Below are 80,920 nucleotides of genomic sequence, written 5' to 3' on the forward strand. Positions count from 1 at the left end.
ACAAACTCATTTTCTGATAGTTTTTGTAGGTTTTTAACGATAGTCGTTCTGTGAATTCCCGAGACATACTCTGAAAATGCTTTGATAGTTTTATTGGCGTTAGTGTTCTAACTTGTGCGAACTTAGATAACTCCTCCGAACAGTTAAATCCTAAACTATTTATAGAATTAGTGAGTATACTATTAAGTGCTGTTAGCATGGAGGTTTCACCGTTTTTTAACGAGTTATTTAAGTACTACCTATTTCTATTTTTGGTTTTAAAGTTAATATTGTTAAATCACACTAATCACACTATCAGTCCTTTAATTTTAATTGGATTTTCAACCAATTTATAACGCAAACGACTATATTGAGAATATGGAGGATACTATAAAAGACAAAATTCCTCCACCAACAACAGCTATAATAGCTTTTCCCAAAGATACATCTTTTATATTTGCCAATTTGCATCCGAAGTATAAAAAGATTCCTGCTATGATTAGTGCTACAAATATCATCCCCAAAACCAAGGTTGATAAAACAAGAACTCCTCCCATACCCATAAAATTTCCCCCTATTTTTTAAGATTTTGACAATATTTTTAAGAATACTGGAAGGATATAGAAAACCCCAACAAAACCTGCAATAAAACCAGTTATAAACCTCAATTCATTAAAACTTTCCCTCAATCCAATTAGTTGAGTAGTCCCATCAATTGCCATTGGGGTTAATGCAATTATTAAATACCATTTTGATGGCATCTTAAAATTCCCCAACCTTTTTATAAAAGGATAAATAAACATCCCAATCAAAACTCCTGTATAAATGCCAAAACATCTTGCACAAACAGCCATCTTATGCCCAAAGATGAAATAACTCCTTTGTGGAAGTTGATGACATATTGTTGAATAAATGGCATATATATAAAATGAAACCCATCTGAAGACTTCTGAACCCTCCCCCAAATATGCGGTATATGGTGCTAAAAAAATCCCAACATAAAAGATTATAAAAGAAATCAAAATTAAGACATAGAGTTTCTTTAACATAAGAGCCCCTATAGATTTATTCATCACCTATTCTTTATAACAACATACAGAATTCCACCAATTGCTCCAAGAATTGCCCCAAATATCACCCCACTAACCAGCCCTATAGCCAAAGAACTTCCCATTGCAAATGATTGATGCCCTACAAACATTGGCATAAATGATGTCATTATAAAGAAATTTAATATTGCCGCTATAATTCCACCTATAACCCCACTAACTGCTCCAACAAGACCACAATTTTCATAATCTAAACTACCTCCAGCATTTACGTAAAGATGAGATGCAACTGCTCCCCCAACGATATAACCTAAGCAACAAAATGTTCCTAAAACACCATTAACAATACCTCCAATAATCGAAGGATTTAACATCTTCTCTTTATCAAAAGTTACCATTAGCATCCCCCCAATTTTTATAATATTAATTTTTTCTAAAGTTATTTAAATAATTTTTCCATACGCATCAAATAAAGTTCCGTTAACAACTGTATAGATTGGAAGTCCTTTAACTTTCCAACCTTCAAACGGTGTGAATTTTGCCTTTGATTTAAATAATTCAGCGTTAATTTTTCCTTCTTTTTTTAAATCAACTATCGTTAAATTTGCAAAATTTCCCTCCTTAATCTCATTGTCAATATTAAATATCTTCCCTGGGTTTTCTGAGATCATTTTAACTGCATCAAATAGCGAGATGAGTTTTTTATTCACCAAATTAAATACCAAAGGCACAAATGTCTCTATTCCAGGAATCCCAGAAGGACAGTTTTTAGGATCTTTACTTTTTTCCTCAAACGTGTGTGGAGCATGGTCAGTGGCGATGATATCAACATCTTTATTTACAATTCCTTTAATTAAAGCAATATTGTCTTCTTTTGTTCTTAATGGTGGGTTAAATTTCCCCAAACCCTTCAATTCCTCAGCCATATTCATATTTAAATATAGATGGTGAGGAGTTACCTCTGCAGTAATTTTTATATTTTTTAATTCCTCTCTTGCTTTTTTTATTAAATATAGTCCTTCCTTTGTTGATATGTGGCAGAAGTGGATATGTGGTTTGTATTTTCCAATTTTATCGATAATTTTTAAGTTTTTTATAACTTCTCTAATTGCCTCAACTTCGCTTTTTTTATCTCTTATTTTACAGTGGTCAATCCAACTGTTTAGGGAATCTCTTTTTAGATTCTCATTTATTATGTCTTTATGTTCCGCATGGATGCAGAATAACTTATTTTGACTTAAAATATCCTTTAATTTTGAGTAATCACTTATAAACAAATCTCCAACTGATTTAACCATGAAGATTTTGTATGCTTTCGCTTCCTCAACGGTTTCTAAGTAATTGCTTTTAGTAACTCCAAAGTTAAATTCAATGTTTATTTTACTCTTTTCTTTACCTTCTTTGTATTTTTTGTGAAAGAGTTCTTTTGTTGTTATTGGGGGTTTGTTATTTGGCATATCTATTGCAAAGCAAACGCCTCCATTTATCCCTGCTAAACTTCCGCTTAAGAAATCTTCCTTCTCCTCTTCCCCATATCTAAAATGAACATGGGCATCTATAACTCCACCAATGACGATTTTATTTTTTAGATCAATGGTTTCTCCATTATATTGTATCGATTTTCCAATTTTCTCTATTATTCCATTTTCGTTTATTAAAATATCCTCTTCAATTATTTTGTTGTTTTTGATTATTCTGCAGTTCTTTAGTAGCATTTTACCACTCTTTTTTATTGAATAAACCATATATGGTATATTTATTTTTACTTAAAATTCAGAACAACCGTGTATAATATTTAAATTCAAAATAAATATAATGTTTGTTGTATTTAAAAAATGTTTTGAGATATTTAGAAGAGAGATGAATACGAGGAGATTTCTAAAATTACCTAATTTCAATACATTACAATGCTAAATTGGTGTTTATTATGTACATAACTCATCCATTGATAAAACCAAATACCATCGAAGCGAGGATTTATCAGCAGGTTATTGTGGCAAATGCATTAAAAAAGAATACATTATGTGTATTGGGAACCGGGTTGGGGAAAACGGCAATAGCGGCATTAACAATAGCAGGAATTTTATCAAAGAATGATGGAAAAGTCCTCATAATTGCACCATCGAGACCATTGGTTGAGCAACACTACAACAGCATGAGGAACTTCCTGAACATTGATGAAGATAAAGTAATTGTCTTAACTGGAAAAACCCAACCAAACAAAAGGGAGAAACTTTGGAAAGATGGGAAGATATTCATTGCAACACCACAGATTGTTGAGAATGATTTAATTGCGGGAAGGTTGAATGTGGAGGATTTTGTTTTACTCATTGCCGATGAGGCCCACCATACAACAGGAAACCACTCCTATGCCTTTGTTGCAAATAAATTCAAAGGAAAGGTTCATGTTTTGGGTTTGACTGCTTCCCCAGGATCAGACATGGATAGAATTTTAGAAGTTTGTGAAAATTTGGGAATTGAACATGTTGAAGTTAGAACTGAGGATGATGAGGATGTAAAGCCATATGTGGCAAAGGTTAGGATAATCCCAAAAAGAGTTTCTCTACCAAAGGAATTTGAGGAGAGTTTAAAGTTAATTAAAGATGCTCTAAAAGAAAGATTAAAGGTTTTAAAGGAATTTGGGGTTACAAATTCAATCAACTTAACGAAAATAGAACTCATTGAACTTCAAAAGGAAATTTTTGCATTGGATAGGGATGAGAAGTACGAACTTTTAAGGATTGCATCAGAGGCATTAAAACTCTTCCATGCATTGGAGGTTTTAGAAACCCAGGGAAGGGGAGTTTTTTTAAATTACATTGAGAGATTAAGGAACCAAAGAACAAAATCTGCAAAATCCATTGTTAATGATAAAAAAATCATTAAAGTAGTAAACAATTTAAGGCAACTAAATATAGAGCACCCAAAATTTGAAAAATTAATAGATATTATTGAAGAAATTTTAAAGGAAAATAATGATGAAAAAATCATAGTCTTTGCCCAATATAGGGATACTGTTGATAAAATTGTAAGGTTGTTAAATGAGAGGGGAATAAAAGCCATAAGATTCGTTGGGCAATCTAATAGAGAAGGAAAAGGAATGTCTCAAAAAGAACAAATTAAGGCATTGGAGGAATTTAAAAAGGATGGGAATGTTTTGGTTTCAACAAGTGTCTCTGAAGAAGGGATTGACATATCAACTGTGAATTATGTAATATTCTATGAGCCAGTTCCATCAGAGATTAGGTTTATTCAGAGAAGGGGAAGGGCTGCAAGGGGGGAAGGAGGAATGGTGATAATTTTAATAGCAAAAGGCACAGTGGATGAAATCTACTATAGATCTGCAATTGCAAAGGAAAAAAATATGAAGAGAATTTTAAAAAACATGCAAAATATATTAAATAAAAAGTTGAAAGAGAGGAAAAAAACATTAGAAGAAGGAATAGAAGAAGAACAATTAAAAGAAAAAATAAAAGAAAATATCCAAACAAAAAAAGAAAATGAAAAGGATAAAAGCATATATCCAGATATATTGGAACTCCTTAAAACAAAAGCAAAAGAAAAAACAGAAATAAAAATTATTGTAGATGTTAGGGAGAGACACGTTGGAAGGTTATTGGCAGATAAGGCAAAGGTAGAGTTTAAGGTATTGGAGGTTGGGGATTATGTAATAAGCGACAGGGTTGCAGTGGAGAGGAAGACTGCAGAGGATTTTGTAAATTCAATAATAGACAAGAGATTGTTCATGCAATTGAAAGATTTGAGAAAATACCAAAAACCAATCCTAATTGTGGAGGGTAGAGAATTCTCAAGACTGCATGAAAATGCCATAAAAGGGGCAATATTATCAATCATTTTAGACTTTGGAATTCCAATTATATTCACGGAGAATATGGAAGAAACCGTTGATGTATTAATAAAGTTGGCTGAAAAGGAGCAGATAAAAGAGAAAAGGGGAGTCTATGTAAGGTATGGAAAAACAAGCATGTCTTTAAAAGAACAGCAAAAGTTTATAGTGGAGAGTTTACCCGATATTGGGCCGCAGTTGGCAGAGAATCTATTGAAACACTTCAAGACAGTTGAGAAGGTATTTACAGCAAAGGAAGAAGAACTGAAAGACGTTGAGGGAATTGGTGAAAAAACAGCAAAGAAAATCAGGGAACTCCTAACTAAGGAGTATGAGGAATAATTTAAACTCAGCATTCAAATCAATCTTTTTACCTTATTCCTCACAATTTCTGGGTGTTAAATTACATTATTAGATTATTGAGGCATGGAATAAACAATTAAATAATAAATTAGCATTTATTTTTCTTTTTTGTCTTTTTCTTTTCTTTTTTCTTTAATTTTTGCTCCATTATCCATTCATAGATGATGCCTCTATAATCTACATCTTTAAATCCTTCAAGTGCTTTACTCCAATTTTCTTTTTCTCTATAAAGACAAATGGCTTTTTGAATCTTTTTTTCTCTATATGTATATGGTACATAAACCTTTTCCATTGTTAATGGATTTATTCCAGTGTAATACATCGTCGTTGATAATGTCATTGGTGTTGGGGTGAAGACTTGGACTTGCTTTGAGTAGCATTTATGTTCATGTATAAACTCTGCAAGTTTAATCATATCTTTTATCCTGCAGTTTGGATGGGCAATTAGCCAATATGGAAGGATTTCTTTTGTCCCTCTAACATCTTCTGCAATTTTTCTGTATATTTCTAAAAACTTCTTAAACAACTTTCCATCTGGTTTTTGTATTACTTTGCAAGTGTCTTTTGATATATGCTCAGGAGCAACCTTCAATCTTCCAGAAACATGGTATTTGCAAATATCTTTTAAATACTCTATTCCGTATTTTTCATCATAAACTACCAAATCATACCTAATCCCAGAACGCACATAAACCTTGGCATCGACCAAATTCCTTATTTTTCTGAGTAAATCAATCACTGGTTTGTGAGATAAATTCAAATTTTCGCATGGCTCTGGATACAGGCAGTTTTTTGGGCATTTATGGGCGATTCCCTTTTTGCACCCCATTTTATACATATTTGCTGTTGGAGCACCGACATCTTGAATAACACCTTTAAAGTCCTCATGGTTTAGGAGTTTTTTTATCTCATTTAGTATTGATTTTTCACTCCTACTTTGAATTACCTTCCCTTGATGATTCAGTATTGAGCAGAATGAACATCCTCCAAAGCATCCCCTATGTGTCACAACGGAAAATTGAACAGGCACTATTCCCGGAATATGGCATTTGTATGATGGATGTACCTTCCTCTCAAATGGAAGTTCGTAGATTTCATCAATTTCCTTTTCGGTTAAATAAGTTGGTGGAAATTGAGCAATATACTGATTTCCAAACTTTTGAATGGTAACTTTGTCCATTGTCATTAGTTTTCTATGCATCTCAGCGTATTTTATTTTGTTGTTTTTAACATCTTCATAACTTGGTAATTCAACAACATCGTATTTTTTCCTTAATTCATCAACTTTATTTTTGTTGCATCTAAAAACCGTTCCATTTATTTCTAAATCTTTAATGTTTTCCCCACTTTCCAATGCCTTTGTTATTTCCAATATGCTCTTCTCTCCCATTCCGTACATTAGAATATCTGCTTTTGCATCTAACAAAATGCTTCTTCTGACATCATTATCCCAATAATCATAGTGGGCGAATCTCCTCAAAGATGCCTCAATTCCTCCTAAAGCTATAGGAACTCCTTTGAAAGCCCTTTTTATTAAGTTAGTATAAACGATAGTTGCCCTATCCGGCCTCTTCCTTATACCCTCAGGCGAGCATGCATCAAAGTCCCTAACCCTTTTTTGGGGGGTATAGTGGGTAAGCATGCTGTCCAAATTTCCAGAAGTAACAGCAAAGAAGTAGTTTGGCTTCCCAAGTTTTTTTATATCATCCAAATTTTTCCAATCTGGCTGGGAAATAATCCCTACCCTATAACCATGCTTTTCCAAATATCTTCCAACAACAGACGCTCCAAATAATGGATGATCTATATAAACATCACCGGTAACAATAATGACATCGAGTTCTTCCCATCCTCTCTTATCCATCTCTTCCCTACTCATTGGTAAAAACATAAGGAATCCTCTTGTATTTTATAAAAATCTCAATGATGAGTAATTGTAAAACATTAACTAATAATGTTTTTTGAAATATATAATGTTATCTTTTTCAATATCAAATAAAACTTCTTCACCTTCTTTAAAGACACTTTTTGCTCCGTGAATTTCACCTACAAGTTTAATGCCCCCAAAGTTTATCGTATATCTAACTAAATTGCCAAGGTACTCAACATCTTCTATTTTGCCAAAGAACTTCCCATCTCCAATGTTTACATATTCAGGTCTAACAAAATAAGAGTAATTTTTATCGTAATCCACCCCGATCTCATCAAGAATGGATTTTGGAAGTTTGCTTATACTCCCAATAAAATTTGCTACAAATAACGTACTTGGAAATCTGTATATGTTTTGAGGGTTATCAACCTGCTCAATAATGCCATTGTTCATAACTGCTATTCTATCCGAGATAGCCATCGCTTCTTCTTGGTCGTGAGTCACATAAATTGTTGTTATACCAAGTGCTTTTTGTAATTTTTTTAACTCCTTTCTCATCTTTACCCTTAACTTTGCATCTAAGTTGCTTAACGGCTCATCTAAAAGTAATATTTTTGGTTCTATAACTAATGCTCTTGCTACTGCTACTCTTTGCTGCATTCCTCCGCTAAGTTCGTCAATCATATAATTTTCAAATCCTTCCAAATTAACTAAACTTAAGGCATTTTTGACCTTCCCCCCAATCTCCCTCTGCCTTAATCCCCTAACTTTCAATCCATAGGCAACATTTTCAAAAACTGTTAGATGTGGAAATAAGGCATAGTTTTGAAAGACCATTCCAATGTTCCTTTTGTGTGCTGGCAAGTTAGTTATATCTTTCTCATCCAATATAACTTTACCGCCATTTGGTGTTTCAAAGCCAGCAATGATTCTTAAACATGTTGTCTTTCCACAACCACTTGGACCTAAAAGAGAAACTAACTCATTTTTACATTCTAAGTTGATGTTTTTTAATACATCTTTATTGCCATAGGACTTTGAGATATCAATAAGTTTTAAAACCATGCCTTCTCACCTTTCAACTTCCAAATTAAGAATGTTCCAATGGCGGAGAGGATAATCATTATTATTGCATAGCAAGCAGCAACTCCAAACTCGTTGTTTATAGTACTTTCAAAAACCATTGCTGACAAAACCTTTGTATTTGCAGTTATTAAGAAGATTATTGAACCAAGTGTTTTTACAGTTGCAATAAAGGTATAAATCATGCTAAAAATTATTGCTGGCTTCAATAATGGCAGAGTTACTTTAAAGAAGGTCTTTAATTTATTTGCCCCCAAGTTTAAAGATGCTTCCTCAATAGATTTGTCAATTTGGGAAAGGGTGGCACATCCAGTTTTGAAGGAAAATGGCAATTTTCTAACAACGCAGTTTAAAACAATAATTAAGGCGGTTCCAGTTAATAGTAAAGGTGGATTATTAAACGCCAACAAATAACCTATACCTATAAACGTTCCAGGAATAGCAAACGGCAAAACTGTCAAGAAATCCAAAATTTTCCTACCAAAAAATCTATCCCTTACAATCAAGTAGGCAAATATCATGCCAATTAATCCAACCAAGATACTAGATGATATGGAAAATATTATGGTGTTTTTTACTGCTAAACTTCCTCTTTCCAATGCCTCTATAAAGTAATCTAAGGTAAATGCATAGTTATATCCAAAACCTTTTGTAAATCCTGCTAAAAATACTGAAAAGAACAGTAAATAAACCACAACTGAAAATATGACTGCAGGTGTCGATAAGACAATCTTATGCCATTTTTTTAAAGAATAGGGCTTTATCTTCAAAAATCTCTGGCTATGTCCTTTGTAAAATTTGTTGTATAAGATAAATAGAATCATTGAAGGAATTAGTAATATCATGCTTAGCGTTGAAGCCATACCGGTGTTGTAGTTGCCAATAATCTCAAAATAAGCAGCAGTGGCGAGAGTATTGAAGTTTCCTCCAACGATGATTGGTGTTCCAAAGTCAGCCATTGATTGCATGAATATCAAAAGTCCAGCACTTAGTATCCCTGGCAAAAGTAAAGGCAAGGTGACATCTTTGAATACTTTAAATTCATTTGAACCTAAATTTCTTGCCGCATCTTCTAAGTTGCTATCAATACTTAGCAAAACAGCAGAGATGATTAAAAATGCCAATGTGGTGTAGTCAATTGATTGCATGATAACAACACTCTTCCAAGAGTAGATGTTTAGTTCTAATCCCAATAATCCATTAGTAATTACTCCATGCCTTCCAAATAAAAATACATAAGCCAAAGATGCCACAAACCCCGGAGTAATTATTGGCAAAAAAACCGCAATTTTAAAAAATAATTTTCCCTTAGTATCTGTTTTAAAAACAAGAATTGAAAATAACAACCCCATAAGCAAGGATATTACTGTTGACAAACATGCAACCATTAGACTATTTTTCAAAATACTGAAGTAGTAGGGGTTACTTATAAATTCACGATAATACTTTAATGTAAAAACCCCATTTTCATAAAAAGATTGAACAAAAACCATCAATACTGGATATATGACAAATATTGCCAAAAAAATAAATGGGAATATGCGGGGTAAAAATCGGGCAGTTTTCCCATAAATCTTCAAAATCCCACCTAAAAATTAATATTTGGGATGTTTAGTTTATTTTGTTGTTATATTTTGGTATCTTTCTTTCCATTTGTTTAATATCTCATCTCTCTTTTTACCCCAGTATAGAAAGTCCATATCAATAAAATCTAAATCTTTTGGATTTGGTACTCCTTCAATAGGTTCTATATCACTTCTTACTGGAACCCTCGGGCTTGCTTTCATTAGAACTTCCTGCCCTCTTTTTGATAAAACCCAATTAACAAATTTTTTTGCATTCTCTGGATGTTTGCAGTTCTTTACGATTGCTACTGGTGAAGGCCACCAAATTACCTTGTCCAAGTATATTGCCTTAATAGGAAGATCTTTATTTTTCATTGGGGTTATATGTGGATCTGGACAAATACCAAAGGCATATTCTCCAGAAATAACCTTTTTACCTGGACCTGAACCTCTTTTTGTTAAGAATGGGATATTTTCATATAATTTGTCCAAATACTCCCAACCTTTTTCTTCACCTTTCATCTGCAAGATTCCGCAGATTGTGAAGTATGCAGTTCCGGAGATTGTTGGATTTGATGCAATTATCTCTCCGTTATACTCTGGTTTTATTAAGTCATCCCATGTTTTTGGCTCTGGGAGGCCTTTTTTCTTGATGAGTTCTTCATTTTCCAAGATACCAATTGTAACTAAGGAAACCCCTGTCCAGTAGTGATCTTTATCAACAAATCTCTTATCAATATATTTTACATTTGGGGATTGGTATGGCATCAATAGGCCATCTTCTTTAGCCTTTACAAAGGCATCAATACCCCCACCAAACCAGACATCACATGATGGGTTATTTCTTTCTGCTTTTAAACGAGATAAAACTTCTCCAGACGACATTGAGACATATTCCATCTTTATGCCAGTATCTTTTTCAAACTCCTTTGCTATTAAATCCAATCCTCCATAGGCAGCATAAACTGTCAGTACTTTTTCTTCTTTTACCTCTGATTTTTGTTCATCCATGCACCCACAAACCAATATCCCTGAAATCAGTGTGAGTATAGATAGGATTACCAAATATTTTCTCATAAACCCACCTTTTATTCTAATAAATACGGGTTTTAAATAATAGTAAATAATATTTATGCATTACTATTTAGAATTTCTAATAACTAAAATCTATGTATTTAAATATATGGATTCAGTAAAATAAAATTTATATTGGTAGAGCCCATAGTTGTTTGCGTTATAAAATGAATGCAATAATAATGAAATATAAGGGTGATTTATTCCTTATTTAGAATTTTAACTTTAATTTATCGTTAATTTTATTATGTTTTGAGTATGAACATAAGTTTAGAAACGACTAATAAGTATAAAGAATTGAAGGTGCATTATCTATGTTTTCAATCCCACACCCTGGAAATTTTGAAAGTTTAAGAGTTTTAATTGGAGAGATAAAAAAACATAAAAATAAAAAAGAAAAGTTTGAGGTTTATATGGGGTATGCTGATTTTATAGGCACTGGAAGAGCAACACTCTACAAACCACTGATTGAAGATATTAAAGAGCAAATAACTTATGCCCATAAAAATAAGGTAAAATTTGAGATTGCAATAAATGCCTCATGCTTGGGGGGAATGCATCTAACTCCAAAAGGAATAAATCTCATAAGATGGACATTTGATAAGTTCTCTGAGATTGGGGTTGATTCTGTAACATTAGCAGATCCTTATTTAATCGATTTGGCACATGACTGTGGATTAAAGGTTACTGTTTCATGCATAGCAATGGTTGATAGTCCTCAAAAAGCCCAATTTTATGATGAAAAAGAGGTTTATGCAATATGCTTAGACAGTTCAATAAATAGACACTTCGATATTTTAGAAAATATAAGGGAAACTGTATCTTGCAAATTAAAAATACTTGTAAATGAAGCATGTTTATACAAATGTCCAATGAGAATTCAGCATTTTAACTTATTTTCACATGCAAACTCATCCAACATCCCAGTTTTGGATGACTATTATTACAACAGATGTATCGCAATGAGGGTTAGAAACAAAGAATTAATAATAAAAAGTCCATTCATTAGACCAGAGGATTTAAAATATTACAAAAAATTAGTTGATATCTTCAAAATTTCTGGGAGAAGTCATCCGATAGGTTGGATAAAGAGGGTTTTAAATGCCTATTTAAATGAAAGTTGGGATGGGAACTTAATGGAAATCCTTGATTGTCCGAGAGAGTTGGAGAGCCACTATTATATTAATAACAAGGAGTTGGATGGTGTTATTGAACAATGGAAGAAATGCGATAAATTCTGTAATAGATGCAATTTTTGTAAGGAACTATCTGAAAAGGTTATTAGGGTGAGGCAATGAAAGAAACAATAAAAAAAGATAGGGCAGAATTTGAGAAATTTCTATCAGATTTGATAAAAAAACCAATTTTTGTTCCTGAGATGGATGTTTTTGCATCAAAATGTGGCTGCTTTGGAATAATGATAATGGTTAGGGGAGTTTTGGTTGATGAGGTTGAGATATTAAAAAAGAAGATTATCGAAAAATTAAAAGAAATATCAAAAAACTATAATATAAATCCTAATTGGATATTCGTTAGAGTTATTCCGTCAAGTGATGATGTGGTTTCCTTTGGAGTTAGGGAGTTATGCAATATGTGTAAGGAAGAATACATTTCCAAAACACCAAGACCAGATTTGATAACACTATATTCAAAAAATTAAACTCGGTTTTAAATTACCTATTTTAAATACGTAAGAAACAATAATATTGGTTAACATATTATTAATGAAAACCCATAAAAACAAAATTAAATATCAAGACTCTCCTTCCTTATGATAGAACATATTTTACAGAATCTATCATTTAAATTCCCTTTTGAAACCTTGCCGTTTTCGATATCATCAACTATTTCTTTTACAAGTTCTTTCAATCTTTTTGATGTTGTTGCTCCCCTTTTTTCACTGGTATATTGTGAAACTGCTGCTATTGTGACACCAAGAAATTCTGCTACTTCTTTTTTTGCATATCCTCTATTTACAAGTTCTCTTGCAATTTCTCCCCTAATCATGGGGATTACTCTCGACGCCATAACTTCACATCTGGTTTTCATTATGAATCACCATAAAAAACTATAAAAGTAGTTTGTATTAGGATTCTGATTTGCCTTCAACCTTTTCAATAATTTTATTAACGATTTTCTTAAATTCTTCACTTGCCTTGCAATCCAACATAACCATTGGGATTCCTTTGTCAGATGCTTCTCTTGCTTTAATGTCTAATGGAACTCTCCCCAAAAATTCAACATCAAACTCTTTTGCTGCATTCTCTCCCCCACCTCTTCCAAACACATCAACAATCTTATTACAATGTGGGCAAACAAATCCACTCATATTCTCAATTACTCCTAAAATTGGGACGTTCAACATTTTTGTCATTGCAATGGATTTTTTAACATCCAAAACTGCAACATCTTCTGGAGTTGTTACAACTATCGCCCCATCAATGTCCGGAATAGATTGCATTATTGTTAACTGCTCATCCCCTGTTCCTGGTGGAGTGTCAATTAATAGGTAGTCCAATTCTCCCCAAACAACATCGCTCAAAAACTGCCTAATTGCCCCACTAACCCTTGGACCCCTCCAAATGACTGGAGTGTTGCCATTTGGTAAAAAGTATTCTATGGATATTGTCTTAATGCCTTGCGGTGTGGTTATTGGAAATATCCCTGCAGGACTTGCCATTGGTTGTAATCCTTCAACCCCAAACATCTTTGGAACATTTGGACCATGAATATCTGCATCTAAGACACCAACCTTCTTACCCACCATATTCAAGGCAGATGCTAAGTTTACAGTTACTGTTGATTTTCCTACCCCACCCTTACCACTCAAAATAACAATTTTATGCTTTATTTTTTTCATGTTCTCTCTTATTTTTGCATTTTGCTGTTCCATGATTTTTTTAGTGTCTGGACATGTATTCTTTAATGAGCATGTATCGCATTTTCCATCACATTCAGTCATGTAACCACCTTATATGTTGTTCTATATAGTAATAACTAAACCACAATATAAAACAGTATCTCCGAATATGCATTAGGTATGCACAACTGAGTATTATCTATTGGTTTATTTGTATATATGTGCATTCGAATTAATTCATTAATTTTGATAACGAATTCTTTTAAATTCATGGTTTTATAATTCGTATTTTTGTTTTTCCATTGCATTGCAACCCATAGATTGTGAATAATCGCTCTAAGTATAAACAAGAATAATCTTACTTCTAAAATCTTTGATTTCGTTTTTATAGCTATGTTTTTAAGCATTCTGAATCTTGTTTCGATATTCCATCGTTTTTTATACGTTTTTAGATATATTTTTGGTCTTTTGAAATCAATGTTGGTTAAGAAAGTATAATAAACTGTTTTCTTCTCCCCATTTATTATTACCTTCTCTTCTACGATAACTAATTTCGATATAGTTTTATCATTTATAAATTTTTATACTCTTTTTCGAGATAATATTTTATATCATTCTTTGGAACGAAACAGATATAATTACAACCATATCTTTCAAAAATTTTGATTATTTCGAAATTTTTAAACTCCCTATCGGTCAGAACTGTAAGTTTCTTTGGATTTATTTTTAACTCGTTAATGACGAATTCTAAGATTTCCTCAATATATTTTGGGAGGAAATTGTTATGAACTTCGATAATATCGCAATAAACCACCAAACTAAATGCCTTCGTATGTAAAACCGCAGTTATGTATTTGTATGAGCCAGAACTCCCCCTTTCTTTTCTGTAATTGTGAATTATATCGGAGGATTTTAAGTTTCTTCCATAGTATGCTTCAAAGTGCGTATCCATCGACAGGTAAAATTTGCCTTTTATCTTTTTTAAAATCGTCGATTATTGACTTAACGAAATATTTATATGCCTCTTTTATCATAGATATATCTGCGTTCTTTATGTATCGATAGTAAGAATCCACTGAAGGATACCCTAACGTGCTAATCGTTTCTAAGTATGTGTTGCTTTCTATAGCTTTGATGAATCCTTTAGAATAACCTTCAACCCGATAAATCCTCGGCGTAATTTGTAAAGCCTTACCAACAAAACTGTTAAATTCGTTAAAGGATTTTATTATTGTGTGTTTTATCCCCTTCATGATTTCACCTCCATATTTTTTTGATATTAACTATTCGATATTACCAAATATTAAGTTTTCTATTAGTTAGTATGATGTTCGGAGATACTGATAAAATTATCATAAAAAATAAATTTGAATATATAAATTAATAATTATAAAAAATAAGGGTTAAAGTTTAAGTCTTTCAAGAAACCTAAGTCCACACCTCCTTCCTCTACCTCTTCCTAATCCCCTTCCACCTGTGTCTATTCTATGGATAAAAATCCCGTCTGCATTACAATATGGACAAACATCTGGCTTTGGAACTCCATAGGGGACTTCTATAACTTGTTTGCACTTTGAACATAAAAATCTCTTCATCTCCATTGTATCCCAATTATTTTTTTTCTACTTCACTTAATCTCTTTTTTATCTCTGCAATTTCATCCTCAAGGATTGCTCTTTCCTCTTCTAACTCCCTTAACCTATCTGATAAATACTCCCTATCTGTTGGAGTTGCAAATGGCATCCTATACAAGTCCCATGCGTGGAGTATTCTTCCACTGCTTACATCTTCATAAAATGCATGAGGTCCCATCCCACATCTGCATGGGCCTATGTATCTGTATCTTCCTCCAGCAATACTTGGAGCGTAGTATCTCCAAAATCCTCTTCCTCTTCCAAACCATCCTCTTCCAAACATACACATCACCTCTTTTTTCTAATAATATCACATATGTGTAATATTATATAAAATTTTCTGTTATGTTCATATATGTGTCAATAATTAACACAATAAATTAACATTGCAAAAGCATAAATTTGAGAAAATATATACAAATATTAATAAAATCGTAGGGGGAAATCATGATAAGAAATCCTGTAGTTGCAGGGGTTTTTTATCCTGCAGATTCTAATGAATTAATAGAATTAATAGAATACTGCTATCTACACAAACTCGGTCCTAAAGAAATACCTTCAGAAGGAGGGATTTTTAAAAAACCAGTGGGTTTGATTTGTCCACATGCAGGATACATCTACTCTGGCCCCATAGCGGCACATTCATACAATGCATTATCTAAGAGAGCAGATATTGAAGATGAGATTACTGCTGTAATAATTGGGCCTAATCATACGGGATTAGGTACTGGAGTGGCGACAATGAAGGGAATTTGGAAAACACCCCTTGGAAATTTGGAAATTGATAACGAATTTGTAGATAGATTATGGAAGGAATGCGACATAATGGATTTAGATGAAACCTCTCATTTACATGAACATTCAATAGAGGTTCAACTTCCATTTTTACAGCATTTGAGTATCCTCAATATTGCAAAATTTAAGTTTGTGCCAATATCCATGTTATTCCAAGATTACGAAACATCTGTTGATGTTGGATATTTCATTGCAAAGATTGCAAAGGAATTGAATAGAAGGGTTGTGGTAATAGCATCAACCGACTTTACACACTACGAACCTCAAGAGGTTGCAGCAAAAAAGGATGCCATAGCAATAAAGAATATATTGAATATGGATGAAGAGGAACTCTATAGCGACGTGGTTAATTACAACATCAGCATGTGTGGCTGCGGTCCAGTTATGGCAATGATTAAGGCAATGAAACTCCTTGGTGGAAAAGAGGCAAAATTACTTTCATATGCAACCTCTGGGGATATAACAAAAGATTACTCATCCGTTGTTGGTTATGCATCAATAATAATTGAATAAATCAATCTTCCAAAACCCTAACCTCAAATTCACAGCAATCGTCCCCAGATGCGTAACATTTAACCTCCACTACATGGACATCTTTATTGAGGATGTTTTTTAAAACCCCCGCTAAAAGTCCTGCTTCAAAGCAGCATATCTTTTTTCCAATGTTTGGTAGTCCAGCACAATTTGCACATTCATAAATCCTCAACTTTAGGGGTTCTTCATCAATAACTTCCAAGATACCAATTTTCAATTCTTTAAAAAATTCCACAAGTTCTTCAAACGACTCCACGTACAACTTCTCTCCAAAGTATTTTCCAGCAGAGTAGAGTTTTGAATTTCCAGTTATTCCTAAAAAATTCAGTATTGAGCACCTCAACGCTCTATATGCCAACACGTCAACGTCTCTACCCAAAGTAGGCCTATAAACTTCAATTAAATCTTCAAATTCGAGTTTTTTGTTTGTCATAATTTCACCTAATATAATTATAAATGTTATTTTTAAAAGAACAAAATATACTTTTAATTTTATTGAAGATATGACCAAGAACGAAGGTTTGGATGTTTATAACATAAACAACATAACTTAATTATTTTAAAATAAATACATCAAATTATTATTTTACTATCTTAATTACTTATTACTTTTTGATAAAAGGTAAAGGTGAGAGGAATGAGTGATAGAAATTGTTTAATAAAAAATGCAATTGTAAATGGCAAAAAACAGGATTTGTTGATAGAAAACAACATAATAAAAAAGATAGGAAATATTGATGATGCTATTGATAAAGAAGAAACTAAAGTCATAGATGGGAATAATAAGATAGTGATTCCTGGGCTAATAAATACCCACACCCACATACCAATGACGTTGTTTAGGGGAGTTGCTGATGATTTACCTTTAATGGATTGGTTAAACAACTATATCTGGCCAATGGAGGCAAAATTAAATGCAGACATTGTTTATGCAGGGACGTTATTGGGATGCTTAGAGATGATTAAAAGTGGAACAACAACATTCAATGATATGTATTTCTTTTTGGATGGGATTGTTAAGGCGGTTGATGAGATGGGAATGAGGGCAGTTCTCTCCTATGGAATGATAGATTTATTTGATGGAGAGAAGAGGAAGAAGGAGTTAAAAAATGCGGAAGAAAACATAAAGATGATTAAAAAATTAAACAATGAAAGAATAGGAGTTGCATTAGGCCCTCATGCTCCATATACATGCTCAAAAGAACTTTTAATGGAAGTTCATGAGATGGCAAAAAAATACAACATTCCAATACACATACACATGAACGAAACCTTAGATGAGATAAAGATGGTTAAAGAAAAAACTGGCATGAGACCTTTTGAATATTTGAACTCATTTGGTTTCTTTGATGGAGTAAGTGTTATAGCGGCCCACTGTGTCCATCTTTCAGATGAAGAGATTAAAATAATAAAAGAAAAGAAAATAAATGTCTCCCATAACCCAATAAGTAACTTAAAATTAGCCTCTGGAATTGCCCCAATCCCAAAACTCGTTGAAAATGGTATAAACGTAACCTTAGGAACTGATGGATGTGGAAGTAACAACAACTTAAACCTATTTGAAGAGATTAAAATATCATCCCTAATCCATAAAGGAGCAACTCTAAACCCTACAATAATAAATACAAAGCAATCATTTGAATTTGCAACAAAAAATGGGGCAAAAGCGTTAGATTTAAAATGTGGGGAGTTGAAGGAGGGTTATTTAGCAGACATTGCTTTAATTGATTTGAATAAACCTTTCCTAATACCAAAAGAAAACATATACTCCCATTTAGTTTATTCATTCAATGGAAATGTTGATACGGTTATCATAGATGGAAATGTCGTTATGGAAAATGGAAAAATGCTAAATGTTAATGAAGAAAAGATTTATGAAAAAGCAGAAAAAGCATATTATAAGTTAATTAATTAATTTTGAGATATACTGCATAAATTCCTTTTTTATTTTATTTTCAAAATCGTTATTGTCTATATTATCGAGTTTTTTACTTATTTCTTTTAAAAATTCTTTCCTTAATTTTACAAGTTCTTTAGCAAAATCTTTAGTTTTAGAAGGTTCTTGTGATATAACCTCCCCCACAACATTTCTTGTTATCTTGTCAACCTTATCCATGATTATTTTATTATTTTCAACATCCGCAAAAATTTTTTTATTGTTTTTATTATTATCCAAAATTTTAGAATTCTTTTTATGAACCCTATCATGATCTTTCACCAACTTGGCAATTTCTTTTATGTTGATTTCTTTAGTTGTATCTATAGTTATATGTGGTTCATCCCATTTATACTTCTCCCCAGGTTTGTCGAATTTTTCAAACATCTTAATTATAACTTCATTTGGTATCTTTTTTCCCCTTTCAACGTTCCTCTTTAGTAAAATTTTAAGTGGGGCGTATAAATAGATAACCATATAATTTTTCTTGTTTTTCTTGGCTATATTTATCAAATCTCTCCTTTTTGAGTTGTAATAGTTTGTATCATCAACAATAACAGTATATTTTTTTAACGCCTTATCTATTAAATCATAAGTTGTTTCTTTTATAAATTCCTCATATTTTTCATCCCAAACTGGAAAACTTTCCCTTATCAAATCACTCCCTAAAACAATATTGTCTATTCCTATTTTGTAGAGTTCTTTTGAGAGTTTTTTTGAAAATGTCGTCTTTCCAACTGAAGGCAATCCAACTAAAATTATGAGCATTCCCTCCACCCAAAAAAAGTAAGATTTATTCTATGTTTTTATTTAGGAATCTCCTGTATAGACAATCGGGATAATTTGTGCATCCTAAGAATTCACCTTTTTTTGTCCTAATAAGCCTTAACTTACTTCCGCACCAAGGGCAGATGTCATCATTAGTCATCTTCCTAACTTCATCTACAAGAGAAAGTCCCTTATTGCATAACCTCTCTGGATTGTACCTAACAATTCCTTCCTTTGTATCTACATAGATCAGATAATTTTTAAACAACTCTACATTTTCTAAATTTACTATTAACTCATTTCCTCTAACAAAGAATCCTGGCGTTATTTCCAACTTTGTTTTTAAAGGTAATAGCCAATAACCTTGTCCAGAAAACTTTAATAATCTTGTTGCATTTTTTATCTTACCAATTAACCAATTGTAATCCCTATTTGCAATGAACAAAGCACTTTCTTCAATAGTATCAAACATATTTCTATTCCTTGTAGTTTCTAAAACCTCTATAATATGTTCATCTCCACTTTTGTAACCATTTAGTAGCATTTTTTTAGTAGTATTGACAAATTCATCCTTATCAACTTTTATACACAACAGCAATCCATTAAATGCATTAGCAGCAACGTATTTTTCCTTTTCAATAATATCATGCCTATCGAATTTGTAATAAACCCTCGCATTTATAAATCTGTTTCCATTTGGGGAAATTCCTTTTTTTAACTCATATTCCATTTTATATGCATTCGTTACCCCGTAATAGAAAACAGGTTTTTTTCCATTTTTAATACCAATGATTGATATGAGTCCTTCCGGAACTTTCCAATTTTGATTCCATGTTTTTTCACTTAGTTGTGTTGCATTAAAATGTATATTCTTTGTCATAATAGAAAATAATTCATCCAACATAACCCTACCTCCCAAATGTTTTATAAAAGTTTTATTTTCAACAAAATACAAATTATCCAAATGGTCTTGGTAAATTCTCATCCTCACATTCAACAACCATTAAATAAGGTTTTTTCTTTTTTAAATAAGATTTTACGTTTTCTCCAATTTCATCAATATCCTCAATATATGCATTATCTATCCCATAGGCGTCTGCTATTTTATTGAAATTTGGATTCCTTATTTCTCCAAATACATTGAGTTTGTTGTTTTTCATAATAACCATTAAAATCTTTAAGTTATTCTCTGCTATAACACCCAATTCTTGGATATTCATTTGAAATCCGCCATCTCCACTAATTAATACAACTTCTCTACCTATACCATAATCCAAACATCCAAATTTAACCCCTATGGATACAGGTAACCCAAATCCCATAGTTCCCATAGAATTGGAGGAGATGATAGTTTTTGGTAGGGAACATTTTTTTAACATACATGTAAAAACCGTATGATTTCCAGCGTCAGTTGTTATTATGGTGTTATTTGGTAGGGAATCTATTATCTCTTTAATTTTTGATGAGTAATCACCCAAATTATATGAAGATTCTTTTAAATTTTCAATCCAAGGTTTATCGTCTATTCCCAAATTGAGGAGAGTATCTTTTAATTCTTTAATGTTATTTGGATTTGGATTTATAGAAATAATTTTATTTAAAACTTTATCTCTAATCCCCTCAACAATTGTGTTGTAAGATAGGGAAGAACCAATTGAGTATACAACATCCGCATCCAATAAGGCTTTATTTGCTGTTTCACTTCCTCTCCTACCAACCAAACCTAAGCATAGATCATCATTTTCATCAATAACTCCTCTTGCTGGAAAGGTTGTTACAATTGGAATGTTTAATTCTTCTAAAATTTTTCCTATCTTTGTTATTTCTTTGTAACTTAACTTTCCATATATTCCCTGACCTATTAACAATAGTGGTCTTTTAACGTTCTCTACTTTTAAGTTGCATTTAGAATAATTTTGGTTATTTTCTGTTTTTGTTTTTTCATTTACTATAATATCAAGAACATCCCTTGGGATATTTATGTGAATAGGTTTTCTACTATTTAAGGTTTCGTTAAATGCCTTCTCAAAGTAGCCTACATCAGGGGTTTCAACAAAGTATCCCTTAAAAAAATTCAAAAATTCCATTGGTATTTCTTGGAAGTAATTTTCTCCAATATATTTTTTTTGGCATCTTCCAGTTATGCACAAAACTGAAGAACTGTCTTTGTATGCCGTTGCAATACCAGTAGTTAAGTTTGTTGCCCCAGGACCAGCAGTTGCCAAGCAAACGCCAACATAATTAGTTATTCGCGCATATCCATCCGCTGCATGTGCTGCCCCTTGCTCATGTCTAACCATTATATTTTTTACATCTTCATTTTCATCTAACGCTTTATATAGTGGATAAATTTGCTCTCCTGGATAAGAGAAGATGGTTTTTATATTCTTCTCCTTAAAAAAATCCAATATTGCATCCATAAATTTCATGTTATCACTTAGGGTTTTAAATGTTGATATCTTCATCTTCATCCAAATACAATCTATATTGCTCGATATCGTCTCCTAACTTATTTATAAATATCCTTGCAACTCTTCCAGGGTCTCTTGATTTTGTTATGGCCCTACCAACTATCAAAATGTCATAGTTTTTAATTAATTCATCAACATTTTCTGGACTAACTCCACCAGCAATTGCCAATATTGCATTCATATCCTCCCTACTTATTCCAAACTCCTTCTTAATTCCAAATGTTTCCTCATCAATCCCTCTATGCAAAATAACAACGTCTGGCTTTAACTTTAAGGATTTATATAGATTAATTGGATTTTCCACATTCATCATGTCCAAATAACTCATTATTCCGCATTTTTGGCATTCATGGATGCCCTTTATTATTGTTGATTTTGGGGCAACTCCGCTTATGGCAACTGCGTTTGCCGTGCTTTCAAATGCCATCCTAACCTCAACTCTTCCAGTATCGAGAGTTTTTAAATCAGCAACAATAAATCCATCAAAATTTTCTCTGATAATTTCAATAACCTCAATACCAAACTTCTTGATTAATGGAGTCCCTGCCTCAAGAATAATCCTATCGCTTTTTGGTAGAGCATTTAAAATAAACTCCAAATTCTCAATTGTAGGAACATCCAATGCCACTTGCAAATAAGGAGGCCTTTCCAACCTAACATCCCTAAAGCCTACGAGTGGATGCAGTGCCCTGTATTTTTCTTTCTTTATTTTTTCTTTTGAAGGATATTCATTTAAAGCCCTGTTTATTGCTAATTTTGTTGCTCCATAATAATATTGGAATAATTTTCTTTTAGTTAGTGTTGTTAAAGGAACATCTGGAACTGAGACGGTTGCGATTATCTTCAAATCTTCCTCTAAATCCAAATCCGCTATTGCTTTTGCTATCCCATACTGAATAACACCGTTTAGTAATTCATCATGTATTTCATTTTCTATTGGATGCCTTGGCACCACCAAAGTTAGTGGCCTAACAATCAAATTTGGTCTTAGATTGGCGAATAATGGACATGGAGTTCTTGTTAGTGCATTTGTAAATGCTTCATCTATTTCTTTACCTTTTCCAATGATTAGATTAACTACTGCTTTAACCTCGTTTCCAAAAACTGCCTCTCCAAATTTTATCATAGTATCATCCTTTTTATTTTATGATGCTTCCACTTGCATCTCTCTTATATTTCCCAAATTCGGTTATAAACTTCAACTTATCTCCCCAAAATACCGGACCGTCTTTGCAAACACAGAAGCCCTCATCATCTACACAACATTGCCCACAAATTCCAATACCACATTTCATATATCTCTCCATTGAGACTTGTACAGGGATGTTGTATTCATTTGCAATCTCAACGACCTTTTTCATCATTATCTCTGGCCCACAAGTTATGATTAAATCAAATTTCTCTTCTTTAAGAATCTCACTCATCTTCTGTGTTGTGAATCCATGGAATCCATAACTTCCATCGTCAGTGCAAATCTCTAATTCTCCACAATTTTCAAATCTATCCAAAAACAAAAGTTCTTCCTTAGTTCTTGCTCCAATGATGGTTTTTATTTCAATGCCTTGTTTTGCAAACTCCTCAACCGCAGCAATAATTGGGGCGCCTCCAATCCCCCCTGCAACAGCCAAAATTCTATCCCCTAACGGTTCAAAATATGTTCCATAAGGTCCTCTAACTCCTATTAAATCCCCCTCTTGAAGTTCGTGCATTTTTGCTGTGAAGTTCCCAACCTTTGCTATACTAAAACCTGTTTTTGTTGAAAATCCAAATGGTTTTTCATCAACTTCAGGAATCCAGAGCATGGCAAATTGTCCTGGTTTAAAATCAAAATCTCTATCTATTATGAATGTTTTTACACTTGGGGATTCAGTTATAATTTCTTTTATTTTACAAATAATTGGCTTTTCCATAGTATCACCATAAAGTTAATAATAGAAAACTTTATTAAACTTTGGGGATATATAATCGTTCTGCAATAAATGACATTTATTGATATAATAACTGAATTTAGGATTAAATTGCTCTTTTTTAAATTTAAAGGCAGATGATGATATTATCCCCGTCTGATTTGTGATGAGGGAGTTTCTCTGATGCCTATTTTTAATTAATTTAATAATATAGGATTTTTGTAGTTATTAATCCCAAGACGCCAAAAAATATTGAAATTCCCCAAATTATAAGAACGATTTCATACTCCTTCATGGGTTTCTTTTTTAGTATAATCCTTGGTAGGGATAAGTAACCTCCTTCAACATAAAGTTTTCCATTTTTTAATACTGTTGGCTTGTGCTCTTCCCTCCTTGTAACTCCAGCGCTATAGAATTTTAATCCTGCATCTAAGATATATGGCATCATAATAATCAAAAATGGCAAAATAATACCCTTCCAAATCGCCATTGTTGCCAAAAACGCCCCTATTGGTAACGTTCCAACATCTCCTGGGAAGACTTTTGCTGGATATTTGTTAAATATAAACAATCCTAAATAAGACATCACAAAAATAATAACCAACTGGAATCCGTTTAAATCTCCAATAGTCAATAAACACAAACCCAAAAATATTGATGAGATTATCCCCACACCAATCTCAAGTCCATTAAATCCTGCGAGCATGTTTGTTAAATTTGATGCTATGGAAACACCCAACATTAACAAAAACAAATGAAAAATATTCATATTTAGCAATATCCCTACCGGGAGTGCAGAAATCCCGAGGAAGATGAGTTTTTCTTTTGGCGAGAGTTTTGCAATATCATCGATAATTCCAATAATCCCAGATAACACCACAATAACTAAAATATAAGGATTGAAAAATGGCAAAACTACGGTGTTTGTGATAAGAGGTGCAAAGCCCCCCATTTCTGCAACTTTTATTTTTTTCCCCTTATGCAAATCTATTCCATATTTTACGTTTATCATTTTTTTTATGATGAACTTTGTAAGTACTAAGGATAGGATAAACGCTATAATAAAATGTTCCATTATTTCACCTATGCTATATTATAACGTGTGGGAATTTTAACTTTATGATTTTGTGGGGATTAAATATCCAATTTAAATGACAATAAATTTATATACCTTTGTTGTTTTAATCTTTTGTTGTTTTAATTTTGGAATATTAGAGGGTGGAAAGGATGACCGAATATCTTAACAAAATATCTGAGTTTTTTAAAAGTCATGGGTATATAAAGATATTTCTTATTGTCTTAGTAATATCGTTAATAAGTTTTCAATTAAGAGCACAGCCAGCAGATATGGGGTTTACGAACTATCCTGAATTAAAAAAAATGTTTTCTGATGAACATGGGAGAATGTATCTTGTAGCATTAGACCCCTATTACTACCTAAGGTTGAGTGAAAACTTATACAAACATGGGTATGTTGGGGAAACACTGAAGGAAGTTGATGGGAAGAAAGTCCCTTACGATACATGCCAATACGCTCCCCCTGGACATCCAGTAAGTTGGGAACCACCAGTAATATGTATTGTTGAACTCTTACTCTATGAAATATGGCATTCCATTGACCCAACAGTAAGTATTATGAACGCTGCCTTCTGGGTTCCAGCAATTCTTAGTATGTTGTTGGGGATTCCAATATACTTCATAATTAGGAGGGCAACGTTAAGTGACATTGGAGGGATTGTTGGGGCATTGTTGTTAATTTCCTCCCCTGGGTTGTTATATAAAACATCGGCAGGTTTTGCAGATACTCCAATATTTGAGGTTTTGCCAATCTTATTCATAGTATGGTTTATTATTGAGGCAATACACAATCAGAACAACATTAAAAAATTATTGGCATTTGGGGGTTTATCAGTTGTATTAACTGCATTATACCCAAAAATGTGGAGTGCTTGGTGGTATGCGTTTGATATTGTTTCAGTTTCTTTAGTAATCTATGGAATTTATTTAATGGTGTCAAAAAAATTAGGCAAAACAATCCAGCATGAAAATACCAAGCATATATTGTATTTAATAGGATTTTACATAATTGGTAGTACATTCTTGATTTCATTGATTCATGGTGTGGATGTAGTGGTTAGTGCTGTTACGTCTCCATTGGGTTATCAAGTGGCTTTAACTACAACAACCGAACATACAACAGGATGGCCAAATGTATATACAACAGTAGCAGAACTTTCAAAACCAAAATTTGCAGATATTGTTAACAACTCAATTGGAGGAAAGACTTTATTTATATTGGGTATTATTGGGATATTTATTTCATTCCTATCTTTGAGAAGTGGTAAGAAGGAGTTTGATGTCAAATATGCGATACTGCTAACCATTTGGCTACTTGCAACAGGATATGCCGCTACAAAAGGTATCAGATTTGCTGCTTTAATGGCCCCGCCTTTGGCAATTGGTGTCGGTATATTAACCGGGCAAATAGAAAGACTAATTATAATGAGTAGGGACGGATTGGTAAAATATGCTCTCTATCCAACAATTGGGTTAGTGTTTTTATTGAGTATCGCAAAATATGGTGCTAAAATTCCGCAAATCCTCATTCCAACAACTTATGTGCCGATTGCCGCTTATGCCTTCTTGGCATCAATTGCCATATTGATATTGTATAAGATTGTGGATATTGTAACTTCAAATAACGAACTAAAATTAAAGAAGGGGTTTTCTTTAGCATTAGCAGTTGCTTTAGTCCTTCCACCACTTGCAAATGCAGTCCCATTCTACACAGCACCAACATTCAACAATGGATGGAAGGAAAGTTTAGATTGGATTAAAAACAACACCCCAAACAACGCTGTTATAACATGTTGGTGGGATAACGGACACATCTATACGTGGGCTACAAGAAAGATGGTAACATTTGATGGAGGTAGCCAAAATTCCCCAAGGGCTTACTGGGTAGGTAGGGCATTCTCAACATCAAACGAAGAACTTGCAGTTGGAATATTGAGGATGCTTGCCACAAGTGGAGATGAGGCATTTAGGGAAGGTAGTGTACTTATGAACAAAACACATAACAACGTCTCAAAAACCGTAAAGATATTGAATGAAATACTTCCAGTAAACAGAAGTACTGCATACAAAATTTTAACAGAAAAATATGGTTTGACAGATAAAGAGGCAAAGGAAGTATTAAATGCCACACATCCAGAAAATCCAAATCCGGATTATCTAATAACCTACAACAGAATGACTGATATCGCTCCTGTGTGGAGTATGTTCGGTAATTGGAACTTTGATTTACCACCAAATACACCAAATGAAAAGAGAGATAAAGGATACTACTTTAAAGGAAAAGGAATGATAAACAATAACTCAATCGTTACTCAAGTACAAGTTGGAAATCTCTACTATATAACGAATATTCCATTCACATTAGAGAACATAACAACTGCAGCAGTTGCCTATGAGAACGGAAGAGCAAAAGTTGTTGGACAAGTGAAGTTCCACAAAATAATTATAAAAACTCCAAAAGAAGTTATTGGAAAAGTTATTGATAATGAAGGGCAATTAAGTGAGGTTGTAAGAATAGAGCCCGATGGAAGAATCTATGTATGGGTAGTGTCAAAGAACCTTGAAGATAGTGTATATACAAGATTACATTTACTCGATGGGTATGGATTAAAGCATATAAAATTGGTTAAAGCAAGTTATGATCCAACAAACTTTGGGGTTCAGCCAGGATTTAAGGTTTATAAGGTAGATTATGGAACTGAATATCTAAAATAATCCAAAAATTAATATTTCCTATTTTTCTTTTTTGCTTTCTAAATTTCAGAGGGAAAATATGAGGGAATATTTAATAAAAGATTCCAAAGTTGCAAATCTTCTTTTTGATAAATCAGAATACATAAAAATAAGAGAAGATATGGTGAGAGAAATAAACAGTGGAAAGGTATCAGAACAAGAGTTAATGTATCTAAAATCTCTTACATTTGGATTTGATGTTTATTTAAAAGTATTAGATAGGTTTATTCCATGTAATCCAAAAGAATTATCGAGTGATGCAACTTTGGTGGATTTAGTAGAAGAACTTTTGAAGGTTTCAATATTTTTGTTAGATAGTAATATCAAAGGAAGGGATTCAAGTATTGGTGGAGATATTGACGATATTTGGAAATGGGAAGAATACATGTGTAAAGAACATAATCTAAACCTTAAAAAGTCATATTATACAGATTTAGGTTATTATTGGGATAATTATGGAGATTATATATTTGGAATAAACAAAGACGATGAAAATGAGGTAATATTGATATGCCGTGATGTACATGGCAATACAGGAATTTTAAAAGTTCCATTAGATGACTTTATTGAAGATGTAGTTAAATTGTCAGAAGAGTATCTAAGATTTGAAATTTCAGAATGTCCAAAAACTTTGGAGATATATGAATGGGAGATAAATGGAATAAAAGAAAAACTCAATAAACTATATAGTTTTTTAAAAAAATAACTTTTATATCATTAAAAGACAAAGGGGTTTTTATGTTTCTCTTAGACCCATTTTCTGGGATTAGTGGAGATATGTTTTTATCGGCGATGATTGATTTTGTTGATAGAGGAGATCTTATAAATACCATCAAAAAAGTTATTGATGTTGATATTGAAATAAAAAAGGTTAAAAAATGCCATATAGTGGCGAATAAAGTTGATATAATCCCAAAGGATGTTGATTATAAGACAGATACCTATAAAGACATCAAAAACATTATTAAAAACTCCAATATTCAGGAAGATGTTAAAATCTCTGCATTAGAAATTTTAAAGATATTGGCTGAGGCTGAAAGCAAAGTTCATAATATAAGTATAGGGGATGTACATTTCCACGAAGTTGGGAATTATGATACAATAACTGATATAGTTGGAGCATCTTATATAATAAATAAATTAAATTTAAAAGATAAATGCCTATATAAGCCAATAAATGTTGGAAATGGATTTGTAAGAACTGAGCATGGATTATTGCCAGTTCCAGCACCAGCAACGGCAGAGATATTGAAAGGGCTTAAAATATCCTTCTCTGATATAAAAGAGGAATTAACAACACCAACTGGAGCAGCAATAATAAAATACATAAACCCAAAATTAGTTGAAGGAAGTTTTATAATAAAAGAGGTTTCTTATGGATCTGGAGATAAAGATTTGGAGATACCAAATGTTTTAAGAGTTTTTAGAGTTGAAAATATAAAGAGGGAAGATATAGTTTTATTGGAAACGAATGTTGATGACATTTCAGCAGAGATATTGGGTTACCTATATGAAGTTTTAGATGGGAAGGTTAGGGATTTACACTTTATCCCAACTCATATGAAGAAGAATAGGCCTGCCTGCACAATTAGGGCTATTGTTGATAAAGGCAGAGTTGAGGAGGTAACTAAGATTATAATGAGAGAAACTGGCACTTTGGGAGTTAGAATATTTAATATAGAGAGAATAACAGCAGATAGAGAGTTTAAAACTATAAAGTTGTTTGATGAAGATGTTAGAATAAAATTTGGAAAAATTGATAATGAAATAATCTCAGAAAAACCAGAGTTTGAGGATTTGAAGAAGATATCTAAAAAATATGGCATTCCATTAAAAGATTTGTATAAAATTATTTTCTCAAAGCATTTGAGATGAGGGATTTTCATGAGGGTTGAGGTTTTAAGATTAGGACATAGAGGAGATAGGGATAAAAGGATATCAACACATGTTGCTTTAACAGCAAGAGCCTTAGGGGCTGATAAGATAATATTTACTGTAGAAGATGAACATGTTGAAGAAAGTGTAAAGAAGGTTGTAGAAAATTGGGGAGGAAATTTTAAATTTGAAGTTGTAAAAAAATGGAAGGGATATGTTAAAAATTTTAAAAATAATGGAATCGTGGTTCATTTAACAATGTATGGAGCAAGTGTCAATGAGATAATAAATGAGATAAAAGAGAAATTTAAAGAAAAGGATATTTTAATTATTATAGGGGCGGAGAAAGTTCCAAAAGAAGCGTATGAACTTGCTGATTATAACATATCCATTGGGAATCAACCACATTCGGAAGTTGCTGCACTTGCAATTTTTTTAGATAGATTATTTGAAGGGGAAACACTCTATAGAGAATTTGAAAATGCAAAGATTAAGATAGTTCCTTCAAATGATAAAAAGGTTGTTATAAGATCTGACAGTGTGATTACGAGAATCCTTTCTTTATTAGCTCTTTACTGCACTCTTTAATCACTTCATAGAATGATAATCCATATTTGTGGCTTAAATATTCTATACAGTTTGATACCATTGCTATAAACCTAACAAACCCAATATTGCTCTTTTCAGACGTTAGGTAATTTCCCTCAACATCTAAAATCGATTTATCTCTTCTATGCTTTTCTTCTATCTTTGGTCTCTTCATATACTCGCTTATTATGTTCTCTGCCTTCTTTTTATGGTTTGTAGAGACCAGATACTTAGGTTTTTCTGATTTTCCATCAACACTGCAACGATTTTAACTCTACCAACATCGGGAATATTGACCACTTTCTCGGATAATCTAAACTTTATTCCATTAATAGTCCTTAATTTAAGCTTTTCTTTCTCGAAATCCCTCTTAAATAGTCCTTCTACCTTAACCTTCTTACCGAAATATTCAACTATCAGGTTTTCCCTAAGTTTACCAATATATTCCATTCCCAATTCTTTAGATTCCTTCATAATTTTCTTTGTCGTTACAAAAGTGTCTACTACGACCGTCCCGATATCTATATGAGTTAAGAATCTAATAATTTCGATGAATATGTCTGTGGATTTTTTGCCAAGTGGTTTTATTGTAGTGTAAATCGAATATATCCCTTTTTTCGTGATAAATACAGCAGTTTATCTGCTCTTGATATGGTTTGCTATGTCTTTCGATGTAGTTATATCGAATATTGCAACCATAAACCTTTTTACTCCATCTCCTTAGTAGCGTTGAATCGATTATTGCAGTGTATTTAAATCTATTGTCATCAAAAATATCGGGAAGGTTGGATAGTTGAGTATACAAACAAAACTCATTTTCTGATAGTTTTTTGTAGGTTTTTAACGATAGTCGTTCTGTGAATTCCCGAGACATACTCTGAAAATGCTTTGATAGTTTTTATTGGCGTTAGTGTTCTAACTTGTGCGAACTTAGATAACTCCTCCGAACAGTTAAATCCTAAACTATTTATAGAATTAGTGAGTATACTATTAAGTGCTGTTAGCATGGAGGTTTCACCGTTTTTTAACGAGTTATTTAAGTACTACCTATTTCTATTTTTTGGTCTTAATTTTAATAGTGTTAAAATCACACTATCAGTTAAGAAAGATTAAGAACTATTGAAATTTTTGTAATGTTAATAATTACAAAGAAATTCACAAAGAACTACAATATCCACAAAAAGGGGGAAATATGCAGAACGTTGATAAAATTATAAAAAAACTAAATCCAAAATTTAGAAACATTGAAGGCAAAAAACTCCTTATTGCCATTGCAGTAGATGAGAATAAAAATGTCCTTATGACTGCTTTTATGAGTGAAGAATCATTAAGAAAGACGCTTGAAACTGGATTGATGCATTATTACTCCACAAGTAGGGATAAGATTTGGATGAAAGGAGAGGAAAGTGGTAATATACAAAAGGTTAAGGAAATATATAGGGATTGTGATGGTGATGCTTTGTTGTTTGTTGTTGAGCAGAAGGGAGTAGCATGTCATGAAGGTTATTATTCCTGCTTCCATAGGAAACTTGAAAATGGAGAAATAGTCATTATCGACCGAAAATAATATATATTTGAACATATACAAGTAACTGAACTTTTTGTACTTTTAACTTATTTTAACTCCCCAGGACGGGCGGCATACTATAAAAAATTTTAAACGTATTAATATAACCCCAATAAATAAGCGTAAATTTTCAAAATAAGGGTTGTTTTTTAATTTTTTATTATTCCTAATTATTTATAGTCATTATTAATTGTAATGTAAAATTTAAATGAACAAATGCAAGAGTTTAAAATAGACTTAAAATAAAATATATAATTAGGATTTAAGATTATCGAGGTGATGGATAATGGAAAGATATAATGAAGATTATGAAGTTAATTTGGAAGAAAAAAACATTCCTATTGAGGAATTAGATTTAAAAAACAAGAATATAACGGTAGATACATGCGTCGTTATTGATGGAAGAATAACTGAACTAATAAAAAAAGGTGTTATTAAAGATAGTAAAATAATAATTCCAGAGGCAGTAGTTTCTGAACTTGAATATCAGGCAAATAGGGGTAGAGAGATTGGTTACAAGGGGATTGAAGAGTTAAGGCATATGGTGGAAATTGCAAAGGAATACAACATTGAAATTGAATACTATGGAGAAAGACCCACAAGAGAGGAAATTGCACTTGCTAAAAGTGGAGAAATAGATGCAATGATTAGAAAGGTTGCAAAAGAAACGAACTCAATACTCTTAACAAGTGATTGGATTCAATATAATTTGGCATTGGCACAAGAAATTGAGGCATATTACTTAGAGGTAAAAGAAGAAAAGGTTGAATTAGTTTTAGATAAGTATTTTGATGAGTTGACAATGTCAGTCCACTTAAAAGAAGACTGTGTTCCTTATGCAAAGAGAGGCAGGCCAGGAGAGATTAAACTTGTTCCTATTGGAGATAAAGAACTTACAAAAGAAGATATGGAAGAAATCATAGACAACATCATAAAATACACTGAACAAAATAACGGATTAATCGAAATTCAAAGGAGGGGGGCAACAGTAATCCAACTTGGAAATATAAGGATTTCAATTGCAAGACCACCATTCTCTGAGGCATTGGAGGTTACAGCAGTAAGACCAATAGCAAAGGTTTCTTTAGAGGATTATGACCTATCAGATGAATTATTAGAGAGGTTGAAGGAAAAAGCAGAGGGTATATTTGTTTCAGGTGCTCCAGGAAGTGGTAAATCAACATTCGTTTCAGCACTTGCAGAATTCTACAAAAATCAAGGAAAAATAGTAAAAACTATGGAAAGTCCAAGGGATTTACAAGTTGATAAGGAGATTACACAATATGCCCCTCTTGAAGGCAGTATGGAAAAAACTTGCGATATTCTTCTATTAGTTAGACCAGATTATACAATATACGATGAAGTGAGAAAAACAAAGGACTTTGAAATATTTGCAGATATGAGGATGGCTGGAGTTGGGATGATCGGGGTTGTTCACGCATCAAAGCCAATAGATGCCATCCAAAGGTTAATTGGCAGGGTTGAGTTGGGAGTTATTCCCCAAATTGTCGATACAGTAATATTCCTCAAAGATGGGAGAATAGAGAAGGTTTATGAGGTAAGTTTTACAGTTAAGGTTCCTTATGGAATGAAAGAAGCAGATTTGGCAAGACCAGTAATTGAGATTAAGGACTTTGAGACAAAGAGAACTGAATATGAAATCTACACCTATGGGGAAGAAGTTATTGTTATGCCAATAAAGGAGGATGAGTTTGAAAGGTCTCCAGTTTATAAGTATGCTGAAGAGAAGTTGGGGGAGATATTGAAGAGGTTCCTTCCAAAGAAAGCAAAACCAAAAGTTAAGGTTTTAGACTACAACACTATTGAGTTGAGAGTTCCAGAAAAATATATTGGTTCAATTATAGGAAAGGGAGGAAGAGAAATCTCAAAATTGGAAGACATTATTGGATTGAAAATTAGCGTTAGAGCAAAAGAAGACGTTGAGGAATTTGAAAATGAAGGATTATCTTACGAATACATATCAGAATATGAGTTTACAAAACTCAAAGAAGTTGGAAAACATATAGTTGTGGATGTTGGGGAGGACTTTGCTGGAGCAAATATAAAGATTTATGTTGATGGGGATTACTTATGCTCAGCAACAGTAAGTTCAGATGGAACTGTTAAGATAAACAAAAAAACAAGTATTGGTAAAGAATTATTAAAGGCAATGAAAAAAGGTAAAGATATCTACGTAGATTTGGCATAAAAAATTATTTAAACATATTTCTAACTTTTTCATCTGATTTCATGACTTTTTCTTTTTGTTTTTTTCTGTATTCAATCAACTTCTCTGCTATTTTTTCATCTTGCAAACCTAAAATTTCAAGTGCTAAAATAGCAGCGTTCTCTCCCCTATCTATCCCAACTGTTGCAACTGGAATTCCTGGAGGCATTTGAACAGCACTTAGCAAAGCATCCATTCCATCCAATTTACTTTCAACAGGAACTGCAATAACAGGTTTTGTTGTCAAACTTGCAACAACTCCAGGCAAGTGAGCGGCTAAACCAGCAATTGCTATAAACACTTTTGCATTAGAGTTTTTAACAATTTCCTCAACCAAATCTGGAGTTCTGTGGGCAGAGGCAACCCTAACCTCAAACTCAACGTCAAATTCTTTTAAAACATTTGTTGCCTTTTCTGCAATTTTTAAATCACTCTCACTTCCCATAATTATACAAATCATGTTTTCACCATTTTATTCATTTATTTTTTTACGAAAGACTTTTATTATTTGGGACGTATATTTAATTTATGGAGGTGTTGTTATGAAAACTCTTGAAAATTTACTCAAGGCAACCGAACCTCCAGAGGAATGTCCATCATGTGGGCATTCAAAGAACTACTATGTTGCAATAGATATGCTTTCCCTTTAATTAAAAATATTTTTGGGGTATTATGAAAGAAAAGACCTTCATATTATTAAAACCCGATGCGGTTAAGAGGAAATTGATTGGAAAAATTATAAAAAGATTTGAAGATAGGGGATTTGAGATCGTTGAGATGAAAATGCTAACACTTTCAAGGGAAATGGCGGAAGAATTTTACAAAATACATAAGGGAAAGGAATTCTATGAAAGATTAATAGAATTTATGACATCTGGTAGGATTGTGGTGATGGTTGTTGAAGGGGAGAATGCAATATCTGCGGTTAGAAAGATGATAGGAAAAACAAATCCAGCAGAAGCAGAACCGGGAACAATAAGGGGAGATTTTGCATTATCAACTCCAGACAATATAATCCATGCATCAGATTCAAAGGAAAGTGTTGAAAGGGAAATAAAGATGTTTTTTGGGGATTAAAATATTATTGATAAACATCCCTAATCCTCTCACACAAAACCTCAAAATCCTCCTTTTTATGCCCAACGTTTATACTTACCCTTATTCTTTCTGAACCTCTTGGAACTGTTGGATACCTAATCCCAACACAGAAGATGTTATTTTTTATTAAATGCTCAGCAATAAGCACAGTTTTTTCTTTAAAAATGAATGGATAGATTGGAGTTATATTATCCTCTTCAATAAATCCATTTTCTTTAAAAATTCTATTTGCTGTTTTGATGTTTTTTTGAAGTTTTTTAACTATATCGGTTTTTTCAATAATCTCAAATGCCTTAATACAACCTTCAACAATACACGGTGGCAGAGAAGTTGAATAGATAAAACTCCTTGAAGTGTTTATTAAGTACTCTACAACCTCCTCAATCCCACAAACAAATCCTCCTAAACCACCAATAGCCTTTGATAAAGTTCCAATTTGGATGATGTTGTCAGAAGGTTTTAAATTGAGGTGCTTTAATGTTCCTCTCCCATTGCCCAAAACTCCTGTGCCATGAGCGTCATCAACAATTAAAATAGCATTAAACTCATCCGCTATTTTCTTTAAATCTCTAAGAGGGGCAACATCACCATCCATACTAAAGACACCATCAGTTATAATGAATAGATTGTTGTATTTTTTCCAATTCTCCTCGATTAAATTAACTAAATGCTCCACATCACAATGATTGTAAATCAAAACATCCGCCTTACTTAACCTACAACCATCAATAATAGAGGCGTGGTTAAGTTTATCACTCAAAATCAAATCTCCTTTTTTGCAAAGTGCAGAGATAACCCCAACATTTGTTGCATAGCCAGACGAATAAACCAAAGATCTTTCTACCTCTTTAAATTCAGCTATTTTCCCCTCCAATCTTTGATGATTTATGTTTCCAGATGTTAATCTTGAACCAGTTGAGCCAACCCCATACTTCAGGCCTTCTTTTACTGCCTCAACAACCTTTGGATGCTTTGATAGGCATAGATAATCATTTGAAGAAAAATCCAAAACTCCATCATTTTTTTCCCTAAAAAATCTATATAAGCCATTACTTTTTATAATTTCAATTTCCTTTCTCAATTTTTCCCTAAACATAAAAATCCCTTTTTATTTTATAATGAATGGCTTGTTTTCTAATTTGTTTATTAAATCATCTATATTAACATCATCTTTAACAAAAAACACTCTTCCTCCATTCTCTCCTTTTTCTTTTAAATTTGTAATCCTAAAATAACCCTTTTTAGTTGCAACATAGCCAGTTGTGTAACTTTTATTATCTGATGTGCAGAGTTCCGCTATAATTCCCAAATGAATAACCTTAGATGCAATTGCAATAGCATCAACAGTCCTTTCTGTCCCTAATTTTTCCTTTAAAATATTCTCCTTTAGTTCTTTTGTTGTATCTATATTTTTAACCCTAATGCCCCTTTCCTTATCTGGCTCTAATCTTTCTCCCCTTAAATTTAAAATTGCCGCTCCTCTCATTCCTCCTTTATCAATTATTTTAAATGCGTAATCTATTAGTTCATTTGGAATACCTTCATTTTTTAATATTTCTCTTGCTTTTTCTCTTGCTTCTTCTTTATTTTTGCATTCTATTGTTTTTATTGGCAAGTGGTTGATGTATTTTATTTCCTCCTTAATTTCCTCAATCTTTAAGTTTATAAAGTCTGGAGTTCCATTTTCATGCATTAATGCCCTTCTTATTAATTCTCTCGCAACATTTTCAATCTCCTCCTTATCCACAATCCTCTCTGCTCCAGATATGTGTTTTCCGTTTTTTGATGCCCTCATTTTTATACCATACATTTAATTCACCAAAATTTATTATTTTAAGTGCTGTTTTATATTCTGTAGTTATAATTTGTTTATTTGAATTTATAATTTAAATTTATCATGATTGATCATTAATGTTAAAACGAACAATTTATCATTATTTTTCATTAAAGACATTTATCACGATTTATAATGAGCAAAAAAGTATATATATTTGTTTTTTCAATGTATAATCAGGTGTAAAATTGAGTTAGGGAATATTAATTATACCTTGCGAATTATTACAATATTAGATAGGGTGATAATATGGAAACAAAATTAAACAACATCAATAACATTAACTATGAGGTTGCTGAAGATATTGAGCAAATCACAACAGATTTGAAGAGACCATTTAGAGGCAGTAAGTTGGTAGAAATTTTAGGGTATGCAGTAGGTTTAATTATAATAGGTTCTATGCTTGTATAAAGTAGCCAAAAGAGCATTAGGTATATAAGCAAATTAAGATAAAATAAAACTGCTATTTTACTACAAAGGCATGCATACTGTTTATAAGTTAGGTGCTATTTTTGGGAAGATTATCATGATTAATAATGATTAAATAATGTATTTTAATAACATTGAAAGATTTAGATATATAGTCATTAGATTTTCTAATGTATATTTTTGCTATTAAACTTATTTTAAGAAAATTATTTATACCATTTTTTACATTTTAAAAATAAAAGCATTGGAGGTATTGCTATGAAAAAAATTGATGTTACTGGAGATATATGTCCAGTGCCAGTATTAAAAACAAAAAAGGCATTGGAAGAGTTAGGTGGTGGGGAAGAGTTAGAGGTTGTTGGAGATTACAAACCAGCATTAGAAAATATAAAAAGATTTGCAGAGAGTAATGGATATACTGTTGTTTCTGCAGAAGAAACAGATAGTGGATTTAGAATAGTTATTAAAAAATAATAAAGGTGGGAGTTTGAAATTCACAGTTATTATTACAACTGCTCCTTATGGAAAAGAAAGGGCATACTCTGCATTAAGATTTGCTTTAACTTCATTATTGGAAGGAATTGAGGTAAATATATTCTTACTTGAAGATGGTGTCTATGTTGCAAAGAAAAACCAAAACCCAAGTGAAGTTCCAAATTATTTAGAGTTTTTGAAGAATTGCATTGAGATGGGGGCAAAAGTTAAGGCATGCGGACCTTGTGGAAAGGCCAGGGGAATTAGCGACGATGACTTAATTGAAGGTGTTGAGTTTGGAACAATGCATGATTTGGTTGCGTTTGTTAAGGAAGGTGATAAGGTTATTACATTCTAAAATATATACTCAAAAATTCCATTACAAGTTTTTCATATAAATTATTCTTGTTCTCGGGCCTAATTTTATTCATCATGCATCTTTTTTTCCATTCTTCACATAAATTTTTATCAACATACTTCAACAAATTACAATCTCCCCCCAAAACGTGGCTTTTAAAATAATCATAATTTAGGTTATACTCTTTTTCCAAAAAATAATCAAGATAATCGTATATTTTTAAGTTCTCATCAAGGGGTATATCATATTTTAATCGTATGTTGTACTTCCACAAATTATCAATTTTTATATGTAAGTCGTATCCTAAACAAAAGGAATACTCTGCATTGGTTTTTGGTTTGAAGAATTCAAAAACATTTCCTTCATAAAAATGAGTAATTTTTCTTTCCAAATTAGATATGTGATTTATATCTGGAATAATACAGCCAAAATAGAAGTTATCCAAATCGATTTTATCTATTTTTATTCTATTATCCAAGTATAACTTTCCAAGAACCAAATGAGCATAAGCGTTAGGGCATTGTTACCCCCAAATGCATGTTATTAGATTTTTTAATGAAATGTTTATATATTCTAATTACTATATTTTGTAACAAATAGGATATAAAGGTGGTTATTTGCTTGGGGTGTGTGTTAGGACTAAAGATGGTTTTGAGATATTTAAGCAATTTGAATATATAGATTGGGGTCTGCATTTTTGTCCATACAACAAAAATATGGAGAATATTGTGGGATTCCATGCTCCAATTGTAGATTTAGGGATTCCAAATAATAATTCCCTAAGCATTCTAAAAAACACTGTTGATATGGTTTCCAATTATGATTATCTAACACTTCACATAACCAATGGGAAAGAACCAGATCTTGATGTTCTAATCTCAAACTTATCTGAGTTAGTTGATTATGCAAAAAAAAGGAACGTAAAAATATGTATTGAGAATTTAAAAGATGGTTTTTCATCAAATCCAAATAATTTAATCGAAATAGCAGATATTACTGATTGTTTGATAACCTATGACATAGGACATGTTGATTATAAAGATAGGATTAAGTATGTAGATATCTTTTCAGATAGAATATACAATGTTCATGTTTATGAAAAAGAAGTGCCAAAAATCGGCCATATTGCCCCAAAGAACCTTGAAAATCTAAGGCCAGTGTTGGATAAACTTTTAGATATTGGTTGTGATTTTTGGTTTATTGAACTTATGGATATTGAAGATATAATAAGAACCAAGAACATGTGTGAGGAATATTTGAAAGAGCATAGGTGATTAAATGTATATTGATTTTAAGGAATCATTTAATAAGTTAGAACTCTCAGGGGATACATTTAAGATCATAGATGAATTTGGAATAAAGTTAAAAGATATTGCGATAGGCGAATTTTCTGGAAAAGATAGTGCCGCTGCGATAATAGAAGCGTTTAGAGAATTTGATGTTATATTGCCTGTAGTTGCATTTACTGGGACAGATTATGGAGATAAAAAGATATTTTACAAAAATTGGGAACTTCTAAACGATAGGGTAAAAAATCTTTATAATGACAAGGTTCTTCTACCTTTGCATTTCATGTTTGAACCAAAGTTATGGAACGCATTAAACGGAAGATTTGTTTCCCTAATCATTAAAAAATTTGGATTTTACACACCATGCATAGGATGTCATGCATATTTGAGGATTTTGAGGATTCCATTATCAAAGCATTTAGGGAGTGTAATAATAGGTGGAGAAAGAATTCATCACAATGGCGACTTTAAAATTGATCAAGTAGAGATGGTTTTGGAGATTTATGAAAGAATATGTAATGAATTGGGTGTTAAATTAAAACTTCCAATAAAATACGTTAAAGAGAATAGTAAGATAAAAGATATTATCGGAGTTGATTGGAAACAGGGGAAGAGACAGTTTTCTTGTGTATTTAGTGGGAACTATAGAGATAAGGATGGAAAAGTTATATTTGAAGAAGAAAAGGTTAGAAAGTTCCTAAATGAATTTATATATCCAGTTTCTGTTGAGATTGTTAAGAGAGGATATGTGGAAGATTTTAAATATATTGAAATTGTTAAGGAATTTATTTAAAACCAAAAGTGATATCATGAGGACAATACTGGTTTTGTTGGACGGCTTGGGGGATAGACCTTCAAAGGCGTTAAATAATAAAACTCCATTGGAGGCTGCAAACACACCAAATTTGGATGAATTTGCAAAAAGAGGGGCAACTGGGCTTATGATTCCATATAAAGAAGGAATTCCATTGGGTTCTGAAGTAGCTCACTTCTTACTTTGGGGATACAGTTTAAACGACTTTCCCGGGAGGGGATTTATAGAATCTCTTGGGGAAGATATAGAGGTTAAAGAAAACGAAATCTACTTAAGAGCAACATTTGGTTTTGTTGAAAAATGCAATGGGGGGTTATTAGTTAAAGATAGGAGAACAAAAAACGTAACAAAAGAAGAAATAGACGAACTCATAGATAGTTTGCCAAATTATGTCAATGGCTATGAGTTTGAATTAAAACATTCTTATGACACACATTGTATTTTAATAATTAGGGAAGAAAATGGATGGATTTCTGATAAAATTTCAGACAGCGACCCATTTTATAAAAATAAACATGTTATGAGGGTTTGCCCAATAAAAAAACTCTGCAAAAATAAGATAGAGTACGATAAAGCAAAATCTACAGCAGATGCCCTAAATGAATACCTAAAAAAATGCTTTAAAGAATTGGATAACCATGAAATAAATAGAAAAAGGTCAAAAATGGAAAAGCAAAAGGCAAATATGTTATTAACAAAGTGGGCAGGAAAATATAAAAAAGTTGAATCGTTTAGTGAAAGATGGGGGATGGGGGGAGTTGTTATTGGAAACAGTTCAGTTTTCAAAGGATTGGCAAGATTTTTGGGAATGGATTATATTAAATGTGAGGATTTTAAAGAGGCAATTGAAATGGCGGTTGATTTGGATTATGATTTCATCCACATCCATACAAAAGAGATAGATGAAGCAGGACACACAAAAAAACCAGAATTTAAAAAAGAAGTCATTGAAAAGATTGATGCATGTTTAAATCCCCTCTTGAATTTAGAAGATGATTTAATTGTTATTACTGCAGATCACTCAACACCGTCTGTTGGAAATTTGATCCACTCTGGAGAGAGTGTTCCAATAACAATAGTCGGGAAATACGTTAGAAGAGATGATGTTAAGGAGTTTAATGAAAGGGCTTGTGCAAAGGGGAGTTTATATATAAGGGCATATGATTTAATGAATATCATCCTAAACTACACAGATAGGGCTTTGCTGTATGGACTAAGGCCAAACAGAATTTTAAAATACATTCCAGACGATAGTAAAACAAGGCATTTAAGGATTGATTAAAAATAGGTATAAATATATTTATTTAGAATCTATTTTATGTAATTTTGTGAATTTTTTAATACAGAATTTCACTTGGGGAGATACTATGCTAAATTTAAACTTTTCTGGATTAATTCCAACAAATATGGAAAAAAGAGGGGAACTAACATTAAAAGAGAACTTAAACATAATAGAGGAGATTTTCAACCAGAGAAAAATCCCAAAAGAAGGATTGGATGATGATAAGATAAGATTGCTCTTAAAAATTTTATCATTAATGGATACTGACAAAGATCCAAAAGTTATTCAGATTGGTGAGAGGGAAGCAAGAATAGCCTCAAAAATTCAAAATGAACTTGTTGGTGGATTTTGTCATGGTATTGGTAGGAGTGGGAACTTAATTGATGCCCAACCTAAAGCACCGGGAGCAAGTATAATGTATGCATTGACAAACAAAATCTTAGAGAGTTTTCTAAAAAATTTGGGGTTAAAGGTTAATGCTATTGCCTCTCCAGTAGCAACAGGGATGTCCCTATCGTTATGCCTAAGTGCGGCAAGGAAAAAATACAACTCAAATGTCGTTATTTATCCCTATGCATCCCACAAGAGTCCAATAAAAGCAACATCATACATAGGCATGAGGATGAGGCTGGTTGAGACAAAACTTTATGGAGATGCTGTTAGAGTTGGTGTTTCTGATATAGAGGATGCAATTAAAAAAGAAATAAATGAAAGCAACAACCCGTGCATTTTAAGTACTCTAACATTCTTCCCGCCAAGGGAAAGCGATGATATCATAGAAATCTCAAAAATTTGTGAAGAGTTTGATGTTCCCCACATAATAAATGGAGCGTATGCAATTCAAAACAACTTCTATATTGATAAGTTAAAGAAGGCATTTAAGCATAGAGTCGATACTGTTGTCAGTTCATCGGATAAAAATCTATTCACTCCTATTGGTGGAGGTATTATTTACTCAAAGGACAAAATATTTTTAAGGGAAATTTCCCTCTCCTATCCAGGAAGGGCATGTGCTACGCCAGTGGTTAATATATTAATATCCCTCCTATCCCTTGGAATGGATAAGTATTTGGATTTAATGAAGAAACAGAAAGAGAGTAAAAAGTTGTTAGATGAGTTATTAAATGAACTTGCAAAGAAAAAAGGGGAGAGAGTTTTAAATGTAAAAAACCCAATCTCCTCATGTATAACAACAAAAAAAGACCCTATCAATGTTGCTGCAAAATTATACAACTTAAGGATAACTGGACCGAGAGGTATTAGAAAAAACGATAAATTTGGAACTTGCTATTTGGGAGAGTATCCCTACAACTACGTTGTTGTAAATTCTGCAATTGGGGTTAAAAATGAGGATATAGAGTTGGTTGTTAAGAAATTGGAGAAAGTTCTTTAATTTATAACCTTAAGAAAAAACAAAATTTGGATTATTGATTTGTTGGTGTAGTAAAATAGTTTTAGTTTTTTAATTCTGATAAATCAATACTCCAAACCCCTAACTTATGTTCTTTTGCATATTCTTGTGCCTCCACATACTTTTTTAAATACTCATGAGTTTCTGGGTATTGTGTCTCATTACATATCTCTAAAACTTCTGGACGTAAGTAAGCATAACCTCTTTTTAATAGTTCGTAGGTTAAATCCTTCCCACCATCATAAATACATAAACTTGCAAGAGTTATAGGCTCGGATTCATTACTACAACTTTTAAAATCCATCCAATATCTAATGTATACCAATTTTCTCCCGATTAATTCATCCCTCTCCCACTCATAAGCCACGTCAGCAATTTTCAAGTACGATTCATTATACAATTTATAAAATTTAGATTTTTTAGATTCATTAAGGAAAATTTCATACGTGTTTATGTCATTACACCTTAAAAAATAAGCAAAGGCATCAGTAGTATTGTATAGTGGTATTATTCCTATAAATACGTCAAGGCGGTATGGCGGCATATCTTTCCCACATTCTTTTGCTTTTTCTTTTAAATTCATATATTCCTTGCCCTTTTCATAAAACTCGTCATTTCCACCAATAGGTTCCACTTGATAAGTTTGAGGAGATTTAACATCTAAAACCTTCCATATGCTATAATTATAACCATGGTATTTTGGAAGATACTCTTTAGCCCAGAATGGAATTTCATTCGATTTTAACGAGGAATTATCGATAGAACTTATTATTGAACTTTTCTCAGAATTTGTATTATCCAGTGTCTTTGAACAATTCTGAGTTGATACATTCTCAGTCATGTAGTTATAAAAAGCCAATATTACGATTATAGAAAATATTGTCAAAATCCATTTTAAAATTTTCAAATTCTTACCCTCCCAATGTTATTTTAAAAAGTTAATGTAATCCGAAAAATTAAAATACAAAAATAACAATATTGGTATTATTGTTTAATATGATAAAAATCAGTAAAAATAGAAAATTAGAATTTAGATTGTTGGTATTTTGCTTGTTGCGTTCTCTGCAACTTCTCCTAATTTGTTTACAGTTGCATTTGCCTGTGTTCCTGCGTTTTGCATACTTTCTTTAACTCTTGTTGTGTAGTAGTATGCTACTATAGCAGCGACTGCAACTGCTGCTGCAACTAAGATCCCGATCTCCATTGAAACTTGCCCCCTCTTGGACATCAATTTTTCTACTAATTTCATTTACATCACCTTTAGATTTTTTGTTTTATAATGGTATAGCCTCTAACCCAACCTACACGCCTATCGTTTAACCCCCTAGCCAACCCAATTTCAATTAATAATATTATGTTTTAAAAATATATGTCTTTCCATTACTTTGTATCACAAAGTATCCATTCTCATTAACACTGCAACGATTTTAACCCCTAATCATTGAATACATATCAATTTTTCATCAAAAAATAGATATTCCCAATAAAAACTAGAAAAGTCATTCCCAATACTCTAATGCTATTTTTAATTCTCTAACTTCCTCTGCTTTTTCTTCCAATGATTTTCCTTCCATAACCGCATCTATCGCTGCCCTCATTGCTATTGCTCCTTTAACAGTCCCATCCGGATGCCCATGGATCCCCCCACCTGCTTGAATAATAACATCATTTCCGAGAATTTCAATGATTTCTGGGACTAACTTAGGATAAACCCCCCCAGAAGATACTGGGAAAACATTGTTCATTCCAAACCATCCCTGACTGAAGAATTTGTTTTTGCCATCTTCCTCAACGTTATCCAATACAATTTCATCCCTTATGGAGCGAACCTCATCCCTTTCTCCTTCCATTTTACCAACAACAGTCCCAATGTGAAGTTGGTCAACCCCTAAAAGCCTATATATTTTTGCAAGGGTTAGCATGGTCATTCCCCAATTCTCTGAACGAGTTATTGCAGCGTGCATTGCTCTATGTGCGTGAACAACAAAATCAAAATTCTCTTCTCTAAATTGTTGCACTGCAGAGAATCCAAGAACTACCACATCAAGCATAACATACTCGCTCCCAGCATCTTCTGCAAGTTCAGCCCTTCTAAGCATCTCTTTGTATTTTGCCGTTATATTTGGCATGTAAATCTTTTTCTCTCCAGTTTCCTCCTCTGCCTTATCTCTCAACTCTAAAACCTTATATATCCTATCCTCAAATTTGTTAAAATCTTGGGATACAAGGTTTTCATCATCCTTAACTATATCACATCCCCCAATCCATGCGTTGTATGCAACCTCTGCAAACTCGTCTGTTTTTAATCCAACCTTTGGTTTTACAATTGTTCCAAGTAGTGGTCTTTCTTTAACACTTAGAAGTTTTCTTATCCCATCAATCCCATATCTTGGTCCTTTATATGCCTTAACAAAATCCTTTGGGAATCTGTAATCTAAAATCCTCAATCCTTCAACAATCTTCATTCCAAATATGTTTCCTGCTATCCCTGCTAATGTTCCCGGCATATTCTCAATTTCAAATGCATCTAATGGATATGCAATTTTTATTATTCCTACCTTATTCTCCCCCTCTTCCCCAATCTCTTCAATCTCATAAACCTTTGGTCTTAGTTTTTCATAAATCTCGCTCTTCATTGTTTGAACTTTTGTCCATGTCCCTATTGAACTTTCACCTGCAATTTCATTTGCAACTTTCTTTAAATCCTTTGCCTTCACCCTTATGCAAGATAACAAATCATTATCATTTGGCGTATAGTTCAAATCAACATAGTCCATAAAAACACCCCCATTTTATATAAAAAATTTTATAATTGCAGATATTTAATACTTCTGTATTGTATTAAAATGATTGGTGATAGAATGAGGTATGATTTCCATACGCATACGGTATTTAGTGATGGGGAATTAATCCCTTCTGAATTGGTTAGGAGGGCAATGGTTTTAAAGCATAAAGCAATAGCAATAACTGACCACGCAGATGCGAGCAATTATAAGGAATTAATTGAAAAAACAATCCTTGCAAAAGAGGAGTTAAAAAACTACTGGGATATTGAGGTTATTGTAGGAGTTGAACTAACTCACATCCCACCAAAATCAATACCAAAGATGGCAAAAAAAGCAAAGGATTTAGGGGCGGAGATTGTTGTTGTTCATGGGGAAACAGTTGTTGAGCCAGTTGAAGAAAAAACCAACTACTATGCCTCAATATCTGAGGACGTCGATATTCTCGCTCATCCTGGGTTTATTGATAAAGAGACTGCTGAAAATTTAAAAGAAAATGATATATTCGTTGAAATTACTTCAAGAAGAGGACACTCATTAACAAATGGTTATGTTTTAAGCGTTGCGAGGGAATTTAAATTAAAAACTTTGATAAATACTGATGCCCATGCTCCAGAAGATTTGATTGACGTTGAATTTGCAAAAAAGGTTGGTTTGGGTTGTGGAATGAGTAAGAAAGAGTTAGAAGATACATTATTGCATTATCCAAAGGAATTATTAAAAAGAATAAAATAAACAAATTAACATCAATATAAAGGTGATTTCATGAATAAGATTTCAGATATTGTTGTTGAATTGTTTAGAGAAGCAGTTATCTACCTTCCAGATGATGTTAAAAAAGCAATTGAAGATGCTTGTAAAATAGAAGAAGGAGCATCAAAAAACATCTTAGAGGCAATCATAGAAAACAACAAAATCGCTGAGAAAAAGCAAATTCCTCTTTGTCAGGATACGGGCGTTCCAATAATATTTTTAAAAATTGGGAAAAACATGGATTCATCAGAAATTATGGAAATTATTGAGGAGATTAAAGAAGGAGTAAAAAGAGCAACAAAAGAAATTCCATTGAGACCTAACGTCGTCCATCCATTGACGAGAGAGAACTTTGGCACAAATGTCGGCTTAAATGCCCCATTTATAAATATTGAGTTTGATGAAAACTTAAACAGGGAAATAGAGATAACTGTTTTCCCAAAAGGTGCTGGTAGCGAAAATATGAGTGTTTTAAAGATGCTAACTCCATCTGAAGGAATTGAAGGTGTAAAGAAATTTGTCCTTGAAACTATTGCAAATGCAGGAGGAAAACCATGTCCGCCAATAGTTGTTGGCGTTGGTATTGGAGGAACTGCAGATGTAGCGTTAAAATTGGCTAAAAAGGCACTTTTAAGGGAAATTGGGGAAAGACATAGAGATGAAAATATATCGAAATTGGAAGAGGAACTTTTAGAAAGAATAAATAATTTAGGCATTGGTTCTATGGGATTAGGAGGTAAGGTTACTGCTTTAGATATTTTTATTGAGATTTCTGGATGCCATACTGCTTCTTTCCCTGTTGGAATATGTATTCAATGCTGGGCACAACGAAAGGCATCAAAACTTATAAATTTAGATGAAATACAATAATAAAAAACTAAAAAGGTAAAAACCATGGATGAGAAGAAAGTTTTAGAGGCATTAAAGGAATACAGAAAGATTGACTTAAAGTATGAAGATGGAAGGATATTGGGCTCAATGTGCACAAAACCCCACCCAATATCAAAAAAAATAGTTGAGATGTTCCTTGAGACAAATCTTGGAGATCCAGGATTATTTAAAGGAACAAAGAAATTGGAAGAAGAAGTTATAGGGATGATTGGAGAGTTATTGCACAACAAAAATGCCTTTGGATATATAATAACTGGTGGAACTGAAGCAAATCTAATGGCAATGAGGGTAATCAAAAACATGAAAAACAGAAATGCAAAAATACTAATCCCAGAAACTGCCCACTTCTCATTTGATAAGGCAGAAGACATGATGGATTTAAAATTCATAAAAGTTCCAATAACAAAGGACTACACAATTGATGTTGATTTTGTTAGGGATTATGTGGAAGATCACAAAGTTGATGGTATTGTTGGCATTGCAGGGAGTACAGAACTCGGAACAATAGACAACATTGAGGAACTTTCAAAAATAGCAATAGATAATGATGTTTATTTACATGTTGATGCCGCATTTGGAGGTTTTGTTATTCCATTTTTGGATAAGAAATATAAGAAAAAGAGGATCAACTACAACTTTGATTTTTCATTGGAAGGTGTTTGCTCCATAACAATAGATCCGCATAAAATGGGGCTCTCCCCAATACCTGCGGGAGGAATATTGTTTAGGAATACCCCACTCAAAAAATACTTGGATATAGAAGCACCCTACTTAACTGAAACCCAGCAGGCAACGATAGTGGGAACAAGAGTAGGATTTGGGGTTGCATGCACTTGGGGCATAATGAAACTCCTTGGAAAAGATGGATATAAAAAAATCGTCTCAGAATGTATGGGAAATACGATCTACTTAACAAAAAAAGCAAGAGAATATGGAATTGAATGTGTAATTGATCCAATTATGAATATAGTCGCATTAAAAGACGAAAATCCAAATGAAACATGTTTAAAATTGAGAGAAAAAGGATGGTATGTCTCAATCTGCAAATGTGTAAATGCTTTAAGGATTGTAGTCATGCCACATGTTAAAAAAGAACATATTGATGAGTTTGTTGAGGTCTTAGCATCATTAAGAGTATAGTGATTTTATTCAAATTTTTCATAGTTTCAAAGATCATAGTGGTTAGGTTTATATATGATGAAGGATGAATAATGTATTAGTATCTTGTGTTATTTTTGTATAATTAATTTTTATCATCCATGTTCTATTTTTTAATTTAGTTAATTTCTGTTTTGTAGATTTAACAAAAATATATGTGAGGTGGTCATTTGTATAAAATTTTAACAATCTCTGACATCATTAGGGTTCCTCCAAGGATGTTTGGAAGACCACTAAAGGAGACAATTACAAAAATCCTAAGGGAAAAATACGAAGGAATTTTGGATAAGGACATTGGCTTTATACTTTCAATTGTGGATTTGAAAGAAATTGGTGAGGGGAAAGTCATACATGGTGATGGAGCAGCATACCATCCAGTGGTTTTTGACACTCTCATCTATGTTCCAGAATTGCATGAGGTCGTTGAAGGAGAGATTGTGGATATTGTTGAATTTGGGGCATTTGTAAGATTAGGGCCTCTTGATGGACTTATCCACATCTCCCAAATAATGGATGATTATGTCTCTTATGACCCAAAAAGAGAGGCAATAATTGGTAGAGAAACTGGTAAGGTATTGGAAATTGGAGATAAAGTTAGGGCAAGAATTGTAGCAATAAGTTTGAGAGAAGAAAGAAGAAGAGGTAGTAAAATTGCATTGACAATGAGACAGGTAGGATTAGGAAAGTTGGAATGGATTGAAGAGGAAAAGAAAAGATCTCAACAAAATGAGTAGTAGGTGAGTATATGAGGGCATGCCTAAAATGCAAATACCTAACAAATGAAGAGAGATGCCCCCTATGTATGGGAGAAACCACTGAAAATTGGAGAGGACTTTTAATAGTTCTCGACCCATTAAAATCGGAAATAGCAAAGAAGGCAAAGATTGATATAAAAGGGAAATTTGCATTGAGTGCAAAATAATGCATTTGGAGGATGAGCAAGGTGTATATATTAACAGATGAACTTAGAGAGTATCTTAAAAAACCCTTCGGAAAAGTATATAAAGAATTACCTCCAATAAATGGAAAGGTTGTTTGCGTTGGTGATATCACAACAAAAACCTTATTATCCAAAGGTATTATTCCAAACTTATCGATTTTTGATTTAAAGACAAAAAGGAATATTAAAGTAGATATAGAACATAAATTTAAAAAAACTTTTGAAGTTGAAAACCCTCCTGGATGTATATCAGATGAAGCCATCGAAAAAATTAAATACTTGGCAAACATAAATGATAGGGATATCGCACTATTGGTAAAAGGAGAAGAAGATTTATTGGTTATTCCTGTTATCAAATATTTTCCTGAAAACACAATCGTTTTGTATGGTCAGCCGGATGAAGGCATTGTTTTTTTGAAAATTACACAAGAACTAAAGAACCAAATCGACAAAATACTAAAAATGATGGAGAGGCGATAGCATGGAAATAAAGATTATATCAGATAGGCAAAACCCGTTATTGAGTAGAAGAGAAGTTAGATTCGTAGTTGCATTTGAAGGTGCTACACCAACAATAAAAGATGTCAAATTAAAACTCGCTGCAATGTTGAATGCTGATAAAAACATGCTTATTGTTGATAAAATTGACCAAGAATTTGGTAAGCAAGAAGCAAAAGGTTATGCAAAACTCTACTTTGACGAAAAAATTATGAATATGGTTGAAAAGAAATCCGTTTTAGATAAGAACAAAATTGAAGAAGAAACTGTTGCGGAGGGAGAATAATGGGAAAAACACAAAAATACAAATACTACAAAATTGAAGGGGACAAAGTAGTTAGATTAAAAAAGTTCTGTCCAAAATGTGGCCCTGGTGTCTTCATGGCTGAACATTTAAACAGATACGCATGCGGAAGGTGTGGATACACTGAATGGAAGAAAAGCGGTCAAAAAGAAGAATAATCTATAGTCGTTTGCAAGATATCTATACCTTAATTTTTTAATGATTAATATTGTGACGCAGAGGCCTCTTTTTTCTTATTTTATTTTCAAGCATACATCCATAAATTTATATATTGGGATTAAAATCCTTTCTTTAAGCCCAATATTCTCAATGCCCTCAAAACATCAGTTTTTGAAATTAATCCTTTTAATTTCCCATTCTCCACAACAAAAACCCTATCTTCATCATCCATATTGTTTAAAATTTCAGAAATATCGGCATTTGAAAAAACTACCACTGGATTCTTCATAACATCCCTAATCTTTTTGGATTTTTCAACACCCGCAATGTCGTTAATAGTAACAACACCAACTAAATTGCCATTTTCAATCACTGGATAGCCTAAGTATCTATACTTTAGCATAAAATCAATAAACTCATCAATACTCATTTCCGGATGCACGTGGATTATGTTTGTTGTCATTATGTCTTTTGCCTTTATCTTCTTAAATACCTCATCAAATATCGCTGCTCTATATTCTTGCGTAGCCCCTACGTAGATAAAGATCGTTATCAATATCAAAATAATATTCATGTTTAACAATCCAAAAATGAGCATTATAAATGCAAAATACTGCCCAATTGTAGATGCTATTTTAGTTGCTTTAATATAACTTATCTTTTTTGATAACATAGCCCTTAAAATCCTCCCCCCATCCATAGGAAATGCCGGGAGAAGGTTAAAAACCCCCAACAATATATTTAAATATCCAACTGATTTAAATAATGGATATCCACTTACGTTGAAATCTACATAATTTGAGAATATCAAAAGCAGAATTCCCAATGTAACACTAATTAAAGGTCCAGCAATTGCTATTTTAAACTCCCCCTCCCTTGGAATTTTATCCATCATTGCCACTCCACCAATTGGCAAAAGCATGATTTTTGCAATCTCCACACCATATTTTTTTGCAACATAAGAATGTCCAAGTTCATGCAAAACTACTGAAGTAAAAAGTAAAGTATATAAAATAAGCCCTCCAAGTCCCCATAAAAAATAAACCAAAATTAACAACAATATAAATGTTATATGAAGTTCGATTGGTATACCCATAATCTTAAATATCCTTAGTGATTGCAAGGTATCTCCCCCCAGAAGTAAATACTTTAATATTGTATTATTGTGTTTTTTAGTATATAAATTTGGTGAAAATATGATTCCTGATAATGAGTTTATAAGGATGGAAGGCGTTCCAATAACCAAAGAGGAGATTAGGGCAGTTAGTATAGGAAAATTGAGGTTGAGTAAAGATGATGTTGTTGTTGATATTGGCTGTGGAAGTGGGGGGATGAGTGTTGAGATTGCAAGAAGATGCAAATTCACCTATGCAATAGATGTTAATGATAAAGCCATAGAAACCACAACAAAAAACCTAAAAAAATTTGGAGTAGAAAACTGCAAAGTCATAAAAGGCAACGCAAAGGAAATCTTAAATGATATTGATTTTAACAAGGCATTTATTGGAGGAACGAAGGATATTGAAGGGATAATAAAAATCTTAAACAAAAAAGAAATAAACCATATCGTTGCAAATACTATTGTATTAGAAAATACTGTAAAAATCATTTCTCTATTAGAAAAATACAACTACAACGTTGAAGTAGTAAATGTATCTATCTCATATGGAAAGAAAATAAGCGTAGGGCATATGATGATGGCAAAAAATCCAATAACAATCATAACTGGGAAGAAGGGATAAAATGGATAAGATAAAGATCACCTTTGAAAATCCAAAAGGTATTATTATATCTTACATAAACATTAAGTCCCCCAAACTTAAAGGAGGGGATATTACCTTAGAGTTGTTATCTGAAGAAGTTCAGTCCATTGAAATTCCATACAACAAAGATATAGAAGAAGGAGAAATCACAATAAAAATAAGATACAAACCGTTTTTTGAAATTGGAAAAAATATCGATAAAGATGATGATGTTGCATGTATTGAAGAAAATGAAGATAACGAGGCAGTTTTAGATGATGATAAAGATGATGTTGAGATTATAATTGCGTAATTTAATTAATCTGTAAAGAACTTCCTTATTTCATCTACAGCATCTGATTTTGCAAGTACTAAAATCCTCTCTCCTGGTTTTAATTCAGTGTTTCCATCTGGGATTTTTAACTCCTTATCCTCATAGACAGCGACAATTAAATAATCATTAGGTCTTCCTAAATCTTTTATCTTTTTATTTGCGACCTTTGAGTTTTGAGGAATTACCAACTCAAGAATCTCAGCATCCCCCCTACCAACAATTGCCAAATCAACAATTCCTGGTCTTTCTATGAGTTTTTCTATGTAGTTTGCCGCCACAAGTTCCGGGCTTACAACAACATCCACTCCCAATTTTTCAAAGACATCCTTGTATTCTGGCTCACTTACCCTTGCTATTGTTTTTGCAACACCGTAGCCCTTTGCAATCAATGAACTCATCAGATTTATCTCTTCTCTCCCAGTGACTGCTATGAATATATCCGCATCCTCAATACCTGCATCCTCTAAAATTTTTGTTTTTGTGCAATCCCCATGTATAACAAGGGCATCAAGTTCTGCAGAGATGGTTTTGCACTTTTCTTTATCAACATCTATTAGAACTAAATCATAACCCTTTCCAGATAATGACTTTGCAAGGGCATAACCAACCCTACCAATGCCCGCCATAATAATATACATTACTTCACCTTTTCTATTTTTTAAGGATTATCTTTTCGTAATATTCATCATAAGCACCATGGAAATGTGGAAGTTTTTCTTTCAATTCCTTCTCCAATTCTAAAATTCTATAATATTCATCCTCATCTACAATACCTATTAAATTCCTCTTCCAACTTTCCTCACATTTTAAACTGCAAGGTATAAATCCAGAGGGTAGAATTATCGCATAGGCATTATTGGATTTTTCTTTTATTTCCTCTGCTTCTTTTAAATGATCTCTATCAATTCCTATTCTAAAATCCTCTGAAAATGATTTTATACAACACTCCGGATAATTTAAAAGTTTTCCAAGTTCGTAATCATCCAATCTTCTATAAATTCCCAATTCCATGGAAACCATTGGATCTATTGCAGGTCTAACTTTTGGTTTGTATTTCTCAACAATCTCTATCTGTTTTTTTAGCCTAAATATTATGTAGTTGTATTTTTCTTCATCCATGTCTTTTATGTATCCTCCTAAGATATTAAATTCACTGTTATTGCCTTTTTCTCTCAATTCCATTATTTTATTTAGAATTTCTCTCATACATACCCCAATTTTTATTTTACTTCAGTAGTTTTATCTTAACATGATGTTAAGTATATATAGGATATCCAATAAAAATTTTAGTCATAAGATTTATAGCCGTTCTGCAAAAATTATAGTTGTTTGCGAATTTTACTAAAATTATCCATATGCTTCGAAATTCTTAAATATTGTATTTGTCTTAAATTTTAAAATAGGTTGTAAATCTCTCTTAAATTTATTAAGTATTTTTCAATATTTAACGCAAACAACTATATATTTAACATACATCAAATTTAAATTATATTGTTGTAAACATCCAAATTGAAATAAGACAGATTTATAGTATTTCGCAACGGCCATATTACAATTAGATTAATTCACTGTTGTTTTGATTATTTAAGGGTGGTGATATAATGGCAGTTAAAGTATTGATAAACGGATATGGTTCAATAGGAAAGAGAGTTGCTGACGCAGTTGCAAAGCAGGATGACATGGAAGTTATTGGAGTTACAAAAACAAAGCCTGATTTTGAGGCAAAGTTGGCAGTTGAAAAAGGTTACAAATTATTTGCAGCAATTCCAGAGAGGAAGGGGTTGTTTGAAGAGAAAGGTGTTGAAATTGAGGGAACTATTTTTGATGTAATTGAAGATGCAGATATCGTTGTTGATTGTGCTCCTGGTGGAATTGGGAAGGACAACTTAGAAAACATCTACAAAAAATACAAAGTAAAGGCTATTTTGCAGGGGGGAGAAAAGGCAAAGTTTGTTGAGGATAGCTTTAACGCATTGTGGAGTTACGATAGATGCTATGGGAAAGATTATATAAGGGTTGTATCTTGTAACACAACAGGGCTTTGTAGAACTTTTTATGCAGTTGATTCAGTTACAGATATCGTTAAGGCAAGGGTTGTTTTAATTAGAAGGGGAGCAGATCCTAACGATGCAAAAAGAGGGCCAATCAATGCAATTGTTCCAAATCCACCAACAGTTCCATCCCACCACGGGCCTGATGTAGTTTCAGTAGTTCCTAAGTTTGAAGGTAAGATTTTAACTTCTGCAGTAATTGTTCCTACAACATTAATGCACATGCATTCTTTAATGATAGAAACAACAGGAACAACAAGAGATGCTATTTTAGATGCAATTGAAAAAACACCAAGGGTCTTCACTGTAAGTGCAGAAGATGGATTAAACTCAACAGCAACAATTATTGAATATGCAAGAGACTTGGGAAGACCAAGATATGATTTATGGGAAATCCCAATTTGGGAAGAGAGTGTTAATGTTGTTGATAATGAGGTCTTCTTAATGCAAGCAGTTCATCAAGAAAGTGATGTTATTCCAGAAAATATTGACTGTATAAGAGCAATGCTCCAAATGGAAGATGATAATATGAAGTCCATTGAAAAAACAAATAAATCCTTGGGAATCAAATAAATTATCTTTTTTTACTTTTTTAGTGGACATACTTCCATGCATTCTTTGCAGAATATGCATGAGTTTATATCAACTTTAACTATGCATGAGTTAATGAACTCTTCTGGTGATAGAATTGCTTTCATTGGACAAAATTCAACACATTTCAGGCAATTTTTGCATTTTTCTTCGTCGATGATAATTTTGTTATCACTAAAATATATTGCTTTATTTTCACATTTTTCAATGCAGAGTTTGCATTTGTTGCATTCGGATGTTATAACTGGAGTTTTTGGTTTTGGGATTTCATTTTTTATGTATGGGATTGAGCAGAATAATACACAATAACCGCATTTAGTGCATTTTTCTGGATCAATTGTGAATCTGTCCTTTTCTATAGCGTTGTTTGGACAAACCTCCACACATACCCCACAACATGAGCAAATAACTTCCCTAAATTTAAAAATCTCTATTGCATTTGTTGGACAAACATCCACACACAACCCACAACCTATGCAGTTATCTAAGTGAGGTTTTTCTGTTCTTTTGTTAGTTTCTAAAAACTCCGTCTTTTTCTCAAATAAATTTCTTATAATAATTCTTAAAATACTCTTTCTTTTTAAAAAATTGTAAAATTCATCAACTTCCTTCTTATCCCTCATTTTATCCCAACAATATATTTAAATTTACGGATTAATTTTCTAAAAATAAAAAATATGGCGCCCTGGTCGGGATTTGAACCCGAGTCACAGGAGTGACAGTCCTGTATGATAGGCCGAGCTACACCACCAGGGCATAACAATGCCGAGGACAACCTTTATTTAATTAAGGGTAGTAAAAAGTGGCCGGCGGCGTCGTCCCTTTCCCACCGGAAGGCAGTACTCGGGGCATCGCTGGGGGACTTAATTTCCGAGTTCGGGATGGGATCGGATGTAGCCCCCCCGCTATGACCGCCGTACCAGTGCATAGCGGGCCCGAAGGGATTTGAACCCTCGACCGCCTGGTTAAAAGCCAGGCGCTCTGCCAGACTGAGCTACGGGCCCTCAACAAATTTTATCTTTCGTTTTTACTTATCATTTGATTGCAACATACCATACGTTGTTCTCATATATAAACCTTTCGGTTTGAAGGTTTTGTATAAGGTACATGATGGTCCGGCGGGCCGGATTTGAACCAGCGACATGCGGATCTACAGTCCGCCGTTCTACCAGGCTGAACTACCGCCGGACAGAAATGGTGGGCCTGCCCAGATTTGAACTGGGGTCTCAGGATCCCAAATCCCAAAGGATAGACCAGGCTACCCCACAGGCCCACAAAAAGCAAATATAATTGGAGCCCCGGGGGGGATTTGAACCCCCGACCACCTGATTACAAGTCAGGCGCTCTACCAGGCTGAGCCACCGAGGCACCTTGTCAGCACAAACAATAAATACAAAACTAATATATAAAATTTTCGGTAGTTTTTTTATATGTCACAAACGAGCATAATAATAAAAATAGAAAAAATCACTTAAAAACATAAAAAATCTCCCCATTGTAATTCGCCAGTTTTAAGTTTATTGGAAACTCATTGGATAAAGGCCTAACTATCAAATCAGCATTTACTTTTTTTGCAATATCCAAAATAAATAACTGTAAGTCTCTTGGAGGTCTTATGGAATATATCAAATCTATATTTTTATAAATGGATAAATTTGGATTAAACACATCATCAACAAATCCTCTCAATCCCTCTTTTTTTGCGTTCTCTATGGCGTTATTATTTATATCAACAACAAAAACATCAAAAAACCCACTTAATTTTTTGGCTATATTGCAATTAAATCCTACACCAACCTCAACAATCTTTTTATAGTTGTTATCCTTTGCATAGTTAAAAATAAATTTAAAGATAACATCTTCATCCACATTACCACCTTCAATCAAAATATTTAATAATATGATTTACCATAATATGTTTTGGGGATAACATGAGGGGTTGGATAGTTTTCCTGATTCTTATGTTGGTTATATGTGGATGCATAAATGAAGTAAAAAACAAAACTGGGGATAATATGAGCGTTTTAATGGTTATAGCACCAAAAGATTTTAGAGATGAGGAGTTATTTGAACCTTTACAGATATTTGAAAGTAAGTATATTAATGTTGATGTGGTCTCAACAACAAGGGGGGAACACATAGGAATGCTTGGGGGTAAGATAACAACTTCCAAAACTATAAAAGAGGTTAATGCAAAGGATTACGATGCCATAGTAATTGTTGGAGGAATTGGTTCTAAAGAATATCTGTGGGATAATGAAGATTTGCAGAAACTTGTTAAGGAATTCTACAATGATGGGAAAGTGGTCTCTGCCATATGTTTATCTCCTGTGGTTTTAGCAAGAGCAGGGATTTTAAGGGATAAGAAAGCAACGGTATTTCCAACAAAAGAAGCAATTGAAGAACTTAAAAAACATGGTGCAATCTATGTTGATGAAGGTGTTGTTGTGGATGGAAATGTTGTAACTGCAAAAAATCCCAACTACGCTAAGGACTTTGGGCTTGAGGTTGTAAAGTTGCTTGGAAAATAATACATATTATTTTTTATTATTTTTTTGTATTTTTGTAAGATAATTTTAACGTTAAATTTTTATATTAAATACCCAATTTCATAAAATTACTAAAAATAATTTTATACAAAACTATTTTAGGTGAAGTCATGCTTTTATTGGTAAGTCCCAAGGATGTGAATGAGGCAATTGAAGCAATAGAAGGAGGAGCAGACATAATAGATGTAAAAAATCCAGTTGAAGGTTCCCTTGGAGCAAATTTCCCATGGGTAATTAAAGAAATTAGGGAAGTTACTCCAAAAAACCTACTCGTGAGTGCAACAATAGGGGATATTCCATATAAACCAGGAACTGCATCCCTCGCTGCGATAGGTGCTGCATTAAGTGGAGCAGATTACATAAAAGTTGGTTTATATGGAACAAAATCCTACAATCAGGCAGTTGATTTAATGAAAAAAGTTGTTAAAGCAGTTAAAGACATTGATGAAAATAAGATTGTTGTTGCTGCTGGATATGCCGATGCTTATAGAGTTGGTGCTGTTGAACCCCTTATTATCCCAAAGGTTGCAAAGGATAGTGGCTGCGATGTTGCTATGCTCGATACTGCAATAAAAGATGGGAAAACATTATTTGACCATTTGAGCAGGGAAATTTTAAAGGAGTTCGTTGAAGAAACCCACGGATATGGGTTAAAATGTGCTCTTGCAGGTTCATTAAAGAAAGAACACATTCCAATATTGAAAGAAATTGGATGCGATATTGTTGGTGTTAGGGGGGCTGCATGCACAAAAGGAGATAGGAATGAAGGTAGAATTGAAAGAGATTTAGTTAAAGAGTTAGTTGAACTCTGCAAATAAACCAAACTTTTTTAAATGGTTGTATTTATAAGATTATTGCTTTTGAAAGTTAACACAAATTTAAAGAATACATGAGCCCTGGTGGTCTAGCAAGGATAGGGCGCCCGCCTGCGGAGCGGGAAATCGCGGGTTCAAATCCCGCCCAGGGCATTATTTTAAAAGTCTACGAGGCATTACCGAGTGAAGCGAGGTATATGGTTGTGTGCAAATTTTTTTAATGTTATTTAAACCATAACTAATTGTAAATATTAGTGTTTATCCACAACTATAATGCATCCTTTTGATGAAACTTTTTTAAAGTTTCGTTTTGATCTCGCCCAGGGCATATTTTTCTGATTAATATTATAATCTAACAGGAATACCCCTCTCTTTTAAATATAACTTTATCTCTTCAACTGTATATTCCCCGTAATGCAAAATACTCGCCATTAATGCAGCATCCGCCTTTCCAAATTTAAATGCCTCATAAACATGTTGAGCATTTCCACAACCACCACTCGCTATTACTGGGAGTTTGGTGTTTTCTGAGATTGCCTTTGTTAAGAGCAGATCATACCCATTTTTTGTTCCATCTGCATCCATACTCGTTAATAATATCTCTCCAGCCCCCAACTCCTCAACTTTTTTTGCCCATTGAACAGCATCTATACCAGTTCCCTTTCTTCCCCCATAAATATAAACTTCAAACCAACAGTAACCATTTTCTGTTTTAACAATATATTTATCCTGATTTTCTTCCTTTTCCAAATCTCCTTCATTTACATAATGCCTCTTAGCATCTATTGCAACAACAACACACTGAGAACCAAAAATATCCGCCGCTTCTTTTACCAAATTTGGATTTTTTACAGCGGCGGTGTTTACTGATATTTTGTCTGCCCCTGCTCTTAAAATCCTTCTGAAATCTTCTACTGATTTAACTCCTCCTCCAACTGTTAGGGGAATAAATACTTGTTCAGCAGTTCTCTCAACTAAATCAATTAAGATATCTCTCTTTTCATAAGAGGCAGTAATATCTAAAAAAACAATCTCATCCGCCCCTTGTTCATCATAAACCTTAGATAATTCAACAGGATCTCCAGCATCCCTTAAATTTAAAAATCTTGTTCCCTTAACTACTCTCCCATCTTTAATATCTAAACATGGAATTATTCTTTTTGTTAGCATTATATTACACCTCAAAATTTGTAGTTAATAAAAGATTATATTGGATTTAATCCTCATCTTCTACATCATCCACCAGTCTCTTCAACTCTTTAGCAAGTTTTAATGCCCTTACTTCAGCCAACTCTTTTTCAATATAGACTTGTGCTAAATCTTCCGCTAAATAAATCAACTCCTTACTGAGTTTGGATTTAATTTCCACAATTGGTTTGTTAAGGACCCATTGTTCCTCAACTTTTTTATCATATGGCAGGAGTGCAATAACATCATCCAAAACTTCTTCAAAATCGACGATTCCTCTATATTTATTAATAATAGTTCCTCCAATTTCAGTACCTATGGCTGTTAGCAATTCTCGCGTTTTTAGTGTATTAACTATTCCAGGAATACTATCTTCACCAACAATTATCATTTTGTTTATAAGTTTCTCATCAATTGATGAAAACAGGAGGTTTCCTTCTGTAATGTTTGGAGGAAGGTCAAATATTATTATATCGTAGGTCTCCTCAAGAATATCCACCATCTCTGCAAACCTTTCAAAATCCATATCTGCGTTAAATGCATCTGGTGTTACATCATTTGGTATTATTGATAAGTGACTGTATGTGTGTATTGCCTCATCTAATGTACTATTTCCTGAAAGATAAGAATTTAAGTTATGAGGGTCGTTTTCATATCCAAATAAAACCCCACTCGTTCCAGCATATAGGTCACAATCTATATAAATTGTCTTTGTTTTTTCACTGAGTAGATATGCAATATTAATAGCAACGGTGGTTTTTCCAGTACCACCTTGCAAATTATAGAAGCCTATTCTCATCATATCACCATTAAACAATTAATCAAAAATTAAATTTTTTGGAGGATTATCTATGACAAACCTACAAGCGTTCTTTTTGTATTCCTCAATTTGTAGTTTTCCCCCATTATTTCCTATTATATCGTATATGTTTTTATCTGCATAAACTGTTATCTTTATTCCACTGTTTGACTTCAATTGAATGATGTTATTTTTTATCGTTATTCTATTTTTCCTATAGGAGTTTATCCAATCAACATAATCCTTAAATGAGGTTACGTATGTGTAGTTATCCTTCAATTTGTAGATAAAACTATAGTCATACTTCATAACATCTGCAATATAGACACCAAATTCCTCTTTACTTGGTGGTATGTAGATTTCATCAATATAATCTACCCCATAAATTTTCTTAGAGAGTGAGGGGATTTTGATTATTGTTATATCTCCTTTTTCAATATCCTTTTTACCAGGAATCACAATGTATTTTATTCTTCCACTCGGATTCAACCTCCAATCGAGATTCTCATCCCTTCCAAGGACTATGTCCAATAGTGTTTTATCATTTGAGAATAACAACAAACCACTAATATTTCTTGTTAATGCATATCCATAATTCTTAACATACCATTGGTTAAAATATTTATATTTGTCCTTATTTATCTCTGAGTTGTTACTCATTGGTAGGTACTCATCTTTATACATCCAGTGGGGATTTATGCTGTAGTTGTTTTCCCCATCCCAGTATTTTTCATTCGTAGAGTAGTAGTAGAGATCTTCTGACTTTAATCCTTTATTCCAATATCCAACACTTTCAGTTCCAAAATAAGAGATCATCTGTGGGTAGTATTTACCAACGGGGTCGTTTTTAAATGTTTCTGGGGCTTTCTCAAAATAAATCAATGGATAATAACTTGCAGCAAGGATGTCCTCGTTGTTGAATTTAATGTCTGAAGGTTTGTAGTGTATATGTATATACCCATCTCTTTTTTTAAACCAGTATTGGTTTAAAAGGGACTTTTCTTCATCATTTAAAGACAACTTTCTAATTATCTCAAGATTTTCAGAACCTGTTGTAATGTAGGTAATATTAGAGCCAATAACTTCTGACAATTTTTTAATAATTAATATTTTTTTGTTTATTTCTTCATCATCCCTAACTTCTACAGGTATTTTTCTTCCAGCAACAACAACAGCACCTTCTCCCTCAGGATTTGGAATTATTTTTTCTATAACAACACCACTCACCACCACATGTTTGTGGTACGGAGGAACCTTGTTTATGTATGCAAAGATTCCTCCTTTTTTAGCAACGTATTCTCCAACAGTATCCAGCACCACTTTGTCATTTTTATCGATTGTTTGAGGGATGAATAATCTTTTATCTCCTATCTCGTAAGTTGGAGGATTTTCACTAATCTTTGTCCCTTTAACAATAAAATTTTTTATATATTTTTTTTCACCATTTATGTAAACAAGAATCGGTTTTTTGAGTTTATATGTTTCATTACCAGGAATTGCAGATGAAGAAGTGGAATAACAATAAACGTTAATAGCATTTAAAATCTTAATTGTTTTCTCATTGTATTCAAAATTCCTATCAATATAAAAAACAACGACACTGTTTGATGATAAATATTCGGAAACATTATCTATTGATGATATCGGAACAAATTGTATAGGAATTGTAGATGCCCACTTGTAGGAAACATCTGCACTTGATACGCCCATTAACACAAACAACATAATTAAAAGAATCACCCTACTAATCTTCATGATACCACCGACCATATATCTTATATTTAACTAACTTAAAATTTAAATTTATTGTTTTATTGAAATTTAATAAGTTTAATGTTTGTCCAAATCCAAATGAGTTATGTCATTATTTAAATATAAATCGTTTGTATTATAAATTAAGTGAAACTTAGTCTAATTTTTGAATGTGGGTGATAAATTCCAAAAAGGGAATTACACAAACCGGTTCTATATCCTACATAAGATTAAAAGCATGAATTATATGTCACAAAATTAATCATAGATATATTTTGTAACGATGTACTTTAACTTTTGTCAAATAATTTCAAAAACTTAAAAATATCAAAAAATGCAACCGTTAGTTTTAAATACACTTTATGTCACACATTAGGATTACATTTATTCATCCAAAAAATACTTATATATTCATACCTCTTTACATTACACCCAAATACGCAAATTTAAGCAGTAAAAATTATTTTAAATGCTAAGAAACAATCAACGTAAAACGTGGATACAAAATATAATCATTTGGAATATATATTGCTTACATATCTAATAAATTTCTGAAGTGTCCTTTAATTTTTTAATGATTGCGAAATTTATATACAAACGACTACTTAAATACCACAATAAACATAATATAAAGGTAAAATTATAAGTAAATACCTCGTGAAAATTAATCTGAATAGTGGGGGGAGAATTGTGTATTACATCCATAAAGAAATAAAAAATCCATACAAAACAGGATTGGATATGGCATATGAAATATCAAAAAAATAAAAAACCCATCTTTAATGATTCTACTAACATCACTAACAAAAAAAGAAGATATTGTTGAGTTGATAAATGGGTTGAAATCTAAGATTGATGTTTCAAAGTTGATTGGATGCACAACTGCAGGGGAGTTTTCTGAATGGAAATTTACGCAAAATGGGGCATTATTGATAGTATTTGATGAACATTATAAAATAGCAATCGAATGTAAAAAATTTGATAGTAATGATGACCCAAGAGATTTTGGAATGTCTTTGGCAAGGGATGCATTAAAGAAATTAAAAGATATCAGTCCAAAAATCTCATTGGATGAAACGTTGGTTGGTTTTTTATTTTTTGATTGGAATTCAGACAATGAAAATGAAATTATAGAGGGGATAAGCAACATATTGAGTGGCATTCCAATCGTTGGGGGGACATCTGGGGATTGTTTTAAGTTTGAAAGAACATTTTTAATATATCAAGGTAAGGTCTTAGAAAATTCAGTAGTTAAGGCTATAGGCACATGTCCTAAAAAAATGGAGATTATTTATGGGCATGGATACAAGCCAACACAATATTATGCAAGGGTTACAAAAGCAAATGGGAAAGTCGTATACGAACTTGATGGAAAGCCTGCATTTCAAGTATATGCAAAAATGATAAGTGACCACACAAAAATTCCCTATGAAGAAATCGTTAAAAAATTCAAACCTCAAAACTTTAAAAATCTTGACCTTGCCCTTCTATACCCACTCGGAGTTCACGATACTTGTGGAAACTACCATATAAAGTTCTTAGAAAGTGTTGAAGGGGATACCCTTGTTTTAATGCATGAGGTTAAAGAAGGGACTTTTTTAGTTATGATGGAAACCACCCCAGAAAATACAAAAAAATCTCGGGAAAAAGTTATAGAAAGAATAAAAAACAAATTCAAAAATCCAATAATATTTGTAGTTGATTGTGCATGTAGGTGGGTTATAGAAAGTTCCATAGATGGGAAAATCTGCAGAGTTCAAACTAACAGTGAAAGTAAATTTCCAAAAAACCCCCTGCTAAATATTAAGGAAAGTTTATGGGGTCCCTATGGCATTGGATTCTTAAGTTATGGTGAGAGTGTTATAAAAGGTATCTTATCCTACCACAATACCTTAACTTTTGTAGGGTTGGTAATAGATTCGTCTGATGAAAGGGTAGATTGGAGAGAAGAACTGAAATACTTTGAATTCTCAAATGATGAGGTTGAGGTGATATCCCTACTCATGGATAAAAAATTAACAGTTAGGGAGATATTGGAAAAAGTTAGCATATCTCAAACAAAACTTTACCAAATATTGAATGAGTTGGAAAGTAGAGGCATAATACGTTCGGATGAAGGAAAACCAAAAAAATTCTACATTGATAATTTAAAGGAGGTTTTAGAACGAATACACTTAGAGTTAGAAAATCAATATCGATTCAAAAAGAAAAAGAGGGAAGAATTGCTATCTAAATTGTAAATTCAATTTCATTGATATGTATTATTTTTTCGCAATTTTTCAGATTTTACGAAAATGAAAAAATAGAAAAAGTATATATATGAAAAGTATGATTAAATATAATACAGGGGGTACTGAATCATTTTTGATATGCAGTGAGGTGGGGGAATATTCCACACCGTATTGTAACGATTTATTATTAACATTCATTTCATCACAGATTTAAAGGTTATTTTAATTGACTTGCTTTTTTTATTATATTTACAATTTCAATGATATCATCATCACCAATATTTAGAATATCCATCTTTTTTATCTCCACAACAACCCCATTTCTAAGGACTCTATCATACAGTGGGCATTTTGTGATTATAGATTTTCCATTGTCCAATCTTACACAACTATCCACAAATTTTGTAACCTCATGTGGATTTTCGTATTCCAAAAATACACAAACTCCCTCTTTGTCTTTAAAATATGCATTTTCCATTTCGCTTTTTATGATATTTGAGAAATAGACACATCTTTTGTATACTTTTTTTGCATTTTTTGCCTCTTCCTTCATCAAACCAAAGAAGTTTGGGACTTTATATGTCTTTATTAATGCATTTAATTCATCTAATTTATTTGCTTTTTTTAATTTTTCCTTTATTTCTTCATCAAATGCCAAAAATCCCCCATACTCGCAGTTTATAATTTTAGGACTTCCCATTGAACATACAACTACATCTCCATACCCACTGTCATCCCCTATCTTTCCAGATACATCTTCCACAAATAAAACTCCAAACTCTTCACAAACCTTTTTTATCTCCTTTAATGGTTGAGGTGCAAGGTATCCGGCAAGAGAAGTTAAAAATAATGCCTTTGGATTGTATTTTTCAATACTGCTTATTAATTCTTCAATATCTACAATTCCAAGATTTGTTTTTATTTTTATTGGATTTAGATTTAGCATTTTTGGATATCTTAGGAATCCCCTCCAACTGCCCATATCTGGTATGAGGATATTCCCTTCTCCAAGAATATCTTTTACTATTTTTGATACTATGAAAATAGCAGCATTTCCAGAAGGTAAAATTTTTATATTGTCCATATTCTTTCTTTTTTTTAGTAAATGAGATAAAACTAATTTTAGATGCTCTTCATCTCCTTCCACACTTATTTTACCTTCTAAACATGGCACTCTATGTGGTATTATCATAATTATCACCATAAGTTTATATATTAGTTTTTCTAATAATGAACACAACAATACTAATGTTGCATGCATATCTTAATTAGTTTATCATGGTGGTTAAAATGGATCCAAAGGTAAGTTACTTCCAAACATTCCTTGTTGCTTCTAAGACAAAAAGTTTTTCAAAGGCTGCAAAGAAACTTGGGGTAACCCAAGGAACAGTCAGTAACCATATTGCTGCATTGGAGAAGTTTTTTGATGCTCAGTTGTTTTTAAGGACACCTGAAGGTGTAGACTTAACTCCAGAAGGGAAGATATTGTATGAACACTCTGAAAAGATATTGGATTATATAAACAACGCTAAGCAACAAATGAGAATCTTGCATGAGCATCCAGAAGGAACAATAAGGGTTGCAGCAAGTACAACACCTGGAGAACATATACTTCCAAGTATTATAAGGGAGTATAGGAAGGAGTTTAAGGACGTTGACTTTGAAATAACTATAACTGATTCAGAGAGATGCTTTAAGATGCTTGAAGAGGGTAGCGCAGATATTGCCGCTGTTGGGCATTTGTATGATAGGAATTATGATTATGTTGTTATAGGGAAGGACAGACTTGTTTTAATTGTTCCCCCAAACCACCCACTTACCAAGAAAGGGATGGCGACATTATCAGATATCTTAAAAGAAGATTATATAGATAGGGAAAAAGGTTCTGGTACAAGGGAGGTTATAATAAATGCCCTCCAAGATAAGGGTTATTCAATCATGGACTTGCATGTTGTTATGAGTTTGGGTAGTACTTCCTCTGTTATAACTGCTGTTTCAGAGGGTTATGGGATAAGTATCATATCAGAGATTGCTGCAAAGAAAGCCGCAGAGGCAGGATTGGTTAAAATAATTCCTGTTGAGGATTTGGATTTAACAAGATATTTATATTTAGTAAAAGGAAAGAGACCAAAGAACCCAAGTGCTGTAAAATCCTTCTGGGATTTTGTATCTGAATAATTTATAATTTTATTTTCAAAAACAAAAATATATAAATTACATAGAAATTATAATAGTACAAAAGTTATTCTTAAAGTTTTTTATATTTGAAAAAGTTAAAACTGTTCCGAATTGGGTAGAATATTTAAATACAGGTGAAATTATGTTTAAAGCAGTGATCAGTGAAGCAAAGGAGTTTAAAAAGATTATAGATGCCGCAAGCAATCTTTTGGATGAGATATGTTTTGAAGTTAGTGAGGATGGTATAAAAGCAAGGGCAATGGACCCATCACATGTTGCCTTAGTAAGTATGGACATACCAAAAGAGGCATTTGAGGAATATGAGGCAGATGTCCATGATATAGGTATTGACTTAGAGGCATTTAAAAAGATAATGAATAGGGCAAAAGCAAAAGATAAGTTAATTTTGGAGTTGGATGAGGAGAAGAACAAATTAAATGTAATATTCAAAGGAACTGCAAGAAGAAAGTTTGCCCTTGCATTGTATGATGTCTCATCATCAAACCTCCAAGTTCCAGATATTGAGTATCCAAATGAAATTTTAATTAAAGCAGGGGCATTTGTAGATGCATTGAAGGACGCTGATTTGGTAAATGACCACGTGGCTTTAAAAGTTGATGATGGAAAATTTATCATCTATGCAAAAGGGGACTTAAATGAAAGTGAAACAATATTTGAAGAGGATAGTGAGGATATTATTAGCATGAATATTGGTGAAAATGCAAGGAGTACTTTCAACCTTGAGTATCTGAAGGACATGACAAAGGCAGCATCATCAGACGATATCTTAAAAATCTGCATAGGGACAGACATGCCTGTTAAGATTGAGTATGACATTGGAGGGGCTAATTTGACCTTCCTACTCGCTCCGAGAATTGAGTCATAATCTTCACTATTTTATATAAATTTCAAATTGTGGTTGTTATGTATGAAAAGATAAAAAAATTATTTTTTGAGGAGATAAAATCTGATGATTTACTGAATCTTCCCAAAAATTTTTATGAAGATGCAGGGGAGTATTTAAAAAATAATAGCGATGAAAAAGAAGTAGAGAGGGTAAAATATTATCTAAGAGAACTTAGAAAATTGAGGATTTATAAGGCACTTTATGGGGATAGAACTAATTTATTAGAAGAGGAAAGGAAGATTTTAGATATCATTGAAGATGTTGAGAAAACTGAAAGTTTAATTGAAGAAAATGTTGATAATATTGTGGAAGAGTTGGGATTTGATGAAGTTGAGGAAGGGATGAAGATTTGGGGGAATGTCGATGGGGATGTTGGAGTTATAACCCAACCAAAACATATAAATATAAAAAAAGATATTGATGTTGTGAGAGTCAACCATAACTTCCCTCCTTTTACAGATGGGAATTATTGTTATATGTTAAAGAAGAATGATGTGGTGGCATTAAACAGAGAGATAGTAACGATTTTGGAGAAACACAATATAGTAAAGAAGGTGAATGTTTATGAAGATGAAAAAGAAGATAAAAAGGTACTGCCCATACTGTAAAAAACACACAGAGCACATTGTAGAGAGAGCAAAAAAGAGGAAAGCAAGTGAATTAACTTGGGGTCAAAGACAATTCAGAAGAGTTTTAAGAGGTTATGGAGGTTACCCAAGACCTTTACCAGACAACGCTAAGCCAACAAAGAAATTAGATTTAAGATACAAATGTACAGTTTGCGGTAAAATGCACACAAGAGCAAACGGTGGATTTAGAGTAAGCAAATTTGAATTAGTAGAATAGTTTGTGAGAATTAAAATTTAAACAAGGTGGGAATATGGACTTGATACCAACACCAAAAAGCAAATTCTTAAAAGTCCAATGTCCTGAGTGCAACAACGAGCAAGTGATATTTGGATGTCCATCAACAGTAGTAAAATGTTTAGTTTGTGGTAAAGTATTGGCAGAGCCAAAAGCATCCAAAGGATTAATTAAGGCAAAAATTTTAGAGGTATTGGGGTAAATTTTATTTTTTTGCTATTTTATTTGTTAAGTTTTTTGTTGTTGCGTTTTTACAATTATTTTTGAAAAATAAAAATCAAGAAATATTTATATATGTCTGATTTAAAATTAAAAGTATAAACATTTTAATTTTGTGATAAACGTTTTGTTGTAAATTTACTGTTATCATTGGAGGTGTTTTTAATGAGGAGAGATTTTCCAGAAGAAGGGGATATAGTTATTGGAACAGTTATTGATGTTAAACCTTATGGGGCATTTGTTGAACTTTTGGAGTATCCTGGGAAAGAGGGAATGATACACATTTCAGAGGTTTCATCAGGTTGGATTAAGAATATTAGGGATTACATCAAGAAGGGTCAGAGGGTTGTAGCAAAGGTAATGAGGGTCAATGAAGAAAAAGGACAAATCGATTTATCATTAAAGAGGGTAACTGAACAACAAAAAAGGGCAAAAGTCCAGGAATGGAAGAGATTCCAAAGAGCAGAAAAAATGCTCGAAATGGCTGCACAGAAATTGGGAAAAAGTTTAGAAGAGGCTTGGGAAGAGGTAGGTTATTTGTTAGAGGAGGAGTTTGGAGAACTTTATGGTGCTTTTGAAGGGCTTGTTATTGAGGGGAAGGAGTTATTGGAAGGTTTGGATATCCCACAAGAATGGATAGATGCGTTGTATGATATTGCAAGGGAAAACATTGAATTAACAAATGTTAAGGTTGAAGGATTTGTTGAATTAAAATCATTAGCACCAGATGGAGTTAAAATCATTAAAAAGGCATTAACAAATGCTTTAAAAGCAAACCCATATGAGGATGTTGAAGTTGAGATAACTTATGTTGGCTCACCAAAATACAGAATAGAGGTTATTGCTCCAGATTATAAGAGTGGGGAAGAGGTTTTAAAGAAAGTTGCTGAGAAAGCAGTTGAATACATAGAAAAATACGGTGGAGAGGGGAAATTCTATAGAGAAAATTAATCAAAATGTGAGATAATGAGAATAAGAAAATGCTTAAAATGTGGAAGATATACTTTAAAAGAATTCTGCCCAAATTGTGGAGAAAAAACCATAATCCCAAAACCTCCAAAATTTTCTCCAGAAGATAGATACGGAAAATATAGAAGGATGCTTAAAAAGTCCTTAAAGAACAAAAATTAATTTTTTGGGATAAGATGCAGTTGAGATTATCCTCAGGAAAAATAATAGATGAAAAAGTCCATAATATTGGTATTATTGCACTTGGGTCTTTTTTGGAGAACCATGGTTCTGCATTACCAATAGATACAGATGCAAAGATTGCCTCATATATTGCTTTAAAAGTATCTATTTTAACAGGGGGGAAGTTTTTAGGGGTAGTTATTCCTTCAACAGAATATGATTATGTTAAACATGGAATCCATAATAAACCAGAGGAAGTTGTTGATTTTATAAAATTTTTGATAAAAGAAGGAAAAAAGATTGGCATAAAGAAGTTTTTGATTGTTAATTGCCATGGAGGGAATGTTTTAATTGAAAGATTTTTGAATGATTTGGAAAAGGAATTTAATGTTGAGATAAAAATGAAGAACATAACCTTTACCCATGCAGCAACTGAGGAGGTTTCTGTTGGTTATGTTGTTGGAATAGTTGATGAAAATAAAATGGATGAGCATAACTTTATCAAATATCGTGAAATTGGGATGGTTGGATTAAAAGAGGCAAGAGAAAATAACAAATTTATAGATGGGGAGGCAAAAGTTGTTGAAAAAGAGGGAGTTAGAATAGATAAAGAACTTGGGAAAAGAATTTTAAATAATGTTACCAAAGAATGCGTTGAAATTGTTAAATTGTGGATTAATAGATGATTCAATAGCAAAACATTTATATGGATGAGGTTTATAATCTTTGCAATACAAAATTGGGAGAAAGATAACATGTGGGAGAATGCTCCATCACACATATGTAGAGGAGGAGATTTGAGAGGTTTGGCATTTTGCTGTCCACCAATAAAACATTGTCCAATACACAATGCACTCACTATTTTAAAGATGACGCCGGAGGAGTTTATAAAAATTAAGCAGGACTTTGCAAATAAAACAAGATTAGGAAAGGGAAAAAATATATGTTTTGGAAGTTTGGTTTGGTGTTGCAAGATAACAAAACCATGCCCATTTAGAGATGGGGAGATGAAGAGAATAAATATGGGTGAAGATGAATACATGGAGTTAAAAAAGCAACTTGCAGAAGAGATAATTAAAAACTCAAAATTCTTTGAAGAAAGTTTGAAGGTATTTGAAAAATACGGCATTCCAAAGGACATTGCTGAAAAATGCATCTTAGAAACAGGGGATTTGAAGAAGGCTTATGAAATGGCCAAAAAAATTATGGATGAGAAATTTTAACATTTAATGCAATATCAAAATCCTCCAAATCAAACACTAAATAATCTTTAAAATTTTCTTTGTTTTTGATTTCTTTTCCTATAATGGAATAATATTTTTCGTAATTATCTAGTCCAACAAGTTCTGATTTTCTTTCCAAATCATTAAATATTTTTTTAACATCTCTGTCTTTCAAATTTCTCCATTTAACTTCAACAAATAATGCCTTTTTCTCTTTTTTATTTATGGCCATTAAATCAATCTCTTCTTCTTTTTTCCACCATCTTCCAATGTTTAAAAATTTAAATGGCAATTTATTCATTTTATTCAACTCAATTAAAAACTCCTTAGCAACTTTTTCAAAAACAAATCCCAAATATTGATTATAATCAGATTTTATCTCATCAATGTCAAAAATTCCCTCTTCAATCGCAGATAGGTTTGGAAAAATGCATCTAAAATAAAATGCAATAAAATTATCTTTAATGTAATATTTTCCTTTTTTTGCCTTTGAACTTTCGGTTATTGGAATTTCCCTCTCAATGAACTCTGTCTCAATTAGATTCTTTAAATATGGTGTTATATCCGAATGTCTAAGTCCCAAGTAATTCTTTATCTCCCCAAGTGAATGATTACCAAAGGAAATTGCTTCAAGTATCTTTTTGTAAGTTGTTGGCTCTTCAAACTCATATCTCATCAAAAAATCAACTTCATATCTCAAAAAACTATCAATTCTTTTAATTTCTTCCCCTAAATAATCCCAAAATGGCAGTTTGATTTTTTCAAGATAATATGGAATGCCATCAGCAAAACCATAAATCTCAACAAGTTCCTTCCAAGTTGCATTGGGGAAAAATTCCTTTAAATGCTTAAATTTTAACGGCCTAATTTTTAAAACGCCCGTTTTTCTCCCATAAAGTGGTGATTTATAACTTAAAACTTTCTCTCCCATCATGGATATTGACGAACCAAGAATAATAAGTTTTGTTTTTGTATCTTTCAAATGAACATCCACAATTCTTTGGAATAAGGAGAGAATATTTGGGTTTTCTTTAATTAAATTTGGAAACTCATCAATAATAATGATTTTATCCTTTAAAAAATTAAAATACGCTTCCCAATCCTCTTTGGCATACTCTATTGTTAGAACTACCTTTGATGCGTATCTTTTAAAATGCTTTAAATTATCCCCCTCAACTGCTAAGTAGTAAATATGCTCTTTGTTTTCTACACTTTTTAATGCTAATTTTGTTTTCCCTATCCTTCTTCTCCCATAAATAACTACAAATTCAAACTTATTGCTATTAAGCTTCTCATTTAATGCCTTTAACTTTTCCTCTCTGTTGATGAACATGATAATCACTTAATGATAATTATAATTATAATAATTGAAATTATCATTTTTATGGATTTTGATAAAATATTTAAACAACAGATTAAAAATTTTGAAAAGGTGATAAAATGATATTTGTAACAGGAATAGACACTGGTGTAGGAAAAACTTATGTCTCATCAATTTTGGCAGAGAATTTAAAGAAAATGGGCGTTAATGTTGGATATTTAAAGCCAGTTGAGACAGGAGGGAGAGAAGATACCTTAACTTTAAATATCCTAAAGACAGATGATGATTTGGATTTGATGAACCCCATTAATTTAAAACTTCCTTTGTCCCCAAATATTGCATTTGAAGTTGAAAACATCCCATTAACTTTGGATGAGATAAAAGAGAAAATAAAGAACGCCTATGAAACTTTAAAAGAGAGGCATGATTTTTTAATTGTTGAAGGGGCCGGGGGAGTTTGTGTTCCAATAAAAGAGAACTTTTTAATGAGTGATTTGATTAAGTTTTTGGATTTGGATGCAGTTGTTGTTTCACGGCCTAATTTAGGGACTATTAACCACACTTTATTGACTGTTGAGCATTTGAGAAATAAGGGGATTAATGTTAGAGGAGTTATTATCAACTGCATAACTGATTTGAGTGAGGTTCTATATTATGAGAAAACCTTTGAAACAATTGAGAAAGTTGGGAATATTGAGATAATTGGAATTGTTAAAAGTAGGGAAGATTTTGAGATTGATTTTGATAAAATAATGTAATAATTCTTAATAGCAACCATAAAAAATAAAAAATTGTTAAAAAATTGAAATAACTATTTTAGCGGATGATTGCTATTGTATCCACAACATCCTCAATATTTACTGCCTCAACAACTTCCCCTTCACTTACAATTGCCCTCTTGACGTCTTTTATGTGCTCTTTTGTTATTCTTCCCCATTCTGTCTCTAATCCTTCACTCAATATTTTCTCAATGGTCTCCTCATCTGCATTTTTGATGAAGTCCATGACGTTCTTTGCATTCTTCTTGAATTCTGGACCTATTTTTGATTTGTTTGGAATAACTTCAACAATCTTTTGCTCTAATGTTGGTTTTCCGAATATTATTTTTAATTCATTTATTTTCATCGCTCCTTTTATGTCCTCTTGGGATTTTAAAAGACCTTCATAAGCATCTTTGTCATTTGTGTAAATCTCAACAACATTCAATGGTGCATTTAAAGGCATTCCCTTGTTTGCTTTGAATCTCCTTATTGAAGCAACTGCATTCTTAGCAACTTCTCCAATATATTCATTTTTGTCGCTAATGAACTCCCCTCTAACCTTTGGCCATGAGAAGTGGAGATTATCTACCTTATAAATCTCTCCAACATAGTCAGCAAAGTGTGGTGTGAATGGTGCTATTAATTTCAATAAATTGCTTATTACATAGTATAATGTCCATTGTGCTTGTAATTTTGATTCTTCATCTTCATCTTTGCTGTATAACCTATGCTTAATCATCTCAATGTAATTGTCGCAAAACTCATGCCATACGAACTTTTGAATCTCAACTATTGTGTTAAATCTGTATGCCTCTAAGTCCTCTGTAACTCTTTTGATGAGTTTTTGCAATTTGCTTAAAATCCATAAGTCAACTGGATTATCTGTTTTTATTTCTTCTTTTTTAAGTTCCTCAATCAATTCATCATCAATATTCATCTTAGCAAACCTGCACGCATTCCAGAACTTCCTCAAAAACCTGTATCCATAATCAACCTCTTTCCATGCAAATGGAACATCATCCCCAATTACACTATTACTTGCCCACAATCTTAAAGCATCTGCCCCATACTTCTCCGTTATCTCATCTGGCTCAACGACATTACCCCTACTCTTACTCATCTTATGCCCATCTTCACCAAACACCATTCCATTTATAACAATCTCATCCCATGGTTTCTTTTTAGTTAATGCTATGGATTTTACTATTGTATAGAATGCCCATGTCCTTATAATGTCGTGTCCTTGTGGTCTTAAATGAACTGGGTAGTGTTTTTTGAAGAATTCCTCATCATCTAACCACTTTGTAATTACCATTGGTGTTATTGATGAATCCATCCATGTGTCTAAAACATCCGTCTCTGGAATTAAATCATCGTTTCCACACTCACAAGTGTATGGGCATTCTTTTGTTGGGTCTATTGGTAAGTCCCCTTCCTTAGCAACGATAATTTTTCCACATTTCTTACAGTACCAAACTGGTATTGGTGTAGCAAAGATTCTCTGCCTACTTATACACCAGTCCCAATCCATATCCTTAATCCAATTCAACAACCTTGTCTTCATGTGTTCTGGAACCCATTTTAATTCATTTGCTACCTTCTCTATTTCTGGGGCGAGTTTTCTAATATTTACAAACCACTGGTCTCCTACAATAATTTCAATTGGTGTCTTACATCTCCAACATACACCAACATTCTGCTTTATTGGTTCTTGTTTTATTAAGTAGTTCTCTTTCTTCAAGTCCTCAATTATCTTTACCCTTGCTTCTTCTGTTCTTAATCCCGCATATTTTCCACAAATTTCAGTTAGGCATCCACTCTCATCAATTGCCTTCTTAACATCTAATCCATGCCTATTTACCCAAACAACGTCTGTCTTATCCCCAAATGTACAAACCATTACAACCCCAGTACCAAACTCCATCTCAACGTCCTCATCAGGATAAACGGTAACCTCTTGGTTGAATAAAGGCACTCTAACCTTCTTTCCAATTACATCCTTGTATCTCTCATCCTCTGGGTGGACAACAATCCCAACACATGCAGCCATTAACTCTGGTCTTGTTGTTGCAATGGTTAAGTATTTACTTTCATCATCAGCATAAGGGAATTTTATGTAGTTTAATTTTGATTCTCTCTCCTTATATTCTACCTCAGCAAATGCAATTGCTGTCTGACATCTTGGACACCAATTTACTGGGTGCTTCCCTCTATAAATTAAACCGTCATTATACATCCTAACAAATGCAACTTGGGACTTTCTCACATACTCTGGTTTCATTGTTATATATTCCCTATCCCAATCAATTGAAATACCGAGGGATTTTACCTGCTCCCTCATTCTTTTGATGTTTTGTTCTGTTAATTCAATACAGAGTTCTCTAAATTTATGCCTATCAACATCTGATTTTGTTATGCCATGAATTTCCTCAACCTTAACCTCTGTAGGCAATCCGTGACAATCCCAACCTTGAGGAAAGAGAACATTATATCCACTCATTCTCTTAAATCTCGCTATTATATCCATATAAGTCCAGTTCAATGCATGACCTAAGTGCATTCTTCCTGTTGGGTATGGTGGGGGAGTATCTATAATATAAGGTGGTCTTTTCTCATCCCCCCTATCAAATTTGTAAATTTTGCTTTCTTCCCACTTCTTTTGAATTTCTTTCTCTATTACAATTGGTGGATAGTCCTTTGGCATTTCCATAATTGTTCACCATATATAGATTTTTTGCAATTCAAATGTTTGCGTTAAGATGACCATATAATTCACAATAACCATTATTAAAACTCAAATTTGATACATGGATAAACCCCAATAAATTCGCAAACAACCTATATTAAAGGTGAATATATTAAAATATTTACTGTTATTTAATAAATTTAAATATTTAACTCTAAAATAGATGATTTTTACAATATTAACCAAAAATAATCAAAAAAATCATAAAAAATGGCTCAGTTCGGGTAAGTATCATCATGCGTCAGATAACCCTCTTATCATCATAGCCGTAAACAAAAATATTTTAGGTTAAGAATATATATACCTAATGTGCAAAAATCTTACTAAAGTACTATGGTGAAAATATGTTATACAAAAAAATCGTTGTCCCTACTGATGGCTCAGAAGTTTCTATGGAAGCAGCAAGGCATGCTATTGAAATAGGAAAATTGATGAAGGCGGAAATTTATGCAATATATGTGGTAGATATAGCCCCGTTTATTGGACTCCCAACTGAGGGGTTATGGGAAACGATGAAGGAAATCTTAAATGAAGAGGGAGAAAAAGCACTAAAAAAGGTTAAAAAAATGTCTGAAGAATGTGGGGTAAATGTGAAATGTGAAATTTTAGAGGGGGTTCCTGCAAATGAAATCGTTGAATTCGCAGAAAAGAAAAGGGCAGATATCATAGTCATGGGAACCTCTGGAAAAACAGGATTGGATAGGTTTTTGTTGGGTAGTGTTGCTGAAAAGGTTATAAGAAACGCTCATTGTCCAGTTTTGATTGTTAAAAAACAGGAAAAAGAAGAATAATCCTTTTATTTTAATTTTTTAATTTTAGTTTATTTTACCTGCTCTTTTTTGAAGGCAAAGTTTTTAACTATTGAATTTAAATTATTGTTAAATCCTTAGTTTTTTTATGTGGATGGAAAATAATATATATGGTGGGTTGCAATGGTTAATCAAGATATTGAAGTAAGGAAGTTAGAACACATATTGGTTTGTAATTACTGCGATGTTGAATACAAAAAAGGAACACTCCTTGATAATGTTGAACTTATACATAGAGGCATTCCAGAGTGTGATTTGGAAGATATAGAAACCTCAATCAAATTGTTTGGAAAAACATTGGATGCTCCAATTATTGTTGCTGGAATGACTGGAGGACATAGTAAAGCAAAAGAAATTAACAAAAATATAGCAATAGCAATAGAAGAACTCAACTTAGGGATGGGTTTAGGTTCCCAAAGGGCTGCTATAGCAAATGAGGAATTAATCGATACCTATTCCATTGTTAGAGAATATACTAACTCATTAGTTATTGGAAACTTAGGAGCAGTTAATTTCATAAAAGATGGATGGAATGAAGAGATTATTGATAAAGCAGTTGAAATGATAGATGCTGATGCTATTGCAATACACTTTAATCCACTACAAGAGGCTATTCAGCCAGAAGGTGACGTAAATTTCAAAGGTATGGAGATTTTAAGGAATATTATTTCTTCATACAAAAATAACCATAAAAACATCCCATTCATCGCAAAACAAGTGGGAGAAGGATTTTCAAAAGAAGATGCTGAGATAATAAGTAGTTTTGGCTTTGATGCCATTGATGTTGGCGGTAGTGGAGGAACTTCTTGGGCTGCGGTGGAGTTGTATAGGATAAAAGATGAGGAATTTAGGGAATTGGCAGAGAACTTTACAAATTGGGGAATTCCAACTGCTGCATCAATATTTGAGGTTAGAAGTGTTTTTAATAAAACTCTCATTGCCACTGGCGGAATAAGGAATGGAATAGATATAGCAAAGTCCATAGCCATTGGTGCAGATTGCTGTGGAATTGCTTTACCAATATTAAAGGCAGCATTAAAGAGTCCAGAAGAAGTAGTGAAGGTTTTAGAAAAATTTATAAAAGAACTAAAAATTGCCATGTTCTTAACTGGATGCGATAGTGTTGAAAAACTAAAAAAAGCCCCATACATTGTCAAAGGAGAATTGAAAGATTGGATTTCTCAGAGGTTAGATTGAGTAATTTCCATTGTTGTTTATCATTTTTACTGTTGGTGTTGTTTGTAATCTTGTTCATATGGTTATTATGTAATAAAAAGCAACATGCATGTTCTTCAAATTAAAATTTAAGTAGTATTTTGCATTTAAAACGCTATTTGATTTATTTATAGGCAGTAGTGCCACTTTTGATTTGATTTCAAAACAGTAGAACTTAATTTTTTATTATAAAACATAAAGGATGTGATAATTTGCAATTAGAGGTTATTGCTATTGGTGGTTATGAGGAAGTTGGTAGAAACATGACTGCCGTTAATGTAGACGGAGAAATTGTAATTTTTGATATGGGAATAAGGTTAGATAGAGTAATGATTCATGAAGATACCGATATCTCAAAAATGCATAGTTTGAATTTAATTGAGATGGGTGTTATTCCAAACGATACAGTAATGAAACATGTTGAAGGTGAAGTTAAGGCTATTGTTTTAACACACGGGCATTTAGACCACATCGGTGCAATAACAAAATTGGCACATAGATATAACGCACCAATAATTGGAACCCCATACACACTTGAACTTGTTAAAAGAGAGATATTGAGTGAGAAAAAATTTGATGTTAGAAATCCATTGGTAACTCTAAATCCCGGAGAAACAAAAGATTTAACACCTAACTTATCATTAGAATTTATAAGAGCAACCCACAGTATCCCAGATTCTGTTTTTGCTGCTTTACATACCCCTTATGGAGCAATTTTGTATGCAAATGACTTTAAATTTGACAACTTCCCAGTTGTTGGGGAGAGACCAGATTATAGGGCATTAAAAAGATTGGGGAAAAATGGGGTTATCTGCATGATTTCAGAGAGTACGAGGGTAGATCATGAGGGGAAAACCCCATCAGAAATCATTGCCGCTAATTTATTAAAAAACGACTTACTTGGAACAGATAATGAAGGAAAGGGTGTTGTTGTAACAACATTCTCATCCCACATAGCAAGGATAAAATCCATAACAGAAATTGCTGTAAAAATGGATAGAATCCCCATTTTGTTGGGAAGGAGTATGATGAAGTATTGTGGTATTGCAGAAGATATTGGAATCGTTGAGTTTCCAGAAGGGACAAGAATGTACGGAGATCCATCAGCAATTGATAGTGCATTAAGAACCATTGCAAAAGAAGGTAAAGAAAATTATTTATTAATTGTCACTGGGCACCAGGGGGAAGAAGGTGCTGTTTTATCAAGAATGGCAACAAACAAAACCCCATATCAATTTGAAAAACACGATCAAGTTGTATTCTCAGCAGACCCAATTCCAAACCCAATAAACGCTGCCCAAAGGTATATGCTTGAGTCGAGATTAAAGTTACTCGGGGTGAGAGTGTTTAAAGGGGCACACGTATCTGGACACGCTGCAAAAGAGGACCACAGAGATATGATAAGATGGATTAATGCAGAGCATATAATCCCTTCACATGGAGACTTTAATTTAACAGCAAGTTATACAAAACTTGCAGAGGAAGAGGGTTATAGGTTAGGAGAGGATGTCCACTTATTGAGAAATGGGCAGTGCTTAAGTTTTGAGAGGATAATTTAAATCAAATATTTGAGGTGGATGAGATGTCAGAATTGTTTGATAATGAGATATTAAAGAAAATAGATGAGGAGTTAAAAACATATGTTGATAAAAATGATAAACTTTACAACGCCTCAAAACACCTTCTTTTTGCGGGAGGGAAGAGGATTAGACCATATTTAGCAGTTTTAACATACAACCTAAAAAAGGACGATATTGAAGAAGTTCTCCCCCCTGCAGTTGCAGTTGAGTTGATTCACAACTATACGTTAATTCATGACGACATCATGGATAACGACGATGAGAGGAGAGGAAAACCAACAGTTCATGTAGTTTATGGGGAACCAATTGCAATACTTGCAGGGGATTTACTCTATGCTAAGGCATTTGAGGCAATAACCAAGATAAAAGATAGCAAAAAGGCATACGAGGTTTTAAAAGTTTTAGCAAGGGCTTGTGTTGAGGTTTGTGAAGGGCAGGCAATGGATATGGAATTTGAAAACTACTTCCCATCGATGGATGAATACTTTGAGATGATTTCCAAAAAAACTGGGGCTTTGATTGTTGCTTCAGTTGAAATTGGGGCCATTATGGCAGATTGTAATGAGGAAGAAAGAAAAGCACTTGCAGAATATGCAAAAAGGATTGGTATGACATTCCAAATTCAAGATGACGTTTTAGACTTGATTGGGGACAAAAAAACCATTGGGAAACCAGTTGGGAGCGATATAAAAGAAGGAAAAAAAACTTTAATGGCCATACATGCGATGGAAACATTAGATGAAGAAAAAAAGAAGAGGTTGTTGGAGATTTTGGGTAATGAGAATGCAACAGATGAGGAAGTTAAAGAGGCAATAGAAATCCTTAGCAACTCCATAGAATATGCAAAGGAATTGATGAAAAAGGCAACTAAAGAGGCAAAGGATTATTTAAAAATATTTGACAAAGATAAGAGAAAGAAATTAGAAGATATTGCTGACTTTATAATCAATAGAATTTATTAATTTATTAATTGGTGAATGTTATGAAAATTCCAAGATTGTATGTTGAAGGAGAGGTAGAAAAGAATGAAGGAAGGAAAGTAGTTATTGAAAATGATGGGAAGGCCATTAGGTTTTTAGATAAAGATGAGGAATATGAGGGAGAAGGAAAAATATTATATCAAGTAATTTATGATGACTTTGACAAATACATACTCCTCTCAAAATTAACAAGAGACGTTTTAATCCAATATCCAGATGGGAGGACAATAACCTATTTGAAAAAAGGAACTGAACTTTTGGAAATTCCTGCAGAAGGGTATGAAGTGCATCCTATTGTAGATTTTGGTTGCAGGGTTTTAGAGGGGCATAGGCTGGCTGCACTGGTTACCAGAAAAGGAGAAATTAGGTTTGTAAACACTCCAGTAACTGGAACAGTTGTATTTATGAAGGAAGTACCTACAAAAAGGGCAAACTATGTATTCTACATCCTCTCAGAAAAGTTTTAGTGGGGGATCTGCTAGTGCCCATGTTATTTTATATAGTTGTTTGCGAATTTTATTAAAATTTATTTATACACCCAAAATTTTTAAATGGTTGTTATTAGGTGTTAAATTTTAAAATAAGTTGTAATCTTCCTTGAATTTATTAGGTATTTTAATATTTAACGCAAACAACTATAATTTTCACTTACTGATA

Annotated in this window: 93 protein-coding genes, 6 tRNA genes, 1 rRNA gene and 1 pseudogene; 50 read left to right on the forward strand and 51 right to left on the reverse strand. The window is 32.7% G+C overall.

Annotation, left to right across the window (positions count from 1 at the left end; genetic code table 11):
• The 5 genes and pseudogenes from METFODRAFT_RS00005 to pyrC all read right to left on the reverse strand — a co-directional run.
• Nucleotides 1-199: pseudogene (locus tag METFODRAFT_RS00005) on the reverse strand (hypothetical protein); the annotation flags it as partial.
• A gap of 145 nt (nucleotides 200-344) precedes the next feature.
• Nucleotides 345-542: a hypothetical protein gene (locus METFODRAFT_RS00010; protein WP_007043448.1), complete on the reverse strand. Its 198-nt coding sequence runs from the start codon at nucleotides 540-542 to the stop codon at nucleotides 345-347.
• Nucleotides 543-560: 18 nt separating this feature from the next.
• Entirely contained in the window at nucleotides 561-1,028 is a 468-nt protein-coding gene (locus tag METFODRAFT_RS00015; protein ID WP_007043449.1) for a DUF2085 domain-containing protein, read from the reverse strand.
• A gap of 23 nt (nucleotides 1,029-1,051) precedes the next feature.
• A complete protein-coding gene (locus METFODRAFT_RS00020) occupies nucleotides 1,052-1,426 on the reverse strand; it encodes a hypothetical protein (protein WP_007043450.1) in 375 nt (124 codons plus the stop codon).
• Nucleotides 1,427-1,471: 45 nt separating this feature from the next.
• The gene (gene pyrC / locus METFODRAFT_RS00025) at nucleotides 1,472-2,743 is read right to left on the reverse strand and encodes a dihydroorotase (RefSeq protein WP_048115121.1); all 1,272 of its coding nucleotides are present in this window, start codon (nucleotides 2,741-2,743) and stop codon (nucleotides 1,472-1,474) included.
• Nucleotides 2,744-2,955: 212 nt separating this feature from the next.
• On the opposite strand from pyrC, the gene METFODRAFT_RS00030 reads away from it, so the two are divergent.
• Complete coding sequence (locus METFODRAFT_RS00030; protein ID WP_007043452.1) at nucleotides 2,956-5,217, forward strand: DEAD/DEAH box helicase; 2,262 nt, start codon at nucleotides 2,956-2,958, stop codon at nucleotides 5,215-5,217.
• Between the two features lie 109 nt (nucleotides 5,218-5,326).
• Here METFODRAFT_RS00030 and METFODRAFT_RS00035 read toward each other — a convergent pair whose 3' ends face one another.
• From METFODRAFT_RS00035 to METFODRAFT_RS00050, 4 genes are read right to left on the reverse strand one after another with little or no spacing between them, the layout of a single operon-like run.
• Nucleotides 5,327-7,129: a YgiQ family radical SAM protein gene (locus METFODRAFT_RS00035; protein ID WP_007043453.1), complete on the reverse strand. Its 1,803-nt coding sequence runs from the start codon at nucleotides 7,127-7,129 to the stop codon at nucleotides 5,327-5,329.
• 57 nt (nucleotides 7,130-7,186) lie between these two features.
• Nucleotides 7,187-8,173 carry an ABC transporter ATP-binding protein gene (locus tag METFODRAFT_RS00040; protein ID WP_007043454.1) on the reverse strand — a complete coding sequence of 329 codons (987 nt, stop codon included), beginning with the start codon at nucleotides 8,171-8,173 and terminating at the stop codon, nucleotides 7,187-7,189.
• Complete coding sequence (locus METFODRAFT_RS00045) at nucleotides 8,164-9,771, reverse strand: ABC transporter permease (protein ID WP_007043455.1); 1,608 nt, start codon at nucleotides 9,769-9,771, stop codon at nucleotides 8,164-8,166. The genes METFODRAFT_RS00040 and METFODRAFT_RS00045 overlap by 10 nt, the downstream gene beginning before the upstream one ends.
• A 36-nt stretch (nucleotides 9,772-9,807) precedes the next feature.
• Nucleotides 9,808-10,833 carry an ABC transporter substrate-binding protein gene (locus METFODRAFT_RS00050; RefSeq protein WP_007043456.1) on the reverse strand — a complete coding sequence of 342 codons (1,026 nt, stop codon included), beginning with the start codon at nucleotides 10,831-10,833 and terminating at the stop codon, nucleotides 9,808-9,810.
• A 311-nt stretch (nucleotides 10,834-11,144) separates the two neighbouring features.
• Between METFODRAFT_RS00050 and METFODRAFT_RS00055 the strand changes: the two genes are divergently transcribed.
• Together METFODRAFT_RS00055 and METFODRAFT_RS00060 are read left to right on the forward strand one after the other, a co-directional pair.
• On the forward strand, nucleotides 11,145-12,128 hold the full coding sequence (locus METFODRAFT_RS00055; protein WP_007043457.1) for a peptidase U32 family protein: 984 nt from the start codon (nucleotides 11,145-11,147) through the stop codon (nucleotides 12,126-12,128).
• Nucleotides 12,125-12,490, forward strand: coding sequence for a DUF5402 family protein (locus METFODRAFT_RS00060; RefSeq protein WP_007043458.1), 366 nt, complete (start codon nucleotides 12,125-12,127; stop codon nucleotides 12,488-12,490). Before METFODRAFT_RS00055 ends, METFODRAFT_RS00060 begins: the two co-directional genes overlap by 4 nt.
• A gap of 86 nt (nucleotides 12,491-12,576) precedes the next feature.
• Here METFODRAFT_RS00060 and METFODRAFT_RS00065 read toward each other — a convergent pair whose 3' ends face one another.
• The 7 genes from METFODRAFT_RS00065 to METFODRAFT_RS00095 form a co-directional block, all read right to left on the reverse strand.
• On the reverse strand, nucleotides 12,577-12,879 hold the full coding sequence (locus METFODRAFT_RS00065) for a transcriptional regulator (RefSeq protein WP_007043459.1): 303 nt from the start codon (nucleotides 12,877-12,879) through the stop codon (nucleotides 12,577-12,579).
• A gap of 37 nt (nucleotides 12,880-12,916) precedes the next feature.
• Nucleotides 12,917-13,792 (reverse strand): Mrp/NBP35 family ATP-binding protein, encoded by an 876-nt coding sequence (locus tag METFODRAFT_RS00070; protein ID WP_007043460.1) that lies wholly within the window; start codon nucleotides 13,790-13,792, stop codon nucleotides 12,917-12,919.
• 35 nt (nucleotides 13,793-13,827) lie between these two features.
• The gene (locus tag METFODRAFT_RS11845; RefSeq protein WP_007043461.1) at nucleotides 13,828-14,097 is read right to left on the reverse strand and encodes a hypothetical protein; all 270 of its coding nucleotides are present in this window, start codon (nucleotides 14,095-14,097) and stop codon (nucleotides 13,828-13,830) included.
• A gap of 164 nt (nucleotides 14,098-14,261) precedes the next feature.
• On the reverse strand, nucleotides 14,262-14,642 hold the full coding sequence (locus METFODRAFT_RS00080) for a hypothetical protein (protein ID WP_007043462.1): 381 nt from the start codon (nucleotides 14,640-14,642) through the stop codon (nucleotides 14,262-14,264).
• Nucleotides 14,626-14,943, reverse strand: a complete 318-nt coding sequence (locus tag METFODRAFT_RS00085) for a hypothetical protein (protein WP_007043463.1) — start codon at nucleotides 14,941-14,943, stop codon at nucleotides 14,626-14,628. Before METFODRAFT_RS00085 ends, METFODRAFT_RS00080 begins: the two co-directional genes overlap by 17 nt.
• A gap of 150 nt (nucleotides 14,944-15,093) precedes the next feature.
• Nucleotides 15,094-15,291 carry a hypothetical protein gene (locus METFODRAFT_RS00090; protein ID WP_048115125.1) on the reverse strand — a complete coding sequence of 66 codons (198 nt, stop codon included), beginning with the start codon at nucleotides 15,289-15,291 and terminating at the stop codon, nucleotides 15,094-15,096.
• 10 nt (nucleotides 15,292-15,301) lie between these two features.
• Complete coding sequence (locus tag METFODRAFT_RS00095) at nucleotides 15,302-15,607, reverse strand: DUF5320 domain-containing protein (protein WP_007043465.1); 306 nt, start codon at nucleotides 15,605-15,607, stop codon at nucleotides 15,302-15,304.
• 164 nt (nucleotides 15,608-15,771) lie between these two features.
• On the opposite strand from METFODRAFT_RS00095, the gene amrB reads away from it, so the two are divergent.
• Nucleotides 15,772-16,632, forward strand: a complete 861-nt coding sequence (gene amrB / locus METFODRAFT_RS00100) for an AmmeMemoRadiSam system protein B (RefSeq protein WP_007043466.1) — start codon at nucleotides 15,772-15,774, stop codon at nucleotides 16,630-16,632.
• Between the two features lies 1 nt (nucleotide 16,633).
• Here amrB and METFODRAFT_RS00105 read toward each other — a convergent pair whose 3' ends face one another.
• Complete coding sequence (locus METFODRAFT_RS00105; RefSeq protein ID WP_007043467.1) at nucleotides 16,634-17,086, reverse strand: V4R domain-containing protein; 453 nt, start codon at nucleotides 17,084-17,086, stop codon at nucleotides 16,634-16,636.
• 204 nt (nucleotides 17,087-17,290) lie between these two features.
• Here METFODRAFT_RS00105 and METFODRAFT_RS00110 point away from each other — a divergent pair, with 204 nt between their 5' ends.
• Nucleotides 17,291-18,568 carry an amidohydrolase gene (locus tag METFODRAFT_RS00110; protein ID WP_007043468.1) on the forward strand — a complete coding sequence of 426 codons (1,278 nt, stop codon included), beginning with the start codon at nucleotides 17,291-17,293 and terminating at the stop codon, nucleotides 18,566-18,568.
• Here METFODRAFT_RS00110 and pstK read toward each other — a convergent pair.
• The 6 genes from pstK to METFODRAFT_RS00140 form a co-directional block, all read right to left on the reverse strand.
• Nucleotides 18,557-19,357 carry an L-seryl-tRNA(Sec) kinase gene (pstK, locus tag METFODRAFT_RS00115; RefSeq protein ID WP_007043469.1) on the reverse strand — a complete coding sequence of 267 codons (801 nt, stop codon included), beginning with the start codon at nucleotides 19,355-19,357 and terminating at the stop codon, nucleotides 18,557-18,559. The two genes, METFODRAFT_RS00110 and pstK, sit on opposite strands and share 12 nt — an antisense overlap.
• Nucleotides 19,358-19,382: 25 nt before the next feature.
• Complete coding sequence (locus tag METFODRAFT_RS00120; protein ID WP_007043470.1) at nucleotides 19,383-20,261, reverse strand: topoisomerase DNA-binding C4 zinc finger domain-containing protein; 879 nt, start codon at nucleotides 20,259-20,261, stop codon at nucleotides 19,383-19,385.
• A 52-nt stretch (nucleotides 20,262-20,313) separates the two neighbouring features.
• A complete protein-coding gene (locus tag METFODRAFT_RS00125; RefSeq protein WP_048115156.1) occupies nucleotides 20,314-21,786 on the reverse strand; it encodes a thiamine pyrophosphate-binding protein in 1,473 nt (490 codons plus the stop codon).
• Nucleotides 21,787-21,802: 16 nt separating this feature from the next.
• Nucleotides 21,803-22,954 carry a bifunctional 5,6,7,8-tetrahydromethanopterin hydro-lyase/3-hexulose-6-phosphate synthase gene (locus METFODRAFT_RS00130; RefSeq protein WP_007043472.1) on the reverse strand — a complete coding sequence of 384 codons (1,152 nt, stop codon included), beginning with the start codon at nucleotides 22,952-22,954 and terminating at the stop codon, nucleotides 21,803-21,805.
• 13 nt (nucleotides 22,955-22,967) lie between these two features.
• The gene (locus METFODRAFT_RS00135) at nucleotides 22,968-23,738 is read right to left on the reverse strand and encodes a dihydroorotate dehydrogenase electron transfer subunit (RefSeq protein WP_007043473.1); all 771 of its coding nucleotides are present in this window, start codon (nucleotides 23,736-23,738) and stop codon (nucleotides 22,968-22,970) included.
• Between the two features lie 199 nt (nucleotides 23,739-23,937).
• On the reverse strand, nucleotides 23,938-24,810 hold the full coding sequence (locus tag METFODRAFT_RS00140; RefSeq protein ID WP_007043474.1) for an MraY family glycosyltransferase: 873 nt from the start codon (nucleotides 24,808-24,810) through the stop codon (nucleotides 23,938-23,940).
• A gap of 152 nt (nucleotides 24,811-24,962) precedes the next feature.
• On the opposite strand from METFODRAFT_RS00140, the gene METFODRAFT_RS00145 reads away from it, so the two are divergent.
• The 4 genes from METFODRAFT_RS00145 to METFODRAFT_RS00160 are packed head-to-tail and all read left to right on the forward strand — an operon-like array spanning nucleotide 24,963 to nucleotide 30,008.
• Complete coding sequence (locus METFODRAFT_RS00145) at nucleotides 24,963-27,527, forward strand: STT3 domain-containing protein (protein WP_007043475.1); 2,565 nt, start codon at nucleotides 24,963-24,965, stop codon at nucleotides 27,525-27,527.
• A 58-nt stretch (nucleotides 27,528-27,585) separates the two neighbouring features.
• Nucleotides 27,586-28,251 carry a hypothetical protein gene (locus METFODRAFT_RS00150; RefSeq protein ID WP_007043476.1) on the forward strand — a complete coding sequence of 222 codons (666 nt, stop codon included), beginning with the start codon at nucleotides 27,586-27,588 and terminating at the stop codon, nucleotides 28,249-28,251.
• A gap of 32 nt (nucleotides 28,252-28,283) precedes the next feature.
• Nucleotides 28,284-29,420 carry a nickel pincer cofactor biosynthesis protein LarC gene (larC, locus tag METFODRAFT_RS00155; protein WP_007043477.1) on the forward strand — a complete coding sequence of 379 codons (1,137 nt, stop codon included), beginning with the start codon at nucleotides 28,284-28,286 and terminating at the stop codon, nucleotides 29,418-29,420.
• 9 nt (nucleotides 29,421-29,429) lie between these two features.
• On the forward strand, nucleotides 29,430-30,008 hold the full coding sequence (locus tag METFODRAFT_RS00160) for a tRNA (cytidine(56)-2'-O)-methyltransferase (RefSeq protein WP_007043478.1): 579 nt from the start codon (nucleotides 29,430-29,432) through the stop codon (nucleotides 30,006-30,008).
• Here the strand turns inward: METFODRAFT_RS00160 and METFODRAFT_RS09775 are convergent.
• The 4 genes from METFODRAFT_RS09775 to METFODRAFT_RS11225 form a co-directional block, all read right to left on the reverse strand.
• Nucleotides 29,965-30,234 carry a hypothetical protein gene (locus METFODRAFT_RS09775; protein WP_342626854.1) on the reverse strand — a complete coding sequence of 90 codons (270 nt, stop codon included), beginning with the start codon at nucleotides 30,232-30,234 and terminating at the stop codon, nucleotides 29,965-29,967. The two genes, METFODRAFT_RS00160 and METFODRAFT_RS09775, sit on opposite strands and share 44 nt — an antisense overlap.
• Complete coding sequence (locus METFODRAFT_RS00165; RefSeq protein ID WP_007043480.1) at nucleotides 30,195-30,482, reverse strand: hypothetical protein; 288 nt, start codon at nucleotides 30,480-30,482, stop codon at nucleotides 30,195-30,197. Before METFODRAFT_RS00165 ends, METFODRAFT_RS09775 begins: the two co-directional genes overlap by 40 nt.
• Before the next feature lie 64 nt (nucleotides 30,483-30,546).
• Nucleotides 30,547-30,813 (reverse strand): hypothetical protein, encoded by a 267-nt coding sequence (locus METFODRAFT_RS11220; RefSeq protein ID WP_141564085.1) that lies wholly within the window; start codon nucleotides 30,811-30,813, stop codon nucleotides 30,547-30,549.
• Nucleotides 30,814-30,820: 7 nt separating this feature from the next.
• Nucleotides 30,821-31,015, reverse strand: coding sequence for a hypothetical protein (locus METFODRAFT_RS11225; protein WP_245528846.1), 195 nt, complete (start codon nucleotides 31,013-31,015; stop codon nucleotides 30,821-30,823).
• Between the two features lie 185 nt (nucleotides 31,016-31,200).
• Here METFODRAFT_RS11225 and hisI point away from each other — a divergent pair, with 185 nt between their 5' ends.
• Together hisI and METFODRAFT_RS00180 are read left to right on the forward strand one after the other, a co-directional pair.
• Nucleotides 31,201-31,575 (forward strand): phosphoribosyl-AMP cyclohydrolase, encoded by a 375-nt coding sequence (gene hisI / locus METFODRAFT_RS00175; protein ID WP_007043481.1) that lies wholly within the window; start codon nucleotides 31,201-31,203, stop codon nucleotides 31,573-31,575.
• Nucleotides 31,576-31,861: 286 nt separating this feature from the next.
• Nucleotides 31,862-33,784, forward strand: coding sequence for a PINc/VapC family ATPase (locus METFODRAFT_RS00180; protein ID WP_007043482.1), 1,923 nt, complete (start codon nucleotides 31,862-31,864; stop codon nucleotides 33,782-33,784).
• Between the two features lie 4 nt (nucleotides 33,785-33,788).
• Here the strand turns inward: METFODRAFT_RS00180 and purE are convergent, their stop codons facing one another.
• Nucleotides 33,789-34,262, reverse strand: coding sequence for a 5-(carboxyamino)imidazole ribonucleotide mutase (purE, locus tag METFODRAFT_RS00185; RefSeq protein ID WP_007043483.1), 474 nt, complete (start codon nucleotides 34,260-34,262; stop codon nucleotides 33,789-33,791).
• Nucleotides 34,263-34,344: 82 nt separating this feature from the next.
• Here purE and METFODRAFT_RS11735 point away from each other — a divergent pair, with 82 nt between their 5' ends.
• Both METFODRAFT_RS11735 and METFODRAFT_RS00190 read left to right on the forward strand, forming a co-directional pair.
• Nucleotides 34,345-34,452 (forward strand): rubredoxin-like domain-containing protein, encoded by a 108-nt coding sequence (locus tag METFODRAFT_RS11735; RefSeq protein WP_007043484.1) that lies wholly within the window; start codon nucleotides 34,345-34,347, stop codon nucleotides 34,450-34,452.
• Between the two features lie 22 nt (nucleotides 34,453-34,474).
• Nucleotides 34,475-34,879 carry a nucleoside-diphosphate kinase gene (locus tag METFODRAFT_RS00190; RefSeq protein ID WP_007043485.1) on the forward strand — a complete coding sequence of 135 codons (405 nt, stop codon included), beginning with the start codon at nucleotides 34,475-34,477 and terminating at the stop codon, nucleotides 34,877-34,879.
• A gap of 4 nt (nucleotides 34,880-34,883) precedes the next feature.
• Here METFODRAFT_RS00190 and bioF read toward each other — a convergent pair whose 3' ends face one another.
• Nucleotides 34,884-35,996: an 8-amino-7-oxononanoate synthase gene (bioF, locus tag METFODRAFT_RS00195; protein ID WP_007043486.1), complete on the reverse strand. Its 1,113-nt coding sequence runs from the start codon at nucleotides 35,994-35,996 to the stop codon at nucleotides 34,884-34,886.
• A gap of 12 nt (nucleotides 35,997-36,008) precedes the next feature.
• Entirely contained in the window at nucleotides 36,009-36,710 is a 702-nt protein-coding gene (locus METFODRAFT_RS00200; RefSeq protein ID WP_007043487.1) for a 6-carboxyhexanoate--CoA ligase, read from the reverse strand.
• A 273-nt stretch (nucleotides 36,711-36,983) separates the two neighbouring features.
• Here METFODRAFT_RS00200 and METFODRAFT_RS10990 point away from each other — a divergent pair, with 273 nt between their 5' ends.
• The 3 genes from METFODRAFT_RS10990 (at nucleotide 36,984) to METFODRAFT_RS00210 (ending at nucleotide 37,995) form a co-directional block, all read left to right on the forward strand.
• Nucleotides 36,984-37,145 (forward strand): hypothetical protein, encoded by a 162-nt coding sequence (locus METFODRAFT_RS10990; protein WP_007043488.1) that lies wholly within the window; start codon nucleotides 36,984-36,986, stop codon nucleotides 37,143-37,145.
• Nucleotides 37,146-37,421: 276 nt separating this feature from the next.
• Nucleotides 37,422-37,637 (forward strand): sulfurtransferase TusA family protein, encoded by a 216-nt coding sequence (locus tag METFODRAFT_RS00205; RefSeq protein ID WP_007043489.1) that lies wholly within the window; start codon nucleotides 37,422-37,424, stop codon nucleotides 37,635-37,637.
• A gap of 13 nt (nucleotides 37,638-37,650) precedes the next feature.
• A complete protein-coding gene (locus METFODRAFT_RS00210; RefSeq protein ID WP_007043490.1) occupies nucleotides 37,651-37,995 on the forward strand; it encodes a DsrE/DsrF/TusD sulfur relay family protein in 345 nt (114 codons plus the stop codon).
• Here METFODRAFT_RS00210 and METFODRAFT_RS00215 read toward each other — a convergent pair.
• Nucleotides 37,985-38,494 (reverse strand): hypothetical protein, encoded by a 510-nt coding sequence (locus METFODRAFT_RS00215; protein WP_007043491.1) that lies wholly within the window; start codon nucleotides 38,492-38,494, stop codon nucleotides 37,985-37,987. The two genes, METFODRAFT_RS00210 and METFODRAFT_RS00215, sit on opposite strands and share 11 nt — an antisense overlap.
• A 118-nt stretch (nucleotides 38,495-38,612) precedes the next feature.
• Between METFODRAFT_RS00215 and METFODRAFT_RS00220 the strand changes: the two genes are divergently transcribed.
• From METFODRAFT_RS00220 to spcS, 4 genes are all read left to right on the forward strand, one after another.
• Nucleotides 38,613-39,269, forward strand: a complete 657-nt coding sequence (locus METFODRAFT_RS00220; RefSeq protein ID WP_007043492.1) for a sugar phosphate isomerase/epimerase family protein — start codon at nucleotides 38,613-38,615, stop codon at nucleotides 39,267-39,269.
• Nucleotides 39,270-39,273: 4 nt separating this feature from the next.
• Nucleotides 39,274-40,077, forward strand: a complete 804-nt coding sequence (locus METFODRAFT_RS00225) for a hypothetical protein (protein ID WP_007043493.1) — start codon at nucleotides 39,274-39,276, stop codon at nucleotides 40,075-40,077.
• Between the two features lie 16 nt (nucleotides 40,078-40,093).
• Complete coding sequence (locus METFODRAFT_RS00230) at nucleotides 40,094-41,380, forward strand: alkaline phosphatase family protein (RefSeq protein ID WP_048115159.1); 1,287 nt, start codon at nucleotides 40,094-40,096, stop codon at nucleotides 41,378-41,380.
• Between the two features lie 85 nt (nucleotides 41,381-41,465).
• Complete coding sequence (gene spcS / locus METFODRAFT_RS00235) at nucleotides 41,466-42,773, forward strand: O-phosphoseryl-tRNA(Sec) selenium transferase (RefSeq protein ID WP_007043495.1); 1,308 nt, start codon at nucleotides 41,466-41,468, stop codon at nucleotides 42,771-42,773.
• A 61-nt stretch (nucleotides 42,774-42,834) separates the two neighbouring features.
• Here spcS and METFODRAFT_RS00240 read toward each other — a convergent pair whose 3' ends face one another.
• The 3 genes from METFODRAFT_RS00240 to rbcL all read right to left on the reverse strand — a co-directional run bounded on the left by METFODRAFT_RS00240 (nucleotide 42,835) and on the right by rbcL (nucleotide 45,568).
• The gene (locus METFODRAFT_RS00240; RefSeq protein ID WP_007043496.1) at nucleotides 42,835-43,698 is read right to left on the reverse strand and encodes a thermonuclease family protein; all 864 of its coding nucleotides are present in this window, start codon (nucleotides 43,696-43,698) and stop codon (nucleotides 42,835-42,837) included.
• Nucleotides 43,699-43,821: 123 nt separating this feature from the next.
• Nucleotides 43,822-44,040 carry a class III signal peptide-containing protein gene (locus METFODRAFT_RS00245; RefSeq protein ID WP_007043497.1) on the reverse strand — a complete coding sequence of 73 codons (219 nt, stop codon included), beginning with the start codon at nucleotides 44,038-44,040 and terminating at the stop codon, nucleotides 43,822-43,824.
• Nucleotides 44,041-44,290: 250 nt separating this feature from the next.
• A complete protein-coding gene (rbcL, locus tag METFODRAFT_RS00250; protein WP_007043498.1) occupies nucleotides 44,291-45,568 on the reverse strand; it encodes a type III ribulose-bisphosphate carboxylase in 1,278 nt (425 codons plus the stop codon).
• An 84-nt stretch (nucleotides 45,569-45,652) separates the two neighbouring features.
• Here rbcL and METFODRAFT_RS00255 point away from each other — a divergent pair, with 84 nt between their 5' ends.
• The 8 genes from METFODRAFT_RS00255 to METFODRAFT_RS00290 all read left to right on the forward strand — a co-directional run bounded on the left by METFODRAFT_RS00255 (nucleotide 45,653) and on the right by METFODRAFT_RS00290 (nucleotide 50,276).
• Nucleotides 45,653-46,309, forward strand: coding sequence for a histidinol phosphate phosphatase domain-containing protein (locus METFODRAFT_RS00255; RefSeq protein WP_048115139.1), 657 nt, complete (start codon nucleotides 45,653-45,655; stop codon nucleotides 46,307-46,309).
• A gap of 30 nt (nucleotides 46,310-46,339) precedes the next feature.
• Nucleotides 46,340-47,197 (forward strand): fumarate hydratase, encoded by an 858-nt coding sequence (locus tag METFODRAFT_RS00260; RefSeq protein ID WP_007043500.1) that lies wholly within the window; start codon nucleotides 46,340-46,342, stop codon nucleotides 47,195-47,197.
• Nucleotides 47,198-47,221: 24 nt separating this feature from the next.
• Nucleotides 47,222-48,358 carry a tyrosine decarboxylase MfnA gene (gene mfnA / locus METFODRAFT_RS00265; RefSeq protein WP_007043501.1) on the forward strand — a complete coding sequence of 379 codons (1,137 nt, stop codon included), beginning with the start codon at nucleotides 47,222-47,224 and terminating at the stop codon, nucleotides 48,356-48,358.
• A gap of 188 nt (nucleotides 48,359-48,546) precedes the next feature.
• Nucleotides 48,547-49,110 (forward strand): DNA-directed RNA polymerase, encoded by a 564-nt coding sequence (locus METFODRAFT_RS00270; RefSeq protein WP_007043502.1) that lies wholly within the window; start codon nucleotides 48,547-48,549, stop codon nucleotides 49,108-49,110.
• Nucleotides 49,111-49,121: 11 nt separating this feature from the next.
• Nucleotides 49,122-49,298 carry a transcription elongation factor subunit Spt4 gene (gene spt4, locus METFODRAFT_RS00275; RefSeq protein WP_007043503.1) on the forward strand — a complete coding sequence of 59 codons (177 nt, stop codon included), beginning with the start codon at nucleotides 49,122-49,124 and terminating at the stop codon, nucleotides 49,296-49,298.
• Nucleotides 49,299-49,310: 12 nt separating this feature from the next.
• Nucleotides 49,311-49,796 carry a GTP-dependent dephospho-CoA kinase family protein gene (locus METFODRAFT_RS00280; protein ID WP_394296030.1) on the forward strand — a complete coding sequence of 162 codons (486 nt, stop codon included), beginning with the start codon at nucleotides 49,311-49,313 and terminating at the stop codon, nucleotides 49,794-49,796.
• A 1-nt stretch (nucleotide 49,797) separates the two neighbouring features.
• Complete coding sequence (locus METFODRAFT_RS00285; protein ID WP_007043505.1) at nucleotides 49,798-50,100, forward strand: 30S ribosomal protein S24e; 303 nt, start codon at nucleotides 49,798-49,800, stop codon at nucleotides 50,098-50,100.
• Nucleotides 50,100-50,276, forward strand: a complete 177-nt coding sequence (locus tag METFODRAFT_RS00290) for a 30S ribosomal protein S27ae (protein WP_007043506.1) — start codon at nucleotides 50,100-50,102, stop codon at nucleotides 50,274-50,276. Before METFODRAFT_RS00285 ends, METFODRAFT_RS00290 begins: the two co-directional genes overlap by 1 nt.
• Nucleotides 50,277-50,395: 119 nt before the next feature.
• On the opposite strand, the gene METFODRAFT_RS00295 is transcribed toward METFODRAFT_RS00290, so the two are convergent.
• Nucleotides 50,396-51,400 carry a site-2 protease family protein gene (locus METFODRAFT_RS00295; protein WP_007043507.1) on the reverse strand — a complete coding sequence of 335 codons (1,005 nt, stop codon included), beginning with the start codon at nucleotides 51,398-51,400 and terminating at the stop codon, nucleotides 50,396-50,398.
• Nucleotides 51,401-51,473: 73 nt separating this feature from the next.
• On the opposite strand from METFODRAFT_RS00295, the gene cbiT reads away from it, so the two are divergent.
• Together cbiT and METFODRAFT_RS00305 are read left to right on the forward strand one after the other, a co-directional pair.
• On the forward strand, nucleotides 51,474-52,019 hold the full coding sequence (gene cbiT / locus METFODRAFT_RS00300; protein WP_007043508.1) for a precorrin-6Y C5,15-methyltransferase (decarboxylating) subunit CbiT: 546 nt from the start codon (nucleotides 51,474-51,476) through the stop codon (nucleotides 52,017-52,019).
• Between the two features lies 1 nt (nucleotide 52,020).
• Nucleotides 52,021-52,332 (forward strand): hypothetical protein, encoded by a 312-nt coding sequence (locus METFODRAFT_RS00305; protein ID WP_007043509.1) that lies wholly within the window; start codon nucleotides 52,021-52,023, stop codon nucleotides 52,330-52,332.
• A 5-nt stretch (nucleotides 52,333-52,337) separates the two neighbouring features.
• On the opposite strand, the gene METFODRAFT_RS00310 is transcribed toward METFODRAFT_RS00305, so the two are convergent.
• Together METFODRAFT_RS00310 and METFODRAFT_RS00315 are read right to left on the reverse strand one after the other, a co-directional pair.
• Nucleotides 52,338-52,991: an NAD-binding protein gene (locus tag METFODRAFT_RS00310; protein WP_007043510.1), complete on the reverse strand. Its 654-nt coding sequence runs from the start codon at nucleotides 52,989-52,991 to the stop codon at nucleotides 52,338-52,340.
• A 13-nt stretch (nucleotides 52,992-53,004) separates the two neighbouring features.
• Complete coding sequence (locus tag METFODRAFT_RS00315; RefSeq protein ID WP_007043511.1) at nucleotides 53,005-53,559, reverse strand: DUF483 domain-containing protein; 555 nt, start codon at nucleotides 53,557-53,559, stop codon at nucleotides 53,005-53,007.
• 395 nt (nucleotides 53,560-53,954) lie between these two features.
• Between METFODRAFT_RS00315 and METFODRAFT_RS00320 the strand changes: the two genes are divergently transcribed.
• On the forward strand, nucleotides 53,955-54,977 hold the full coding sequence (locus METFODRAFT_RS00320) for a type II glyceraldehyde-3-phosphate dehydrogenase (RefSeq protein ID WP_007043512.1): 1,023 nt from the start codon (nucleotides 53,955-53,957) through the stop codon (nucleotides 54,975-54,977).
• A gap of 11 nt (nucleotides 54,978-54,988) precedes the next feature.
• Here the strand turns inward: METFODRAFT_RS00320 and METFODRAFT_RS00325 are convergent, their stop codons facing one another.
• The 8 genes from METFODRAFT_RS00325 to METFODRAFT_RS00360 form a co-directional block, all read right to left on the reverse strand.
• Nucleotides 54,989-55,618, reverse strand: coding sequence for a 4Fe-4S binding protein (locus METFODRAFT_RS00325; protein WP_007043513.1), 630 nt, complete (start codon nucleotides 55,616-55,618; stop codon nucleotides 54,989-54,991).
• Between the two features lie 55 nt (nucleotides 55,619-55,673).
• Nucleotides 55,674-55,751 (reverse strand) — tRNA-Asp (locus METFODRAFT_RS00330).
• A gap of 48 nt (nucleotides 55,752-55,799) precedes the next feature.
• Nucleotides 55,800-55,914: ribosomal RNA gene (gene rrf / locus METFODRAFT_RS00335) — 5S ribosomal RNA — on the reverse strand.
• An 11-nt stretch (nucleotides 55,915-55,925) separates the two neighbouring features.
• Nucleotides 55,926-55,999, reverse strand: a tRNA-Lys gene (locus tag METFODRAFT_RS00340).
• A gap of 107 nt (nucleotides 56,000-56,106) precedes the next feature.
• Nucleotides 56,107-56,183: transfer RNA gene (locus METFODRAFT_RS00345), tRNA-Tyr, on the reverse strand.
• 7 nt (nucleotides 56,184-56,190) lie between these two features.
• Nucleotides 56,191-56,268 (reverse strand) — tRNA-Pro (locus METFODRAFT_RS00350).
• 18 nt (nucleotides 56,269-56,286) lie between these two features.
• Nucleotides 56,287-56,363: transfer RNA gene (locus tag METFODRAFT_RS00355), tRNA-Thr, on the reverse strand.
• A gap of 99 nt (nucleotides 56,364-56,462) precedes the next feature.
• A complete protein-coding gene (locus METFODRAFT_RS00360) occupies nucleotides 56,463-56,864 on the reverse strand; it encodes a UPF0146 family protein (RefSeq protein WP_007043514.1) in 402 nt (133 codons plus the stop codon).
• Nucleotides 56,865-56,926: 62 nt separating this feature from the next.
• Here METFODRAFT_RS00360 and METFODRAFT_RS00365 point away from each other — a divergent pair, with 62 nt between their 5' ends.
• The 3 genes from METFODRAFT_RS00365 (at nucleotide 56,927) to METFODRAFT_RS00375 (ending at nucleotide 58,512) form a co-directional block, all read left to right on the forward strand.
• Entirely contained in the window at nucleotides 56,927-57,526 is a 600-nt protein-coding gene (locus METFODRAFT_RS00365; protein WP_007043515.1) for a DJ-1/PfpI/YhbO family deglycase/protease, read from the forward strand.
• A gap of 128 nt (nucleotides 57,527-57,654) precedes the next feature.
• Nucleotides 57,655-58,362, forward strand: a complete 708-nt coding sequence (locus METFODRAFT_RS00370) for a (5-formylfuran-3-yl)methyl phosphate synthase (RefSeq protein WP_007043516.1) — start codon at nucleotides 57,655-57,657, stop codon at nucleotides 58,360-58,362.
• 75 nt (nucleotides 58,363-58,437) lie between these two features.
• Nucleotides 58,438-58,512, forward strand: a tRNA-Arg gene (locus METFODRAFT_RS00375).
• A 192-nt stretch (nucleotides 58,513-58,704) separates the two neighbouring features.
• Here the strand turns inward: METFODRAFT_RS00375 and hisF are convergent.
• From hisF to METFODRAFT_RS00390, 3 genes are read right to left on the reverse strand one after another with little or no spacing between them, the layout of a single operon-like run.
• Nucleotides 58,705-59,529 carry an imidazole glycerol phosphate synthase subunit HisF gene (gene hisF / locus METFODRAFT_RS00380; RefSeq protein ID WP_007043517.1) on the reverse strand — a complete coding sequence of 275 codons (825 nt, stop codon included), beginning with the start codon at nucleotides 59,527-59,529 and terminating at the stop codon, nucleotides 58,705-58,707.
• 46 nt (nucleotides 59,530-59,575) lie between these two features.
• A complete protein-coding gene (locus tag METFODRAFT_RS00385; RefSeq protein WP_048115145.1) occupies nucleotides 59,576-60,346 on the reverse strand; it encodes a MinD/ParA family ATP-binding protein in 771 nt (256 codons plus the stop codon).
• Between the two features lie 18 nt (nucleotides 60,347-60,364).
• The gene (locus METFODRAFT_RS00390) at nucleotides 60,365-62,101 is read right to left on the reverse strand and encodes a hypothetical protein (RefSeq protein ID WP_007043519.1); all 1,737 of its coding nucleotides are present in this window, start codon (nucleotides 62,099-62,101) and stop codon (nucleotides 60,365-60,367) included.
• Nucleotides 62,102-62,880: 779 nt separating this feature from the next.
• Here METFODRAFT_RS00390 and METFODRAFT_RS00395 point away from each other — a divergent pair.
• Nucleotides 62,881-64,338 carry an FIST N-terminal domain-containing protein gene (locus tag METFODRAFT_RS00395; RefSeq protein WP_007043520.1) on the forward strand — a complete coding sequence of 486 codons (1,458 nt, stop codon included), beginning with the start codon at nucleotides 62,881-62,883 and terminating at the stop codon, nucleotides 64,336-64,338.
• A 208-nt stretch (nucleotides 64,339-64,546) separates the two neighbouring features.
• Here METFODRAFT_RS00395 and METFODRAFT_RS00400 read toward each other — a convergent pair whose 3' ends face one another.
• Nucleotides 64,547-65,521: a hypothetical protein gene (locus METFODRAFT_RS00400; protein ID WP_048115148.1), complete on the reverse strand. Its 975-nt coding sequence runs from the start codon at nucleotides 65,519-65,521 to the stop codon at nucleotides 64,547-64,549.
• 98 nt (nucleotides 65,522-65,619) lie between these two features.
• Here METFODRAFT_RS00400 and METFODRAFT_RS00405 point away from each other — a divergent pair, with 98 nt between their 5' ends.
• From METFODRAFT_RS00405 to METFODRAFT_RS00445, 9 genes are all read left to right on the forward strand, one after another.
• Complete coding sequence (locus METFODRAFT_RS00405) at nucleotides 65,620-66,507, forward strand: selenium metabolism-associated LysR family transcriptional regulator (protein ID WP_007043522.1); 888 nt, start codon at nucleotides 65,620-65,622, stop codon at nucleotides 66,505-66,507.
• 142 nt (nucleotides 66,508-66,649) lie between these two features.
• Nucleotides 66,650-67,393: a DNA polymerase sliding clamp gene (locus METFODRAFT_RS00410; RefSeq protein WP_007043523.1), complete on the forward strand. Its 744-nt coding sequence runs from the start codon at nucleotides 66,650-66,652 to the stop codon at nucleotides 67,391-67,393.
• A gap of 38 nt (nucleotides 67,394-67,431) precedes the next feature.
• Nucleotides 67,432-68,022 carry a hypothetical protein gene (locus METFODRAFT_RS00415; RefSeq protein ID WP_007043524.1) on the forward strand — a complete coding sequence of 197 codons (591 nt, stop codon included), beginning with the start codon at nucleotides 67,432-67,434 and terminating at the stop codon, nucleotides 68,020-68,022.
• Nucleotides 67,979-68,260 (forward strand): 50S ribosomal protein L44e, encoded by a 282-nt coding sequence (locus METFODRAFT_RS00420; protein ID WP_007043525.1) that lies wholly within the window; start codon nucleotides 67,979-67,981, stop codon nucleotides 68,258-68,260. Before METFODRAFT_RS00415 ends, METFODRAFT_RS00420 begins: the two co-directional genes overlap by 44 nt.
• A gap of 34 nt (nucleotides 68,261-68,294) precedes the next feature.
• Nucleotides 68,295-68,480, forward strand: a complete 186-nt coding sequence (locus METFODRAFT_RS00425; protein WP_007043526.1) for a 30S ribosomal protein S27e — start codon at nucleotides 68,295-68,297, stop codon at nucleotides 68,478-68,480.
• A gap of 182 nt (nucleotides 68,481-68,662) precedes the next feature.
• Entirely contained in the window at nucleotides 68,663-69,448 is a 786-nt protein-coding gene (locus tag METFODRAFT_RS00430) for a translation initiation factor IF-2 subunit alpha (protein WP_007043527.1), read from the forward strand.
• A 15-nt stretch (nucleotides 69,449-69,463) separates the two neighbouring features.
• Nucleotides 69,464-69,628: an RNA-protein complex protein Nop10 gene (locus METFODRAFT_RS00435; protein ID WP_007043528.1), complete on the forward strand. Its 165-nt coding sequence runs from the start codon at nucleotides 69,464-69,466 to the stop codon at nucleotides 69,626-69,628.
• Between the two features lie 14 nt (nucleotides 69,629-69,642).
• Nucleotides 69,643-70,314, forward strand: coding sequence for a 2-amino-5-formylamino-6-ribosylaminopyrimidin-4(3H)-one 5'-monophosphate deformylase (gene arfB, locus METFODRAFT_RS00440; RefSeq protein ID WP_007043529.1), 672 nt, complete (start codon nucleotides 69,643-69,645; stop codon nucleotides 70,312-70,314).
• A 69-nt stretch (nucleotides 70,315-70,383) separates the two neighbouring features.
• A complete protein-coding gene (locus METFODRAFT_RS00445) occupies nucleotides 70,384-70,851 on the forward strand; it encodes a methanogenesis marker 9 domain-containing protein (RefSeq protein ID WP_007043530.1) in 468 nt (155 codons plus the stop codon).
• Here the strand turns inward: METFODRAFT_RS00445 and METFODRAFT_RS00450 are convergent.
• Nucleotides 70,832-72,184 carry an ATP-binding protein gene (locus METFODRAFT_RS00450; RefSeq protein ID WP_007043531.1) on the reverse strand — a complete coding sequence of 451 codons (1,353 nt, stop codon included), beginning with the start codon at nucleotides 72,182-72,184 and terminating at the stop codon, nucleotides 70,832-70,834. The genes METFODRAFT_RS00445 and METFODRAFT_RS00450 overlap by 20 nt on opposite strands.
• A 107-nt stretch (nucleotides 72,185-72,291) precedes the next feature.
• Here METFODRAFT_RS00450 and bioD point away from each other — a divergent pair, with 107 nt between their 5' ends.
• Nucleotides 72,292-72,930: a dethiobiotin synthase gene (gene bioD / locus METFODRAFT_RS00455; RefSeq protein ID WP_007043532.1), complete on the forward strand. Its 639-nt coding sequence runs from the start codon at nucleotides 72,292-72,294 to the stop codon at nucleotides 72,928-72,930.
• A gap of 58 nt (nucleotides 72,931-72,988) precedes the next feature.
• Here the strand turns inward: bioD and METFODRAFT_RS00460 are convergent, their stop codons facing one another.
• On the reverse strand, nucleotides 72,989-75,643 hold the full coding sequence (locus METFODRAFT_RS00460; protein WP_007043533.1) for a valine--tRNA ligase: 2,655 nt from the start codon (nucleotides 75,641-75,643) through the stop codon (nucleotides 72,989-72,991).
• Nucleotides 75,644-76,023: 380 nt separating this feature from the next.
• Here METFODRAFT_RS00460 and METFODRAFT_RS00465 point away from each other — a divergent pair, with 380 nt between their 5' ends.
• The 5 genes from METFODRAFT_RS00465 (at nucleotide 76,024) to METFODRAFT_RS00485 (ending at nucleotide 80,730) form a co-directional block, all read left to right on the forward strand.
• On the forward strand, nucleotides 76,024-76,470 hold the full coding sequence (locus METFODRAFT_RS00465) for a universal stress protein (RefSeq protein WP_007043534.1): 447 nt from the start codon (nucleotides 76,024-76,026) through the stop codon (nucleotides 76,468-76,470).
• A 141-nt stretch (nucleotides 76,471-76,611) separates the two neighbouring features.
• Nucleotides 76,612-77,685, forward strand: coding sequence for a type 2 isopentenyl-diphosphate Delta-isomerase (gene fni / locus METFODRAFT_RS00470; RefSeq protein ID WP_007043535.1), 1,074 nt, complete (start codon nucleotides 76,612-76,614; stop codon nucleotides 77,683-77,685).
• A 230-nt stretch (nucleotides 77,686-77,915) separates the two neighbouring features.
• Entirely contained in the window at nucleotides 77,916-79,262 is a 1,347-nt protein-coding gene (locus METFODRAFT_RS00475) for an RNase J family beta-CASP ribonuclease (RefSeq protein ID WP_007043536.1), read from the forward strand.
• A gap of 23 nt (nucleotides 79,263-79,285) precedes the next feature.
• A complete protein-coding gene (locus tag METFODRAFT_RS00480; protein WP_007043537.1) occupies nucleotides 79,286-80,245 on the forward strand; it encodes a polyprenyl synthetase family protein in 960 nt (319 codons plus the stop codon).
• A 20-nt stretch (nucleotides 80,246-80,265) separates the two neighbouring features.
• Entirely contained in the window at nucleotides 80,266-80,730 is a 465-nt protein-coding gene (locus tag METFODRAFT_RS00485) for a DUF2118 family protein (protein ID WP_007043538.1), read from the forward strand.
• Nucleotides 80,731-80,920: the final 190 nt, after the last annotated feature.

Origin of the sequence: Methanotorris formicicus Mc-S-70, assembly GCF_000243455.1 — an archaeon.
GTDB classification, from domain to species: domain Archaea; phylum AGJL01; class Methanococci; order Methanococcales; family Methanococcaceae; genus Methanotorris; species Methanotorris formicicus.

Coding starts and splice junctions, on each gene's coding strand:
- METFODRAFT_RS00065 (WP_007043459.1), bottom strand. CDS start 12,879: ATGAAAACCAGATGTGAAGTTATGGCGTCGAGAGTAATCCCCATGATT.
- cbiT (WP_007043508.1), top strand. CDS start 51,474: ATGATTCCTGATAATGAGTTTATAAGGATGGAAGGCGTTCCAATAACC.
- METFODRAFT_RS00290 (WP_007043506.1), top strand. CDS start 50,100: ATGGGAAAAACACAAAAATACAAATACTACAAAATTGAAGGGGACAAA.
- METFODRAFT_RS00180 (WP_007043482.1), top strand. CDS start 31,862: ATGGAAAGATATAATGAAGATTATGAAGTTAATTTGGAAGAAAAAAAC.
- METFODRAFT_RS00420 (WP_007043525.1), top strand. CDS start 67,979: ATGAAGATGAAAAAGAAGATAAAAAGGTACTGCCCATACTGTAAAAAA.
- spcS (WP_007043495.1), top strand. CDS start 41,466: ATGCTAAATTTAAACTTTTCTGGATTAATTCCAACAAATATGGAAAAA.
- pyrC (WP_048115121.1), bottom strand. CDS start 2,743: ATGCTACTAAAGAACTGCAGAATAATCAAAAACAACAAAATAATTGAA.
- METFODRAFT_RS00315 (WP_007043511.1), bottom strand. CDS start 53,559: ATGAGAGAAATTCTAAATAAAATAATGGAATTGAGAGAAAAAGGCAAT.
- METFODRAFT_RS00480 (WP_007043537.1), top strand. CDS start 79,286: ATGTCAGAATTGTTTGATAATGAGATATTAAAGAAAATAGATGAGGAG.
- METFODRAFT_RS00085 (WP_007043463.1), bottom strand. CDS start 14,943: ATGAAGGGGATAAAACACACAATAATAAAATCCTTTAACGAATTTAAC.
- METFODRAFT_RS00285 (WP_007043505.1), top strand. CDS start 49,798: ATGGAAATAAAGATTATATCAGATAGGCAAAACCCGTTATTGAGTAGA.
- METFODRAFT_RS00015 (WP_007043449.1), bottom strand. CDS start 1,028: ATGTTAAAGAAACTCTATGTCTTAATTTTGATTTCTTTTATAATCTTT.
- METFODRAFT_RS00450 (WP_007043531.1), bottom strand. CDS start 72,184: ATGTTCATCAACAGAGAGGAAAAGTTAAAGGCATTAAATGAGAAGCTT.
- METFODRAFT_RS00160 (WP_007043478.1), top strand. CDS start 29,430: ATGAGGGTTGAGGTTTTAAGATTAGGACATAGAGGAGATAGGGATAAA.
- METFODRAFT_RS00410 (WP_007043523.1), top strand. CDS start 66,650: ATGTTTAAAGCAGTGATCAGTGAAGCAAAGGAGTTTAAAAAGATTATA.
- METFODRAFT_RS00225 (WP_007043493.1), top strand. CDS start 39,274: ATGTATATTGATTTTAAGGAATCATTTAATAAGTTAGAACTCTCAGGG.
- bioF (WP_007043486.1), bottom strand. CDS start 35,996: ATGTTTAGGGAAAAATTGAGAAAGGAAATTGAAATTATAAAAAGTAAT.
- METFODRAFT_RS00135 (WP_007043473.1), bottom strand. CDS start 23,738: ATGGAAAAGCCAATTATTTGTAAAATAAAAGAAATTATAACTGAATCC.
- METFODRAFT_RS00105 (WP_007043467.1), bottom strand. CDS start 17,086: ATGACAAACAAAAAACTCGAATTTGAAGATTTAATTGAAGTTTATAGG.
- METFODRAFT_RS00190 (WP_007043485.1), top strand. CDS start 34,475: ATGAAAGAAAAGACCTTCATATTATTAAAACCCGATGCGGTTAAGAGG.
- METFODRAFT_RS00080 (WP_007043462.1), bottom strand. CDS start 14,642: ATGGATACGCACTTTGAAGCATACTATGGAAGAAACTTAAAATCCTCC.
- purE (WP_007043483.1), bottom strand. CDS start 34,262: ATGATTTGTATAATTATGGGAAGTGAGAGTGATTTAAAAATTGCAGAA.
- METFODRAFT_RS00430 (WP_007043527.1), top strand. CDS start 68,663: ATGAGGAGAGATTTTCCAGAAGAAGGGGATATAGTTATTGGAACAGTT.
- METFODRAFT_RS00120 (WP_007043470.1), bottom strand. CDS start 20,261: ATGTTGGATGAATTATTTTCTATTATGACAAAGAATATACATTTTAAT.
- METFODRAFT_RS00150 (WP_007043476.1), top strand. CDS start 27,586: ATGAGGGAATATTTAATAAAAGATTCCAAAGTTGCAAATCTTCTTTTT.
- METFODRAFT_RS00200 (WP_007043487.1), bottom strand. CDS start 36,710: ATGTATGGTATAAAAATGAGGGCATCAAAAAACGGAAAACACATATCT.
- METFODRAFT_RS00400 (WP_048115148.1), bottom strand. CDS start 65,521: ATGATAATACCACATAGAGTGCCATGTTTAGAAGGTAAAATAAGTGTG.
- METFODRAFT_RS11225 (WP_245528846.1), bottom strand. CDS start 31,015: ATGCTAACAGCACTTAATAGTATACTCACTAATTCTATAAATAGTTTA.
- METFODRAFT_RS00010 (WP_007043448.1), bottom strand. CDS start 542: ATGGGTATGGGAGGAGTTCTTGTTTTATCAACCTTGGTTTTGGGGATG.
- METFODRAFT_RS00255 (WP_048115139.1), top strand. CDS start 45,653: ATGAGGTATGATTTCCATACGCATACGGTATTTAGTGATGGGGAATTA.
- METFODRAFT_RS00055 (WP_007043457.1), top strand. CDS start 11,145: ATGTTTTCAATCCCACACCCTGGAAATTTTGAAAGTTTAAGAGTTTTA.
- METFODRAFT_RS00050 (WP_007043456.1), bottom strand. CDS start 10,833: ATGAGAAAATATTTGGTAATCCTATCTATACTCACACTGATTTCAGGG.
- METFODRAFT_RS00385 (WP_048115145.1), bottom strand. CDS start 60,346: ATGAGAATAGGCTTCTATAATTTGCAAGGTGGTACTGGAAAAACCACC.
- METFODRAFT_RS00460 (WP_007043533.1), bottom strand. CDS start 75,643: ATGGAAATGCCAAAGGACTATCCACCAATTGTAATAGAGAAAGAAATT.
- METFODRAFT_RS00090 (WP_048115125.1), bottom strand. CDS start 15,291: ATGGAGATGAAGAGATTTTTATGTTCAAAGTGCAAACAAGTTATAGAA.
- METFODRAFT_RS00260 (WP_007043500.1), top strand. CDS start 46,340: ATGAATAAGATTTCAGATATTGTTGTTGAATTGTTTAGAGAAGCAGTT.
- METFODRAFT_RS00205 (WP_007043489.1), top strand. CDS start 37,422: ATGAAAAAAATTGATGTTACTGGAGATATATGTCCAGTGCCAGTATTA.
- METFODRAFT_RS00465 (WP_007043534.1), top strand. CDS start 76,024: ATGTTATACAAAAAAATCGTTGTCCCTACTGATGGCTCAGAAGTTTCT.
- METFODRAFT_RS00365 (WP_007043515.1), top strand. CDS start 56,927: ATGAGGGGTTGGATAGTTTTCCTGATTCTTATGTTGGTTATATGTGGA.
- METFODRAFT_RS00230 (WP_048115159.1), top strand. CDS start 40,094: ATGAGGACAATACTGGTTTTGTTGGACGGCTTGGGGGATAGACCTTCA.
- rbcL (WP_007043498.1), bottom strand. CDS start 45,568: ATGGACTATGTTGATTTGAACTATACGCCAAATGATAATGATTTGTTA.
- METFODRAFT_RS00310 (WP_007043510.1), bottom strand. CDS start 52,991: ATGTATATTATTATGGCGGGCATTGGTAGGGTTGGTTATGCCCTTGCA.
- METFODRAFT_RS00130 (WP_007043472.1), bottom strand. CDS start 22,954: ATGATAAAATTTGGAGAGGCAGTTTTTGGAAACGAGGTTAAAGCAGTA.
- METFODRAFT_RS00145 (WP_007043475.1), top strand. CDS start 24,963: ATGACCGAATATCTTAACAAAATATCTGAGTTTTTTAAAAGTCATGGG.
- METFODRAFT_RS00280 (WP_394296030.1), top strand. CDS start 49,311: ATGAGCAAGGTGTATATATTAACAGATGAACTTAGAGAGTATCTTAAA.
- METFODRAFT_RS11845 (WP_007043461.1), bottom strand. CDS start 14,097: ATGCTTAAAAACATAGCTATAAAAACGAAATCAAAGATTTTAGAAGTA.
- METFODRAFT_RS00095 (WP_007043465.1), bottom strand. CDS start 15,607: ATGTTTGGAAGAGGATGGTTTGGAAGAGGAAGAGGATTTTGGAGATAC.
- METFODRAFT_RS00060 (WP_007043458.1), top strand. CDS start 12,125: ATGAAAGAAACAATAAAAAAAGATAGGGCAGAATTTGAGAAATTTCTA.
- METFODRAFT_RS00425 (WP_007043526.1), top strand. CDS start 68,295: ATGGACTTGATACCAACACCAAAAAGCAAATTCTTAAAAGTCCAATGT.
- METFODRAFT_RS00445 (WP_007043530.1), top strand. CDS start 70,384: ATGTGGGAGAATGCTCCATCACACATATGTAGAGGAGGAGATTTGAGA.
- METFODRAFT_RS00165 (WP_007043480.1), bottom strand. CDS start 30,482: ATGAAGGAATCTAAAGAATTGGGAATGGAATATATTGGTAAACTTAGG.
- arfB (WP_007043529.1), top strand. CDS start 69,643: ATGCAGTTGAGATTATCCTCAGGAAAAATAATAGATGAAAAAGTCCAT.
- larC (WP_007043477.1), top strand. CDS start 28,284: ATGTTTCTCTTAGACCCATTTTCTGGGATTAGTGGAGATATGTTTTTA.
- METFODRAFT_RS00370 (WP_007043516.1), top strand. CDS start 57,655: ATGCTTTTATTGGTAAGTCCCAAGGATGTGAATGAGGCAATTGAAGCA.
- METFODRAFT_RS00020 (WP_007043450.1), bottom strand. CDS start 1,426: ATGGTAACTTTTGATAAAGAGAAGATGTTAAATCCTTCGATTATTGGA.
- METFODRAFT_RS00035 (WP_007043453.1), bottom strand. CDS start 7,129: ATGTTTTTACCAATGAGTAGGGAAGAGATGGATAAGAGAGGATGGGAA.
- METFODRAFT_RS11735 (WP_007043484.1), top strand. CDS start 34,345: ATGAAAACTCTTGAAAATTTACTCAAGGCAACCGAACCTCCAGAGGAA.
- bioD (WP_007043532.1), top strand. CDS start 72,292: ATGATATTTGTAACAGGAATAGACACTGGTGTAGGAAAAACTTATGTC.
- METFODRAFT_RS00245 (WP_007043497.1), bottom strand. CDS start 44,040: ATGAAATTAGTAGAAAAATTGATGTCCAAGAGGGGGCAAGTTTCAATG.
- METFODRAFT_RS00435 (WP_007043528.1), top strand. CDS start 69,464: ATGAGAATAAGAAAATGCTTAAAATGTGGAAGATATACTTTAAAAGAA.
- hisF (WP_007043517.1), bottom strand. CDS start 59,529: ATGCTAACAAAAAGAATAATTCCATGTTTAGATATTAAAGATGGGAGA.
- amrB (WP_007043466.1), top strand. CDS start 15,772: ATGATAAGAAATCCTGTAGTTGCAGGGGTTTTTTATCCTGCAGATTCT.
- METFODRAFT_RS00040 (WP_007043454.1), bottom strand. CDS start 8,173: ATGGTTTTAAAACTTATTGATATCTCAAAGTCCTATGGCAATAAAGAT.
- METFODRAFT_RS00110 (WP_007043468.1), top strand. CDS start 17,291: ATGAGTGATAGAAATTGTTTAATAAAAAATGCAATTGTAAATGGCAAA.
- METFODRAFT_RS00405 (WP_007043522.1), top strand. CDS start 65,620: ATGGATCCAAAGGTAAGTTACTTCCAAACATTCCTTGTTGCTTCTAAG.
- spt4 (WP_007043503.1), top strand. CDS start 49,122: ATGAGGGCATGCCTAAAATGCAAATACCTAACAAATGAAGAGAGATGC.
- METFODRAFT_RS00325 (WP_007043513.1), bottom strand. CDS start 55,618: ATGAGGGATAAGAAGGAAGTTGATGAATTTTACAATTTTTTAAAAAGA.
- hisI (WP_007043481.1), top strand. CDS start 31,201: ATGCAGAACGTTGATAAAATTATAAAAAAACTAAATCCAAAATTTAGA.
- METFODRAFT_RS00415 (WP_007043524.1), top strand. CDS start 67,432: ATGTATGAAAAGATAAAAAAATTATTTTTTGAGGAGATAAAATCTGAT.
- METFODRAFT_RS00305 (WP_007043509.1), top strand. CDS start 52,021: ATGGATAAGATAAAGATCACCTTTGAAAATCCAAAAGGTATTATTATA.
- METFODRAFT_RS00070 (WP_007043460.1), bottom strand. CDS start 13,792: ATGACTGAATGTGATGGAAAATGCGATACATGCTCATTAAAGAATACA.
- METFODRAFT_RS00320 (WP_007043512.1), top strand. CDS start 53,955: ATGGCAGTTAAAGTATTGATAAACGGATATGGTTCAATAGGAAAGAGA.
- METFODRAFT_RS00030 (WP_007043452.1), top strand. CDS start 2,956: ATGTACATAACTCATCCATTGATAAAACCAAATACCATCGAAGCGAGG.
- METFODRAFT_RS10990 (WP_007043488.1), top strand. CDS start 36,984: ATGGAAACAAAATTAAACAACATCAATAACATTAACTATGAGGTTGCT.
- METFODRAFT_RS00390 (WP_007043519.1), bottom strand. CDS start 62,101: ATGAAGATTAGTAGGGTGATTCTTTTAATTATGTTGTTTGTGTTAATG.
- mfnA (WP_007043501.1), top strand. CDS start 47,222: ATGGATGAGAAGAAAGTTTTAGAGGCATTAAAGGAATACAGAAAGATT.
- fni (WP_007043535.1), top strand. CDS start 76,612: ATGGTTAATCAAGATATTGAAGTAAGGAAGTTAGAACACATATTGGTT.
- METFODRAFT_RS00125 (WP_048115156.1), bottom strand. CDS start 21,786: ATGAAATTTATGGATGCAATATTGGATTTTTTTAAGGAGAAGAATATA.
- METFODRAFT_RS00395 (WP_007043520.1), top strand. CDS start 62,881: ATGATTCTACTAACATCACTAACAAAAAAAGAAGATATTGTTGAGTTG.
- METFODRAFT_RS00140 (WP_007043474.1), bottom strand. CDS start 24,810: ATGGAACATTTTATTATAGCGTTTATCCTATCCTTAGTACTTACAAAG.
- pstK (WP_007043469.1), bottom strand. CDS start 19,357: ATGCTCATAATTTTAGTTGGATTGCCTTCAGTTGGAAAGACGACATTT.
- METFODRAFT_RS00485 (WP_007043538.1), top strand. CDS start 80,266: ATGAAAATTCCAAGATTGTATGTTGAAGGAGAGGTAGAAAAGAATGAA.